Annotated in this window: 69 protein-coding genes, 1 tRNA gene and 11 pseudogenes (1 of these 81 running past the window's edge); 35 read left to right on the top strand and 46 right to left on the bottom strand. The window is 64.6% G+C overall.

Going from position 1 to position 94,991, the window contains the following annotated elements; translation table 11 throughout:
* Window positions 1–1,190: pseudogene (locus ALC15_RS07990) on the bottom strand (caspase family protein); the annotation flags it as partial.
* A 196-nt stretch (window positions 1,191–1,386) separates the two neighbouring features.
* Between ALC15_RS07990 and ALC15_RS07985 the strand changes: the two are divergent.
* The 4 genes and pseudogenes from ALC15_RS07985 to ALC15_RS07970 all read left to right on the top strand — a co-directional run bounded on the left by ALC15_RS07985 (window position 1,387) and on the right by ALC15_RS07970 (window position 6,967).
* Window positions 1,387–2,058: a DUF4286 family protein gene (locus ALC15_RS07985; protein ID WP_050626750.1), complete on the top strand. Its 672-nt coding sequence runs from the start codon at window positions 1,387–1,389 to the stop codon at window positions 2,056–2,058.
* A 241-nt stretch (window positions 2,059–2,299) separates the two neighbouring features.
* Window positions 2,300–4,099 (top strand): FAD-dependent oxidoreductase, encoded by a 1,800-nt coding sequence (locus ALC15_RS07980; protein WP_050626749.1) that lies wholly within the window; start codon window positions 2,300–2,302, stop codon window positions 4,097–4,099.
* Window positions 4,069–5,915, top strand: a pseudogene (locus ALC15_RS07975) (2-oxoacid:acceptor oxidoreductase subunit alpha). Before ALC15_RS07980 ends, ALC15_RS07975 begins: the two are co-directional and overlap by 31 nt.
* The gene (locus tag ALC15_RS07970) at window positions 5,912–6,967 is read left to right on the top strand and encodes a 2-oxoacid:ferredoxin oxidoreductase subunit beta (RefSeq protein WP_050422489.1); all 1,056 of its coding nucleotides are present in this window, start codon (window positions 5,912–5,914) and stop codon (window positions 6,965–6,967) included. Before ALC15_RS07975 ends, ALC15_RS07970 begins: the two are co-directional and overlap by 4 nt.
* Here the strand turns inward: ALC15_RS07970 and ALC15_RS07965 are convergent.
* The 5 genes and pseudogenes from ALC15_RS07965 to ALC15_RS07945 all read right to left on the bottom strand — a co-directional run bounded on the left by ALC15_RS07965 (window position 6,959) and on the right by ALC15_RS07945 (window position 14,139).
* The gene (locus tag ALC15_RS07965) at window positions 6,959–7,513 is read right to left on the bottom strand and encodes an STM3941 family protein (RefSeq protein WP_050626748.1); all 555 of its coding nucleotides are present in this window, start codon (window positions 7,511–7,513) and stop codon (window positions 6,959–6,961) included. The genes ALC15_RS07970 and ALC15_RS07965 overlap by 9 nt on opposite strands.
* Window positions 7,514–7,820: 307 nt before the next feature.
* A complete protein-coding gene (locus ALC15_RS07960) occupies window positions 7,821–9,011 on the bottom strand; it encodes an ABC transporter substrate-binding protein (RefSeq protein WP_050626771.1) in 1,191 nt (396 codons plus the stop codon).
* A gap of 254 nt (window positions 9,012–9,265) precedes the next feature.
* Window positions 9,266–10,809 (bottom strand): annotated as a pseudogene (locus ALC15_RS07955) (SpoVR family protein).
* 3 nt (window positions 10,810–10,812) lie between these two features.
* The gene (locus ALC15_RS07950) at window positions 10,813–12,084 is read right to left on the bottom strand and encodes a YeaH/YhbH family protein (protein WP_050626747.1); all 1,272 of its coding nucleotides are present in this window, start codon (window positions 12,082–12,084) and stop codon (window positions 10,813–10,815) included.
* Between the two features lie 111 nt (window positions 12,085–12,195).
* Window positions 12,196–14,139 carry a PrkA family serine protein kinase gene (locus ALC15_RS07945; protein ID WP_021080883.1) on the bottom strand — a complete coding sequence of 648 codons (1,944 nt, stop codon included), beginning with the start codon at window positions 14,137–14,139 and terminating at the stop codon, window positions 12,196–12,198.
* 508 nt (window positions 14,140–14,647) lie between these two features.
* On the opposite strand from ALC15_RS07945, the gene ALC15_RS07940 reads away from it, so the two are divergent.
* The 10 genes and pseudogenes from ALC15_RS07940 (at window position 14,648) to ALC15_RS45995 (ending at window position 27,454) form a co-directional block, all read left to right on the top strand.
* Window positions 14,648–15,265 carry a hypothetical protein gene (locus ALC15_RS07940; protein ID WP_050626746.1) on the top strand — a complete coding sequence of 206 codons (618 nt, stop codon included), beginning with the start codon at window positions 14,648–14,650 and terminating at the stop codon, window positions 15,263–15,265.
* Between the two features lie 38 nt (window positions 15,266–15,303).
* Window positions 15,304–15,750, top strand: coding sequence for a DsrE family protein (locus ALC15_RS07935; protein ID WP_050626745.1), 447 nt, complete (start codon window positions 15,304–15,306; stop codon window positions 15,748–15,750).
* A 215-nt stretch (window positions 15,751–15,965) separates the two neighbouring features.
* Window positions 15,966–18,812: a bifunctional transaldolase/phosoglucose isomerase gene (locus ALC15_RS07930; RefSeq protein WP_050626744.1), complete on the top strand. Its 2,847-nt coding sequence runs from the start codon at window positions 15,966–15,968 to the stop codon at window positions 18,810–18,812.
* A gap of 12 nt (window positions 18,813–18,824) precedes the next feature.
* Window positions 18,825–19,808, top strand: coding sequence for a phosphogluconate dehydrogenase (NAD(+)-dependent, decarboxylating) (gene gnd, locus ALC15_RS07925; protein WP_050626743.1), 984 nt, complete (start codon window positions 18,825–18,827; stop codon window positions 19,806–19,808).
* 173 nt (window positions 19,809–19,981) lie between these two features.
* Window positions 19,982–21,474: pseudogene (gene zwf, locus ALC15_RS07920) on the top strand (glucose-6-phosphate dehydrogenase).
* 2 nt (window positions 21,475–21,476) lie between these two features.
* Complete coding sequence (pgl, locus tag ALC15_RS46005; RefSeq protein ID WP_050626742.1) at window positions 21,477–22,229, top strand: 6-phosphogluconolactonase; 753 nt, start codon at window positions 21,477–21,479, stop codon at window positions 22,227–22,229.
* Between the two features lie 54 nt (window positions 22,230–22,283).
* Entirely contained in the window at window positions 22,284–22,772 is a 489-nt protein-coding gene (locus ALC15_RS46000; protein WP_050626770.1) for a gluconokinase, read from the top strand.
* Complete coding sequence (locus tag ALC15_RS07905) at window positions 22,769–23,572, top strand: Cof-type HAD-IIB family hydrolase (protein WP_050626741.1); 804 nt, start codon at window positions 22,769–22,771, stop codon at window positions 23,570–23,572. Before ALC15_RS46000 ends, ALC15_RS07905 begins: the two co-directional genes overlap by 4 nt.
* Window positions 23,573–23,912: 340 nt before the next feature.
* Complete coding sequence (locus tag ALC15_RS07900; RefSeq protein WP_050626740.1) at window positions 23,913–26,309, top strand: beta strand repeat-containing protein; 2,397 nt, start codon at window positions 23,913–23,915, stop codon at window positions 26,307–26,309.
* 2 nt (window positions 26,310–26,311) lie between these two features.
* Window positions 26,312–27,454 (top strand): hypothetical protein, encoded by a 1,143-nt coding sequence (locus tag ALC15_RS45995; RefSeq protein ID WP_050626739.1) that lies wholly within the window; start codon window positions 26,312–26,314, stop codon window positions 27,452–27,454.
* Between the two features lie 231 nt (window positions 27,455–27,685).
* Here ALC15_RS45995 and ALC15_RS07890 read toward each other — a convergent pair whose 3' ends face one another.
* Together ALC15_RS07890 and malQ are read right to left on the bottom strand one after the other, a co-directional pair.
* The gene (locus ALC15_RS07890; protein WP_050626738.1) at window positions 27,686–29,494 is read right to left on the bottom strand and encodes a glycoside hydrolase family 15 protein; all 1,809 of its coding nucleotides are present in this window, start codon (window positions 29,492–29,494) and stop codon (window positions 27,686–27,688) included.
* 18 nt (window positions 29,495–29,512) lie between these two features.
* Window positions 29,513–31,458: pseudogene (gene malQ / locus ALC15_RS07885) on the bottom strand (4-alpha-glucanotransferase).
* Between the two features lie 203 nt (window positions 31,459–31,661).
* Here malQ and ALC15_RS07880 point away from each other — a divergent pair.
* The 6 genes and pseudogenes from ALC15_RS07880 (at window position 31,662) to treY (ending at window position 45,685) form a co-directional block, all read left to right on the top strand.
* Complete coding sequence (locus ALC15_RS07880; RefSeq protein WP_050626737.1) at window positions 31,662–33,611, top strand: alpha-1,4-glucan--maltose-1-phosphate maltosyltransferase; 1,950 nt, start codon at window positions 31,662–31,664, stop codon at window positions 33,609–33,611.
* 10 nt (window positions 33,612–33,621) lie between these two features.
* Window positions 33,622–36,929 (top strand): annotated as a pseudogene (treS, locus tag ALC15_RS07875) (maltose alpha-D-glucosyltransferase).
* Window positions 36,926–39,073 (top strand): 1,4-alpha-glucan branching protein GlgB, encoded by a 2,148-nt coding sequence (gene glgB, locus ALC15_RS07870; protein ID WP_050626736.1) that lies wholly within the window; start codon window positions 36,926–36,928, stop codon window positions 39,071–39,073. The pseudogene treS and the gene glgB overlap by 4 nt, the downstream one beginning before the upstream one ends.
* 3 nt (window positions 39,074–39,076) lie before the next feature.
* On the top strand, window positions 39,077–41,149 hold the full coding sequence (glgX, locus tag ALC15_RS07865; RefSeq protein ID WP_050626735.1) for a glycogen debranching protein GlgX: 2,073 nt from the start codon (window positions 39,077–39,079) through the stop codon (window positions 41,147–41,149).
* Window positions 41,146–42,897, top strand: coding sequence for a malto-oligosyltrehalose trehalohydrolase (gene treZ, locus ALC15_RS07860; protein WP_050626734.1), 1,752 nt, complete (start codon window positions 41,146–41,148; stop codon window positions 42,895–42,897). Before glgX ends, treZ begins: the two co-directional genes overlap by 4 nt.
* Before the next feature lie 4 nt (window positions 42,898–42,901).
* The gene (gene treY, locus ALC15_RS07855; protein WP_050626733.1) at window positions 42,902–45,685 is read left to right on the top strand and encodes a malto-oligosyltrehalose synthase; all 2,784 of its coding nucleotides are present in this window, start codon (window positions 42,902–42,904) and stop codon (window positions 45,683–45,685) included.
* A gap of 9 nt (window positions 45,686–45,694) precedes the next feature.
* Here treY and ALC15_RS07850 read toward each other — a convergent pair whose 3' ends face one another.
* Window positions 45,695–46,003: a polyhydroxyalkanoic acid system family protein gene (locus tag ALC15_RS07850; protein WP_050626732.1), complete on the bottom strand. Its 309-nt coding sequence runs from the start codon at window positions 46,001–46,003 to the stop codon at window positions 45,695–45,697.
* Window positions 46,004–46,169: 166 nt separating this feature from the next.
* Here ALC15_RS07850 and ALC15_RS41700 point away from each other — a divergent pair, with 166 nt between their 5' ends.
* Entirely contained in the window at window positions 46,170–46,334 is a 165-nt protein-coding gene (locus ALC15_RS41700; RefSeq protein ID WP_021080901.1) for a DUF3309 family protein, read from the top strand.
* Between the two features lie 181 nt (window positions 46,335–46,515).
* Here the strand turns inward: ALC15_RS41700 and ligD are convergent, their stop codons facing one another.
* A complete protein-coding gene (ligD, locus tag ALC15_RS07845) occupies window positions 46,516–49,200 on the bottom strand; it encodes a DNA ligase D (RefSeq protein ID WP_050626731.1) in 2,685 nt (894 codons plus the stop codon).
* Window positions 49,201–49,260: 60 nt separating this feature from the next.
* Here ligD and ku point away from each other — a divergent pair, with 60 nt between their 5' ends.
* On the top strand, window positions 49,261–50,142 hold the full coding sequence (gene ku / locus ALC15_RS07840) for a non-homologous end joining protein Ku (RefSeq protein WP_050626769.1): 882 nt from the start codon (window positions 49,261–49,263) through the stop codon (window positions 50,140–50,142).
* 150 nt (window positions 50,143–50,292) lie between these two features.
* Here the strand turns inward: ku and ALC15_RS07835 are convergent, their stop codons facing one another.
* The 7 genes from ALC15_RS07835 to ALC15_RS07805 form a co-directional block, all read right to left on the bottom strand.
* Window positions 50,293–50,535, bottom strand: a complete 243-nt coding sequence (locus ALC15_RS07835; RefSeq protein ID WP_050626730.1) for a DUF6496 domain-containing protein — start codon at window positions 50,533–50,535, stop codon at window positions 50,293–50,295.
* 54 nt (window positions 50,536–50,589) lie between these two features.
* Window positions 50,590–51,279 carry a response regulator gene (locus ALC15_RS07830; RefSeq protein ID WP_050626729.1) on the bottom strand — a complete coding sequence of 230 codons (690 nt, stop codon included), beginning with the start codon at window positions 51,277–51,279 and terminating at the stop codon, window positions 50,590–50,592.
* Complete coding sequence (locus ALC15_RS07825) at window positions 51,276–53,987, bottom strand: sensor histidine kinase (protein WP_050626728.1); 2,712 nt, start codon at window positions 53,985–53,987, stop codon at window positions 51,276–51,278. Before ALC15_RS07825 ends, ALC15_RS07830 begins: the two co-directional genes overlap by 4 nt.
* 39 nt (window positions 53,988–54,026) lie before the next feature.
* Window positions 54,027–54,632, bottom strand: a complete 606-nt coding sequence (locus ALC15_RS07820) for a K(+)-transporting ATPase subunit C (protein WP_050626727.1) — start codon at window positions 54,630–54,632, stop codon at window positions 54,027–54,029.
* 12 nt (window positions 54,633–54,644) lie between these two features.
* Window positions 54,645–56,756, bottom strand: coding sequence for a potassium-transporting ATPase subunit KdpB (gene kdpB / locus ALC15_RS07815; RefSeq protein WP_050626726.1), 2,112 nt, complete (start codon window positions 56,754–56,756; stop codon window positions 54,645–54,647).
* Window positions 56,757–56,780: 24 nt separating this feature from the next.
* The gene (gene kdpA, locus ALC15_RS07810) at window positions 56,781–58,484 is read right to left on the bottom strand and encodes a potassium-transporting ATPase subunit KdpA (RefSeq protein ID WP_050626725.1); all 1,704 of its coding nucleotides are present in this window, start codon (window positions 58,482–58,484) and stop codon (window positions 56,781–56,783) included.
* Between the two features lie 119 nt (window positions 58,485–58,603).
* A complete protein-coding gene (locus ALC15_RS07805; RefSeq protein ID WP_016846764.1) occupies window positions 58,604–58,693 on the bottom strand; it encodes a K(+)-transporting ATPase subunit F in 90 nt (29 codons plus the stop codon).
* Between the two features lie 504 nt (window positions 58,694–59,197).
* Between ALC15_RS07805 and ALC15_RS07800 the strand changes: the two genes are divergently transcribed.
* The 6 genes and pseudogenes from ALC15_RS07800 (at window position 59,198) to ALC15_RS07775 (ending at window position 63,531) form a co-directional block, all read left to right on the top strand.
* Window positions 59,198–59,659, top strand: a complete 462-nt coding sequence (locus tag ALC15_RS07800) for a hypothetical protein (protein ID WP_050626724.1) — start codon at window positions 59,198–59,200, stop codon at window positions 59,657–59,659.
* Window positions 59,660–59,672: 13 nt separating this feature from the next.
* The gene (locus ALC15_RS07795; protein WP_094193751.1) at window positions 59,673–59,948 is read left to right on the top strand and encodes a hypothetical protein; all 276 of its coding nucleotides are present in this window, start codon (window positions 59,673–59,675) and stop codon (window positions 59,946–59,948) included.
* A gap of 114 nt (window positions 59,949–60,062) precedes the next feature.
* On the top strand, window positions 60,063–60,317 hold the full coding sequence (locus ALC15_RS07790) for a hypothetical protein (RefSeq protein ID WP_050626723.1): 255 nt from the start codon (window positions 60,063–60,065) through the stop codon (window positions 60,315–60,317).
* Between the two features lie 8 nt (window positions 60,318–60,325).
* Window positions 60,326–61,266: pseudogene (dapA, locus tag ALC15_RS07785) on the top strand (4-hydroxy-tetrahydrodipicolinate synthase).
* Window positions 61,267–61,377: 111 nt separating this feature from the next.
* Window positions 61,378–62,773 (top strand): annotated as a pseudogene (locus ALC15_RS07780) (NfeD family protein).
* Entirely contained in the window at window positions 62,770–63,531 is a 762-nt protein-coding gene (locus ALC15_RS07775; RefSeq protein ID WP_050626722.1) for a slipin family protein, read from the top strand. Before ALC15_RS07780 ends, ALC15_RS07775 begins: the two are co-directional and overlap by 4 nt.
* Here ALC15_RS07775 and ALC15_RS07770 read toward each other — a convergent pair.
* A complete protein-coding gene (locus ALC15_RS07770; protein WP_050626721.1) occupies window positions 63,501–63,692 on the bottom strand; it encodes a hypothetical protein in 192 nt (63 codons plus the stop codon). The two genes, ALC15_RS07775 and ALC15_RS07770, sit on opposite strands and share 31 nt — an antisense overlap.
* A gap of 1 nt (window position 63,693) precedes the next feature.
* Window positions 63,694–63,963: a hypothetical protein gene (locus ALC15_RS07765; protein ID WP_050626720.1), complete on the bottom strand. Its 270-nt coding sequence runs from the start codon at window positions 63,961–63,963 to the stop codon at window positions 63,694–63,696.
* A gap of 254 nt (window positions 63,964–64,217) precedes the next feature.
* On the opposite strand from ALC15_RS07765, the pseudogene corA reads away from it, so the two are divergent.
* The 3 genes and pseudogenes from corA to lon all read left to right on the top strand — a co-directional run bounded on the left by corA (window position 64,218) and on the right by lon (window position 68,206).
* Window positions 64,218–65,233: pseudogene (gene corA / locus ALC15_RS07760) on the top strand (magnesium/cobalt transporter CorA).
* A 176-nt stretch (window positions 65,234–65,409) separates the two neighbouring features.
* The gene (locus ALC15_RS07755; RefSeq protein WP_050626719.1) at window positions 65,410–65,817 is read left to right on the top strand and encodes an Hsp20/alpha crystallin family protein; all 408 of its coding nucleotides are present in this window, start codon (window positions 65,410–65,412) and stop codon (window positions 65,815–65,817) included.
* A 10-nt stretch (window positions 65,818–65,827) separates the two neighbouring features.
* The gene (gene lon / locus ALC15_RS07750; protein WP_050626718.1) at window positions 65,828–68,206 is read left to right on the top strand and encodes an endopeptidase La; all 2,379 of its coding nucleotides are present in this window, start codon (window positions 65,828–65,830) and stop codon (window positions 68,204–68,206) included.
* Between the two features lie 259 nt (window positions 68,207–68,465).
* On the opposite strand, the gene ALC15_RS07745 is transcribed toward lon, so the two are convergent.
* From ALC15_RS07745 to mobB, 4 genes and pseudogenes are all read right to left on the bottom strand, one after another.
* Complete coding sequence (locus tag ALC15_RS07745) at window positions 68,466–68,744, bottom strand: hypothetical protein (protein WP_050626717.1); 279 nt, start codon at window positions 68,742–68,744, stop codon at window positions 68,466–68,468.
* A gap of 85 nt (window positions 68,745–68,829) precedes the next feature.
* Window positions 68,830–70,482, bottom strand: a complete 1,653-nt coding sequence (locus ALC15_RS07740) for an OFA family MFS transporter (RefSeq protein WP_050626716.1) — start codon at window positions 70,480–70,482, stop codon at window positions 68,830–68,832.
* A 322-nt stretch (window positions 70,483–70,804) separates the two neighbouring features.
* On the bottom strand, window positions 70,805–71,074 hold the full coding sequence (locus tag ALC15_RS44750) for a sulfurtransferase TusA family protein (protein ID WP_095735987.1): 270 nt from the start codon (window positions 71,072–71,074) through the stop codon (window positions 70,805–70,807).
* Between the two features lie 78 nt (window positions 71,075–71,152).
* Window positions 71,153–71,659 (bottom strand): annotated as a pseudogene (gene mobB / locus ALC15_RS44745) (molybdopterin-guanine dinucleotide biosynthesis protein B); the annotation flags it as partial.
* 184 nt (window positions 71,660–71,843) lie between these two features.
* Between mobB and ALC15_RS07730 the strand changes: the two are divergent.
* Window positions 71,844–72,155 (top strand): hypothetical protein, encoded by a 312-nt coding sequence (locus tag ALC15_RS07730; RefSeq protein ID WP_050626715.1) that lies wholly within the window; start codon window positions 71,844–71,846, stop codon window positions 72,153–72,155.
* A gap of 353 nt (window positions 72,156–72,508) precedes the next feature.
* On the opposite strand, the gene ALC15_RS07725 is transcribed toward ALC15_RS07730, so the two are convergent.
* Together ALC15_RS07725 and ALC15_RS07720 are read right to left on the bottom strand one after the other, a co-directional pair.
* Entirely contained in the window at window positions 72,509–74,470 is a 1,962-nt protein-coding gene (locus ALC15_RS07725) for a molybdopterin biosynthesis protein (protein ID WP_050626714.1), read from the bottom strand.
* Window positions 74,471–74,479: 9 nt separating this feature from the next.
* Window positions 74,480–75,589, bottom strand: coding sequence for a molybdopterin-binding protein (locus ALC15_RS07720; protein ID WP_050626713.1), 1,110 nt, complete (start codon window positions 75,587–75,589; stop codon window positions 74,480–74,482).
* 182 nt (window positions 75,590–75,771) lie between these two features.
* On the opposite strand from ALC15_RS07720, the gene ALC15_RS07715 reads away from it, so the two are divergent.
* Window positions 75,772–76,983: an ABC transporter substrate-binding protein gene (locus tag ALC15_RS07715; protein WP_050626712.1), complete on the top strand. Its 1,212-nt coding sequence runs from the start codon at window positions 75,772–75,774 to the stop codon at window positions 76,981–76,983.
* A gap of 90 nt (window positions 76,984–77,073) precedes the next feature.
* Here the strand turns inward: ALC15_RS07715 and ALC15_RS07710 are convergent, their stop codons facing one another.
* On the bottom strand, window positions 77,074–78,042 hold the full coding sequence (locus ALC15_RS07710) for a TAXI family TRAP transporter solute-binding subunit (protein WP_050626711.1): 969 nt from the start codon (window positions 78,040–78,042) through the stop codon (window positions 77,074–77,076).
* A gap of 119 nt (window positions 78,043–78,161) precedes the next feature.
* Between ALC15_RS07710 and ALC15_RS07705 the strand changes: the two are divergent.
* Together ALC15_RS07705 and ALC15_RS07700 are read left to right on the top strand one after the other, a co-directional pair.
* A pseudogene (locus ALC15_RS07705) lies at window positions 78,162–79,128 on the top strand (Bug family tripartite tricarboxylate transporter substrate binding protein).
* A gap of 111 nt (window positions 79,129–79,239) precedes the next feature.
* A tRNA-Ile gene (locus ALC15_RS07700) sits at window positions 79,240–79,315 on the top strand.
* 5 nt (window positions 79,316–79,320) lie between these two features.
* Here ALC15_RS07700 and ALC15_RS07695 read toward each other — a convergent pair.
* The 20 genes from ALC15_RS07695 to ALC15_RS07600 form a co-directional block, all read right to left on the bottom strand.
* The gene (locus tag ALC15_RS07695; RefSeq protein ID WP_050626710.1) at window positions 79,321–80,466 is read right to left on the bottom strand and encodes a tyrosine-type recombinase/integrase; all 1,146 of its coding nucleotides are present in this window, start codon (window positions 80,464–80,466) and stop codon (window positions 79,321–79,323) included.
* Window positions 80,463–80,759, bottom strand: a complete 297-nt coding sequence (locus ALC15_RS45130; RefSeq protein ID WP_200914650.1) for a helix-turn-helix transcriptional regulator — start codon at window positions 80,757–80,759, stop codon at window positions 80,463–80,465. The genes ALC15_RS07695 and ALC15_RS45130 overlap by 4 nt, the downstream gene beginning before the upstream one ends.
* Before the next feature lie 563 nt (window positions 80,760–81,322).
* Complete coding sequence (locus tag ALC15_RS07685) at window positions 81,323–81,901, bottom strand: hypothetical protein (protein WP_050626708.1); 579 nt, start codon at window positions 81,899–81,901, stop codon at window positions 81,323–81,325.
* The gene (locus ALC15_RS07680; RefSeq protein WP_050626707.1) at window positions 81,894–82,406 is read right to left on the bottom strand and encodes a hypothetical protein; all 513 of its coding nucleotides are present in this window, start codon (window positions 82,404–82,406) and stop codon (window positions 81,894–81,896) included. The genes ALC15_RS07685 and ALC15_RS07680 overlap by 8 nt, the downstream gene beginning before the upstream one ends.
* On the bottom strand, window positions 82,399–83,214 hold the full coding sequence (locus ALC15_RS43205; RefSeq protein WP_128089473.1) for a hypothetical protein: 816 nt from the start codon (window positions 83,212–83,214) through the stop codon (window positions 82,399–82,401). Before ALC15_RS43205 ends, ALC15_RS07680 begins: the two co-directional genes overlap by 8 nt.
* A gap of 1,417 nt (window positions 83,215–84,631) precedes the next feature.
* Window positions 84,632–86,185 carry a hypothetical protein gene (locus ALC15_RS07665; RefSeq protein WP_050626704.1) on the bottom strand — a complete coding sequence of 518 codons (1,554 nt, stop codon included), beginning with the start codon at window positions 86,183–86,185 and terminating at the stop codon, window positions 84,632–84,634.
* An 11-nt stretch (window positions 86,186–86,196) separates the two neighbouring features.
* Window positions 86,197–86,391: a hypothetical protein gene (locus ALC15_RS07660; protein ID WP_050626703.1), complete on the bottom strand. Its 195-nt coding sequence runs from the start codon at window positions 86,389–86,391 to the stop codon at window positions 86,197–86,199.
* Entirely contained in the window at window positions 86,375–86,689 is a 315-nt protein-coding gene (locus ALC15_RS07655) for a hypothetical protein (protein WP_050626702.1), read from the bottom strand. Before ALC15_RS07655 ends, ALC15_RS07660 begins: the two co-directional genes overlap by 17 nt.
* Window positions 86,690–86,716: 27 nt before the next feature.
* The gene (locus ALC15_RS07650) at window positions 86,717–89,161 is read right to left on the bottom strand and encodes a hypothetical protein (RefSeq protein WP_050626701.1); all 2,445 of its coding nucleotides are present in this window, start codon (window positions 89,159–89,161) and stop codon (window positions 86,717–86,719) included.
* A gap of 3 nt (window positions 89,162–89,164) precedes the next feature.
* Window positions 89,165–89,356, bottom strand: a complete 192-nt coding sequence (locus tag ALC15_RS43200) for a hypothetical protein (protein ID WP_128089472.1) — start codon at window positions 89,354–89,356, stop codon at window positions 89,165–89,167.
* On the bottom strand, window positions 89,353–89,817 hold the full coding sequence (locus ALC15_RS07645; protein ID WP_050626700.1) for a phage pre-tape measure protein: 465 nt from the start codon (window positions 89,815–89,817) through the stop codon (window positions 89,353–89,355). Before ALC15_RS07645 ends, ALC15_RS43200 begins: the two co-directional genes overlap by 4 nt.
* Entirely contained in the window at window positions 89,810–90,412 is a 603-nt protein-coding gene (locus ALC15_RS07640; protein WP_128089471.1) for a DUF6441 family protein, read from the bottom strand. The genes ALC15_RS07645 and ALC15_RS07640 overlap by 8 nt, the downstream gene beginning before the upstream one ends.
* A gap of 58 nt (window positions 90,413–90,470) precedes the next feature.
* Window positions 90,471–90,746, bottom strand: coding sequence for a hypothetical protein (locus ALC15_RS07635; RefSeq protein ID WP_050626698.1), 276 nt, complete (start codon window positions 90,744–90,746; stop codon window positions 90,471–90,473).
* A gap of 120 nt (window positions 90,747–90,866) precedes the next feature.
* Window positions 90,867–91,541, bottom strand: a complete 675-nt coding sequence (locus tag ALC15_RS07630; RefSeq protein WP_050626697.1) for a hypothetical protein — start codon at window positions 91,539–91,541, stop codon at window positions 90,867–90,869.
* Window positions 91,542–91,870: 329 nt separating this feature from the next.
* Window positions 91,871–92,122 carry a hypothetical protein gene (locus ALC15_RS07625; RefSeq protein ID WP_050626696.1) on the bottom strand — a complete coding sequence of 84 codons (252 nt, stop codon included), beginning with the start codon at window positions 92,120–92,122 and terminating at the stop codon, window positions 91,871–91,873.
* 95 nt (window positions 92,123–92,217) lie between these two features.
* Entirely contained in the window at window positions 92,218–92,409 is a 192-nt protein-coding gene (locus ALC15_RS07620; RefSeq protein WP_128089470.1) for a hypothetical protein, read from the bottom strand.
* 193 nt (window positions 92,410–92,602) lie between these two features.
* A complete protein-coding gene (locus tag ALC15_RS07615; RefSeq protein ID WP_128089469.1) occupies window positions 92,603–93,082 on the bottom strand; it encodes a hypothetical protein in 480 nt (159 codons plus the stop codon).
* Between the two features lie 21 nt (window positions 93,083–93,103).
* Window positions 93,104–93,529 (bottom strand): hypothetical protein, encoded by a 426-nt coding sequence (locus ALC15_RS07610; protein ID WP_050626693.1) that lies wholly within the window; start codon window positions 93,527–93,529, stop codon window positions 93,104–93,106.
* Window positions 93,519–94,121: a hypothetical protein gene (locus ALC15_RS07605; RefSeq protein ID WP_050626692.1), complete on the bottom strand. Its 603-nt coding sequence runs from the start codon at window positions 94,119–94,121 to the stop codon at window positions 93,519–93,521. Before ALC15_RS07605 ends, ALC15_RS07610 begins: the two co-directional genes overlap by 11 nt.
* Before the next feature lie 655 nt (window positions 94,122–94,776).
* Window positions 94,777–94,991, bottom strand: the 3' portion of a protein-coding gene (locus tag ALC15_RS07600) for a hypothetical protein (RefSeq protein ID WP_050626691.1). The gene runs 1,087 nt beyond the window's last position; 215 of the gene's 1,302 nt are visible here — the last part of the coding sequence; the start codon falls outside the window, past its right edge — the gene reads right to left on this strand; its stop codon occupies window positions 94,777–94,779.

The raw sequence follows: 94,991 nt of genomic DNA, 5'->3' as shown, positions 1-94,991 counted from the left end.
GAAGGCGAACACCGGATCGCTGTAATAGAGCACCGGACGGTCGACATAGACGATCTCGTCGGGCGGCGGCGGCGGCACGTCGTAGTCGAGCGCCGTAAACTGCGGCGGCGGCTCGAGCGCGGCCGACAGGTAGGCGAGCCGGCGGCGAGCATCGTAGGCATGCGGCCCGCGCGGGTAGCGTCGCAGATACGACCAATACGCGTCGGGCGTGTCGGCGTTGTAGGTGCGCCGCCAGGTGATCGCCTCGCGCCGCGCCGCCACGATCGCGCGCACCCGCTTGGCCAGCGGATCGGTCGGATAGGCCTGCAGGTAATCCTCGTAGCCTTGCAGCGTGTCGCGCTCCAGCGCCGCCGCATAGGCATCCTGCGCCGGGAAATCGCGGATCGGCTTGGTGCGCAGTCCGGCATCGACCTGCTGCGGCGGCGCATCCGGCTTGCGCTCGAAGAACATGAAGGGCGAGTCGACCTTCTGCGCATTCCACGGGATCTCGGCGCCCTTGGTCATTTCGTTGACGCGCAGGCGAACGCGGTCGAACACTTCGGGCAAGGTCAGGCCGCCGGCGCGGATCATTTCCGCCAGCGCCTGCGCATAGGGCCCGTAGGGCGGCGCGCGTCGGGGGCGACGGTGCCGGGTGCGGAGTTGAAGGCGATCAGCATCTTCGGGTCGGGATCGACCAGCGCGAGGCCGCCGGCCAGCGGCTGGCCGTCCTTGGCAAAGGAATTGCTGCGCGCTGCATCGAGCACGATCACGCCGGCCTTGATCGGCAGTGCCGAGAGTTGATGGCTGTAGTCGGAGATGCGGATCGCCTCGACCGGCACGTCGGTGTCGCGGGCAATCTTGGCGTCGACCGGCACGAAATAGTTCTCGCCGGTGAGCTGCACGCCATAACCGGCGAGATACACGAACGCGACGGCGTTGGGGCCCGCGTCCTGCACCTTCTGGATGAAATCGCGGAACGACTTGCGCAGCGTCTCGCTATCGAGATCGCGCGCCCCGATCACATCGAAGCCGGCGGCCTGCAACGTCTGCGCTACCAACCCGGCATCGTTCGCGGCGGTCTGCAGCGCGCCGGCCTGATAGGCGCCGTTGCCGACCACGAGCGCGAGACGCTTTTCCTGATCCTCCGCATGGACGGGAAGTGACGCGAGCGACACCAGACCCACGATCAATGCCCACAGAATGCGCGCCATAGTGGTCGTCCCTTTTCTTCTCTGGAGTTGGCGTAACGGATGGAAATGCTACTTCCGTGAATGCGCGCTGAACAGGATTGCGGCAATTGTGGCAATCCTTGGTCTGCACGGTCTCGGGCACCTCGGAACCGGCTTCCCCGGCCCGCACCGGTCGGCGATATTGTACAGATAAAACAAGGCAAAGAAGGAGCACCCGATGCCAATCGCCGGACAAGGCATGCTGCTGACCTCGATGGATATCGACAGCTTACACGAAGCTGAATTCAACCGCTGGTACGACCGCGAGCATCTCGAAGAACGTGTCGCCATCGAGGGATTCGCGGAGGCCCGCCGCTACGTCGCCCATGACGGCAAGCCGAAATATCTCAGCCTCTACTCCACCACGACCTTCGACGTGCTCGAGAGCCCGGCCTACCGCAAGGCGCTCGCCAACCAGACCGACTGGTCGAAGACCAACATCGCGCGCTTCCAGAACATGATCCGCGGGGTGGCGCGCATCACGATCAGCCGCGGCGTCGGCCGAGGCGCCGCGCTCGGCATCATCCGCCTCCGTCCGCCGGCCGAAGGAGCGGACAGGCTCCGCGCTGCGTTGCGGGAGCAACTCGATCCTGCCGCGCGCGACGGCATCATCTCGATGCACCTCCTGGAGAACGATCCCGTACTGTCGAAGCCGCTCACACCGGACGCCGACAAAGCCGATCCCGGCGCGGGCGACTGGTTCGTCTTGATCGATGCCACCGATGTCGGCGCGGTCCCTGCGGCCGCGGCAGTCATCACCGGCAACGCAGCCTTGAAGCCGCTGGTGGTCACCAGCGGCGTCTATCGATTGCTGTGGGATATCGTGAAGAGCGATCTTCCGCGCGGATAGCAACGCGGATTGGCAGTGCGTACATGCTGCACCGCCGCATAACGCAATCGAGATTAACGCTACACGCGTATCAGCCGCGCGAAAGCGGATGATCGGACAATTTAGCCTTTGCCTTCTCTGGAACGCCTCTAATAAGATAAACCTATGATCCAATTCAAAAACCAGAACAACGCCACGTGAGCGTTCGTCGTCAACGATAAGGCCGCGCGGGTAGGCATTTTCGCGCGGGTCAAAGGTAGGAATGAAACCGACTGATATCTCGGCGCCGGATTACTTTCATAAAGTAGTCGATTGCCAATGGGCCTGTCCCGCACACACCCCTGTTCCCGAGTACATCCGGTTGATTGCTGAGGGGCGTTACAGCGACGCCTACATGATCAATTGGAAGTCCAACGTGTTCCCCGGGATTCTCGGGCGCACCTGTGACCGTCCGTGCGAGCCGGCGTGCCGCCGCGGCCGGGTCGAGGACAATCCGGTCGCGATCTGCCGCCTGAAGCGCGTCGCTGCCGACTTCAAGGACGACATCAAGCATCGGCTGCCGAAGCCGGGGCCGAAGAACGGCAAGCGCATCGCGTTGGTCGGCGGCGGCCCCGCCTCGCTTGCGGTGGCGCGCGATCTCGCGCCGCTCGGCTATCACTGCACCGTGTTCGACGGCGATCCCAAGGCTGGCGGCATGATGCGCAGCCAGATTCCGAAATTCCGCCTGCCCGACAGCGTGATCGACGAGGAGACCGATTACATCCTCAACCTCGGTGTCGAGTTCAAGGGCGGCCAGCGCGTCGACAGCCTGAAGCAACTGCTCTCCGAGAACTACGACGCGATCTTCGTCGGAAGCGGCGCGCCGCGCGGCCGCGAGCTCGACATTCCCGGCCGCAATGAGGCCGGCGCCAACATCCATATCGGCATCGAGTGGCTCGCCAACGTGTCGTTCGGCCATGTCGACAAGATCGGCCGCCGCGTCATCGTGCTCGGCGGCGGCAACACCGCGATGGATTGCTGCCGCACCGCGCGCCGCCTCGGCGGCGAAAGCGTCAAGGTAGTGGTCCGCTCCGGCTTCGAGGAAATGAAGGCCTCGCCGTGGGAGAAGGAAGACGCCATCCACGAGGACATCCCGATCCTCAACTACATGGTGCCGGTGGCGTTCAAGCATGTCGCCGGCAAGCTGATCGGCGTCATCTTCCAGAAGGTGCGGGCCGAATACGACGACAAGGGCCGCCGCAACCTGGTGCCATCGGGCGAGCCGGACGAAACGATTCCCTGCGACGATGTGCTCGTTGCGGTCGGCCAGGAGAACGCGTTCCCCTGGATCGAAGCCGATTGCGGCATCGAATTCGACAAGTGGCACATGCCGAAGGTCGACCCCAAGACGTTCGTCTCGACCAATCCGAAGGTGTTCTTCGGCGGCGACGCGGCGTTCGGGCCCAAGAACATCATCTGGGCGGTGGCGCACGGCCATGACGCCGCGCTCTCCATTCACAAGATGCTGTCCGGCGAAGACATCAACGAGCGCCCGCTGCCGGAGGTGCACGTCTCCTCGCAGAAGATGGGCATCCACGAGTGGAGCTACGACAACGACATCTCCGCCGACAAGCGCTTCAAGGTGCCGCATCGCGACAAGGTGGTCGCACTGAAGGACATCCGCGCCGAGGTCGAGCTCGGTTACGACCTCAAGCTCGCGCTCGGCGAAGCGCAACGCTGCCTGAATTGTGACGTGCAGACGGTGTTCGCCGCGCCGCTCTGCATCGAATGCGATGCCTGCGTCGATATCTGTCCGATGGACTGCATCAGCTTCACCGAGAACGGCGAAGAGGATGATTTGCGGCAGCGGCTGAAAGCGCCCTCGCCGCATCACGACCAGGCGCTTTACGTCTCCGGCGACCTCAAGACCGGCCGCGTCATGGTGAAGGACGAAGACGTCTGCCTGCATTGCGGACTGTGTGCCGAGCGCTGCCCGACCGGCGCCTGGGACATGCAGAAGTACCTCATCGATATGGTTCAAGCGGGATCAACATGTCAGTCCAAAGCCCGATCAGCAGCGTAAACGACTTCGTCGTCCGCTTCGCCAACGTCAACGGTTCGGGCTCGGCTTCCGCGAACGAACTGTTCGCGCGCTCGATCCTGCGCCACGGCGTGCCGGTCAGCCCGCGCAACATCTTCCCGTCCAACATCCAGGGCCTGCCGACCTGGTACGAGGTGCGCGTCACCGAGGACGGCCATCTCGCGCCCGCGGCGGCGTCGACATGATGGTGGCGATGAATCCGCAGACCTGGGACAAGGACGTCGCCTCGATCGAGCCCGGCGGCTATCTGTTCTACGATTCGACCAAGCCGATGCCGTCGTCGAAATTCCGCGAGGACATCACCGTCATCGGCGTGCCGCTGACGGCGATCACCAACTCGACCTACACCGATCCCAGGCAGCGCCAGCTGTTCAAGAACATCATCTATCTCGGCGCGCTCTGCGCCCTGCTCGACCTTGATCCCAAGGTGGTCGAGCAGCTGATCGGCGAGCAATACAAGGGCAAGGAGAAGCTGCTCTCCTCCAACGTCCATGCGCTGCATCTCGGCCGCGACTGGGCGCTGCAGAACCTGAAATGCCCGCTCGGGCTGCGGGTGAAGAAGTCCGACAAGGTCGGTGACCGCATCTTCATCGAAGGCAACAGCGCTGCCGCGCTCGGCGCCGTCTATGGCGGCGCCACCGTGTGCGCCTGGTATCCGATCACGCCGTCATCGTCGGTGGCGGAAGCCTTCACCAGCCACTGCAAGAAGTATCGCCACGATCCCGAGACCGGCAAGGCGAAGTACGCCATTGTGCAGGGCGAGGACGAGCTCGCCTCGATCGGCATCGTGATCGGCGCCTCCTGGAACGGCGCGCGGGCCTTCACCGCGACCTCGGGTCCGGGCATCTCGCTGATGACCGAGTTCATCGGCCTGTCCTATTTCGCCGAAATCCCGGCCGTGATCATGAACATCCAGCGCGCCGGCCCCTCGACGGGCATGCCGACCCGCACCCAGCAATGCGACGTGATCGCCTGCGCCTATGCCTCGCACGGTGACACCAAGCACGTGCTGCTATTCCCGGAGGATCCGGCGGAGGCATTCGAGTTCGCCGCCGCAGCCTTCGACCTCGCCGAGCGGCTGCAGACCACGATTTTCCTGATGCTCGATCTCGACATCGGCATGAACCACCGGCTGTGCCGCCCGCTGAAGTGGGACGACGCCAAGCAATACGACCGCGGCAAGGTGATGACGGCGGAGATGCTCGAGGAAGGCCGCGACTTCGGCCGCTATCTCGACGTCGACGGCGACGGCATCCCCTATCGCACCTATCCCGGCACCCATCCGACCAAGGGCTCCTATTTCACCCGCGGCACCTCGCGCGACCGCTACGCGCGCTACTCCGAGGAGGGCGCCGTCTACGCCGACAACATGCAGCGCCTGGTGCGCAAGTTCGAGACCGCGCAGGACATGGTGCCGCGGCCGCTACAGGCCAATGCGGCGAAGCCGACCAAATACGGCGTGCTGTATTTCGGCTCGACCTCGCCGGCGATGGACGAGGCAATCGGGATCCTGGAGGCGCGCGGCCATCAGCTCGACCGCATGCGCATCCGTGCCTTCCCGTTCCACTCCAGCGTCGCGAGCTTCATCGCCGACCACGACTTCGTCTACGTCGTGGAGCAGAATCGCGACGCGCAGCTGCGCCAGCTGATCGTCAACGAGAACGGCATCGACCCCGTCCGCCTGGTGCCGATCCTGCACTATGACGGCACGCCGATCACCGCGCGTTTCATCGCCAACGCGATCGGCGACCACCAGGACCACCTCAAGGTGACCCCTCTCCGCAAGGCCGTGACATGACCTACATTGCAAAGCCGAAGTTTCATCATCCCGGCCTGAAGAAGAACGAGCTGGGCTATACCCATCGCGACTACGAGGGCAAGATCTCGACGCTGTGCGCCGGCTGCGGCCACGATTCGATCACCGCATCGATCATCGAGGCCTGCTACGAGCTCTCGATCGAGCCGCACCGGGTGGCGAAGATTTCCGGCATCGGCTGCTCGTCGAAGACCCCGGACTATTTCCTCGGCAATTCGCACGGCTTCAACTCGGTGCACGGCCGCATGCCGTCGGTGCTGACCGGCGCCAACCTCGCCAACCGCGACCTGATCTATCTCGGCGTCTCCGGCGACGGCGATTCCGCATCGATCGGCTTCGGCCAGTTCGCGCATTCGATCCGGCGCGCCGTCAACATGACCTACATCGTCGAGAACAACGGCGTGTACGGCCTGACCAAGGGCCAGTTCTCGGCGACCGCCGACCGCGGCTCGAAGTCCAAGAAGGGCGTCACCAACACCGACAACGCGATCGACCTGGTCGCGATCGCGCTGCAGTTAGGGGCCACCTTCGTCGCGCGCTCTTTCTCCGGCGACAAGACGCAATTGGTTCCCTTGATTGCAGCTGCGATCCGCCACAAGGGCGCATCCTTCATCGACGTGATCAGCCCCTGCATAGCCTTCAACAACCACGCCGGCTCGACCAAGAGTTTTGACTATGTCCGCGAACACAATGACGCGGTGAACCGGCTAGACGTGCTGGTCGGCCGCGAGCCGATCAGCGTCGACTATGCGCCCGGCACCGTGCAGGTGGTCGAGCAGCATGACGGTTCGCGCCTTGCGCTGCGCAAGCTCGACGCCGACTACGATCCGCACGATCGGCTGGGCGCGATGACCTTCCTGCAGAAGCACGCGGCCAAGGGCCAGATCGTCACCGGTCTGCTCTATGTCGATCCGGACGCCGAGGATCTGCACACCCATCTCGACACCGTCGAGACGCCGCTCAACACCATGGACGAGCAGGCGCTATGCCCCGGCTCGGCCGTGCTGGACAAGATCAACGCCAGCCTACGCTGAGGGAACGACCTGTCCTGGCTCGCTGCCGCGCGCGGCAGCGAGGTAAGTGTTGCAGATCTTGAGCAATGCGCCGGGGCTGACCGTGAGCGTGGTCGCACTGATTGGGATTCCGTCCAGCCCGCATACTTTACTTATCGCCAGCAATCCACGCGCTGCGGCCATCGTGGCAAATCGCTCGCTCGCGGCGGGAGTCAATTTCAGGACCACACAAGTCTCGTGGGTGGATCGGCAGATATCGATCGACTCCACCGATTGCCAGGGGATGAGATTGAGCGATGTTCTGAGGTCGCGGACGCCGTACCGGTTGATGACAATGACGGTCCTGTTGGGCGACAACAACTGCGATGTACACAAGCAGGCGCCGACGCCGGTGATCATAAAGAGGACATAGCCGATGAAGCTGGTGTTAGGCGCTTTGCCTGGAATCCAGCCGAACAAGATGGCGGCGCTCCCCAGCCAAAACACGGCGCAGACGACCAACAGACCCAGCGCTTTCCAAAAGGAAATGCCGATCTCGACGTCGGGAAGGTCTTGGCCAGGCCGCATTGCTCGGATCGCATTATCGACAACCAGGAGTTATCGACCTCAGCACTTACCCGGCATACGTTAAGATCGCATTTCGACGCTTGGTCGAAATGTCCCCGTCCGGCATCACCGCGCCATCCGGATCTGGCGGATCGGCATCGCAAACTCCGTGTCTCCCTGCGAACGCAGGGACCCATAACCACCGATGCAGATTGTCGAGCTACGCTGGAACGACGAGTCCCGTTCCCAACAGAAGCCACGGCGTATGGGTCCCGGCTCCCGTGTGCAATTGCGCACCAGGCCGGGACGACAGCGGAGTTGGTGACCGCTACTTGTCGCTCAGCACGTCGCCGAACAGCGCCCAGGACTTGCCGTCGAACCGCGCCATCTGGATCTGGCGGATCGGTGTCACATTGTCGGGCTCGGTCTGCACCTTGATGCCCGGCAGCAGCATCGGCAATTCCAGCGCCTTCAGATTGCTCGCCTGCTTGATGATGTTGTCGCGGCTGTAGTCGCCGTTGCAGTTCTTCAGCACCGCCGTCATGACCTGTGCGACCGTGTAGCCCTGCACGTTGAACAGATCGCCCGGGCTCGCATTGGGCTGGTACTTCTTCATCCAGGCCGAGAACTCCTGCTGCCCCGCATCGTCGGCCCAGCGCGGATCGGTCGGGTCCTTCAGATAGAGACCGGTCACGACACCGATGACGTTTTCGAGTCCGGCCGGCTCCAGCACCGCGGAGACCGAGTTGGAGACGGTCGGCAGGATGGTCAACGGCTTCCAGCCCATGCTCGCCGCCTTGCGCAGCGCTTGCGCGGCGAATTTCGGCGTCGCCTCGGCGAAGAACACGTCCGCGCCGGACTCGCGCATCGTCACCATCTGGGAATCGATGGTCGGGTCCGTCGTGAGGTAGGTGGTCTCGGCGACGATCTGGCCGACATGCTCGCCCAGCCCGTCCTTGAAGCCCCTGAGATAGTCCTTGCCGGCGTCCTCGTTCGGCGTGATGACCGCGATCTTCGCGTCCGGCTTGGTCTTCAGGATGTACTTCGCATAGAGCCTGCCTTCGAGCTCATAGGTCGGATTGAAGCCGACCGTCCACGGGAACTGCTTCGGGTCGTTCCAGCGCGTCGCGCCTGACGACACGAACAGCTGGGGCACTTTCTTGATGTTCAGGTACTTCTGCACCGAGATGTTCGGCGCGGTACCGACCGCGCTGAAGATCGCGAGCACCTCGTCCTGCTCGACCAGCTTGCGGGTCTGCTCCACCGTCTTCGACGGCGAATAGGCATCGTCGAGACTCTCGAACTCGATCTTGCGGCCGTTGATGCCGCCCTGATCGTTGAGCATCTGGAAGTATGCGGCTTCGGCGCGTGCGATGGTGCCGTAGGCGGACGCCGGGCCGCTATAGGGCGCAGTATTTCCAATCTTGATCGCGGAATTGGCTGCAATGGATGACGAGATCGACGCAGCCGTGAGCGCGGTGACGGCGAGAAGGGCCGCCAGGCGGGAGCGAGTTGACAAGAGCATATCCTTTTCTTGGTTTTCTTGACGCGGCGCACCTTATCAATCGCGCCCGCGCAGGCAATCACCAAGGCTGCAGCGAAATTTCCGCAAGCCGGCAATCACGTTCGCGCGCGGAACGTGATGCGGCTTCAAATCCGAAAATGTTGCCGGGATGTTCATGATGTGGGCCTTCGATAGAAATGAAGGTCCACCGAGCGAGACGTGCATTCCACGCAGCGGTCAACTCGCTTGTCGCTGCATGAGCGCCATGCTCAGGCCGCGACCGCCGCTGCGCGCGGGCTGACGACGTATTCCTTCAGCACCTTGTCGGTGCCGTCGACTTCGGTCAGTGCAACGTCGTAGGACCACAGGTCGCGAGATGCTGCAGCACGCGCCGCGTGTCGGTCTCGTTGAGCTGCGCGCCCTTCACGGTGGTGTGACGCAGCATCAGGCGGCGATCGCCGTCGAGATCGACATCCATGACCTCGATATTGGCGTCGACGAAGCCGACGTCGTATTGCCGCGCCAGCTCGCGGCGCACGCGGCGGTAGCCGCGCTCGTCATGGATCGCATCGACCTTGATCCCCTGGCTTTCGGCGGGATCGTCGTGCAGATGGAACATGCGGAAGCGCCGGATCAGCGCCGGGCTGAGGAACTGGTTGATGAAGCTCTCGTCGCGGTAGTTGCTCCAGATCTCACGCAGCACGCCCTCGACGTCGCCCTTGCCGGCAATATCGGGGAACCAGTCGCGGTCCTCGTCCTCCGGATTCTTCACGATCCGCTCGATGTCCTGCATCATGGCGAAGCCGAGCGCATAAGGGTTGAAGCCGGAATAGCGGCGGTCGTCGAACTCGGGCTGGAACACCACGTTGGTGTGCGACTGCAGGAATTCGAGGAAATTGCCGTCGGTGATCCGGCCCTGTTGATGCAGCCGGCTCATGATGCGGTAATGGACGTAGGTCGCGGTGCCCTCGTTCATCACCTTGGTCTGTCCCTGCGGGTAGAAATACTGCGCGATGTGGCGAACGATGCGAATGAGCTCGCGCTGCCAGGGCGCAAGGCGCGGCGCGGTCTTCTCCAGGAAGTAGAGGATGTTCTCCTGCGGCAGGCCGAGCAGCGCGCGGCGGCGCTCGGCGGACAGCGCGGCCTTGGTCTTGGCCTTGGTGTTCGGCACCGTCCGCCACAGATCGTTGAACACGGCCTCCTCGTGCTGGCGGCGCTCGCCAGCACGCTTCTCCTCGGCGCGCAGGTCGAGCGTCTTCTTGCCGGGATAGCGGTCGACGCCATGCGACATCAGCGCATGCGCCGCATCGAGCGTCCGCTCCACCGTCTCGCGGCCGTGGCGGTCCTCGCAGGCGGCGATGTAGCCCTTGGCGAATTCGAGATAGTCGAGGATGCCGTCGGCGTCGGTCCACTGCTTGAACAGATAGTTGTTCTTGAAGAAGTGATTGTGCCCGAACGCCGCGTGCGCGATCACCAGCGTCTGCATCGTCGCGGTGTTCTCCTCCATCAGATAGGAGATGCACGGCGAGGAGTTGATCACGATCTCATAGGCGAGGCCCATCAGGCCCTTGCGATAGGACGCTTCCTGGAAGGCGAACTGCTTGCCGAACGACCAGTGCTTGTAGAACAGCGGCATGCCGACCGAGGAATAGGCGTCGAGCATCTGCTCGGCGGTGATCACCTCGATCTGGTTGGGATAGACGTCGAGCCCGAGCTCCTTGCGCGCGACCTCCTCGCAGGCGTCGTGAATCCGCTGCAGCGTCTGGAAATCCCAGTCGGCGCCCTCGAACAGCCGTTCGCCGGAAGATCCCATCAACTAAACCCTTTCCTGACTGGTGGTGCGGCGCTTGAACAGGTCCTGGAACACCGGGAAGATCTCGCCGCGCTCACTCACCTTGCGCATCGACAGCGGCGCGCCGTCGTTGCGCAGACGCTCATAGAGCGTCCAGAGCGAGGAGTCCGGCATGTCGAAGGTGTAGTTGGCGGCCTCGCCGACCTCGAGATAGGCGAAGAACTGGCAGACCGGCAGGATCTTGTCGGTCAACAGATGCCCGGTCAGCCCGCTGTCGGACGTCATGTTATCGCCGTCCGAGGCCTGCGCCGCATAGATGTTCCAGTCGGACGGACGGAAGCGGGTGCGGACGATATCGTTCATCGCAACCAGCGCGCTCGACACCAGCGTGCCGCCGGATGCCGGCCCATGGAAGAACGTATCCTCGTCCACCTCCTCGGCGCGGTCGGTGTGCCGGATGAACACGATCTCGACGTGCTTGTAGCGCCGCTTCAGGAAGACGTAGAGCAGCATGTAGAACCGCTTCGCCAGGTCCTTCATGTGCTCGGACATCGAGCCCGAGACGTCCATCAGGCAGAACATCACGGCCTGCGCCACCGGCTTCGGCACCGTCTCGAAGCGACGGTAGCGGATGTCGATCGGGTCGATGAAGGGAATCCGCTTGGCCTTGGCCTTCAGCGCTTCGAGCTGGGCCAGCAGCTCGCGGCGGCGCGTATCGTCTTCGCATTCCGCAAGCTCGGCCTCGAGCACCTCGATCTCGTCCTTGCGCGGCCGGCGCAGCGCCACGCGGCGCGCCAGCGCCCGGCTCACCGTGCGGCTGATCGAAATGTTGGCGGGCGAGCCCGAGGTCGCATAGCCGGCGCGCTGGATGCCTTCGCTCTCGGTTTCCGCGAGCTTGCGCTTGGCGAGGTCAGGCAGTTCGAGATCGTCGAGGAAGAGGTCGACGAACTCCTCGCGGCTCAGCACGAAGCGGAAGGCGTCCTCGCTGTCGCCCTCGCCTGCGCCGGAGCCCTTGCCGCCGCTCTGGTTCGGGCGCTGCAGCCAGTCGCCCTCGACGAACTTCTTGTTGCCGGGCAGCACCATGTCGCGCGTGCCGCCCTCACGCCGGAACCGCGGCTCATCCATGCCGTCCAGCGGGATGGTAACTTCCCCACCCTCCAGGACATCCTTGATGTCCCGGTCCTGTGACGACTTCTTGACGGCCCCCTGCACCAGCGCCTTGGCGCGCCGCAGGAACCGCTGGCGGTTCTCCAGGCTCTTGCTACCCGGATTCAACCGCCGATCGACGATGTGCATGACCACTTTGCATCTGCCTCGCGCCGGATGCGATCATCATAGTCGCATCGCATTCTTATTGGACGGAACCGGACGAGACGGAAAGCCGCTGCCGGCTTTCCGGATCGTGCACTAGCCTGCTTGCTTCACGCGCATGTACCACTCGACGAGCCGGCGGACCTGGCGCTCGGTATACCCGCGCTCCACCATCCGCTCGACGAACTCGCCGTGCTTCTTCTCGGTCTCGCCGTCCTTCTTGGAGCCGAACGAGATGACCGGAAGCAGATCCTCGACCTGCGAGAATATCCGCTTCTCGATCACGTCGCGAACCTTTTCGTAGGAGGTCCAGCTCGGGTTCTTGCCGCCATTGTGCGCCCGCGAACGCAGCGAGAACTTGACGACCTCGTTGCGGAAGTCCTTCGGGTTGGCGATGCCGGCCGGCTTCTCGATCTTGGTCAACTCTTGATTCAAAAGCTCCCGGTTCATCAGCTGGCCGGTGTCGGGATCCTTGAAGTCCTGATCCTCGATCCAGGCATCGGCGTAATCGACATAGCGGTCGAACAGGTTCTGGCCGTAGTCGGCATAGGATTCCAGATAGGCCTTCTGGATCTCGTTGCCGATGAACTCGGCGTAACGCGGCGCAAGGTCGGCCTTGATGAATTCGAGATAGCGTTTCTCGGTCTCGTCAGGCAGCTGCTCGCGGCGGATCGCCATCTCCAGCACGTACATCAGGTGCACCGCGTCGGCGCCGACCTCCGTGGTGTCGTGGTTGAAGGTCGAGGCCAGCACCTTGAAGGCAAAGCGCGTGGAGACGCCGTCCATGCCCTCGTCGACGCCCGCGGCGTCCTTGTACTCCTGCACGCTGCGCGCCTTCGGATCGGATTCCTTCAGGCTCTCGCCGTCATAGACCCGCATCTTGCCGAACAGCGTCGAGTTCTCGTGCTTGCGCAGGCGCGACATCACCGAGAAGCGGGCCAGCGTTTCCAGCGTTGCCGGTGCGCAGGGCGCGGCGGCGAGCTCGGAGCCCTGGATCAGCTTCTCGTAGATCTTCTGCTCCTCGGTGACCCGCAGGCAGTACGGGACCTTGATGACGCAGATGCGGTCGATGAAGGCCTCGTTGTTCTTGTTGGTCTTGAAGCTCTGCCACTCGGCTTCGTTGGAGTGCGCGAGGATGATGCCGGTGAACGGGATCGCACCGATGTTCTCGGTGCCGATGTAGTTGCCCTCCTGCGTCGCGGTCAGCAGCGGGTGCAGCATCTTGATCGGCGCCTTGAACATTTCGACGAACTCGAGCACGCCCTGGTTGGCGCGGTTGAGCCCGCCGGAGTAGCTGTAGGCGTCGGGGTCGTTCTGGGCGTAGGTCTCGAGCTTGCGGATGTCGACCTTGCCGACCAGCGAGGAGATGTCCTGGTTGTTCTCGTCACCGGGCTCGGTCTTGGCGACCGCGATCTGGCGCAGCCGCGAGGGCTGGATGCGCGCGACGCGGAATTGCGAGATGTCGCCGCCGAAGGCCTCGAGCCGCTTGTAGGCCCAGGGCGACATCAGCCCGCTCAGCCGGCGGCGCGGAATGCCGTACTTCTCCTCGATCATCGGCCCGAGCTGCTCGGGGTCGAACAGCCCGAGCGGGCTCTCGAACACCGGCGACAGCTCGTCACCCGCCTTCAGCACGTAGATCGGATGGATTTCCATCAGCGCCTTGATGCGCTCGGCGAGCGATGACTTGCCGCCGCCGACCGGTCCGAGCAGATAGAGGATCTGCTTACGCTCTTCGAGGCCCTGCGCGGCGTGGCGGAAGAAGCCGACCAGGCGCTCGATCGTGTCTTCCATGCCGTAGAAGCCGGCGAAGGCCGGATACGACCTGATCGTACGGTTCAAAAAGATACGGCCAAGGCGTGGGTCCTTGGCCGTGTCGATCATCTGGGGCTCACCGATTGCCGCTAATAACCGCTCGGCCGCATTGGCGTATCGCATCGGATCACTTCGACACGACTCCAGATACTCGGCCATCGACATGTCGGTCTGGCTTCGCGCTTCAAACGACCTTGCGAAGGCGTTGAACAAAGAATCGTTGTACATGATCCCTATCTCCACGATATGTATCGCCGCACGACTGACACGAGTCGTAACCAGAGCGTCCTAGGATCGAATCAGCGTCGGCACGCTGGGTCCATTGGACACTCGACCGACTCACTTCGGCAATGCACGGCGCGTGCAGCCTCTGCCTTATCAACAGGCAGGAAGCTTAATGGTTCATCAATATCCCCCGTTGGTAGCCTGTTTTTAACGGTTGTAACTCCTCAGCCACATCCGTGGTTTACCGGGGCCCAGGCTTCCGAGGTGGACGTCCGAACGGGGCAACTCCCCCGTCCGGAGATGAACGTTGGGCTCCCCGAAAACGTGTGGCTGTCCAGCCTTGGCGTCAAGATGTGCACGTCACAGATTCGCATGAACAAACATTCAGAAGCCCTTGAACGTGCCTCCTTGTCGCCGCGACTAAGGCAACGAGCCCGCGCAGTTCCGCGCGGCACCATTGCCGCGCTGTACAGATGACACCTTGGAGGCGCAGGCTATTCCCGAGGCTGACATGAAGCAGACGCTCCTTGTTGTCGCACTTGCCGTCGCTGCCTGCGCCGGCGCGTCGTCAGCCGTCCAGGCGCAAGAAGAGGTCGACAAGGCCACGGCGGCCGCCTTCGACAACAGGATGTTCGCGGGCCCGCCAGGGGCGAAAGCCTATGCCTGCTTCGTGCGTCGCTACGATGCAAATCATCTGGCGCAGCATCCGAAACAGAAGGTCAGCGCCATGAAGCTGCTGGTGTCGGCCGAAGACGCGCCGGAGGACAAGACCACCAACTACTCCTTCCGCCTCGGCGTCACCTACCGCCACCGCTCCGGCAATTTCGACTCCAGCGGCTACTGCAACCACGCGGTCGCGGCCGAATCCGGACACGAGATCCGCTTCGAATGCGGGGTCGATTGTGAAGGCGGCGGCATCAGCGTGGCGCTGTCGAAGGACGACAAATCCGCGATCGCACGCCTCGCCAGCATCAGGATGTGGAATCGCAACAAGCCCGACGATGACGCGAGCGAAGAGCTGCTCGCCGGCGCCGACGACAAGATCTTTCGCCTCGATCGCGCGGACGTCGGCGAATGCGCCGAACTTGTGACCGACCGCAAGGAACTCGCCGCACTCCGCCACAAGTGATAGGCTTGCCCGTCAACAATAATTGCGCGAGGGACGCCATGCACCGACGCAGCATCCTTTTGGGCACGCTCTCGGCGCTCAGTGCCGCCTTCGCGGCGTCACCCGCGAACGCCGCGTCCGAAACGCCGCCGCAGAAGCTGAAGGTGGTCTATCACCTCGACGACCTCGACAAGGTCGGTTTCGTGATCGGCAACATCCAGAACCATCTCGACGGCGTCGGCGGCCCCGGCAATGTCACGATCGCGCTCGTGGTGCATGGCCAGGCGCTGAAGGCGTTTCATTCGGCGGCGGCCAATCCGGACCTGTCAAAGCATGTCGGACAGTTCACCAAGGACGGAATCGAGCTCGCCGCCTGCGGCAACACCATGAAATCGCAGAACATCGGCCTGAAGGACCTGCTGCCCGGCTTCGTCGCCGCCGAGCGCGGCGGCGTCGTGCGCCTCGCCGAGCTGCAATCCCAGGGTTACCTCTACCTGCGGCCCTGACCTGCGGCGTGCGCCGCAACGCGTCATAAAAATGTGCCGAGATCAGGGTCTGCTCGGGACGCGTCCGAGGGGATCGAACGGTTGTGAATGGCGTTATCCCTTGGGAATGCTGATATTCCGCCCGGGCTCCACCCCATGTTGACAATCCTCCGCCGTCCCCGAAAGCTGCCCGGGAACCCAAAAATCGACCCTCGATCGAACGAGAACAGGCACCCATGAACCCCGTCAAAGCACTCGAAAATCACCGCCAGGCCGTCTGGCTGGACTTCCTTGCCCGCGGCTTCGTCGCCAAGGGCGACCTGAAGCGGCTGATCGAGACCGACGGGGTCAAAGGCGTGACGTCCAACCCCTCGATCTTCGAGAAGGCGATCGGTTCTTCGGACGAGTATGACGGGGCGATCGGCCAGGCGCTCAAGAAGGGCGACCGCTCGGTCGCCGACCTGTTCGAGCACCTTGCCGTGGTGGACATCCAGCATGCCGCTGACGTGCTCCGCCCGGTCTACGACCAAAGCCACGGCGGCGACGGCTTCGTCAGCCTCGAAGTGTCGCCCTATCTCGCGATGGACACCAGGGGCACGATCGTGGAGGCCGAGCGGCTCTGGAAGGACGTCCATCGCAAGAACCTGATGGTCAAGGTGCCGGCGACGCCGGAGGGATTGCCGGCGATCGAGCATCTGATCGGCGAAGGCATCAGCATCAACATCACGCTGCTGTTCTCGCAGGAGGTCTACCGCCAGGTCGCCGCGGCCTATCTCAAGGGCCTGGAGAAGTACGTCGCCAAGGGCGGCGATCCCTCCCATGTCGCCAGCGTCGCGAGCTTCTTCGTCAGCCGCATCGACAGCGCGGTCGACAAGCAGCTCGACGAGAAGATCGCGCGCGCCAACGACCCTTCCGAGAAGGAGCGGCTTACCGCGCTGAAGGGCAAGGTCGCGATCGCCAACGCAAAACTCGCCTACCAGGACTACAAGCGGCTGTTCTCGGGCGCGCGCTGGGACAAGCTCGCGACCAAGGGCGCCAAGCCGCAGCGGCTGCTGTGGGCATCCACCGGCACCAAGAACAAGGACTATAGCGACGTGCTCTATGTCGAGGAGCTGATCGGCCCCGACACCGTCAACACCGTGCCGCCGGCGACGCTCGATGCCTTCCGCGACCACGGCAAGGTCCGCGACAGCCTCGAGGAGAATGTCGCGGACGCCCGCCGCGTGCTGGAGGAGCTGGAGAAGTCCGGCATCTCGCTCGATGCGATCACCGAGGAGCTGGTCAAGGACGGCGTCAAGCTGTTCGCCGACGCGGCCGACAAGCTGTACGGTGCGGTCGCCCACAAGCGCGCCACCTCGCTCGGCGGCGGCATCGACCATCAGAAGCTGGCGCTGGGTGCCACCATCGAGAAGGCAGTCGAGAAGAGCACCGAGGAATGGCGCGCCTCGGCCAAGATCCGCAGGCTCTGGCACAAGGACAAGTCGGTCTGGACCGGCGATGACGAGGACAAATGGCTGGGCTGGCTGACCAGCGCCGCAACCGCTGATGTCGCCGACTATGAGGATTTCGCCAAGCGCGTGAAGGGCCAGAACTTCACCGACGCCGTCGTGCTCGGCATGGGCGGGTCGAGCCTCGGGCCGGAGGTGCTGGCGCAGACCTTCTCGCACAAATCCGGCTTCCCGCGGCTGCACGTGCTCGATTCCACCGATCCGGCGCAGGTGCGCGCGATGGAGGAGTATGTCGACATCGCCAAGACGCTGTTCATCGTGTCCTCCAAGTCCGGCGGCACCACCGAACCGAACGTGATGAAGGACTATTTCTTCGACCGGGTCGCCAAGGCGATCGGCAAGGACAAGGCCGGCCACCGCTTCATCGCGGTGACCGATCCGGGCTCCTCGCTGCAGAAGGTCGCGATCAAGCAGGGCTTTGCCCGGATCTTCTACGGCGATCCCGCGATCGGCGGCCGCTATTCCGTGCTGTCGCCGTTCGGCCTGGTGCCGGCGGCGGCCGCGGGCATCGACGTCCGCAGCCTGCTCGGCCATACGCTCTCGATGGTGCGCTCCTGCGGCGCCGACGTGCCGCCGCAGGAAAACCCGGGTGTCCAGCTCGGGCTGGCGATGGGTATCGCCGGGCTCGAAGGCCGCGACAAGGTCACGATCTTCGCCTCGCCCGACGTCGCCGATTTCGGCGCCTGGGCTGAGCAGCTGATCGCGGAATCGACCGGCAAGGACGGCAAGGGCCTGATCCCGATCGAGGGGGAAACGATCGGCGATGCGGCAGTGTACGGCAACGACCGTTTCTTCATCGACCTTCGCACCGAACGCGAGCACGACGCCGCGCATGAAGCGAAGCTCGCGGCGCTGGAGGCCGCCGGCCATCCGGTGGTCCGGATCGTGATGAAATCGATCGACCATATCGGTCAGGAGTTCTTCCGCTTCGAGATCGCAACCGCGGTGGCGGGCTCGATCCTCGGCATCAATCCGTTCAACCAGCCCGACGTCGAGGCCGCCAAGATCAAGACCCGCGAGCTGACGGCGGCGTTCGAGAAGACCGGATCACTGCCGGCCGAGCAGCCGGTGGTGTCGGCCGATGGGGTCGAGCTCTACACCGATACCCAGAACGCCGAGGAGCTGCGCAAGGCCGGCGCCAACGGCGATCTCAACTCCTGGATCAAGGCGCACCTGTCGCGCTCCGGCCGCGGCGACTATGTCGCCCTGCTCGCCTATATCGAGCGCGACGGCGACACCACCGACGCGATGCAGGCGATGCGGCTGAAGCTGCGCGATGCGAAGCACCTTGCGACCTGCGCCGAGTTCGGCCCGCGCTTCCTGCACTCGACCGGCCAGGCCTACAAGGGCGGCCCCGACAGCGGCGTGTTCCTGCAGGTCACGACCGACGATAGCCAGGACCTGGCGGTGCCCGGCCAGAAGGCGAGCTTCGGCGTCATCAAGGCGGCGCAGGCGCGCGGCGATTTCGACGTGCTCACCGAGCGCGGCCGGCGGGCGCTGCGCGTGCATCTCAAGGGCGACCTCAACTCCGGGCTTGCGGCACTCGACGCCGCGATCTCGGCCGCACTGAACTGACGGAGGCGCGCGATGCAACTCGGCATGATCGGCCTCGGGCGGATGGGTGGCAACATCGTCCGCCGCCTGATGAGCAACGGCCACACCACCGTGGTCTACGACAAGGACCCCAAGGCGGTCGCCGCGCTCGTTGCGGACAATGCGACGGGGTCCACGTCGCTGGAGGATTTCGTCCTCAAGCTGGAAGCGCCGCGCACCGCCTGGGTGATGCTGCCGGCCGGCAAGATCACCGAAGCCACCATCGAGGCGCTGTCGAAGCTGATGCAGCCCGGCGACGTCATCATCGACGGCGGCAACACCTTCTGGCAGGACGACGTCCGCCGCGGCAAGGCCCTGCGGGAGCGCGGACTGCATTACGTCGATGTCGGGACCAGCGGCGGTATCTGGGGCATCGAGCGCGGCTACTGCATGATGATCGGCGGCGACAAGCCCGTCGTCGACCGGCTCGACCCGATCTTCAAGACGCTGGCCCCCGGCGTCGGCGACATCCCGCGCACCGAGGGACGCGAGGGCCGCGACCCGCGCATCGAGCAGGGCTACATCCACGCCGGCCCCATCGGCGCCGGGCATTTCGTCAAGATGATCCACAACGGCATCGAATACGGCCTGATGCAGGCCTATGCCGAGGGCTTCGACATCCTGAAGAACGCCAACATCGATGCGCTGCCGCCTGATCACCGCTTCGATCTCGACATCGCCGACATCGCGGAAGTCTGGCGGCGCGGCAGCGTGATCCCGTCCTGGCTGCTCGACCTCACCGCCTCGGCGCTGGCGCAGAACCACACGCTCGACAATTACTCCGGCTTTGTCGAGGATTCCGGCGAGGGCCGGTGGACCGTCAATGCCGCGGTCGACGAGGCGGTGCCGGCCGAGGTGCTGACGGCCGCGCTCTACACCCGCTTCCGCTCGCGCAAGGATCACACCTTCGCGGAGAAGATCCTCTCGGCGATGCGCGCAGGTTTCGGCGGCCACAAGGAGCCGCCGAAGAAGGCTTAGAAGCGTTTTCGAGCGAAGTGGGTACCGGTGCGCGTGAAGAAAACGCGCCTGGAGCATGATCCGGAAAAGTGGAAACCGGTTTTCCGAAAAGATCATGCTCAAACAAGGAGATCGGATCATGATGCGTTTCCGTGGAAACGCATCACGATCTAGAGATAACCACGGAAGGTCACGTGCAGAAGAAACCCGATCCTTGCTCCTTCATCATCTTCGGCGCCACCGGTGATCTGACCCACCGGCTGGTCGTCCCGGCGCTCTACAATCTCGCCGCCGGCAACCTTCTGCCTGACAAGTTCTGCGTCGTCGGCATCGTCCGCAAGGGCATGTCGAGCGAGCAGCTCAGCGACAGCCTGATGCAGGGGCTACGCAAGTTCGCAACCCGACCGGTGGACGAGGCGGTCGCCAAGCGGCTGTTCGAATGCGTCACCTCGGTCGAAGCCGATCCGCGCGATCCGGCTTCGTTCGATGCCATGAACGAGCGGCTCGACAAGCTGGAGAAGGCGCGCGGCACCGGCGGCAACCGGCTGTTCTATCTTGCGACCCCGCCGAGCGCCTTCCTGCCGATCAGCGAGCAGCTCGGACGCACCGGCATGCTGGAGGAGAACGGCGCCTGGCGGCGGCTGATCATCGAAAAGCCGTTCGGCACCGACCTGGCGTCGGCCCGGGCGCTGAATTCCGCGCTGCTGAAACTGATGGACGAGCATCAGATCTACCGGATCGACCATTACCTCGGCAAGGAAACCGTCCAGAACATCCTGGTGCTGCGCTTCGCCAACGGCATGTTCGAGCCGATCTGGAATCGCAACCACATCGACCACATCCAGATCACCGTCGATGAGAAGCTCGGCGTCGGCCATCGCGGCAGCTTCTATGACGCAACCGGCGCGCTGCGCGACATGGTGCCGAACCATCTGTTCCAGCTGCTGTCGCTGGTGACGATGGAGCCGCCGGCGCGTTTCGACGCCCATGCGGTGCGCTCGGAGAAGGCCGAGGTGCTGAGCGCGATCCAGATCCAGAGCGAGCAGGAAGCGCTGTCCAACTCGGTGCGCGGCCAGTATCGCACCGGCCGGATCGGCGACACCGAGATCGAGGATTATCTGAAGACACCGGACGTCAGGCCCGACAGCTCGACCGAGACCTATGCCGCGCTGAAGCTGACCATCGACAATTGGCGCTGGGCCGGCGTGCCGTTCTACCTGCGCACCGGCAAGGCGCTGACCACCAAACGCACCGAGATCGCGATCAAGTTCAAGCAGGCGCCGTTCGCGATGTTCCGCGACACCGCGGTCGACCGCCTGTCGCAGAATTACCTGGTGATCTCGACCGAGCCGACCGAAGGCATCGAGCTGCAGTTCAACACCAAGGTGCGGGCCCGGCGATCAACATCGACGGCGTCGAGATGAAGTTCCGCTACAAGGACTACTTCAAGGCCGAGCCGTCGACCGGTTACGAGACGCTGATCTATGACTGCATGATCGGCGACAATCTCTTGTTCCAGCGCGCCGACAGCGTCGAGGCCGGATGGCAGGCGGTGCAGCCCTTCATCGATGCCTGGAAGAGCGCCGGCGGGCGCGGCCTGCAACCCTACAAGGCCGGCAGCGAAGGCCCGGAGGCCGCCAACGCGCTGCTGACGCGCGACGGCCGCAGCTGGCGGAAGCTGGGCTGACCATGACGACGAGCGGCGAGCGCAAGATCATCACGGTCGCCGATCCGGCGGCGCTGGCGAAGACCGCCGCCGAACGGGTGATCGCGCGCATCGCCGGAAATCCCGGCCGGATCGCGGTCTGCCTCACCGGCGGCTCCAGTCCGAAGGCGCTCTACCAGTTGCTGGCGACGCCGGACTATCGCCACCTGATCCCGTGGGACCGCATCGACTGGTTCATCGGCGATGAGCGCCTGGTGCCGCGCAAGGACAAGCTGCACAACATGAGCATGGCGCGCCAGGCCTTCCTCGACCGCTGCGCCCCGGCTGCCAATGTCCACCCGATCGCAACCGACACCGCCGACCTCAGGGATCCCGACGTCAGCGCGGCGCTGTACGAGAACGAGCTGATGGCGTTCTACGGCGCCGAGCAGCTCGACCCGCAGCGGCCGCTGTTCGACCTGGTGCTGATGGGCATCGGGCCCGATGGCCACACCGCCTCGCTGTTTCCCGGCTATCCCGCGGTCGATGAAACCCGGCGCTGGGTGGTTGGGGTGCCCAAGGCCAATGTCGAGCCGTTCGTGCCGCGCGTCTCCTTGACGCTGCCCGCCCTCGCCTCCTGCCGCGAGATGCTGTTCGAGGTGGCAGGTGAAAACAAGCGTGCGATCTTGACGCGCCTGTTCGCAGGCGAGAACCTGCCGGCAAACCGCGCGCGATCGCTGGGCGAAACCGTCTGGCTGATCGACAAGGCCGCGCTGCCGGAGGATTTTGGTGGATGACTTTCCTGGGTGACTTCCTTGGGTGACGGGCAAAACCCCTGCGCGCTGGTCGTCATGGGTGTCTCCGGCTCGGGCAAGAGCACCATCGCCGATCGCCTCGCGATCAGGATCGGCTGGCGCTTCGAGGATGGCGACAGCTTTCATCCGCCGAGCAATGTCGCGAAGATGCATTCCGGCCAGCCGCTCACCGACGAGGATCGCTGGCCCTGGCTGCGTGCGATCGCCGCCGAGATCGACCGCACCTGCGGCGTCGGCGAACGCGCCGTGATCGCCTGCTCCGCGCTGAAGCGCAGCTATCGCGACATCCTGGTGCATGGCCGCGACGATATCCGGATCGTCTTCCTCGACGGCACGCAGGAGCTGATCGCGTCGCGGCTGGCCGCGCGCAAGGACCATTTCATGCCGCCGGGACTGCTCGCCAGCCAGTTCAAGACGCTGGAGCCGCCGACCCCGGACGAACGCCCGATCACGGTTGCGATCGACCGCTCCGTCGACACCATCATCGAAGACATCGTCAATCAACTGAAGCTGGACCGCCCATGAACCGCATCGCTCTTGTCGTGTCCGACGTCGACGGCACGCTGCTCACCAAGGACAAGACCCTGACCGACGGCGCCAGGGCTGCGGTGCGCAAGCTGCATGAAGCGGGCGTCGGCTTCACCATCGTCTCCAGCCGGCCGACGATCGGCATGGGCTTCCTGCTCGCGCCGCTCGAAATCACGCTGCCGATCGGCGCGTTCAACGGCTCTTCGATCGTCGATCCGCAGTTGAAGCCGCTCGAACAGAGTTTGATCCCCGCGGCGATCGCTAAGCGCAGCATCGATCTGCTGCGCGAGCGCGGCATCGACATCTGGCTGTTCACCAACGACCGCTGGCTGACGCGCAATCCGGACGGCGAGTACAACGCGCATGAGAAGCGCGCGATCAAGCACGATCCGACCATCGTCGATGACTTCGCGCCCTATCTCGACCAGGCCTGCAAGATCGTCGGTGCCAGCTCGGATGCGCCTCTGCTGCAACGCTGCGAAGCGGAGATGCAGCAGATGGTCGGCCATGATGCGACCGCGGTGCGCTCGCAGACCTATTATCTCGACGTCACCCCGCCCGGCCACGACAAGGGCACCTTCGTCGAGGGCATCGCCAAGCGCCTTGGCGTGCCGCTGGAGAATGTCGCCACGATCGGCGACATGCAGAACGACCTGCCGATGTTCGCACGAAGCGGCGTCTCGTTCGCGATGGGCAATGCCAGCGATGACGTGAAGGCGCGCGCCACGCATGTCACCGAAACCAACGAGCGCGACGGTTTCGCACGCGCGATGGACGCGGTGCTGGAGCTTCGCTGAAGCGCCCGGACGATCACCCGCTCCGCACGATCGAACGCGGGCGGCAGCGTGATCGCCGTTACAGTCCACCCCATCTGATCGAGTCACACTGATCATGTGATCGGATCACACTGATCACGCGGCCATTTGTCGCGGCGACGTCGGTCGCCCGACCAATCCGCGGTTCCACTCGACCTATCGGAATATCCGTCCGTCGACACAGCCGGTCGGGAATTCGAAGCACTTTCCTCACATTCGTTCGCTGCCGCCCGCATCGAGGAATTTTTCCTGTGGCAGCCGATCACATGAGTTCGGCGAGTCCGCTCCCCGGGACCCGCCAATATTGACCGGAGTGCAATTCATGGCCGTGACCGCCAATCTCGCCGCAGGAGTCCTCTCCGTGATCGGCGATGCCGCCGACGACACCATCACCACCAGCCGCGACGCAGCCGGCGTCATCGCAGTCGACGGGGGCGCGGTTCCGATCGCGGGTGGGCCGTCCACCACCGCCAACACGACGGCCATCAACATTTTCGGCCAGGGCGGCGATGACACCATCACGCTCGACGCCAGCAATGGCGCTCTCCCGCCGGTCACATTGGATGGAGGAGCCGGCAACGATACCGCCGTGATCCAGGGAGAGGACGCCAGCGAGGTCTTCGTCATCGCGGCCAACGGCAGCCATGTCAGCCTGAACCGGACCAGCCCCGACCCGCTCTCCGTCGACATCAGCACGGCCGAGAATCTGGTTCTCCACGCCGGCGGCGGTGACGACGTCATCACGGCCGGCAACGGGCTCGCGGCGCTGATCTCGCTGACGCTCGATGGCGGCGACGGAAACGACACCATCACCGGCGGCGACGGTGACGACCTGCTGATCGGCGGTGACGGCAACGACATCGTCACCGGAGGCCGCGGCAATGACACCGCGCTGCTCGGCAATGGCGACGATACCTACATCTGGAATCCCGGCGACGGCAGCGACACCGTCGAGGGTGGCGCCGGCAACGACACGCTGCAATTCAACGGCGCCAATATCGCCGAAAAGATCGACATCTCGGCCAACGGCTCGCGGGTGCGTTTCACCCGGGACGTCGCCAACGTCACGATGGACCTCAACGGCATCGAGAACATCAACTTCAAGGCGCTGGGCGGCGCCGACCAGGTCACGGTCAACGACCTCACCGGCACCGACGTCAGGCATGTGACTGTGGATCTACAGGCCAGCGGAGGCGGCGGCGACGGCGCCGCCGACACGGTGACGGTCGACGGCAGCGGTAACGCGGATCAGATCACCGCTGCGTTGATCGGCGGCAACGTCGTTGTCAGCGGGCTTGCGGCCGACGTCACCATCATCGGTCCGGAAGGCGCCAATGACTCCCTCGTGATCAACGCCTCCGGCGGCGACGACATCATCAATGCATCCGCCTTGCCCGCCGGACAGCTCGCGCTCACGATCGACGCCGGCGACGGCAACGACACGATCATCGGCAGCCAGGGCGCCGATCTCATCCTGGGTGGCGACGGCAACGACACCGTGACCGGCGGCCGCGGCGACGACACCGCCCTGCTCGGCGCCGGCGACGACACCTACATCTGGAACCCCGGAGACGGCAGCGACATCGTCGAGGGGCAGTCCGGCACCGACACGCTGGTGTTCAACGGCGCGAACATCAGCGAGCAATTCGACATCTCCGCCAACGGCTCCCGCGTCAGGCTGACCCGCGACGTTGCCAACATCACGATGGACCTCAATGGCGTCGAGAAGATCGATATCCACACCCTCGGCGGCGCGGACACGATCACGGTCAACGACCTCTCCGGCACCGATGCCCAACAGGTTGCGATCGACCTGTCCGCCACGGGCGGCAACCCCGATGGCGCGCTCGACACGGTGATCGCCAACGGCAGCGCGGGTGCCGACATCATCACCGTGACACAGAGCGGCAACGACATCCTGGTCAACGGCCTAGCCGCGCAGATCCTGGTCCATGGCCAGGATGCGACCGACGTGCTGCAGATCAACGGACAGGGCGGCGACGACCAGATCAACGCGTCCGGCGTCGCGGCGGGAGCGATCGCGCTGACCATCAACGGCGGTGCTGGAAACGATCTGATCATCGGCAGCGCCGGCAATGACACGGTCATCGGCGGCCAAGGCAACGACACCGCGCTGCTCGGCGCCGGCGACGACACCTATATCTGGAATCCCGGCGATGGCAGCGATACGGTCGAAGGACAGGCTGGCGCGGACACGCTGCAATTCAACGGCGCGAATATCGCCGAGAATATCGACATCTCGGCCAACGGCTCGCGGGTGCGTTTCACCCGGGACGTCGCCAACATCACGATGGACCTCAACGGCATCGAGAAGATCGCCTACCATGCCCTCGGCGGCGCGGATCACGTCACCGTCCACGACCTGACCGGCACCGACGTCAAGCAGGTGCTCGTCGATCTCTCCGCGACTGCCGGCAGCGGCACCGGCGACGGCGCAGCCGATACCGTGGCGGTCGAGGGCACAAACGGGATCGATCAGATCACCGTGACCCAGAGCGGCGGCACCATCCTGATCGATGGCCTTCCAGCCGAGGTTTCGATTTTGGGTCAGGAAGCCGCCAATGACTCTCTGACAATCAACGGCTTCGGCGGCGCCGACAACATCGACGCGTCCGGACTCGGCGCCGCGGCGATCAAACTGACGATCGACGGCGGTGCGGCGATGATGTCATCACCGGCAGCGCCGGCAATGATCTGATCATGCTGGGTACCGGCGACGATACCTATGTCTTCAAGCCCGGCGGTGGATCCGATGTCATCACCGACTTCATCGCCGGCGCCGGTACCGACGACAGGATCGATCTCAGATCGTTCAAGACAGCCGGCATTCACGACCTCGCAGCGGTGCTCGCGCTGGCCACAAACGTCGGCGCCGACACGGTCATCGACTTCGGCGGCGGCAATGTCCTGACATTGGACAATGTGACCAAGACCAACCTCAGCGACGATGATTTCATTTTCGGTGGCCCCGGCGTGACGTCGGTGACGACCTCGGGCACGGACATCACGGCCGGGTCTGGCGATCTGAATGCCGGTCACGTCGTGACCTTCACCGTGACCTTCGACGAGAACGTGGCCGTCACCGGTCAACCGCATCTGCTGCTCAATGACGGCGGCTTCGCGTCGTTCCTGAGTGGCAGCGGGACCAACACATTGACCTACCAGTACATGGTCGCCGCCGGCGAGAACACGCCGGACCTTGCCATCATCGGCTCCGACCTGAACGGCGGCACGATGAAGGACCAGTTCAATCATGATGCCGACCTCTCCGGCGCCGTCGGCAATCCAGCCGGCACGTTGCAGATCGATACGATCGCGCCCCACCTCGCTGACATCACCGCCACGCCCGCAAGCGGCACGCAGACCGCCGGATCGTTGATCCGGTTCACCCTCGACTTCGACGAAGCCGTTCACCTCGCGGGCGGGTCACCGACACTCTCGCTGAACGATGGCGGCACGGCGAACTTCGATGCCGCGGCGACGGCGCTGCTTGGCGATGCGAGCAAGCTGGTGTTCGACCATGTCGTGGCGGCAGGCAATCCGCCGACGTCGCCGCTGGCAATCACCGGCTTCAACGCCAACGGCGCCGTCGTGAGCGACCTCGCCGGAAACCTCGCCGATCTCGCCCATGTGTCGCACACATTCGACGATCTGTTCGTCAACGAGAATACGCTGCCGGCGTTCACCCTCAATGGCTTCACCCGGCCGGAGTTGCACCTCAATGCGGGGGGACAGATCCTGCTCGATGATACGGCCTCGGCGTTCGCAGCCAAGTTCGGCATCGAATATCTCTATCTCGGCGTGCCGCCGGGAACGCCGTACCCGCCGGTCGACCTGCACTGAACAGCGAGGGTGAGATGATCTTGCCTATTGCGCCGCACCGCAATGGGAGGCACCGAAAACCGGCTTCGCCTCTCCTGATTGCGGGCGGGCGAGGCGCCTACGCAATTTCGGAATATTGGAAATGTATCCCTGATTTGCCCGACGGGTCAAGCCGCGCTTTGTGGAGCGCCGGTAGCCGCCAGCCGCCGGCTCCTTTGCATGGGGTTGTTTTCGATATTTTGGCCCTGCGCTTCAACTCGACCTCTGCACCGCAGGCTTCTCGGCGTCGGCTCGTGCCGCGCTGAGATTGTGCGCGGTGTTGATCAGCGCGATATGGGTCAGCGCCTGCGGGAAATTGCCGGTCTGCCGGCCGGCGCCGGAGTCGTATTCCTCCGCCAGGAGGCCGAGATCGTTGGCGACCGCCACCACGCGATCGAACATGGTCTGCGCCTTGTCGAGATCTCCCGCCAGCACATGGGCGTCGGCGAGCCACAGGCTGCAGGCCAGGAACGCACCCTCGATCGGCTGGATCTCATCGGACACTTCGCGCGGATCGTGGCGCAGCACGAAGCCGTCGCGCATCATGTGCCGTTCGACCGCATCGATCGTGCCGCGAATGCGCGGATCGTCCGGCGGCAGGAAGCCGACCGACGGCAGCAGCAGCAGGCTGGCGTCGAGCAGCTTTGAGCCGTAGCTCTCGACGAAGCTGTTGAGATCGGGATCGAAGCCGCGTCGGCAGACGTCGCGATGGATCGCCTCGCGCAGCACCCGCCATTTCAGCAGCGGCGCCTTGAAGCCGAACCGCTCGGCGCTCTTGATGGCGCGGTCGAAGGCGACCCAGCACATCACCTTGGAGAACACATAGTGCCGGGGCACGCCGCGACGCTCCCAGATGCCGTGATCGGGCTGGTCCCAGACATCGGCGAGGTGAGCGACGACGGTGCATTCCAGCGACCAGCTCTCCTCGTCGAGCCTGAGCTTGGCCATGCGGGACTGATGGAAGGCGTCGATCAATTCGCCATAGACGTCGAGCTGCAGCTGCGCATGCGCGGCGTTGCCGACGCGGACCGGCTGCGCCTCTTCATAGCCGGGCAGCCATCCGGCTTCCCATTCCAGCAGGCGCCGCTGGCCCAGTATGCCGTACATGATCTGCATGTTGGCCGGCGCGCCGGCCGCGGCCCGCAGCAGCCAATTGTGCCAGGCCGCCGCTTCCTCGGTATAGCCCGAATTCATCAGCGCCAGCAGCGTGAAGGTGGCGTCGCGCAGCCAGCAGAACCGGTAGTCCCAGTTGCGCGCACCGCCGAGCTTTTCCGGCAATGACGTGGTCGGCGCAGCGACGATGCCGCCGGTCGGCCTGAAGGTCAGCGCCTTCAGCGTGATCAGCGAGCGCATCACGAGGCCGCGCAGATCTCCGCCGTCATAGGTCGAGCGGCTGCACCATTCGGTCCAGTAGTCCTCGGTATCCCTGAGCGCCGCCTCGGGATCGATCGGCCCCGGTACCGGTTGAAAGGACGCCCCGTATGTCAGGACGAACGGCACGCTGTCGCCCTCGCCGACCTCGAAATCGGCGATCGTGGTGAGGTCCTGGCCGCGGGTCTCGACCGGCGTGCGCAGCACGGTCATGTCCTGCCCGCTGATCGCCAGCAACCCGTCGCCGTCCGGGTTCTTCTTCACCCATGGCACATCGCCCCCGAAGCCGAAGCGGATCACCAGCTTCATGTGCATCTTGACGCGGCCGCTGACGCCGCGAACAAGGCGGACCACGTCGGAAGCCTTGCCGCGGGGCGGCATGAAGTCGATCAGATCGACCACGCCGCCGTCGGTCTCGAACCGGGTCTCCAGGATCAGCGTATCGGCACGATAGCGGCGCGAGGTCCGCTTGATCGCTCCGGCCGGCGCCAGCTGCCAGCGGCCATTGCGCGAGGTGCCGAGCAGCGCCGCGAAGCAGGCATCGGAATCGAACGCCGGCCAGCACAGCCAGTCGATCGAGCCATCGCGGCCGACCAGCGCCGCGGTCTCGCAATCACCGATCAGTCCGTAGTCTTCGATCCGGGAAGCCACGCGCCGTGCTCCGCGTTGTCAGGCATGCGACCGCTCGCGGGTTGCCCGCTTGAGCGCGTCGATGTCGATCGCCGACGCGAGATGCTCGATCGAGACCGGCAACCGCCGCTTCCAGTTCGGATGCTCGTAGACGGTGCCGGGGATGTTCGGCTGCTCGACGATGCCGAGCAGGTCCTCCATCGACACCGCCATCATCCGCGACGCCGTCCGCGCCATGAAGCTCGCCACCGAATAGAAATCGTTGTGGTGGATGTCGTGGCGGCGCAGCACGTCGTCGAGCTGGCCGAGCGCGTGCCAGCGCCCTTCGTCGGTCTCGCCGGGGTCGATCCCGAGCGCGCGCTTGGTCTTGAGGTCGCTGAACGAGCGCCAGCCGGCATAGGTCGAGAGGTCGTGGGTGTTGAAGGTGACCAGCGCGTCCGGCAGATAGTAGTCGGCGTTGCGGAATACGCCCTGATCGTCGGTCTCGAACATCATGACCAGATAAGACCAGATGCCCCAGCCGTTCATCTGTTCGCGGAAGCCCGGCGGCACGGTGCCGAGATCCTCACCAATCACGACACAACGGCTGGCCATGCTCTCCTGCGCGGTCGCCGCCAGCAGCGCTTCGAACGGCATCAGCACATAGGCACCATTGGCCGGGCCGAAGCCGCGCGGCACGAGATAAAGCCGCTTCAAGCCGAAGGCGTGGTCGAGCCGGATCGCGCCGGCGTGGTGCATCGAGGCGCGCAGCATCTGCCGGAACGGTTCGAACGCGCGCTGCTCGAGACCCGCGGCATTGAAGCCCGCGAGGCCCCAATCCTGGCCCGCGGTGTTGAGCGGATCCGGCGGCGCGCCGACGCCGAGATGGCGCGAGATCGCGACCTGTTCATTCCAGGCATCGAAACCGTCAGACTGCACGCCGACCGCGACGTCGAGATAGAGCCCGACCCGCATGCCGAGCTTGTGCGCGAGCGCCTGGCAGGCGCCGAGCTGGCGGTCGGCGGTCCATTGCACGAACTCGACGAACTCGACCTCGGCGGCGGTGTCGCGTGCCCGGTGCAGTTTCGCGCAGGCCGCATCGTCGGGCTGCCGCCAATCATCCGGCCACTCCCACCACGGCGTGTTGAACTTGTGCCGCATCACCTCGAAGCAGGCGAAGCGCGACAGCAAGGTGCCCTGCTCCCTGCGGTAGGCCTCGAAATCCTGCCAGCGGCCGAGGCCGGGATTGGCCTTGAAGGCGGCGAAGGCCGCGCGCAGCGCCGGCCATTTCAGCGCCGCAACGCCGACATAGTCGACCATGTCGTTACTGCGGAGGTGCGCCAGCGCAGCCTGCGTCGCCGCATCGCTGCGGAATTCGGGAATCTTCTCGACGTCGATATACAGCGCGTTGAGGAACAGCCGGCTGTTCGGCGAATACGGGCTGCAATCGCCAGGCCGATCGTCGAACAGCGCATGCAGCGGATTGAGCCCGACGCCGTCGCGCCGAGCCGATGCGCGAATGCGAGCAGGCCCTCCAGATCGGTGAAGTCGCCGACGCCCCAGTTGCGCGCGGACCGCACGCCGTAGAGCTGGACCGCGATCACCCAGCAGCGGTCGAACGCGCCGCCGAACGCACCGTCCGGCGCCACCAGCAGCGGCAGCTCCTCGCTGCCGGATGCGTCCGTGAGCTGCAAGCGGTGCACGCCCTCGGGCAGGCCGCCCGGCCATGTCACGTTCCGCGCATCCGCCCCGCCTTGCGCGAGCACCGCGCTGCCGTTGGTGAGCTTCCATTGCACCGGCAGCTGGGCCGCCTCGGAGAGCTGCGTCTGCCCGCCATGGCCGCCTCTGACGACCACGGGGTCGATCACGATCCGCCGCGGCGTGTGGGGCGGCAGCGCGGCGAGGATCGCCGTCAGCGCCTCGGGGGTTGTCACACGGCGGTGACCGCTCCCATCGATATACTCGGTCTGGATTCCCAGGCTCTGGGCTTTGGCGTAAAGGTCCATTCGGCACGCTACTTGCTCGCAACGGTATTGGGATCGTTGCTAAATTGTACTGATACGGGAAAGGGATAGTTGATGTTCAACGCTCTACCCTATCAAGCGTTCCCGCCGGGAACCATTGTCCGGCGAGCGGCTTTCTATATGGGTCTGGCGCGCCTCCTTCCCGGCGTCGGGACGTCATTTGCATTTTCAATGGCGGCATCACCGTGAACAAAACCCTCCGGCCTGTCGAGAGTGCCCATGGCACTTTTCATATCACCGATGTCTATCCGTCGGTCGATGGCGGCCGCTTCCCGGTCAAGCGCGTCGCGGGCGAGCCGGTCGAGGTGTGGGCTGACATCTACCGGGACGGACATGACGTAATATCGGCGGCATTGGTGTGGCGGCGCGAAGGCGACGACGATTGGCAATCCGCACCGATGACGCCGCACAGCGACGATCGCTGGGGCGGCAGCTTCGTGCCCGACCGGCCCGGCCGCTACAGTTTCGCGATCGAGGCCTGGACCGACCAATTCGCCACCTGGCGGCACCGCTTCGCGCAGAAGCAGCGCGACGGCGGCGATCACACGCTGGACGCGCTTGAAGGCGCCGGCATGCTGACTCAGGCCCAGGCCGGCGGACCTGCAGCGGCTGCCGTCATCATCAGGCAGTGCGAAGTCTTTCTGCAGACCGGCGAGCCGGGCGCGCTGCTGGCACCCGAATTGCGCGAGGCGATGGCCGGCAGCCAGTTTCGCCGCGACCTGATGCGATCGCAGCTGTATCCCCTCACCGCCGACCGGCCGCGCGCACGCAGCGGCGCCTGGTACCAGATGTTTCCGCGCAGCCAAGGCAGGACGCCAGGCCGGCACGCGACGTTCAACGATTGCATCGCGCGGCTTCCCGACATCGCCGCGATGGGCTTTGACGTCGTGCTGCTGGCGCCGATCCACCCGATCGGGCAGACGCATCGCAAGGGCCGCAACAACGCCGCCATCGCGCAGGCGGGCGAACCCGGCAGTCCCTATGCGATCGGTTCGGCCAAAGGCGGCCACGACGCGGTGCACCCCGAGCTCGGCACGCTCGACGACTTCCGCGCGTTCGTTGCGGCATGCAAGGCGCACGGCCTCGAGGTCGCGCTCGATTTCGCCGTGCAATGCTCACCCGACCATCCCTGGCTGACCGAGCATCCGGAGTGGTTCAAGCGGCGTCCGGACGGATCGATGCGCAGCGCCGAACATCGGCCGCAACGCTGGGACGATGTCGTCAATCCCGACTTCAGCTGCGAGGATGCCGCCGCGCTGTGGCGCGCGCTGCGCGATACCGTGCTGTTCTGGGTCGACCAGGGCGTGAAAATCTTCCGGGTCGACAATCCGCACACCAAGCCGCTGGCATTCTGGGAATGGCTGATCCGCGAGGTACAGGATCGCGATGCCGACGTGCTGTTCCTTTCGGAAGCCTTCGCGCGGCCGAAGCTGATCAAAGGCCTCGCCAAGCTCGGCTTCACGCAGTCCTATACTTACTTCACCTGGCGCACGCAGCGCGCCGAGCTCGAGCAGTATCTCGGCGAGTTGACCTCGTATCCCGAGCGTGACTTCTTTCGGCCGAATTTCTTCGTCAACACACCGGACATCCTGCCCTTCCACCTGCAAAGCGGCGAATCCTGGATGTTCAAGTCGCGCCTCGCGCTCGCCGCGACGCTTTCAAGCAGCTATGGCATCTATAGCGGCTTCGAGCTGCTCGAGCACACGCCGGTGCCCGGCCGCGAGGAATATCTCAACTCCGAGAAGTACGAGATCAGGGTGCGCGACTGGGACGAGCACGGGAACATCAAGCCTTACATCGCGACGCTCAATCGGATCCGGCGCGGCAATCCGGCGCTGCAACAATTCGTCAATCTGCGCTTTATCAATATCGATGACGGCGGCGTGATCGGCTTCATCAAGGAGGCGGCCGATCAGGGCAATGTGATCGCGGCCGCGATTGCACTGTCGTCAGAACCGCGCGAGGTCTGGCTTCCGCTCGGCGACGTCATGGTCGGCCGCGGCGATGACCGCCGCCCCGCCGCGGAAGTGGAAGACCTTGTCAGCGGCGAGCGTCATGCGCTCGAATGGGGAGGCATCCGCCTGCGTCTCGATCCTGCGCGCGATCCCGCGTTGCTGTTGCGCTGTGTCGCCTGAAGGAGCCGTCATGAACGTATTCTCCTCCGTCAATACCGAGGCGAAGGCGCGACCGAGACCGCGGACCAGCTGTGGTACAAGGACGCCATCATCTACCAGCTGCATGTCAAGGCGTTCGCCGACAGCAACAATGACGGCATCGGCGACTTTACCGGGCTGACGGAGAAGCTCGGCTATCTGCAGGAGCTCGGCGTCACGGCGCTGTGGCTGCTGCCGTTCTATCCCTCGCCCGGCCGCGACGACGGCTACGACATCGGCGATTACGGCGACATCAATCCCGATTTCGGGACCATGAAGGACTTCAAGCGCTTCATCCAGGAGGCCAAGAAGCGCGGCCTGCGCGTCATTACCGAGCTCGTCGTCAACCACACCTCGGACCAGCACGCCTGGTTCAAGCGCGCCCGCCGCAGCCCGCCGAACTCGAGCGCGCGCAGCTGGTACGTCTGGAGCGACACCGACCAGAAATACCTCGATACCCGGATCATCTTCACCGATACGGAAAAGTCGAACTGGACCTGGGATCCGGAAGCCGGCCAGTTCTACTGGCACCGCTTCTTCTCGCACCAGCCGGACCTTAACTTCGACAATCCGCGGGTGGTGCGCGCCATCGTGCAGGTGATGAAGCGCTGGCTCGACACCGGCGTCGACGGCTTCCGGCTCGACGCCATTCCCTATCTGTGCGAGCGCGACGGCACCAACAACGAGAACCTGCCGGAGACGCATGCCATTATCAAGCGGCTGCGCCAGGAGCTCGACACCTATGCCAAGGGCAAGATCCTGCTGGCCGAGGCCAATCAATGGCCGGAGGACGTGCAGGAATATTTCGGCCATGGCGACGAATGCCACATGGCCTATCACTTCCCGCTGATGCCGCGCATCTACATGGCGATCGCCCAGGAAGACCGCTTTCCGATCACCGACATCCTCAGGCAGACGCCCGACATCCCGGCGGCGTGCCAGTGGGCTTTGTTCCTGCGCAATCACGACGAGCTGACCCTGGAAATGGTCACCGATGTCGAGCGCGACTATCTGTGGTCGACCTACGCCAACGACCCGCGCGCCCGCATCAATGTCGGCATCCGCCGCCGCCTCGCGCCGCTGATGGACAACGACCGCCGCAAGATCGAGCTGATGAACTCGCTGCTGCTGTCATTCCCCGGCACCCCGATTATCTATTACGGCGACGAGATCGGCATGGGCGACAACATCTATCTCGGCGACCGCAACGGCGTGCGGACACCGATGCAATGGTCGCCGGACCGCAACGGCGGCTTCTCGCGCGCCGACCCCGCGCGGCTCTACGCGCCGATGATCATGGATCCGGTCTACGGCTACGAGGCCGTCAACGTCGAGGCCCAGTCGCGCAGCCTGTCGTCGCTGCTATCGGCGACCAAGCGGCTGATCGCGGTGCGCAAGTCGACGCTGGCGTTCGGGCGCGGCACCATGACCTTCATCCGTCCTGAGAACCGCTCGGTGCTGGCCTATGTCAGGCAGTACCAGGGCGAGGTCATCCTGTGCGTCGCCAACCTGTCGCGCTCGGCGCAGGCGACCGAGCTCGACCTCTCCGCCTTCAAGGACCGCATTCCACTCGAGATGCTCGGGCGCACGCGCTTCCCCGCGATCGGCGAACTGCCCTACATGATCACGCTGGCGCCCTACGGTTTCTACTGGTTCCAGCTGCAGGAGCGCGACAAATCCGAGCCGGTGAAGCCGCGGGCGGTGCCGGAGTTCGAGACGCTTGTCGTGCCGCTCAACTCCACCTGGACATCGCTGGCGCGGGAGCGCGGCGTGTTCGAGCACGAGGTGCTGCCCGGCCATCTCGCCCGCTCGCGCTGGTACCCGGAGCACTCCGCCAAGGCAATCCAGCCGACGCTGGTGTCGGCCGTCCCGTTCTGCGACATCGGCGACAACCGGCCCTGGCTGATCTTCTTCGAAACCACGGAGCGCGGCACCACCAGCCGCTACGTGCTGCCGATGCAGATCGAATGGGTGCGGTTCGACCGCGAGCGCTACAACCCGCGCGCCTTCGCCGCCGTGCGCCAGGGCGCGCGCGAGGGCACGCTGCTCGATGTCGCCACCGACCAGATCTTCACCGGCCTGTTCCTGCGCAATTTGCGGGAAAACCTCACCGTCGACGAAGGCGAGCAGGGCCTGAAGCTGGAATTCCGGCCGACCAGCCGCTTCTCCGACCGGCCGGTGCGGCAGCCCGAGCGCATCCGCGTGTTCGAGAACGATCAGCCGCATTCGACCGCGCTGGTCGACAATGAATACGTCACCAAGATCTACCGCAAGCTCGAGGTCGGCATCAATCCGGAGATCGAGATGGGCCGCTTCCTCACCGAAGTGGTCGACTTTCCGAACACCCCGGCCCTGCTCGGCACCTCTGAACTGGTCGAGGGCGACAAGCGCAGCGCCATCGCGGTGCTGCATGCGATGGTGGTCAACCAGGGCGACCTCTGGACGGTTGCCGCCTCGCACCTCGACCGCCTGGTCGAACGGCAGCGCCTGCTCGCCGCAAGCGAAGGCCCAGCCGAGAACGGCGGCGATCACGCAACCTATCTGCGCCACATGGCCCATGCCGGAAAGCGTCTCGCCGAGCTGCACATCGCGCTCGCCAGCAACCGCGACCTGCCCGACTTCGCCCCCGAGCCGACCAGGTCCGAGGACCTGCAGCGCTGGATCGACGAGATCGTGGCGCGCGCCGAGCGCGTGTTCGACACGCTGAAGCAGCGGCGCGGCTCCCTGAAGGAGGCCGAGCGGCTGCTGGCCGATCAATTGCAGGCCCAGCACGACATGCTGCCGGAGCGGCTCAAGGCGTTGCTGCCGCGCGAGACCGACGGGTTCAATATCCGCCACCATGGCGACCTGCATCTCGGCCAGCTGCTGGTGGTCAAGGACGACGTCTTCATCATCGATTTCGACGGCGGACCGGGCCGCACCATCGCCGAGCGGCGGCGCAAGGCGCCGGCAGCGCGCGACGTCGCCGGCCTTATCCGCTCGATCGACTATGCCGCGACCGCGGCGCTGGAACGCGCGCTCAAGGTCGCCCCCGACGACAGCGGCAGGCTGAGCCTCGCTTTGGCAGAATGGCGCGACCAGGCCGCGGAGACCCTGCTGGCGGCCTATCGCGAGACCATGGCCGGCCAGCGGCTGTGGCCCGCTGACGCCAAGGCGGCCGATCGCCTGCTCAACTTTTTCCTGCTTGAGAAAGCCTTCTACGAGATTGAGTATGAGCAGGCCAACCGACCGGATTGGCTGCGGGTGCCGCTGACCGGCCTGCTGAGGATTTTGGCGCAACAGCCGCATGAGGTTGCATGAACAAACTGCCCGCCGAGGCCTATGCCATCATCGAGGGCCGCCACTCCGATCCGTTCCACTATCTCGGGCTCCACACCGAGGGGGATCGCAACGTCGTGCGCGCCTTCCTGCCTGATGCGACCAATGTCGAGGCGATCGGCGAGCATGGCGAGACGGCACCGCTGGTGCGGATCCACGACGCCGGCCTGTTCGCAGGTCCGCTGCCGAACGGCTCGACGCGCTACCAGCTCCGCGCCCGGTTCGGCGACAACGTCGTCGAGCTGGAGGACGCCTACCGGTTTCCGCCGATCCTGAGCGATTTCGATCTCTATCTGCTCGGCGAAGGCACGCATCAGCGGGTCTACGACACGCTCGGCGCGCATCCGATGACGCTCGACGGCGTCGAGGGCATCGGCTTCGTGGTGCTGGCGCCGAATGCGCGGCGGGTCAGCGTGGTCGGCGACTTCAATTTCTGGGATGGACGGCGGCATCCGATGCGGGTGCGCGGCCCCGGCTATTGGGAGCTGTTCGTCCCGCGCGCACGGGTCGGCGACCACTACAAGTTCGAGATCATCGGGCGCAACGGCCAGCATCTGCCGCTGAAGTCCGATCCGCTGGCGTTCGCCGCCGAGGTGCGCCCGAAGACCGCCTCGATCGTGATCGACGAGCGCAAGATCCCGCACCCGCGCCCGGCGCCCGAGCGCGTCAACGCGCTGAGCTCGCCGATGTCGATCTACGAGGTGCATCTCGGCTCCTGGCGCCGCAAGGGCCGCAACGAGTGGCTGACCTATCGCGAGATGGCCGAGCAGCTGCCGGCCTATGCCAGCGACATGGGTTTCACCCATCTCGAATTCCTGCCCATATCAGAGCATCCGTTCGACGGCTCCTGGGGCTACCAGCCGACCGGCATGTTCGCTCCGACCAGCCGCTTCGGCTCGCCGGACGATTTCGCGGCGCTGATCGACGCCTGCCACGGCGCCGGGCTCGCCGTGCTGCTCGACTGGGTGCCCGGACATTTCCCGGACGATCCGCACGGGCTCGGCAATTTCGACGGCACCGCGCTCTACGAGCACGCCAACCCGCTGCAAGGCCGGCACCTCGATTGGGGCACCTTGATCTACAATTACGGGCGCACCGAGGTCACCAATTTCCTGGTGTCGAACGCGCTGTTCTGGCTCGACCGCTATGGTATCGACGGGCTGCGCGTCGATGCCGTCGCCTCGATGCTTTATCTCGATTACAGCCGGCCCGCGGGTGGCTGGATCCCGAACAAATATGGCGGCCGGGAAAACATCGAGGCGATCGACTTCCTGCGCCGCTTCAACACCGAGCTGTTCGCGCACTTCCCGCAGGCGACGACAGCGGCGGAAGAATCCACCGCGTGGCCACAGGTGTCGCGCCCGGTCGAATATGGCGGGCTCGGCTTCGGCTACAAGTGGAACATGGGCTGGATGCACGACACGTTGAAGTACATCGGCAAGGATCCGATCCACCGCAAATTCCATCACGGCGACATCCTGTTCGGCCTGCACTACGCCTTCTCGGAGAACTTCATCCTGCCGCTGTCCCACGACGAGGTCGTGCACGGCAAGCGCTCGATCCTCGGCCGCATGCCCGGCGATGACTGGCAGCGCTTTGCCAATCTGCGCGCGTATTACAGCTTCATGTTCGGCCACCCCGGCAAGAAGCTGATGTTCATGGGCTGCGAGTTCGGCCAGGAGCGCGAGTGGAACCACGACTACTCGATCGATTGGCATCTGCTGCAACAGCCGCGGCACGGCGGCATCCAGAACCTGGTCCGCGATCTCAACCGGCTCTACCGCGCGCTGCCGGCGCTGCATGAGCTGGATTGCGACCAGGCCGGCTTCGAATGGGTCATCACTGACGATGCCAACAACAATGTGTTCGGCTGGATCCGCAAGGGCAGTGATGCGCGCGCCCGCTGCCTCGTGGTCGTGAATTTCTCGCCCAACGTCTATCGCAACTATCGCGTCCGCGTGCCGTTCGCGGGCAAGTGGCACGAGGTGTTCAACTCGGATTCCGCGCATTACGGCGGCACCAATGTCGGCAATATCGGCGAAGTGCGCGCTTCGGAGGGCGCCACGCCGGAACTGAGCCTGACCATCCCGCCGCTGGCTGCGATCTTCCTCGTACCGGAAAGCTGATTCATGCGACTGACCGGGGGTACGTCCGCACGGCTCGGTGCAAGCTGGGACGGCAGAGGCACCAATTTTGCGCTGTTCTCGGCGAATGCGGAGAAGGTCGAGCTGTGCCTGTTCGACGGCCAGGGCCGCCGCGAGCTCGAGCGGATCGAGATGCCGGAGCGCACCGAGGACGTCTGGCATTGCTATCTCAACGACGTCTCGCCGGGCCAGCTCTACGGCTATCGCGTCTACGGGCCCTACGCGCCGGAGCGCGGCCACCGCTTCAACGCCAACAAGCTGCTGCTCGACCCCTACGCCAAGCGGCTCGCCGGCCGGCTGGTGTGGAGCGATGCGCATTTCGCCTATCGCACCGGCAGCGCGCGCGAGGATCTCTCCTTCGACCGGCGCGACAATGCCCGCGGCATGCCGAAGGCCGTCGTGGTCGACGAGACCTTCAATTGGGGCCGCCGTGAAATCCGGCCGCAGATTCCCTGGGCAGACACCATCATCTATGAGGCCCACGTCAAGGGCCTGACCCAGAAGCGCGAGGACGTGCCGCCGAATTTGCGCGGCACCTATGGCGGGCTGTCATCGCCGGCGATGATCGACCACCTCAAGCGGCTCGGCGTCACCACCATCGAGCTGTTGCCGATCCATGGCCTGATCGACGACCGCGTCCTGGTCGAGAAGAAGCTTTCGAATTACTGGGGCTACAACACCATCGCGTTCTTCGCGCCCGAAGCACGCTACGCCCAGGACAATGCGCTGGACTCGTTCCGCACCACGGTGGCGCGGCTGCACGACGCCGGCATCGAAGTGCTGCTCGACGTCGTCTACAACCACACCGCCGAGGGCAACCATATGGGCCCGACGCTGTGCTTCCGCGGCATCGACAATGCCTCCTACTACTGGCTGAACCGCGAGAACCCGCGCTTCTACGACGACTTCACCGGCTGCGGCAGCTCGGTCAACCTCACCCACCCGCGCGTGCTGCAGATGGTGATGGATTCGCTGCGCTACTGGGTCGAGGTCTGCCATGTCGACGGCTTCCGCTTCGATCTCGCGACCACTTTGGCGCGCGGGCCGAACGGCTTCGACCGCAACCACGCCTTCCTCACCGCGATCCGCCAGGACCCGGTGCTGGCGACCGCCAAGATGGTCGCCGAACCCTGGGACCTCGGCCTCGGCGGCTACCAGGTCGGCGCGTTTCCGTCGCAATGGTCGGAGTGGAATGACCGCTATCGCAGCGCGATGCGGCGCTACTGGAGCGGCGAAGGCAGCCTGATCGGCGATATCTCCGGCCGCATGACCGCCTCCTCGGACCTGTTTCACCATGACAACCGCGCGACCCGCGCCAGCATCAACCACATCACGGTGCATGACGGCTTCACGCTCGCCGACCTGTTCAGCTACAACGAGAAGCACAACGAGGCCAATGGCGAGGACAATCGCGACGGCTCTAACGACAATCACAGCAACAATTGCGGCCATGAAGGCCCGACCGACGATCCTGCGATCATCGCGCTGCGCCGCCAGCTCAGGAAGAACGCGCTGGCCTGCCTCTTGCTCGCGCAGGGCACGCCGCTGATCCTTGCCGGCGACGAGGTCGCCAACACCCAGGACGGCAACAACAACGCCTATTGCCAGGACAATGAGACCGGCTGGATCGGCTGGGAGAATCTGGGCAGCGACGACGACGATATCGATTTCATCGGCCATCTCACCGCGCTACGCCGGCGCTTCGGCCAGATCCGCTGCCAGAGCTGGCTCGACGGCCGCCGCACCGACGGCAGCTATGGCGTGCTCTGGCTGACGCCGGCGGCGGAGGAGATGAAGGAATCCGACTGGAAATTCCCGGAAAGCCGGTTCCTCGCCTACGTGCTGGGCCCGATGGAACAAGGTCAGGCGCCGATCTTTATCGTGCTCAATGCCGCGCCGCAGGAGATCGTGTTCAGGATGCCGAGGATGGCGGAATACAAGAGCTGGCAACAGGTTCTGAACACGACGAAGTCGGAGCAGACCGGTGAGCAGATTGCGTCCGGCGCCGACACCACCGCACCGCCGCGTTCGGTGCTGGCATTTGCAGGCTCCGCATGAGCGCGCGGCATTTCGGACCGGAACTCACCGCTGACGGCACGCGCTTCCGGCTCTGGGCGCCGGCGGCGAAGCGCGTCGACCTGCTGCTCGACAAGCCGCACGCGCTCACGCGCGATGCGGCCGGCTGGTACGTCGCCGAAATCCCGGGCGCGCGCGCCGGCACCCGTTACAAATTCCGCATCGACGACGAGGTCGATGCGCCCGATCCCGCCTCCGCATTCCAGCCGGACGACGTGTTCGGCCCGAGCGAGGTGATCGATCACGCAGCCTTCCAATGGCGCGCGACGCAATGGCGCGGACGGCCCTGGCACGAGGCCGTCGTCCTCGAAGCCCATGTCGGCACCTTCACGCCGGAGGGCACCTACCGCGCCATGATCGACAAGCTCGATCATCTGGTGGCGACCGGCGTCACCGCGCTCGAACTGATGCCGCTGGCGGACTTCGCCGGCAAGCGCAACTGGGGCTATGACGGCGTACTGTGGTACGCGCCAGACAGCGCCTATGGCCGGCCTGAGGACCTCAAGACCCTGATCGACGAGGCGCATCTGCGCGGGCTGATGGTGATGCTCGACGTGGTCTACAACCATTTCGGCCCCGAGGGGAATTATCTCGGCCGCTATGCGCCGAGCTTCTTCAGCGACGCACATACGCCATGGGGCAGTGCGATCGATTACCGCGTGCCTGAAGTGCGCGCGTTCGCGATCGGCAGCGTGGTGAGCTGGCTGCGCGACTATCGCTTCGACGGACTGCGCTTCGACGCGGTCAACACCATCGTCGAAGCCGGCGAAATCTCCATCCTTCACGACTTCAGCAAGGCCGCCGGCCAGCTCGCGGCCGAGACCGGCCGGCAGATCAACCTCGTGCTGGAGAACGGCGACAACATTGCGAGCCTGCTCGATGCCGCCGAGGACCCGCCGGACGGCAAATTCCGCGGCCAGTGGAACGACGATTATCATCACGCCTGGCATGTGCTGCTGACCGGCGAAAGGCAGGGCTATTATGGCGACTACCGGGCGCCGAAGCAGGACCTCGCACGCGCACTGTCGTCCGGCTACATCTATCAGGGTGAAATCTCGGAGTTCTGGGGCGGCAAGGCCCGCGGCGAGCCGAGCGGCGCGCTGTCTCCGACCTGCTTCATCAACTTTCTGCAGAACCACGACCAGATCGGCAACCGGCCACTCGGCGATCGGCTCGAGAGCATCGCGAAGCCCGAGGCGATCGAGGCCGCGCTCGCGGTCACGCTGATCGCGCCGAACACGCCGATGCTGTTCATGGGCGAGGAATGGGGCGCGACGACGCCGTTCCCGTTCTTCTGCGATTTCAAGGGCGATCTCGCCAACGCCGTCCGCGCCGGACGGCGCCGCGAGTTCGCCTGGGCCTATGCCAAATATGGCGACGAGATCCCCGATCCGCTCGCCGAGGCGACGGTGCGGTCGGCCGTGCTCGACTGGGCGGCGCTCGGCCACGATCCGGCGCGCACGCGGCTTGCGCTGGTGCGCGACCTGCTCGCCATGCGGCGGCGCGAGATCACGCCGCGGCTCCCAGGGGCAAGCTTCGGCGGCGACCGCGTGACGGGCGATCTCCTGACCGCGCATTGGCGGCTGGGCGATCGCCGTACGCTATGGCTGACCGCCAATCTGTCCGATCGGGACATACCCGGCGCGCCGGAGCCGAAGGGAACTGCGATCTGGGGCCGCGCGTTGTCCGGCGACCTCCCCGGCTGGGCGGTGCGCTGGCACATCGGATAGCACAATGCCTCCGGCGATCCCGATCGCAACCTACCGACTGCAACTCACCGCTGATTTCGACTTCGATGCCGCAGCCCACGTGGCGCCGTATCTGAAGGCGCTCGGCATCAGCCATGTCTATGCCTCGCCGTTCATGAAAGCGCGCAAGGGCTCGACCCATGGCTATGACGTCGTCGACCACACCAAGTTCAATCCGGAACTCGGTGGCGAAGCCGGTTTTGCGCGGTTCAGCGACGCGTTGAAGCGCAACGACCTCGGCCTGATCCTGGATTTCGTGCCGAACCATGTCGGCGTGCATTTTGCCGACAATCCGTGGTGGCTCGACGTGCTGGAATGGGGACCGGTGTCGCCGCACGCGGTCTCCTTCGACATCGACTGGGACCAGTTGCCCTACCGCGCGCGTGGCGGCGTGCTGCTGCCGATCCTCGGCTCGTCCTACGGCCAGGCGCTGGAACGCGGCGAAATCGAGCTGCGCTACGACGCGAACGAAGGCAGTTTCTCCGCCTGGTATTTCGAGCATCGCCTGCCGATCGCGCCGGAGCGCTATGGCGAGGTGCTGCGGAGCATTGTCCGCGAGGCCGGCGCCGAAGCCAGCCCGGCCGGGCGCGCGCTGCTCGAACTGGCGGCGCGCTACCGCGGCCTGCGCCATCCGAACCGCAAGGAGGCGCCGACGCTGAAGGCGGCGATCAAGGCGATCGAGGGCGGCGCCGACATCATCGCGCGTGGGCTCGATGCCTATCGTGCCGGCGAGGATCGCTCCACCCAGACGCTGGCGCTGCACCACTTGCTGGAGCGCCAGCACTACAAGCTCGGCCACTGGCGGCTCGCCTCCAGCGACATCAACTACCGCCGCTTCTTCGACGTCAACACGCTGGCCGGCCTCAGGGTCGAGGACGCCGCCACGTTCGAGGCAAGCCACAGCCTCGTGCAGCGGTTGATCGCGGAGGATCGGCTGCAGGGTCTGCGGCTCGACCATATCGACGGCCTGCGCGATCCCGCGCAGTACTTCCAGCGGCTGCGTCGCCTGATCCGATCAGCGCAGGGCGCCAAGGCCAGGCCGTTCTACATGGTGATCGAGAAGATCCTCGGCGAGCACGAGAGACTGACGAAATTCGCCGGCGTGCACGGCACCACCGGCTATGAATGGATGAACACGATCAGCCAGGTGCTGGTCGATGGCAGCGGCCTCGATCCGCTGAGCGAGATCTGGCGCCAGATCAGCAACCAGTCGCCGAACCTGACGCCGGTGCTGCGCGAGGCCAAGCGCCGCGTGCTGGAGACGTTGCTGACCAGCGAATTCACCGTGCTGGCGCGGCTCGTCGCACGCATCGCCAGTGGGCACTATTCGACCCGCGATTTCTCGGGAGACAGCCTGCGGCAGGCGCTCGAGCTCTACGTGATGCATTTCCCGGTCTATCGCACCTATCTCACCGGCTCCGGCCCGACCGCCCATGACCGCGCGCTGATCGATGAGACCATCGCCCGCGCCCGCGCCGACTGGTTCGCCGCCGACGAAGGCATCTTCGACTTCCTGCGCGACGCCCTGACCATGGACCTGCTGAAGCCCGGCCGGCCGCCGCACAGCGCGCCGCGGGTGCGACGCTTCGCGCTGAAGGTGCAGCAATTCACCGGGCCGATGATGGCGAAATCGCTGGAGGACACCACCTTCTACCGCTATCACCGCCTGCTGGCGCTCAACGAGGTCGGCGGCGATCCGGCGGCGAGCGCGATTGCGCCCGAAACATTCCACGCCATGATGGCGACACGCGCCCGCGAATGGCCGCACGGCATGACGGCGACCGCGACCCACGACACCAAGCGCGGCGAGGATGCGCGCGCCCGCATCATGGCGCTTGCGGAAATCCCCGGCGAATGGACCAGCGCAGTGGCGCGCTGGAAGGTGCTGAACGCGCCACATTTGGTGCTGGATGGCGAGATGCGCGCGCCATCGGCAACGTTTGAATACATGCTCTATCAGGCCCTGCTCGGCGCCTGGGACCCGGACGATCCATCGCTCCTCGGGCGCATCCAGGCCTATGCGCTGAAGGCGGCCCGCGAAGGCAAGCAGGAAACCAGCTGGCTCAATCCGCATGAGCCTTATGAAGCCGGTGTGAAGACCTTCATCGACCGGATCCTCGATCGCAAGGTCTCGCCCGAATTCCTCGACGCGCTCGACACGCTGGCGCGGCGCACCGCGCTGATCGGCGCGCTGAACTCGCTGAGCCAGATCACGCTGAAAGCGACCATGCCGGGCGTGCCGGACTTCTACCAGGGCACCGAAAGCTGGGATCTTTCGCTCGTTGACCCCGACAACCGCCGTCCGGTCGCCTTTGCCGAACGTGCGGAAACGCTCGCCGCGCTCGAAGCCCCCGACTGGGGCGCGCTGACCGAGAGCTGGCGCGATGGCCGCCTGAAATTCGCGTGGACGCGGCATCTGCTGCGATTGCGCAACGAGCTGCCCGAAGTCTTCGCCAGCGGCGATTATCAGCCGCTCGCGGTCAGCGGCCCGCATCGCGAGCATGTCATCGCCTTCGCACGGCGTCATGGCCGTGAGGCGGTCATCGTCGCGGCGGCCAGAGCATTTGCGCCGTTCACACAAGGCGGACGCAGTTGGCCGCGCCCCGAAGCCTTTGAAGGCGAGATCGACGTGACCGGATACGCGCTCCCGGGCGGCGACAGCAGAATTCAGCTCGCGACATTATTCGCCAAGCTTCCGGTCGCGGCGCTGAAGGCCAAGGTCGCGGCCGGCACGAAGCAGGCCCCAAAACGCGCCCGCGCGCACGGCTGACGCCGCGCGTCAGCGCTTGGTCAGCAGCAATTGCCCGCTCTTCTGGATAGCGGCCTGCGCGACCTCGGCGAAGCGCTGCAGCAGCCACGGCAGCGTCACCTCCAGGCGCACATGGCTATCCTCGACATCGACATACCCGGCGGCGACCTGCCCCAGCGCGCGGACTCGAAAGCTCATGCGGTTGCCGTCCCAGCGCTCCTCCTCGACGCTCATGACCCGCACGTTCGCCGCTGCGCGCGACAGGCCGGTTTTCAGGCGGCGCATGGCCTCCTCGCGGCCGAGGCTATGGGGAATCGAGACGATCAACGGAGCCGACATCGCAGTGCACTCCTCGATGGATTCCGCTGATGTAGTTCTGTTCCAAGCCAAACGGAAGATCGCACAGCTTTATCGTACCGCCGAAACCGGAACCTTCGTAGTTGCGGATTGTTTCCCTACCCGAAGGGCAGAGATCGGTGAGCCCGCGGGGCTGAGGAGAGACTCAATGTCAATTGGAACGATCATTCTTATCATTCTGGTCATCGCGCTGTTGGGCGGCTTCAGCGGCATCGGCGGCGGACCGTTCTACGGCACCGGCTACTATGGCGGCGGCGGGCTCGGCCTTGTGATCGTCATTCTGCTGATCCTGCTGCTGCTGGGACGGCTGTAGCCTGCGCGGATGTTGCGTACTATCCGCATCGACAACTGTCATCACCCGCTTTCGCGAAAGCGGGTGATCCAGTATTCCAGAGACGCCAACGATTGAATCGATGAGCCGCGGCGTACTGGATACCGCGCTTTCGTGGGGTATGGCGAGGTGAGTTAACGACACGAACCCGCCCAATAACGGGCTACTGCGCCGCGAGCTTCTTCATCGCAGCCTTGATCGACGAGGCCGCATCCTCATAACCGTCCCAGGCCTTGGTCTTGGCGAGCAGTGCCGGCACGGAGCGCACCGTGTATTTCTTCGGATCGAGATCGCCGCGCACCTGCGGCCAGGTCAACGGCATCGACACCGTCGCGCCCGGCCGCGCCCGCGGCGATAGCACCGCAACCGCAGTCGAGAGCCGGTCGTTGCGCAGATAGTCGAGGAAGATCTTTCCGGTGCGCTTCGCCTTCGACATGTTGATCAGATAGCGCTCGGGATCATCCTGCGCCATCCACTGGCAGATGCCCTGCGCGAAGCCCTTGGCCTCTTTCCACGTCACCCTGTCCCGCGCCCCCGACAGCAGCGGCGCGACGACGTGAAGGCCCTTGCCGCCGGTGGTCTTGCAGAAACTCTCGAGGCCGACCGCGGTCAGCCGCTGGCGCATGTCCTTGGCCGCGTCGACCACATCGGAGAACGCAACGTCGGGCGCCGGGTCGAGATCGAACACCAGCCGGCCCGGCGTGTCATAGGCATCGGGCGCGCAGTTCCAGGGATGCAGCTCGAGGCCGCCGAGCTGCGCGACCGCAGCGAGGCCCTCGACCTGGTCGATCTGCAGATAGGGCTTGCGATCGCCGGACACCTTGGCGAGCTTCAGCAGCTTCGACGTGCCGGCCATCGCGTGGCGCTGGAAGAAGGTCTCGCCCTTGATGCCGTCGGGCGCGCGCACGATCGAGCACGGCCGGCCCTTGAGATAGCGGATCATCCATTCGCCGACCGCCTCGAAATAATTGGCGAGGTCGAGCTTCGTCACCGGCGCGCCGTCGCCGGCGTCGGGCCAGAGCGCCTTGTCCGGGTGGGAGATCGCGACGCCCATCACCGTACCGGATGATTTCCCTTTCGCCATCGGCTTCACCACTCTGGTTACGACCGGCCGTTCGGCCTCGACCTCATGCGCCGGCTTGTCCTGGCGCAGGCCCTTGAACGCGGCCTGGCGGATATTGCCGGCGTCGGTCCAGCCGGCGAACTCGATCTCGGCAACCAGCTCGGGCTTCAGCCAGTGCACGTCGCGGGTCTTCTTCGGCGCATCCTTGCCGCCGAACGGGCTGGTATCGGATGCGGCGGCCTTCAGCGCCGGCATGATGCGGTGGACGGTGTCCTGGCTGAAGCCGGTGCCGACGATGCCGACAAAGACGAGATGCTCGCCGCGATAAACACCGGCCATCAGCGAGCGGAATTTGCCGTTGGTGGTCTTCCAGCCGCCGAGCACCACCTCGTGGCCGGCGCGAACCTTCGCCTTGGTCCAGTCGTCGGATCGGCCGGACCGGTATGGCCTGTCGAGCCGCTTGGAGACGATGCCTTCCAGTCCGAGCTTGCGCGCGGACTCCAGCACGGCATCGCCGTTCTCCTCGAAATGCTCGACATAGCGGATCAAGGGATTCCTGCCCTTGCGCGCCGCGAGCAATTTCTGCAGTCGCGCCTTGCGCTCGGCAAGCGGCAACGGGCGCAGATCCTCGTGGCCTGCAAACAGCAGGTCGAACGCGTAGAAGATCAGTTGATCGGTCTTGCCGTCGGAGAGCGCCGCCTGCAGCGTCGAGAAATGCGGTATGCCCTTCGCGTCGATCGCGACGATCTCGCCATCGATCAGGACGTCCGGCAGCTTGCCGGCCTCCTTCACGATCGCGCCGAACTTATCGGACCAGTCGAGCCCCTTGCGGGTCTTCAGTTCAGCCTCGCCATTCTCGACGCGAAGCTGCACGCGGTAGCCGTCGAACTTGATCTCGTGGCACCAGCCCGCTGCCTTCGGCGGGCTCTCGACCGCGGCGCAGAGCTGCGGCGCGACGAAGTCCGGCATGTCGGACACCTGCTTCGGCTGCGCCTTTGGCCGCGCCTTCAATTGCGCCTTCAGTTTTGCCTTCGGCGCCTTGGTCTTGGCGCGCGCGTCCGCAGCCATGCCGTGATTGGAGTGCCAGACCGCGTCTGCCTTGGCCGTGCCGTTGCCCTTGCCGTTCCCCCTGGCCAGCATGAACGGCTTCGGCGCCCGGCCCTTGCCGGCCGTGATCTCGGCCATCGAGCGGCCGGAAGCGACCGAACGATCCTCGTCGAGGATCGCTTCGCCGTTGCCGTCCACCGCATACTCGTCACGGTGCTTGATCAATAGCCAGTTGGTGCGCTTGCCGCCGAAACGGTCGTTCTTCATCCGCACCAGCACCCAGCTGCCGTGCAGCTTGTCGCCGTGCAAGGTGAACTTAAGGTCGCCCTTCTTGAAGCCACGCTCGGGATCGTCAGATTCCCAGGTGCCGCGATCCCACAGCTGCACGGTGCCGCCGCCATACTGGTCCTCGGGAATGGTACCTTCGAAATCGCCGTAGTCGAGCGGATGATCCTCGACCTCGACTGCCAGTCGCTTGTCATGCGGATCGAGCGAGGGCCCGCGCGTCACCGCCCAGGATTTGAAGACGCCGTCGAACTCCAGCCTGAAATCATAATGCAGCCGCGTCGCGTCATGCTTCTGGATCACGAAACGCCGCTGCTTGCTCGGCGCGACCTTGACGTCACCCGACGGCTCGCTGGTCTTCTCGAAGTCGCGCTTCTTGCGGTAGGTGGTGAGATTTCTCAGCGACACGTGCAGGCCTCGGCGCAAACGGCGGCCGCGCCCCGGTGCGGCCATCAGGAACCAAAACCTACGGTATCCGTTCAAGTTCCAAACTCAAGCTGTTTGGAGACGATCATGGCCGCTCCCCGCGCCTACTGGAAAGGCACGCTCAAGCTCTCGCTGGTGTCATGCCCGGTGGCGCTCTATCCGGCCTCGACCACGGTCGAGAAAACCCGCTTTCACATGATCAACCGGGAGACCGGCAACCGGCTGAAGCAGCAGATGGTCGATGCCGAGACCGGCGACATCGTCGAGGGCGACCAGAAGGGTCGCGGCTACGAGGTGAGCAAGGGCAAGTATGTCGAGATCGAGAAGGACGAGCTCGAGGCAGTCCAGATCGAGAGCAATCACACCATCGATATCGACGCTTTCGTGCCCGAGGGCGAGATCGACAAGCGCTACCTCGACCACCCCTATTACATCAGGCCCGACGGCAAGGCCGGCATCGACGCATTCGCAGTGATCCGCGACGCCATGAAGGACCAGGACCGCGTCGCACTGGCGCGGATCGTGCTGACCAACCGCGAGCACGTGATCGCGATCGAGCCGCTCGACAAGGGCATGCTCGGCACCACCCTGCGTTACCCCTATGAGGTGCGCGATGCCGACGACTATTTCGACGATATCAAGAGCCCGAAGGTGACCAAGGACATGATCGAGCTCGCCGGCCACATCCTCGAGAGCAAGGCCGCGCATTTCGACCCGTCGAAGTTCAAGGATGAATACGAGACCGCATTGAAGGCTCTGGTCCGCCGCAAGGCCGCCGGCAAGCCGATCAAGGCCGCCGAGCGCGAGGAGAAGCCGAGCAATGTGGTGAGCCTGATGGACGCCTTGAAGCAGAGCTTGAAGGACCGCAAGGGTGGCGCAAGGCGATCCACGGCGCGCCGCCCGGCCTCGCATCGCCGCGCGGCGAAGAAGGCGCATCGGTCGAGTGCGCGCCGGCGGAAGGCGGGGTGAGACCTATCCCCCGTCATTGCGAGGAGCGAAGCGACGAAGCAATCCATCGTTCCGAGCGTGGAGAGATGGATTGCTTCGCGGAGCCTGTCATCCGGCGGCGCTTCGCGCCGACCGGGTGGCTCGCAATGACGACAGGATACGTTTGGCGTCCTACTTCTTCTTCGAGCTCTTGCGCTTCTTGGCTGTCTTCCGCGTCTTCGCGGTCTTCTTCCTGGACGCCTTCTTCGGCACCCTCTTGCCCTCGGCGCGCGCTTCCGAGAGGCCGATCGCGATCGCCTGCTTGCGGCTCGTCACCTTCTTCTTGGAACGGCCGCTGCGTAGCGTCCCGGCCTTGCGCTTCTTCATCACACGCTCGACATCATCAGATGCCTTCCGCGAGTACTTTCTTGCCATAGCTTCTCTCCCGGTAACGGAAAACAAACCTCGATGAGAGCAAAGGTTCCGAAGCTAATCCCCCGCGCGCAGCCGATAGCCGATGCCGGTCTCGGTCAGCACGAATTGCGGGCGCTCAGGATCGGCCTCGATCTTCTGGCGGAGCTGGCGCACATAGACCCGCAGATATTGCGCGTCGGTCAGCTCGTCCCACAATTCCTTCAGCAGGAAGCGATGCGTCAGCACCTTGCCGGCGTGCTGCACCAGCACCCGCAACAGGTCATACTCCTTCGGCGACAGCTTGATCTCCTTGTCGCCGACCTTGACGATCCGGCGCACCAGGTCGACCGAGAGATCGCCGGAGCGGAACACCGGGCGCTCGCCCTGCACCTGCAGCTGATGCCGCAGCGCCGCGCGCAGCCGCGCCAGCAATTCGTCCATGCCGAACGGCTTGGTCAGGTAGTCGTCGGCGCCGAGATCGAGCGCCTGTACCTTGCCGGCCTCGTCGCCGCGGCTCGACAACACCACGATCGGCACGCTCTCATTGCGACCGCGGATCATGCGCAGGAGATCATGGCCCTGGATGTCGGGCAGGCCGAGATCGAGGATGATCAGCGCCGGTCCTTCGGCCAGCATTTCCAATGCAATCTTGCCGTTGGAGGCCTCGAGGATGTCATAGCCCTGCGTGCTCAGCCCCATCCGCAGCAGCTTGCGGATCGGCGGCTCGTCGTCGATGACCAGGACCTTGATCGGCGTTGCGTTCATGCGGCAGTGTCCAGCGCGTTGGTGTCCGCCGGGATCGGCAGGCGGATGGTGATGACGGCGCCGCTGCGGTCGGAGCGGTTGGCTGCCGCGATCGTGCCGTGCATCGCCTCGACGAAACCGCGCGAGATCGCCAGCCCAAGGCCGGTGCCGGGGCGGACGTGGTCGCCCTTCTCGGCGCGATAGAACTTGTCGAACACGCTTTCCAGCTCGGCGGCCGGAATGCCATTGCCCTCGTCCAGGATCTGCAGCGCCACGGCGCCGCGCTCACGGCTGCCGCGGATAGAGATCGTGGTGTCGGAGGGGGCGTATTTGGCCGCGTTGTCGAGCAGGTTGAACAGCACCTGCTCGAACAGCACCGCGTCGAGCTCCAGCATCGGCAAATCGGCCGCGAGCTCCAGCGACACCCGGTGACGGACCAGGATCTTGGCCGCCCTGCGCAGCGCGCTGCCGACGATTTCGCCGATATCGTGCCGCGCGGTGTTGGGCACGATCGCACCGGACTCCAGCTTGGTCATGTCGAGCAGGTTGGCGATGAAGCGATTGAGCCGCTCGGATTCGTCGATCACGGTGGCGAGCAGATCATGTTTCTGGGCATCGCTCAAATTGGCCTCGAGATCGCGCAGCGCCGAGGCCGAGCCGAGCACCGACGCGAGCGGCGTCTTGAGGTCGTGCGAGATCGAGGTCAACAGCGCGCCGCGCAGTCGGTCGGACTCGACCGTGCGCTTGACCCGGTCCATGTCCTCGACCAGCAGCACGCGCTCGATCGCGAGCGCCCCCTGGTCGACCAGCGCATCGAGCAGCCGGCGCTGGTCCGGCGTCAGCAAGGGCCCGGTGCGGTCGTCGTCGATGCCGATCACCCCGATCGGGCCGCGGCCGGTGCGCATCGGCAGGAACAGCCGCTTGCCACCCGGCAGCGTGTCCGATCCGCGACCGGCCGGGCGGTCGTTGCCCCAGGCCCAGTTGGCGGCGGCGAGGTCGGCCTGATCGAGCTGATCTTCCGGCGGATAGCCGCTCTTGACCGTCAGCATGCCGCCCTCCGGCAGCAGCAGCACCACGCGGACCTTGAGCATCAGCGCGATCTGGTAGGCGGTCGCCCACAGCACGTCGTCGAGCGTCGCGGTGCCCGCGAGCTTGCGGCTGAAGGCGTAGAGCGATTCGGTGGTGCGGACCCGGCCGATCGCGGTGTCGGCCTGGGTGCGCACCCGCGCCGCGACATTGGAGACGATCAGCGCGATCAGCATGAAGAAGAAGAACGCCGCGACGTTGGTCGGGTCGGTGATGGTGAAGGTGTAGACCGGCGGCAGGAAGAAGAAATTGTAGCACAGCGACGCAGCGACGCTCGCCAGCAGCGACGGCCACAGGCCATAGCGCGCCGCGGCGCCGACCACCGCGGTGATGAAGACGAGGTCGACATTCTCGATGCCGAAGAACGGCTGGATCAGCTTGGCTGCGCCGAGCCCGATCGCCGTCAGCAGCAGCGCCATCAGGTAGGGCTGCGGCTTGAACGGCTCCTGCCGCTGCGCGGTCTGCACTGCCGCCTTGCCGACCGGCAGCTCGTCGCCGGCGATCACGTTGACGCTGATATTGCCGGCCCGGCGCACCAGATCGTGCACCACCGAGCCGCGCGTCAGCTCGAACCAGCGCGAGCGCGTCGACTTGCCGATGATGATCTGGGTGACGTTGTTGGCCTGGGCGAAATTGATGACGTCGTCGGCGATGCGGCGGCCGACGCCGGGCAGCGTCAGCGCCTCGCCGCCGAGCGATTCAGCAAGCCGCATGGTGTCGGCGAGCCGGTCGCGCTGCTCGTCGGTCAATTGCAGGCTGCGCCGCGTCTCGATGCTGACCGCGGTCCACTGCGCGTGCAGCCGGTCGGCCAGGCGCTTGGTGTAGCGCACCAGGCCCGCGGCACGCGGGTCCTCGCTGAGGCAGACCAGGATGCGCTCGCCGGCGGCCCAGGGGCCCTGGATCGCATTGGCCTGCATGTGGTTGAGCAGCTGCTCGTCGACCCGCTCGGCGGTGCGGCGCAGCGCCAGCTCGCGCAGCGCAGTCAAATTGCCGGGAGAGAAATAGTGCTCCAGCGCCCGCTCGGCCTGCTTGGGCACATAGACCTTGCCCTCCTTCAGCCGCTGGATCAGATCGTCGGGCGTGAGGTCGATCAGCTCGATGGCGTCTGCGCGGTCAACCACCGAATCGGGGACAGTCTCGCGCACCCGCACATGGGTGATCTGCGCGACGACGTCGTTCAGGCTCTCGATGTGCTGGATGTTGATCGCGGTGTAGACGTCGATGCCATGCGACAGCAACTCCTCGACGTCGAGATAGCGCTTGGGATGCCGGCTGCCCGGCGCGTTGGTGTGGGCGAGCTCGTCGACCAGTGCCAGCTGCGGCCGCCGCGCGATCAGGGCATCGAGGTCCATCTCCTCAAGCGTCTGGTCGCGGTAGCTCAGCCGCTTCCGCGGTATCACTTCAAGGCCCTTCAGCAGCGCCTCGGTCTCCACCCGCCCGTGGGTTTCGACCACACCGACCACGACGTCGACGCCCGCCTTGAGGCGGGCGTGGGCGCTCGAGAGCATCTCGTAGGTCTTGCCGACGCCGGGTGCGGCGCCGATGAAGATCTTCAGCCGCCCCGATCGATCGGTCTCGCGACGCGCTGCCTCGAGCAGCGCATCCGGCGAGGGTCGTTTATGGGGGTCACGCTGATTGGCCATACCGCAATATAGTCATCCTGCGAGAGCGGGCCTACTCCCCTATTTCGGCTTTGCCGCGTCGAGTGCGAGGTTGAGCGCAAGAACGTTAACGCGGGGCTCACCGAGCACGCCGGCGAACCGGCCCTGGGTGTTCTGCGTCACCAGCTGACGCACCGCGTCCTCGGACATGCTGCGCGCCTTGGCGACCCGCGGCACCTGGAACAGCGCGGCGTCAGGCGAGATGTCGGGATCGAGCCCGCTGGCCGAAGTGGTGACGAGATCGACCGGTACGCTGGCGGACGGATTCTCCGCCTTCAGCTTCTCGACATCCTCCTTGACCCGGTCGTTCAGCGCCTTGCTGGTCGGACCGAGATTGGAGCCGCCGGAATTAGCCGCGTTGTAGGGCGCCGGCACGGTCTTGGAGGAATCGTTCGGATCGGGCGCGACCGTCGCTGACGGCCGGCCGTGGAAATATTTCTCCTCCTTGAACTCCTGCCCGATCAGGGCGGAGCCGATGACCTTGCCGTCCTTCTCGATCAGGCTGCCTTGTGCCTGCTTCGGGAAGATCGCGCCGGCGATCGCCGTCATGGCGAGCGGATAGGCAAGCCCAGTGATCGCGGTCAGCAGCACCAGCACGAGGATGGCGGGACGAATTTCTCTCAACATGATTGCGGCTCCTTAAGCCAGGCCCAGCGCGGCGACGATGAGGTCGATCGCCTTGATGCCGATGAACGGGATGATGATGCCGCCGAGGCCATAGATCATCAGGTTGCGGCGGAGCAGCGCGCCGGCGCCGACCGCGCGATACTTGACGCCCTTCAGCGCCAGCGGAATCAGCGCGATGATGATCAGCGCGTTGAAGATGATCGCCGACAGGATCGCGCTCTGCGGGCTGGCCAGATGCATGACGTTCAGCACCTGGAGCTGCGGATAGAACGCGAGGAACATCGCCGGGATGATCGCAAAGTATTTTGCGACGTCGTTGGCGATCGAGAACGTGGTCAGCGCGCCGCGGGTCATCAGCAGCTGCTTGCCGATCTCGACCACCTCGATCAGCTTGGTCGGGTTGGAGTCAAGGTCGACCATGTTGCCGGCCTCGCGGGCAGCCTGCGTGCCGGTGTTCATGGCGACGCCGACGTCAGCCTGCGCGAGCGCCGGCGCATCGTTGGTGCCGTCACCGCACATCGCGACCAGCTTGCCCTTGGACTGCTCGTCGCGGATCAGCTTGAGCTTGTCCTCGGGCGTTGCCTGCGCCAGGAAGTCGTCGACACCGGCCTCGGCCGCGATCGCGGCCGCGGTCATCGGGTTGTCGCCGGTGATCATCACGGTGCGGATGCCCATGCGGCGCAGCTCGGCGAAGCGCTCGCGGATGCCGCCTTTGACGATGTCCTTGAGATGCACGACGCCGAGCAGCTTGCCGTCCTTGGCCACCGCCAGCGGCGTGCCGCCGGCCTTGGCAATCTCGTCGGCAATGGTCTGGATCTCGCGCGCCTCCGCGCTCATCGTCGCCGCCACCGAGCGGATGGTGTTGCCCGAAGCGACGGTGCGGGGCTCGCCGCCGTCGATATAGGCGAGGATGGCGTCCACCGCGCCCTTGCGGACCGAGGACGCGCCGGCATCGATGCCGCTCATCCGGGTCTGCGCGGTGAACGGCACGAAGGTCGCGGCCAGCTCATGCATGTCGCGGCCGCGGATACCGTACTTCTCCTTGGCGAGCACCACGATCGAGCGGCCCTCCGGCGTCTCGTCGGCCAGCGAGGCGAGCTGCGCCGCGTCGGCGAGGTCCTGCTCGGAGACGCCGCGGATCGGGCGGAACGCGGTCGCCTGGCGGTTGCCGAGCGTGATGGTGCCGGTCTTGTCGAGCAGCAGCGTGTCGACGTCGCCAGCGGCTTCCACCGCGCGGCCGGACATCGCCAGCACGTTGAAGCGCACCAGGCGGTCCATGCCGGCGATACCGATCGCCGACAGCAGCGCACCGATCGTGGTCGGGATCAGGGTGACGAACAGCGCCACCAGCACCACGACGGAGATCGAGCCGCCGGCATAGGCCGCATAGCTCGGGATCGTCACGGTCGCGAACACGAAGATGATGGTGAGGCCCGCCAGCAGGATGTTGAGCGCGATCTCGTTCGGCGTCTTCTGCCGCTCGGCGCCCTCGACCAGCTTGATCATGCGGTCGATGAAGGTCGAGCCCTGCGCCGCGGTGATGCGGACGCGGATCCAGTCCGACAGCACCTGAGTGCCGCCGGTGACCGCCGAACGGTCGCCGCCGGATTCGCGGATCACGGGCGCAGACTCACCTGTAATCGCGGCTTCGTTGACCGAGGCGACGCCTTCGATCACCTCGCCGTCGGACGGGATGTTGTCGCCGGCCTCGACCAGCACGATGTCGCCGACCTTCAGCGAGGTGCCCGGCACCATGCGGAAGGTCCGGTCGGTGCCGGTCAAGAGCTTGGCCTGGCTCTCGGTGCGGGTCTTCTTCAGCGACTCCGCCTGCGCCTTGCCGCGGCCTTCGGCGACCGCCTCGGCGAAGTTGGCGAACAGCACCGTGAACCAGAGCCAGAGGATGATCTGGAAAGTGAAGCCGAGATTGGCGTTGCCGGTGACGAGGTCGCGCACGAAGATCAGGGTGGTCAGCGCCGCCACGACCTCGACCACGAACATCACCGGGTTCTTCGCCATCAACCGCGGATCGAGCTTGACGAACGCCGACTTGATCGCCGGCACCAGGATCTTCGGGTCGAGCATGGTCGACGCCGTCACCTGCTTCTGCAGTCTTGTGGTTTCCATGGATGTCACTCCGGACATATCAGATCAAAACAGGGTGTTGGCGTTCATCGCGAGGTGCTCGACGATCGGCCCGAGCGCCAGCGCCGGGAAGAAGGTCAGACCGCCGATGATCAGGATCACGCCGATGACGAGGCCGACGAACAGCCCGCCGGTGGTCGGGAAGGTGCCCGCCGAGGCCGGGATCGACTTCTTCTCGACCAGCGAACCTGCAATGGCCATCGCCGGCACGATCATGAAGAAGCGGCCGACGAACATCGCCGACGCCAGCGTCAGGTTGTAGAACAGCGTGTTGCCGGTCAGTCCCGCGAACGCCGAGCCGTTGTTGCCGGTCGCTGAGGTATAGGCATAGAGCACCTCGGTGAAGCCGTGCGGGCCGGCATTGGCCATCGAGGCCACCGCCGACGGCAGCACGACGCCGACCGCGGTCCAGCCGAGATACATCAGCGGCAGCACCAGGATCGCGAGCATCGCCATCTTGACCTCGCGCGCCTCGATCTTCTTGCCGACATATTCCGGAGTGCGGCCGACCATCAGGCCGGCGACGAAGATCGCCAGCACGACGAACAGCAGCATGCCGTAGAACCCGGCGCCGACGCCGCCGACGATGACTTCGCCGAGCTGCATGTTGATCAGCGGGATCATGCCGCCGAGCGCGGTGAAGCTGTCATGCATGGCGTTGACCGCGCCGCATGACGCGGCTGTGGTGATCACGGCAAACAGCGAGGACGCGACGATGCCGAAGCGCACCTCCTTGCCCTCCATGTTGCCGCCGGTGAGGCCGAGCGCCTGCAATGCCGAGGTGCCGTTGGCTTCCGCCCAATAGGTGACGGTGACGCCGGCGATGAACAGCAGGCCCATCACGGCGAAGATCGCCCAGCCCTGGCGTTCGTTGCCGACCATGCGGCCGAACACGTTGGTCAGCGCCGCGCCGAGCGCGAAGATCGAGACCATCTGCACGAGATTCGACAGCGCGGTCGGGTTCTCGAACGGATGCGCGGCGTTGGCGTTGAAGAAGCCGCCGCCATTGGTGCCGAGCATCTTGATCGCCACCTGCGAGGCGACCGGTCCGAGCGCGATGGTCTGCTTGCCGCCTTCCAGCGTGGTGGCGTCGACATAGGCGCCGAGCGTCTGCGGCATGCCCTGCCAGACCAGGAACAGCGCGTAGACGATGCAGATCGGCAGCAGCACATAGAGCGTGCAGCGCGTCACGTCGACCCAGAAATTGCCGACCGTGCGCATCGACGAGCGGGTGAAGCCGCGGATCAGCGCCATCGCGAGTGCGATGCCGGTCGCCGCCGACAGGAAGTTCTGATGGGTGAGGCCCAGCATCTGGACCAGATAGGACAGCGTGCTCTCGCCGCCGTAGTTCTGCCAGTTGGTGTTGGTGATGAAGGAGATCGCGGTGTTGAAGGAGAGATCCTCGGCAACCGCCGTCTGTCCGGCCGGGTTGAACGGCAGCACCGCCTGCAGCCGCATCAGGCCGTAGATGAGCGCAAAGCCGCCGACATGGAACAGCAGCATGGCGACCGTGTAGGTCAGCCAGTGCTGCTCGCGGCGCTCGTCGACGCCGCCGACCCAGTAGATGCCGCGCTCGAGCGGGCGCAGCACGGGGGACAGGAAGGTGCGCTCGCCATTGAACACGCGGGTCATGTACCAGCCGAGCGGTTTGACCAGCGCGATCACGATCACGCAAAACAGAAGTATTTGAATCCAGCCGATGACGGTCATCGCGTCAAACCTTTCGAATGGGAACGAAGCGCAGCAGCGACGCGAACAGGCCGAGCAACAGCCCGGTCAGCACCGCGTCGGCCAACAGAATTGTGCAAAGCGCTGACATCGCGGATCGCCTAGAAGCGTTCGGGCCGCAGCAACGCGTAAGTGAGGTAGAACAACAGGCCGAGCGAGACGAGGCCGGCGAGCGAGTAATCGAAGATCATCGCCGCCTCCGTTACAGCCGTTCGCAGGCGTAGGCGTAGCCGATGCCGGCCGCGAAGAAGCCGATCGCCAGCGCCGCCATGAGAATGTCCATCATGAGAGACTCCTATGCGTCCGAGGGGCGCGGGCGGCCGTATAGCCGACCCGCACCGGATGACCGTGAGGTGCCACCCGGGGCATAGGTTTTCGAGAGGTCGCGCATAAGGACGTTATAGGAATCGTATAAGTGCCACGCCGCTCTCCGCTGTCGTCCTGGCGCAAGCCAGGACCGAAACGCCGCGGCCTCAGGAAGGGGCACGCGGCCAGACATTGAGCCGGCAACCAACGGCGATGGTTATGGGTCCTGGCTTTCGCCAGGACGACAGGAGAGGTTCCATCTTTATGGAATCCCTATATCTCCGCCCCTCCTTCATCTCGTTTTCCAACGGGCATCGGGACCATTTTGGGCCTGCGGCCAATGCCTTGAACTACTCCTTCCGGGGCCGCGCGTATGACGAGATGACGCCATGTCCGTGCTATCGCAAAACACCACCGACCTCGGCGAGCGGCTGCGCGACGCCTATGCGGTGTCGGCCGAGTTCATGGCCGACATCATCAGCCAGACCTGCCGGCGCTTTCCCTCGGTCGGACAGGGCGGCAAGACCTCCCGCGTCGAACGCCTGATCCAGTCCGGCGCCTGGACCGACGCCGCGATCGCGCTGCTCGACCTCGAGCTGCCGCAATGGCAGATCCGCCGCCTGGTCTATGACGAGGGCGAGTGGCACTGCGCCTTGTCGCGCGAACGCGAGCTTCCCGACTGGCTCGACCAGTCGATCGAAACCCACCACACGGATCTCGCGCTCGCGATCCTCTCCGGCTTCGTCGAGGCGCAGCGGATCTCGACGCCTGAGAACCGCACCAGCGTGCCCACCGTCCGTCGTGACACGCGCTCGCTCTACGAGCCGCTGCTGGTCGACAATATCGGCTGACGGCGGCGCAATCGTGAACACGAAGCAATTGCCGCGACAGCTGCAATCGGTCCAGGTCATGGTCCGGTTCGGCTTCCGGCTCGCCATCATGATCGGCTTTGCCGTGTTCGCCGGCGCGGGCTTCGGCAGGGGCCTCGTCACGCTGCTCTGGATGTCGGCCGTGATCTGCGCGCTCGCAGGGCTGTTCAAGCGCGAAATGCCGTTTGCCGCAAACCTCAATCACTGGGACGAGATGACCGCCTATGTCGCGCTGTGCGCGCTCGGCACCGGCCTCGTCCAGCACATCTGACAGCCTCCCTCAAATCCTATGCCGCTCCTATGAAGTCGGCCGTCCTCCGCGCTCGATTTCATATCCGGCACAACAGACATTGATCGCGTGACTTCCACTTGAAGGACTTCATCCGTGAAACTCGTCGAACCTCCCTCGTGTAGCGCAACGTCCACCATCGTCTTCATCGGCCGCAACCACCGCGGCCAGTGGGTCGCCCAGCAACAGAACGGCCTCTATGGCGGCCTGTTCGTCAACCGCGCCCAAGCCGTCAAATACGCGCTGTTCGAGAACGGCCAGCACCCCGAAATGATCGTCGAGCTGTCGCGTGAGATCGAGCTCGATATCAGCGGCGAGACCGCACCCCTCCCAGCAAGCCGCGTGGCCTGAGCCACCCGATGATCTCGAAGACAACATCGAGATGGCTATCGACGGCTGATTCGGTCGAATGGCTGTCGGGCTTCATCCCCGATCTTCCAACCCCCTTCAACCACCGGGACGAAATCGATACCGATGCGTTCGGCCGGCTGTGCGAACGCCAGATCGCAGCCGGCGCCACGGCGCTGGTGGTCGGCGAGACCGCCGGCGAAAACGCGACGCTGGCGCCCGCGGAACGCGTGCAGCTGGTCGGCCTTGCCGCCCGTGTCGCGCGCAAGCGGGTGCGGATCGTCGCCGGCGCGGATCGAACGCGACGGATCGCGCCGTCGCGTTCACAAGGGCCGCGGAGGCCGCCGGCGCCGACGCCATCATGTCGGTCGTGCCGTATTACAACAAGCCGATGCCGCAGGGCATCGCGGCGCATTTCCGCACTGTTGCAGCGGCCACGACGCTGCCGGTGATCCTGCACGACATCCCGTCGCGGACGGTGAAGGGCCTCGCGGACGAGACGCTGCTCGAGCTCGCCGCATCGCCGCGGTTTGCGGGATTGCGCGACGGCAGCGCCGACGTTGCCCGCCTCGCGCGGCTGCGCTCACGCCTGCCCGCGCGATTCCGGATGTTGACCGGCGACGACAGTTCATCGCTAGCCTGGCTCGCGGCCGGCGGCGACGGCTGCATCTCGACCGTGGCCAATGTCGCGCCCGATCTGTATGTCGCCGTCTACCGGCATTTCCGCGCCGGCCGGCTGTATCAGGCGCGCGAGCTGCACCAGCGGCTGACGCCGCTCGCAGCCCTGCTCGAGCGGGAGCATCCTGCTGCGCTGAAATTCGCGCTGGCGCTATTGGGGTTCATGCAGCCGGCGACGCGGCTGCCGATCGTGCAACTGGGTGCAGCTGACAAGGCCGAGGTCGCCCAGGCGATGGCGATGCTTGCCGACGAATATCTCGCGGCGGCGCAGTGAGCCCGTCGAGCCATCGCAACGCACAATGGGAAGGGCCGGCTTCAACGTGACACCGCGTCATATTGAGGTTCCGGAACCGCGCCCCATATCAACGGCAAGGGAGTGCTTGCCGTGCAGACCTTCAAGGCGGCTCTCGTTGTGGCGACCGCACTGGTCGCTCTGGTTGTTTCGATCGGTCCCGGTGCGGCCGCGGACAGCAACCGCCTTGCCCTGACCATTTCCATCGATGGCGCGATCGGGCCAGCATCGGCCAGCTACGTCAAGGACGGCTTGGCGAAGGCGGCCGAGCGTCATGCCGAGGTCGTCATCCTGCGCCTGAACACGCCGGGCGTCTCAGCACCAGCATGCGCGAGATCATCACCGACGTGCTGGCCTCGCCAATTCCGGTCATCGGCTATGTCGCGCCCTCCGGCGCCCATGCCGCGAGCGCCGGGACCTACATCCTCTATGCAACCCATCTCGCGGCCATGCGCCCGGCACCAATATCGGCGCCGCGACGCCGGTGCAGATCGGCGGCCCGTTGCCGGGACTGCCGGGCAGCACCCCGGACAAGGACGGCAAGGACCAGAAGGACGGCGGCAATCCGTCCGCGACCAAGGACGCCGTGACGGCGAAGGTGACCAATGACGCCGTCGCCTTGATCCGCAGCCTCGCCGAACTGCGCGGCCGCAACGCCGACTGGGCCGAGAAGGCGGTCCGCGATGCCGCCACCCTCTCCACCAACGCTGCGTTGCAGGCCAATGTCATCGAATTCACCGCGCACGATCCGGCCGACCTGCTCAGGCAGGTCGATGGCCGGACCGTGGAGCTCGCCGGCGGCAAGACGCATACCTTGGCGACCAGGGATGCCGTGATCGAGGCCGTCGATCCCGGCTGGATCGCGCGCGCTCTTGCAGTCATAACCGACCCCAACATCGCCTTCGTTCTGCTGATGGTCGGCATCTACGGCCTGATCTTCGAGTTCATGTCGCCGGGTGCCGTCGCGCCCGGCGTGGTCGGAACGATCTGCCTGCTGCTCGGCCTCTACGCGCTCAACATGCTGCCGATCAACTACGCCGGCTTCGGCCTGATGCTGGTCGGCATCGCGCTGCTCGCGATCGAGGCCTTCAACCCGACCGTCGTGATCGGCCTCGGCGGCATCGTCGCCTTCGTGCTGGGAGCCGCGATGCTGTTCAGGATCGAGGCGCCCGGATACGCCCTGTCATGGCCGCTGATCGGCATCGTCGCCGCGATGTTCACCGGGCTGATCCTCGTCGTGCTCGGCGCGCTGCGCCGGGCGCGCCGCGGCCCGGTCCGGACCGGCGCGCAGGCCATGCGCGGGCTATCGGCCGAAGTTATCGACTGGTCCGAGACATCAGGTCACGTCTTCACCAATGGCGAACGCTGGCAAGCGCGCGGCACCGAGACGTTCCGGGCGGGAGAGATGGTCGAGGTCGCCAGCATCATCGATTTGACGCTGGTGGTGCGGCGTGCGCCGGCATCCGCCGGCGAAGGAGGTACAGCATGATGCTTGATTATTTTACCTATGGGGCGGTCGCGCTGCTCGTGATCATCTTCCTGACCCAGGCGGTGCGCGTGCTGCGCGAATACGAGCGCGGCGTCATCTTCACGCTCGGCCGCTTCACCGGGGTGAAGGGCCCGGGGCTGATCATCCTGATCCCGGTGGTGCAGCAGCTCGTGAAGGTCGATCTCAGGGTGATGGTGCAGGTGGTGCCGCCGCAGGACGTGATTTCCCGCGACAACGTCTCGGTCAAGGTCAATGCCGTGCTCTACTTTCGCATCGTCGATCCCGAGCGCGCCATCATCAAGGTCAGCGACTACATGTCCGCGACCAGCCAGCTGGCGCAGACCACGCTGCGCTCGGTGCTCGGCAAGCACGAGCTCGACGAGATGCTCGCCGAACGCGACAAGTTGAACGCCGATATCCAGGAGACCCTCGACAAGCAGACCGACGTCTGGGGCATCAAGGTCACCGCGGTCGAGATCAAGGACATCGACATCAACGAGACCATGGTGCGGGCGATCGCCAAGCAGGCCGAGGCGGAACGGCTGCGGCGCGCCAAGGTGATCAATGCGATGGGCGAGCAGCAGGCCGCCGAGAAGCTGGTCGAAGCCGGCCGGATCCTCGCCCAGGAGCCGCAGGCGATGCAGCTCCGCTATTTCGCGGCGCTCCATGACATCGCCGGCGAGCGGTCCTCGACCGTGGTGTTTCCGCTGCCGATGAACCTGCTCGATCACCTGACGCGCCGCAGCGAGGCCACCTGACCTGGCTGATGCTTGGCCCGCCACGCCGGACCCGGGCCACGCATGTAGTGCGCCTCGGGCCGGTAGCCGCTGATCGGCTCCTCGCCGATCCAGGCCAGGAATTTGAGCAGCCCTTCCGCAGCGCTGCGCAGCAGGGCAGCGATGAATGACGCCGCGCGCATCTCAATAGTCCCACTTCTCGCCGAGCACGGCCGGCGTCCGCGGATATCTCTCGGCGTCCCCGCCGGGCATGCCGAGGTGGGTCCGCGCCCACTCCTCATGGCCACGATGCAGCAACACCTCGTTGCGCAGCCGGTGGATCTTGGCGGCGGCGATCGCGCGGTGAACAGTCCTGAAGGCCGCGCCGATCCGCCGGATCGTCCGCTTCAGGACCGGGCTGACAGCACCGGCCGAACCGCGCGGCCGGACGTCGTGCAAATGGAGCAAGGTCATGTCCCACCTTCCTGTTGGCGGCGCGCGCGAGCGCGCCGCGTCATGGCGAAAGATGCTGGGACGGCCGTAGGAATTCGAGAGGGCGCACCGCGATGCGGCATAGGAGCCGCATAAAGACCGGCCGGCCGCCGTGAGGCGCCGACCCGCGGAACACGACGCCCCGGCGCGTGTTGACCAGCTTCCATTCGGTGCTAGCCTTTTTGATTGCGAATTGTCGTCACGCGGGCCCGATGACCGCGTCGAGGGTGGAGACCATGAACCTCGGATCGCCGAATGTCGCATCCGCCGCGCCCGTCCAGTCCGATGGCGTGATCGCAGCAGGCGTCTATGTCGAGGGCCGACGCGTCGCCAATATCGCGATCGACGAGGCCGCGAGCTGGCGCAACAAGCCGGATCACGTGGTGTGGATCGGCCTGCACGAGCCCGACATGGCGCTGCTGAGCCGCCTGCAGCGGCAATTCCAGCTGCACGACCTCGCGATCGAAGACGCCGATCACGCGCATCAGCGGCCGAAGATCGAGCAATATGGCGACGCGCTGTTCATCGTGGCGCGCACCGCGCAGCTCGAGGGCGAGAGCATCGCCTTCGGCGAGACGCACCTGTTCGTCGGCGAGGGATACATCGTCTCGGTGCGCCATGGCGCCTCGACGTCCTACGCGCCGGTCCGCGAACGCTGCGAGAGCTGTCCGCGCGCGTCGCCCGCGGCGAGGACTACATCCTCTATGCCATCCTCGATTTCATCGTCGACAACTACTCGCCGGTGCTCGAGACGATCCAGGACGAGGTCGAGAGGATGGAGGCCGAGGTGCTGGCGAGCGCGATGACGCGGGCGCAGATCGAACGGCTCTATCTGCTGCGACGCGACCTGCTGCGGCTGCGCAACGCGGTCGGCCCGCTTGTGGAGGTCTGCCGCAGGCTGGAGCGCGACCACCTGCCGATGGTGCGCGAGACCATGCGCCCGCTGTTCCGCGACGTCACCGACCATGTCCGCACCATCCAGGAGCGGATCGACTCGCTGCGCGAGGTGCTCGCATTCGCGTTTGAGGCAAGCCTGCTGGTCGGCCAGGCGCAGGAAACGGCGATCTCCAAGAAGCTCGCCTCCTGGCTTGCGATCGTTGCCGTGCCGACCGCGGTGGCCGGCATCTACGGCATGAATTTCAAGTACATACCGGAGCTGCAATGGGAATACGGCTATTTCGTCGTGATGGGCCTGATGGTGGCCGCATGCGGCGCGCTGTTCTGGCGGTTCAGGCGCTCCGGCTGGCTGTAGGCCGCGATCAGATCAAGCACCGTGGCCCGGGGGCGGAATGCAGCAGCGCATCGCGGCCATGCTGCAAATCGCGGGATTTCGGCCAATTTTACCCTCGGTGAGCCGCGCGAGGGGCCGGTTTACGGTCGGCTGCAAGACCGGTAACGTTGCCTCCCAATGCGACGTGGAGAGTGCCGATGCGGCCCAAGGATCAGATCAACTGGATGCTGACGGATGCGATCGAGGCGCTCGCGCGCGCCGAACGGTTGCACCAGAGCTTCCTCAATTTGCACCCGCGCGCGGGCACCAGCGAGCCGAGCTGGGAACCGCCGATGGACGTGATCGAGACCGAGGAGGAGATCCTGATCCTGGTCGCGCTGCCCGGGGTCGATCCCGACGAGGTCGAGGCCGCGCTTGACGGCGGCACGCTGGTCATCTCCGGCCGCCGCACCCTGCCCTCCGAGCTCCGCAACGCCCGCATCCTGCGCCTCGAATTGCCGCAGGGCCGCTTCGAGCGCCGCATCGCGCTGCCGACCGGCCGCTACACCATCAGCCGCTTTGCCGCGCATGGTTGCGTCGGCCTGCGACTCGGAAAATCGAGCTGAGGATTTCGACATGGCTGCATCAGACGTTTCAAGCCCGGCATTGACTTCGGCGCCGATCCCGAGCGACGCGATGATCATCGTGCCCGTCCGCAACACCGTGCTGTTTCCGGACGTCATCGTCCCGATCACGATCGCCCGCGCGACCTCGATTGCCGCCGCCCAACAGGCGGTGCGCGAGCAGCGGCCGATCGGCATCCTGCTGCAGCGCGATCCCGAGACCAACGATCCCGGCCCGGACGGGCTCTACCGCGTCGGCACCGTCGCCAACATCGTTCGCTACATCACCGGCGCCGACGAGAGCCATCATCTGGTCTGCCAGGGCGTGCAGCGCATGCGCGTGCTCGACTATCTGCCCGGCACGCCGTTCCTCGCGGCGCGCGTGCTGCAGATCCCCGAGCCCACGACGACCTCGCCCGAGATCGAGGCGCGCTTCCTCAATTTGCAGCGCCAGGCGCTGGAGGCCGCGCAATTGCTGCCACAAACGCCGCCCGAATTGATCGCCGCGCTGCAGGGCACGACCTCGCCGGCAGCCCTCGCCGATCTCGCGACCTCCTACATGGACATCAAGCCGGCGGAGAAGCAGGACATCCTCGAGACCATCGACCTCGTGGCGCGGATGGACAAGGTCTCGCGCCACCTCGCCGAGCGGATCGAGGTGCTGAGGCTGAGCCAGGAGATCGGACAGAAGACCAAGGCGGTGTTCGACGAGCGGCAGCGCGAGGCCATCCTGCGCGAGCAGATGGCGACGATCCAGCGCCAACTCGGCGAAGGCGACGGCAAGGCCGCCGAGGTCGCCGAGCTGACCAAGGCGATCGCCGAGGCCAAGATGCCGCCGGAGGCCGAGAGTCAGGCGCAGAAGGAATTGCGCCGCTACGAGCGGATGCCGGAGGCCGCAGCCGAGTCCGGCATGGTGCGCAGCTATCTCGACTGGCTGATCGACCTGCCCTGGAGCCTTCCGGAGGAGAAACCGATCGACATCGCGGAAGCGCGCAAGATCCTCGACCAGGATCATTACGGCCTCGAGAAGATCAAGAGCCGCATCATCGAATATCTCGCAGTGCGCAAGCTCGCGCCCGGCGGCAAGGCGCCGATCCTCTGCTTCCTCGGGCCTCCCGGCGTCGGCAAGACCTCGCTCGGGCAATCGATCGCGCGCGCGATGTCGCGACCGTTCGTTCGTGTCAGCCTTGGTGGCGTGCATGACGAGGCCGAAATCCGCGGCCATCGCCGCACCTATATCGGCGCGCTGCCCGGCAACATCATCCAGGCGATCAAGAAGGCCGGCGCGCGCAATTGCGTGATGATGCTGGACGAGATCGACAAGATGGGCCGCGGCATCCAGGGTGATCCGTCGGCCGCGATGCTGGAGGTTCTCGACCCCGAGCAGAACGGCACCTTCCGCGACAATTATCTCGGCGTGCCGTTCGACCTGTCGCGCGTCGTCTTCATCGCCACCGCCAACATGCTGGACGGCGTCCCCGGGCCGCTGCTCGACCGCATGGAGCTGATCAGCCTCGCCGGCTATACCGAGGACGAGAAACTCGAGATCGCCAAGCGCTATCTGGTGCGTCGCCAGCTCGAGGCCAATGGCATCAAGGCCGAGCAGGTCGAGATCGACCCGGACGCGCTGCGGCTGATCATCCGCAGCTACACCCGCGAGGCCGGGGTCCGCAACCTCGAGCGCGAGATCGGCAAGGTGCTGCGCAACGTCGCGGTGCAGATCGCCGAAGGCAGCACCAGCCACGTCACGATCGCGCCGAAGGACATCGTGTCGCTGCTTGGCCAGCCCAGGTTCGAGAACGAGATCGCGCAGCGCACTAGCATCCCGGGCGTCGCCACCGGTCTTGCCTGGACTCCGGTCGGCGGCGACATCCTGTTCATCGAGGCCTCGCGCATGCCGGGCCGCGGCGCGCTGATGATCACCGGGCAGCTCGGCGACGTGATGCGCGAGAGCGTGCAGGCCGCGTTGACGCTGGTGAAGAGCCGCGCCGCCCAGCTCGGTATCGACCCTGCGGTGTTCGAGAAGAACGACATCCACGTCCACGTTCCCGCCGGGGCGACGCCGAAGGACGGCCCGAGCGCAGGTGTCGCGATGTTCACCGCCCTCACCTCGCTGCTGACCGACCGCACCGTGCGCAGCGACACCGCGATGACCGGCGAGATCTCGCTCCGCGGCCTCGTGCTTCCGGTCGGCGGCATCAAGGAGAAGGTGGTCGCCGCCGCGGCCGCGGGCCTGACCCGGGTGATGCTGCCGGCGCGCAACAAGCGCGACTACGACGACATCCCCGCCGGCGCCCGCGCCAAGCTGGAGTTCATCTGGCTCGAACGTGTCGACGACGCAATCGCCGCAGCGCTCGAGCCCGCCAAGGCGACGCCCGCCGCGGCGGAGTGACGGCCGACCGAGGGAAACACTCCGCGTCGATCATATCGCCCGGGGCTTACCCCTCTCCCCAAAACCCTCCCCCGCAAGGGGGAGGGAGCCGGGAAGCGTGCTCACCTCACTGCCGTCCGTACTAAGCGTTGCGTTGTGCGTGTGTAAGGGAGTCCGAGGCGGAGGGGTTCCCTCCCCCTTGCGGGGGAGGGTCAGGGAGAGGGGTGCCGCACGGCGTGCTCTCTCAGCTCAATCCTCGACGCATTCAGAGCGGTGTCGCTCAGCTCTTCCCCATGCATTCTTCGATGTAGAACCAGCGGTCGTCGCCGGTCAGCCCCTTCTGCTTCACTTCCTTGCGGCAGGCCTTGAGCTTCGGCTTGTTGGCGCGCCACTGCGCCTTCATCGCCTTCAATTTCTCCATCGTCAGCTTGATCTTCGACGGCTTGGCCGTGGTGGTGGCGGCCGGTGCCGGCGCAGCCGGCGCCGCGGTCTGGGCCGACGCGGCATGGAGACCGACTGCGAGCAGCGCGGCGGCAAGGCAAATCCGGGTGCGAAACATTGAAATCCCCCAATTCCATTTCTGTTGAATAAAGCGAACGCCGCAGGCGCCGGGAAGCGGCGGCCCGCGGCGATGATCGTCGCGATCAGAGGATTTTGACCGCGCTGAGCAGCGTCATGTAGATGCCCCATGCCAGCGGAATGCCGACGAACAGCCAGAACAGCGCTGCCCGGCCGTCAAGGCCGCCCTTGCCGATGCCGAACGAGCCGCTCGGTCCGGCGCCGGCGCTCGCAGTCGCCGCCTGCAGCTTGGCGACCTCGGCGTCGCTCATGTGCCACTTCGGATCGACCGGCTTGATCATGTAGTTGCAGATGAAGCCCGCGATCAGCATGGCGCACAGGATGTACATCGTCGTGTTGTAGAGCTGGTCGCGCGGCACGCCGGCGGCGAGCTGGAATTCGCGGATGTAGTTCACCACCACGGGGCCGATGATGCCCGCGGTCGACCACGCCGTCAGCAGACGGCCGTGGATGGCGCCGACGAACTGGGTGCCGAACATGTCGGCGAGATAGGCCGGCACGGTGGCGAAGCCGCCGCCATACATCGACAGGATGATGCCGAAGCCGAGCACGAACAGCAGCTTCGATCCCATCACGGCGAAGGTCGGCGCCAGCGCGTAGAGCACGATGCCGAGCACGAAGAACGTATAATACGTGTTCTTGCGGCCGATCTTGTCCGACAGCGAGGCCCAGAAGAAGCGGCCGCCGATGTTGAACAGCGACAGCAGGCCGGCGAAGCCGGCGGCGATCGCGGCGATCTGCGCCTTCTGCGCGGTGTCAAGCCCGTTGAAGGGTACGTTGGGCAGCCCGATCAGCTTGCCGGCGAAAATCTCCTGCAGCATCGGCGAAGCCATGCCGATCACGCCGATGCCCGCCGACACGTTCAAGCACAGCACCCACCAGATCAGCCAGAACTGCGGCGTCTTGTGCGCGTTGTCGAGATGGACGTTCTTGGTGGAGATCATCGCATTGGTCTTGGACGGCGGCGTCCAGCCATCCGGCTGCCAGCCGGATGGCGGCAGGCGATAGCGGAAGGCGCCGATCATCATGAACACGAAATAGATCACGGCCATCGTCAGGAAGGTCTCCCAGACACCGACCGAGGTGGGCGTCTTGAAGTAAGTCATCAGCTTGTCGGCCAGTGGCGCGCCGATCATCGCGCCGCCGCCGAAGCCCATGATCGCCATGCCGGTCGCCATGCCGCGACGGTCCGGGAACCATTTCACCAGCGTCGACACCGGCGAGATGTAGCCGAGGCCGAGCCCGATGCCGCCGATTACGCCGGAGCCGAGCCACATCAGCCACAATTGGTGGGTGATGATGCCGATCGCGCCGAGCACCAGGCCGCCGCACCAGCACAACGCAGCGACGAAGCCGGCCTTGCGCGGTCCGACCTTCTCGAGCCAGCCGCCCCACACCGCCGCGGAAACGCCGAGCACGACGAAGAACAGCGTGAACATCCAGCCGAGGCTCGCGACCTTCCAGTCGCAGGTCGTCGTGAACAATTCCTGCAGCAGCGAGATATCGGGGCACGCCTTCGGCGCGGTCAGCCCGATCGCGCGCGACAGCGGCAGCCAGAACACCGAGAAGCCATAGGCCATGCCGATACACAGATGGATGCAAAGCGCGGCCGGCGGCACCAGCCAGCGGTTGAAGCCGGCGGTCGCGATCGTGTGTTCCTTGTCGAGGAAACCTGCGCCTGCCGCGGATACGCGTCCGGCGCTGCTCACTGCGGTCATTGATACCTCCCCTGCAGCCGCCATGACGTCCGGCGCATCTGCGTCTTCGATCCCGTCTCAGCCCTTGCGGCCGCCGTCAGGCAGCTGCGCCGCACATTCCCTCGATGCGCCGGGACCAACCACGCGCATTCCGGAAATGTTAACCCCCAATACGATCGGATATGCCAAGTCGTGCAGCCTGAACTGGACGCAGGCCGGCCGCTGTCCGCCGATGTACCCCACATCCAGGCACGACTTCACCTCCGCAACCCGCCGGAGATTATCAATTCGCGCAGAATGGAAAATAGGTGTCGATAGGCAAATGGTAGATATCAAGCAGCATCTAGCGCGTACGCGGCGCTGCAGCATTTGAAATATCTATCGTCCCATTCGCCTTCTCGATCAGGAAAACGATCCGGACATCGCTTCGTTCGGTGATCTCGACCTTGTCGCCGGTCTCCTGGATCAGGGCCGGGATATCGATCACCGAAAGCGGATCGGTGCAGTGCACTTCGAGGAAATCTCCCGCCGTCACGCTCCTGAGGGCCTTGCGCGTCTTCAGCGCGGGCAGTGGGCACTTCAGCCCGGTGAGATCGAGTTTGGTCGTCGTCATGGCGCGACCATGGCGAAGCGGCTGCGCATCGTCAACGGCGGCGCCCTCCCCACCCTGTTCAGCTTTCGGCCGCGGCGACGCAAGTACTTCGTCGACCGAAATTGCCGAACGCAGCATCAATTCGGCCACGTCCTCGATGTCGTCGAGGTGCGCGACCGGCAGCGTGGTTTCGACCGCGACGTCACTGGCGATCCCGACCACGCGCGGATCGTCCGGGAACAGCAGCGGCTTGCCGTTGGCGGCGCGATACACCTCGATCTTGCTGACCGGCTCGCGCTTGAATCCCTCGACCACCACCAGGTCGACGGGGGCCATCTTGGCGAGCAATTCCGGCAGCCGCGGCTCGTTGGCGCCGCGCAGCTCATGCATCAGCGCCCAGCGCCGGGTCGAGGACACCAGCACCTCGGTCGCGCCGGCCTGCCGGTGCACCCAGGAGTCCTTGCCGGGCACGTCGACATCGAATTCGTGATGGGCGTGCTTGATCACGGAGACGCGCAGGGCCCGGCCCAGCAGAAAGGGGATTACCCGCGACAGCAGGGTGGTCTTTCCGGCACCGCTCCACCCCGCGAGGCCAATCACTTTCATCCGCGTCTCCGAAGCCATCTAGCGTCCAATGCTGCTTATATCAGCGCTGAAGCAATGTCATGCCAGCCTTGCCGGCGGGATTTGGCCGGGTCACGCAGGGCCGATCGGTCCAACGGATATACCTCGAAGTTTCCACTGCGCGGGGCGGCCGGAACGCGATAAATTGCATCATCGGAGACCACCTATGCCCCGCTCGCCTTCGATCGTGCCGCATCAAGTCGACCACGACACCTATCTGGTGCTGAACGATTTCGGCCGGCTTGGCCGTGCCTGGTGCGAAACCGACCAAGAAGGCGCCGACCGGAAGACGCTGATCCGGCGTCTGCTGGATGACCAGTACAGCCATCCGGTCCGCATCGTGGCCTTCAACACCAACGAGGGATGGTCCCGCGACGTGACGACCGATATTGCCGACGAGCTTCGGCGGCGTATCGTCGAATACGATGAGGTCCCACGCTCCGTGATGGAGTTCGTGGAGACCGCCTTGCGGCACTGAGCTGGATCGCGAAGCTGCGTCCCCACCCACATCTGTCATCGCCCGGCTCGACCGGGCGGTCCAGCACGCTGCAACCTCTCGGCTCAAGTACTGCTGCCTCCGGAATACTGGATCACCCGCTTTCGCGGGTGATGACAGCGCGTTGTTTGACATCTTGAATCGAGAACCATCCTCATCGTCGTCCCTGCGAAAGCAGGGACCCATAACCACAAATGGTCGTTGCTGAACGAGGTTGGAACGACGAGTCCCGACAACAGCATCCGCCGCGGCGTATGGGTCCCTGCTTTCGCAGGGACGACAGGGTGATTGTGGCAATCGCGAGCCATACACATGCTCGCACCAACGACGACCGTCTACGCCGGCCTGAACCCCGCCGCCGTCAGCGCAGTGCGGCCCTCCTGCGACGCCAGCGCTTCGAGAAAGGCCTGCACTGCGGGCCGTTGCTTGCGCGCCGTCACCAGTGCGAAGTCATAATGCTCCTCGGCAAGCGGAATGAAGCCGAGGCCGGAGGCGTTCGCGACCGGCGCGATCGTCATGCCCCAGTCGGCGCGATGCTGCGCCACCGCGGCCGCGACCGCATTATGCGAGCGCGGCTGATTCCAGTAGCCGTCGGGCCGATGGCCTGCGAGCAAGCGGTCGATCAGGATGCGGGTGCCGGCGCCCTGATTGCGGTTGACCATAATGCAGGCGGGATCGGCGAGCGCTGCGCGCACCGCCTGCTCGGCGCTCAAGCCGACAAAACGCGTATCGTCCTTGCGGAACACGATGCCCTGCATGCGCCGCCAGCCCGGCACGAGCTCGAGGCCCTCAGTGAGATACGGCGTGTTGTAGGTCTCGGTCTTGTCGTCGAACAGATGGATCGGGGCGAGATCGCATTCGCCGCGCTTGGCGGCCGCGAGCCCGCCCAGGCTGCCGACCGCGATCGAACGCACCACGAGCCCGGCATGCGCCAGCGGCGCGGTGACGAGATCGAGCCCGGTGCAGTGGCTGCCGACAATGACGAGATCCGGCACCCGCACATGCGGCGTGAACAGCGTCACCTCTGCCTCGCCGCCGGCCGGCAGCTGATCGGCCAGCGCCTCGATCTTCAGGAAACCGTCGGCCTGCGCGAACGAGGTGATCGCGCCCGAGCCCTTGCCGCTCGGATAGGCGATCAGGCCGTCGGCGCCTTCGACCAGCGACACCATCACGAACTCGGTACGCCCGAGCTCGGAGGCGATGCGCACCGGCACCTTCGCCGCGACCTTGGCATCGGAGCGCGGCGGCAAGCCGGCCATTCGCCGCAGCACCGGCACGATCATGTCGTGGAAGGTGAACATCGCCGAGGTCGGAAACCCCGGCAGGATCACCACCGGCTTGCCGTCGCAGACCGCAAGGCACAGCGGCTTGCCCGGCTTCAGCGCCACGCCATGCGCGATGATCCCGGGCTTGCCGAGCCTTCCGATGATCCGGTGCGAGACGTCGCCTGCGCCCTTGGAGGTGCCGCCCGACAGCACTAGCATGTCGCTGTCCGCCAGCGCCTTGCGCATCGCGGCGTCCAGCATCGCCTCATTGTCGGCGATTGCGCCGAGGAACGCCGCGTCACCACCGTTCTCGGCAATCGCCGCCGTGACGATCGCGCCATTGGTGTCGTAGATCGCGGCTGACCGCAGCGCCTCGCCCGGCTGCACCAGTTCGTCGCCGGTCGACAGGATCGCAACGCGCGGGCGGCGCGTCACCAGGACCTCGGCGATGCCGCAGGCCGCGAGCATGCCGATCTCGCGCGAGCCGATGATCGTTCCCGCACGCAGCAGCGCCTCGCCGCGCGCGATGTCGGAGCCGGCATAGGACACGAACTGCCCGGGCGACGCCGCGCGCCGGACCTCGATCGCGCCGTTGCCGTCCCCTTGGCCGGCGGGTTGGGTGTGCTCGACCATCACGATCGCATCCGCACCGCGCGGCACCGGGCCGCCGGTCGCGATCGCGGTCGCGGTGCCCGGGAGCACCGGCCGGGTCGGCGCGATGCCGCAGGCGATGGTCTCGTCGGTCAGCGCGAGTTGCACCGGCGCACCCTCGCTTGCTCGTGCAAGATCGGCCGAGCGCACGGCAAAGCCGTCGACATTGGAGCGATCGAACGGCGGCACGTCGATCGGCGCCACCACGTCCTCGGCCAGCGCACGGCCGAGCGCATCGGCGAGCAGCCGCGTCTCGGACGGCAATTGACGCGGAAACAGCGCCGCCTCGAAGCGCGCGATCGCCTCCTCGCGCGACAGGATGGTCAGGAACTGGTCCTGCTCGACGGACGGGTTGGCTTTCGGCGTGAAAATGCGGGTCATCTCGGGAACTCACTCCCGCAACATATAGACATCGACCACCGTGCCCGCAGCGAAGCCCTCCGTACCGCCGGGCACGATCAGCAGGCCTTCGGCCCGCGCGATGGCGTCGAGCGACAGATCGGCGATCGCAAGCACGGACCAGGAACTCTGCTGACGCGTCAGCAGCACGACCTCGGCAATGCCGACGCCGGAAGCGATCTTGCGTTCCAGTGGCAGCGCCAGCGTTTTGCGCGGCCGCCGGCCCGACAGACGATCGAGCACCGGACGCGCAATCGCCCACCAGGCCGCGAAAGCCTGATCCGGCGCGCCCGGCAGGGCTATGACCGGCGTTGCATCGATCCGACCAACCGCCGCAGTGCGACCTGGTTGCAGGGCGATGCCGTATGCGATCAGCGTGCCGCGCGATGCCAGCGCATTCACCGTCGCATCGGTATGACCGACACCGGTGCCCCCGATCGTGACGATCAGATCGCAGCCATCCGCATCGAGTGCGCCAGCAATCGCCGCCATATCCGGCGCTGCCTCGATGCAGACAATCTCAGCGCCCGCAAGCTGCGCCGTGTCTGCGATTAGCTGCGCGGACAGCCCACCGTTGCAGATGTTGACAATGCGAAGCCGCGGCCGCCGGACGTGCAGCAGTTCCAGCCCGGCGGCCCGCGCGAGCAGGAGGTCGCGCGGCAGCAGCGGCTCTCCCGCCGGCATCACCACACGGCCGATAGCAATGTCGCTGCCGGCGCGACGGACGCCCTGCCCCGGGACCGCTTCGGCGAGCACCTGCGCAAGCGGACCGGACATGTCGACCGCGTCGGCATCGACCACGCAATCGGTGCCATCAGGCATCGCCGCGCCGGCTGCCACCCAGACCGGGCGTTCGGCCAGAGGCAGCGGCGCATAGGAGGACGCACCGACCAGGTCATGGGCACGCATCGCCCAGCCGTCGCAGATAGCGACATCGTGCGGCGGATAGGTGCGCAAGGCCGGCATCTCGGCCGCAATGCAGCGCAGGGCCTCGCCCGGCGGCAGCTCGATCGGCTCGACGGGGGCGAGCTCGCGCAGCATGGCGGCCAGCGCCGCATCGAGCGGGGTGAGCGAAGCCGGGAGGCGCTGGGCGGTGACCATGGCCCGCTATGGACTGAATCGGCCCCGAAAGAAACCGGCTCGGGCCGTGCCGGGCACCGCCATTAGACCGATGGCGCGTTGACGTGGCCCCCGAAATAGTTGCAAAAGAAACCAATATCACCGGGTTCCAGAGATCCGGCACAACCATAATGGCCAATGCGCCAGATCAGGAGGGAGACAGAATGAACGCGAAAGGACTAGCCATGTTCGGGACGCTCGCAGCCGCGCTGCTGGCCTCCTCGACCGTCTCGGCGCAGGTATCCGACGACATCGTAAAGATCGGCGTGCTGACCGATATGAACGGCCCGGCTTCGACGCCGACCGGACAGGGCTCGGTCACCGCCGCGCAGATGGCGGTCGACGATTTCGGCGGCAAGGTGCTCGGCAAGCCTGTTACGGTGATCGTCGGCGATCACCAGCTCAAGCCCGACATTGGCGCGACCATCGCGCGGCGCTGGTATGACGTCGATCAGGTCGACCTCATCGTCGACGTGCCGGTCTCGGCGGTCGGTCTCGCGGTGCAGAACATCGCCAACGAGAAGAAGAAGCTGTTCATCACGCACTCGACCGGCGCGACCGATTTCCATGGCAAGTTCTGCTCGCCCTACGCGATGCAGTGGGTGTTCGACACCCGCGCGCTCGCAGTCGGCACCGCGCAGGAGGTGGTGAAGCGCGGCGGCGACAGCTGGTTCTTCATCACCGACGACTATGCGTTCGGCCATTCGCTGGAGAAGGACGCCTCGGCGATCGTGACCAAGAACGGCGGCAAGGTGCTCGGCGCGGTGCGGCCGCCGTTTGCGACGCCCGATTTGTCGTCCTTCATCCTGCAGGCGCAGGCCTCGAAGGCGAAGATCATCGGCATTGCCGGCGGACCGCCGAACAACACCAACGAGATCAAGACCGCCGCCGAGTTCGGTGTCTTCGCCGGCGGGCAGCAGATGGCCGCGCTGCTGGCCTTGATCACCGACGTGCACTCGATCGGGCTGTCGGCCGCGCAGGGCCTGTTGCTGACCACCTCGTTCTACTGGGACATGGACGACAAGACCCGGGAGTGGTCGAAGCGCTACTTCGCCAAGATGAACCGGATGCCGACGATGTGGCAGGCCGGCGTCTACTCCTCGGTGACCGCCTATCTGAACGCGATCAAGGACAGCGGCACCGACGATCCGCTCAAGGTCGCGGCCAAGATGCGCGAGAAGCCGGTCGAGGACTTCTTCTCCCGCAACGGCAAGCTGCGCGAGGACAACCTGATGGTGCACGATCTCTGGCTGGTCCAGGTCAAGACGCCGGCCGAGTCGAAGTATCCGTGGGACTACTACAAGATCCTGGCCAAGATCTCGGGCGAGGATGCGTTCGGACCACCGGACCCGGCATGTTCGATGGTGAAGAAGTAACTGCGCAGGAGTTGTTTCGGGGCGCGGGTGCTAATGCATCGCCCCGGAATGACCTTTGGACGTAGGCGCGATGGCGCGTCTACGCAAAGGTCACTTCGCCACCCCGATCTCGCGGAAATATCTGAGCACGCCGGGGTGGATCAAACTGATATCGGGCGCGGCGGCGACGGTGTTCGCAGCCGTGGTCTCGCAAGCCTGGGCGAGCTTCTTGCAGAAATCGGCCTCGACGCCATGCAGCGTCTTCGCCAGCCGGTAGGCGACATCCTCGGGCAGGCTCTCGCGCACCAGGATGTAACTCCAGGAGCCGACCGAGGAAATCGCCGTCGTCTGCTTCGGATAGCTGCCGGCGGGAATCGTCAGCGGCTTCAGGAAAGTGTGCTTGGCCCGGATGCGCGCAATCTCGTCCGCGGTCGGGGCGATGAAGCGCGCGCCGGTCGCGCTCTCGGCCATCTTGGTGAAGCCGGGCCAGCCGATGCCGGCGCCCCACAGCGCCGCGGCGCGGCCATCCTCGACCATCGCGGGTCCGTCGCCGGCGCGATCGAGATAGATCGACTTGAAATCCTCGTCCTGCTTCAGCCCGATGCCGTCGAGGATATAGCGCGACAGGATCGGCAGGCCGGAGCCCTTGGCGCCGAATGCGACGGACTGGCCGACCAGGTCCTGGATCGTCTTGTAGGGACTGTCGGCGCGCACCACGAACATGCCCGGGCTCGAATACATCGCGGTGAGAATCTTCAGCTTCGTGGCCTTCGGCCGGCCGATGCCCATGAAGGCCTCATAGGACGGCTCGCCCGCAACGGTCGCGATGTCGACGCTGCCGGCCTCGAGCAGCGGAATGTTCTCGTTGGAGCCCTTGGTGTTGCGTGGCTCGATCGACAGCGTCGGGTCGGCTGCGTTCATGACCTCGGCAAGCGCATTACCATAGAGCGGAAAGCCGCCGCCGGGCGTCGCCGTGGCGAAACTGATCGTGGTTTTGGAAATGGTCTTGCCCCCCTCTTGCGCCGCCGCGCCACCCGCGAGCAGCAGCGCGCCGGCGCAAATCATAACAGCGAATTTCATCCCGAGCCTCAAGCATTGCACGTGAGCCCGACTATCGTCGCACGGGCGAGGTCGTAGGCAAAGCGAGCGTTTTGTGAAACCATGACGGCAACAGTCACAAGAAAATGACGGGAGAGACGATGTTCCGGTTCGCGCGTGCTGCGTTGCTTGGTTTGATTTGTTGCATTGCCTCGGTCGCCCCTTCGTCCGCGTCCGACTATCCGAACCGGCCGGTGCGCTGGCTGATCGGCTTTGCCGCCGGCGGCCCGGTCGACATCGTCGCCCGCATCATGAGCCAGTGGCTGTCGGATCATTTCGGCCAGCAATTCGTGGTCGAGAACCGCGCCGGCTCCGGCGGCAACATCGCAGCCGCCGCGGCGATCAACTCGCAGGCGGACGGCTACACGCTATCGTTCGTCGCGCCCAATAACGCGATCTCGACCTCGCTCTACAAGAAGCTGCCCTACGACTTCCTGCGCGACACCACCCCGGTCGCCAGCATCATGCAGCTCACCAACATGCTGGTGGTCTCGAACGCGATGCCGGTGAAGACCGTTCAGGAGTTCATCGACTACTGCAAGGCCAACCCGGGCAAGATCGCCTACGCCTCGTCCGGCAACGGCACCTCGGTGCACATGTCGGCCGAGCTGTTCAAGGCGATGACCAAGTGCGACATGCAGCACGTGCTACCGGGGATCGGCGATCGCCTTCCCTGACATCATCTCCAACAAGGTGCAGCTGATCTTCGACAATCTGCCGTCGGCGCTCGAGCAGTCGCGCGGCGGCAGCGTCCGCGCCCTCGGCGTGACCTCGCCGCAGCGCTGGCCCGGCGTGCCCGATGTGCCCGCGATCGCCGAAACCGTGCCGGGGTTCGAGGCGGTCGGCTTCTACGGCATCTCGGCGCCGAAGGGCACGCCGCCGGAGATTGTCGACACGCTCAACAAGGCGGTCGGCGAGGCCCTGAAGGACCCCAAGCTCGTGGCGCGGCTCGCCGAGGTCGGCGGCATCCCGAAACCGATGACCCCGGCGGAATTCGGCAAACTGGTAGCCGACGAGACCGAGAAATGGCGCAAGGTCGTGGAGTTCGCCGGCGTCTCGGTGGACTGAGGCGTCGACGGCCACCATGGGCGGATCGGGGACGGCATTGCCGAAACCCTATGCACCCTGTAAACGGAGCCCGCACCGTTGCCGGCCGCCCCCGCGGCCCGCAAGGCGGCGGGGCCTGTAGCTCAATGGTTAGAGCCGGCCGCTCATAACGGTCTGGTTGCAGGTTCGAGTCCTGCCGGGCCCACCATGCAGCTATTCGCGCGTTGATTTGACATTGTTATTTCCCCGTTTTGTCTCATCTCCGGTATTTGGCCCTTTGGGTGAGACACTTTTCCGCTTCCTATGCTCATCAAGACGCGTGAAGGCATTGTCCACCATCACGCGCTTGTTCGCTTCTCGAATGTAGATTTCGGCGGTTTCCAGCTTTGACCAGCCGAACAGCGCGCAGAGCTCCGGCGCGCCGGCTCCGCTCTCTGCCATCGCGACGGCGCTGGCCTTACGCAAGCCGTGAGCACTGCACAGAGGAAGGCCCGCAGCATCACACCACTCGCGCATCTTGTTGCCGAAGCCGGCAATCGTGAACGGACGGCCAAGCTCGTTGACCAGATAGGTTAGATCTCCCGTTGGAGTCGAAGCCAACGCAAGCTTCAACTCCGCTGTAAATCTCGCGACGATCGTCTTGCGTGTCTTGACCCGCTTGCGGCCCTTCCATGCGACAAACTCCAGGTATCCATCGACTTCGTGCTGACGACCGATGCGGCATGCGTCTGAGCGACGCGCTCCGATATTGAGCATGATCTCGAGCGCGAGCCGAGCTTTCGTGCCTATCTTGTGGTGGTCCCGGAACGCCGCCACTTCCGCATTGGTCCACGTGTGCCAACCCACGGTTTCGTTGATCTTCTCGACGCCGACTGCCGGATTGATCTTGGCGAGCTTTTTGCGGACTGCCCACTTGAACAATGAGCGCAGATATTTCACCAGCTTGTCGGCGGCGCCTGGCTTTTCGCGGCGCTTGTCTCTGCTGCGCTCGACATCCTCGGTGCGGTAGGCATCATAAGGTAGGTCGCCGGCAGTCTTGCAAAAACGATTCAGCACGCCACGCTTGTCGTTCTGGGTCAGGATATCGAAATGTTTGAACTCGTCAGATCGATAGTACTGGTCAACGAGCCAGTAGAACGTCCTCTCGCGGGGCAAGCCCGGCATCGCACGCGCGCCGCTTTCGATATCGGCGAGCGCCCTGCGATATGCAGCCATGAACGCATCCGTGATAGTGCCTGTCTCATCCTCGAAGATCTCGCGTATCCTGATTTTCGGCTGCCCTGGCTTTCGGACATAGTACCGAACATTTCCGTTTGGGTCCGGATCGAAGACGCAATATCTCAGGCGTGTCTTGATCATGCGACCACACCGTCAAACGGATTTTGTTTCGGTGACCCATCTGCATCGCGCAAGTCGCACCAAGCTTGCCGAAGTTCATCTGTGTCCCATAGAACAACACCGCCGATCTTACGCCCTTTCGGCATAAAGCCCCGCTCGATCCACTGATCGAACAGCGTTGGAGAGATTGAGAACGCGGTAGCGGCCTCGTCGCGACGCAGTGCAAGCCTTGGAAGGGTTATTGCTCTCGCCGAGGCGCTCAGATTTATGATCCTTGTCTCTTCGCTATCGCGCCGCGCGGCGCCGCTGGTCATGCGCAGCCCTCCTCAATAGATGAGCGAGCCCGTCGATCCATGAGGCACTTTTCCCTCATGCGTTCGATACCAGCCAATGTCACGTAGGTTTTGTTCGCTGTTTTCTCGCACTCAAGCCGGCCACGCCGGATCTCAACGCGAAGGCCGCTGACGGTCATTGACCCGTCAGGGTAAGCGAGCTGTGCGGCCACCTTGAGCCGCAAAGGAGTGTCCGGCCCGATGGCGGTCGGATCGATTTGGATGTTAGGCGAGTTGCGGCGGAAGCTCGGCGCGGTGCGAGAGCAATCCCTCATCGGTAGCGGTTTCATTCCTTCGCTCCAACATATCGTCCTCTCGATTTGTTGGCGCGACCGGTCGTGACCGATCGTCAGGAAGCGGTTAGCGACTCCGCTCGGAAGCCCGCAATATTGATGATTTGGCGACTTTGTGCAAGTTCGCGCGCCACACGCTTGCCCGCCCCCCCCTTCCCCCTGTGGAAAAAGCCTCCGGCGAAGCTCCCAAACCCTCGCAACAAAAAGGGGGCTACGCAACGTGAGGCGCAGCCCCCCCAGGGGGGTATAGGTTCACTTCGGCCGACGACGGCAGTGCCGCGCCGGAAATGACCGAAGGAACGTCTCGTCCTCAGCAAGCGCTTTCTCAACCTGCTTTGGCGTCGCGCTGACCCAATCGTAGGGATTAAGCGCCGCGGCCCGGCGACGTTTCCAATCCAGATCTGCCGCTGTCGGCGCGGGCGTCAGGAGCTGCTCGAGCACGGCCCGGCGCCAGTCTTCAACGAGAGCGAGACGATCGACCACGTCCAAGACGGGAGTATCCGCAGCAAACGCTAGTCCTTGATGGGCGGCGCCGGCCGCGTCATTCATGTCCAACTTTGCGCGGAGGAATCGAACTTTTGCGCCTGCGCGCCGCCATGCGTCTTTGCGGCGCTCGCGGAGATCCTCGTTCAGCCCGATGTTGGAGGAGACACCGCCGGCCAGCGCGTCCAGGTGGGCAGCTTCGTCGACCCGCCGCATGATGTACTCGCCCCGACGCTTCCGATCGGGCGACACGAGGCGAGCGATCGACGCACCGATCGTCTGCTTGGTCGCCGTTGCCGGCGCGCGCCCCTCAGCCTGCGCGGGGAATGCGATGACGTTGTCATGCATGCTCGCCTCCTCCTTGGCCTTGCAGGTGAATGCTGGGTGCCGGCGGCGCCGGCAGACCGGCGAGCGCGCACACCGAGCGCTCGATCGCGCGATCAAAGAGGGCGAGGTTCTCATCATTGTCGCCGATGAAATCGAGCACGCCGCCGGATTCCCGGACAAAGGCCAGAAGCGCCGCCAGACCGAGCAACGTAGCCGGCGGCGTCGAGATTAAATCGAGCAGGCTGGGCCAGAACACTTCATCATGGAAACGGTCCTGGGCGTCCCAGCGCTCGGCGTTGACGCAGACCCCGTTCTCGAGGGCCGCCTCGGCGTCGGCGGTCACCTGCTCAAAGGCCGCCTTGGCCTGGCGGAAGGCATCGATCGCCGCGAAGACGGGATCTAGCTCGCTAGGGCGGCCCGCAAGAGCGCCGAGGCGAGCGATCGACGCACCGATCGTCTGCTTGGTCGCCGTTGCCGGCGCGCGCCCCTCAGCCTGCGCAGGGAATGCGATGACGTTGTCATGCATTGGTGTCTCCCCTGGCGCGAGATGACCCAACGGACGGCGCTGCCAAAGCATTAGCCGCCTCGATTTCATGGGTGCAGCCGAGACCGCATCCACCGCCGCAATTGGGATAGGACGGGCATCGAGCGCCGTAAAACGGCTGCTCGCTCGTTTTCTTGCGGGACGCCGCGGTGGTCTCGGCCACACGTCGGCGATGAGGACTTGAGAGCCGTGTATTCGTGGTTGCTCCGCGCGGGGCGGAAACATCGGCCTGCACTTCAGTGTCGTAGTTCGCGTGGCGCCATGAGGCCGTCTGTCGGTATGCGTGATCCTGATTTGCAAGTCGGTCAAAGCTGCCGAGGGACGGCTCGTTCTCGTCGCCGCTCAGTTCGTCGTCGACGTCCGGCTCACGCCCGTCGTGTTCGTCTTCGCTGTCATGCGTGACGCTATCGGACCATGCGACCTGCGACCCATCGCCATCGCGCCTCCGATCCGGCCAATAGTCGCCTTCCGGGGCGGCCGGATGGCACTCGATGGACCCGAGCGACGGCTCACCGTCCTGGCCGGCTGCCCAGGTGGATTGGTCGAGCTGCCGGCGCCCGCCGACGCTGCCGAGCTCGGGCTCGTCGTCGCCGTTCGGTTCCAGATCGGGATCGCCGTCGAGCTGATCCAGGAAAGCGAGCAGACGATCGATCTCGTCCTGAGCCTCTTTGCGGAGCCGCCCCATCGCCTGGAACAACTCTTCGGGGGAGACGCCTGTCGGTAGATAGAGCGCGACTGGCCCAGCAGCGGCGGCCGCCTGTGGGGCTGGCGCGGTCAGGATGGACGCCATGGCCGGGATGGCGGGCGCCGCGCCTAGGGGCTCGTGCCGGCCAGGGACGGGTGCTTGGACGGCGGCAATGGCAGCCGGCGTGATGGTGCGTGTGGAAGTGCGTCGTCGCACCGCGCGAGGCGGAAACATGGGCCTTTCAAGTGACATAGGTGGATACTCGCGGTTTAAACCGGCTTCTGAAGGCCGGGCGCCAGCGGCAGGCTGGCACCGGGAGTTTCAGAACACGTCCGCGAGAACGTGCGCCATGGCCTTTCCCCGAAGGGTATTGCATAGCCGCGGCACTCCCGGCATAGTGAGCCGGTCGCCGCCCACGGCAAATGGGCGCGTCATAATTTCGGCGGACAAGGAAGCCCGGCAAGGCTCTTGGCCCGCCTATCGCGGAATGATGCGCATATTCCCCGGCAAGGGACCGCATCGGGAGTTCTGAAGCTCCGCGGACATTTTCACCTGATTTGATGGCGCCATGCAAGCCCCCCTCCGGGGCGGCTTTCGCGCGCCTGTTATTGTCGGGGATGGACGCTAATTGCCCCCTTTTCCATTTCGCTCGGATTGCTGCAGGCTCCCCACGCTCACCGGTGTCTCGTCATCAAAGGAGCCACGCAGAGGATGCCAAGCGCGATTGAATGGTCGGCGGCAGAAGACGAGATCGTCAGAACGAACTCGATCAAGGGCGCCGAAGCGCTGCTGCCTTGGAGAACCGTGCCGGCCATAAAGCATAGGCGACGCATCGTTAAGCCGACATGTCCTCCAGCGAGCGACCAAAAAAGGTGGAAGCCTCACGAGGATGAAATCGTTAGGACGAACTCCATCAAAGGCGCTGCTCGATTGTTGCTCGTTCGCAGCGACGCTGCAATCAAGCAACGACGCCATCAGCTTGGTGCAATTGTCCACCGGCAAAAATGGACAAAGAACGAGGATCGGCGCCTCCGAAAGAACGCATCTCTGCCAGTAAAAAAGCTCGCGAAGCTATTCAAAAACCGAACACCCGCAGCTCTTCAAACGCGAAGGACCAGATTGGGCTGCCAGGGCTTTCACAGAGAGGCAACACCGTGGAAGCAGAGCGAGATCAGACTGCTTCGCCAAATATTCTCTACCTCCGGGCGTGCCGATCTAGCCCGGGCATTTGATCATTCGCTTAGCAGCATTCTAGCCACCGCCTTCAGGCTCGGCCTCCGAAAAACCAAGAGGTTCAACTTGGCAGATATCCACGACCAGATCCGCTGCCGAGCTCGAGAGGACGGCATCAGCTTGACGATGCTAGCCGCAGAATCTGGTTGCGGAATGCACTTTCTAAGGCCGCTAGCGCACGCCACTTGCGATTATAACAGGGCTGCCGCCGCTATCGCTTTCTTCGGCGGCCGCATGGTAATCGATTGGCAAGACGAATAGCCGAATCGCCATCCATCCTGGCGGTTGATCATGGCGGCGGCGGGAGCCTCGGAGGTGGCTGTTCCGGTATCTGGTCAGCACCGGGACCGGGATCGAGCGTCACCTTGAATGGCTGAAACTGGTTGCCCCAGTTGTCGGTCTGCGCGTGGTCCTTATTGCTGTCCAGCTCGATCCTGACTTTGAACCGGCCTTGGGTGCTCTCCGTGATGCCGAGCGAGACACTGTCGTCCGGCGTAGGGCGCTGCTCGCCGTCCTGGTGAATGTCCCAAAGTTGATCGAGCTTTGTGATCTTGCCGCGCGCTCTTGAAAACACCGAAATTTGGATCAGACCGAAACCGTTCGTGGTCACCTGATTGTTGGATGGATGGTTCGGACCCGTGTCGGTATCCGCTATCAGTCCGCCAATGTCGACAGTGACGGCATCTTCGCCGGTCGGCACTCTCATCAGATACTGAGTGGCGACCACGATACTTTTCCCGAAGTCAATGGGTGCAGTATCGTCTTCGACTGGAATGCCCACCGTGTTGCAAACGCCGTCAACGCACGTCGTCAGACCATAACCGTGATAAGGTCCATCCTCGTAAGCCTGTACCGCACTCACGCTGCCATCAGAATAGTCATTGAACCAGACCATGCACTGCCCCGGACCATCGGTGCTGTTGTTGAAATCAGGCGGCGCATAGGTATCCAGAAGTTTGGCACCCTTTCCTTGGACTACGTCAGCAGAAATCGATGGCGATCCGATACCCGGCGACGGGCCGTAGGGACCGGACGAGAATGATTGATTGCCCGCGCTGAGCGTCACGACGATATAGAGCGTCGTGAACTTGACGTTGATGATGTTCTGCCGTGGGTCGAGCCGATATGGCGGATTGATCCCGGTCGAGCCGACCACATCGAACTTTGCCGGCGCACTTTCGTCGATCAGATATTGATTGAGCAGCTTCACCTGATTGCGGCGGGCCGAAACGTCACCCTGATTTCCGCTGCCCTTCAGATAGGTGACGATCTCGTGCTCGACATATTGCGACTCGTCTTTGCTCGAGTCATCCCGCGTATATCGATCACCAGGCACAACGTAGGCCTTGAGCGACGGATCGCCGTCGAACGCGGCCGATGCCGCATCGTCAATGTTGGTGTCGTAGTGATAGATCCGCCGCGCTTCGACGATCCGAGCCTGGTTCTCGGACACGCTGGTGTAGTGTCCAACGTGCCCGATGTTATCCGAAGTCGCGTCGGCATCGGCGCCGCCGGTCAGGCGGCTTTTCATACTCTTGATGACCGGGATCGGTATCCATTCTTCGGGGTCATTCACGTTGCCGGCGGTCGGGTCGCAGACCTTGACGATCTCCGTCTTGCGCGCCGGATTGCCGTCCGGTTCGTAATCGTCGGCTGCAGGGTCGTCCTGCCACAGCAGTTTATCCTGGTAGCCTTGGCGCCATCCCTTCGCCGTCTGCGTCTTGCCCTTCGCTATGTCGATGCGCTCGACATCAGCCCAGATGTGCGGAAGCACATCACCCTTCTTGTTCGTGCCAAGAATGCGAATGACGTGCGTCTTGCGAGTATCTGGAGCATTGGTCATTGGGCAAAAAGCTATACTTCGATTATCTCGATCCAGGCGGATGGTTTGCCCTCCGCCCGAAGTACTGCTTCTCGCGCTTCAAAGCGGGCGAGCATTTCCGGGGTCATCTCGATCGTGAGAGGCTCATCGGCGGAAATGCCGAGCCGCGCTCGCTCGACTTCAAAGATAGCATCGATGGCATCATCCGCGTCAGGCGTCGTCGTCATCGCCAACCTCCTTAAAGCCGTACACATCATCATCCGGCGAGTGGATAATGACAGCTGCACAAGGCCATGGAATAAACACGTAACGACCGTCGCGGACGAGGCCAATTCCGCCCGCAGACCTCACGGACTCCAGCGCGCCGAAGACGTCACCGTTATTGACGGTCCAGCGAATTGTGAGATGTTCGCGCACTCCCGCCGCAACGAATTCGGGGCTGCATAACGTGATGCACATGGGCCCGTCGAATTTCCCTTCGCGGTCCTTCTCTTTCTGGTAATCAGCGAGACTTACAACTGACATTTGAGAATTCCTCCCGATCGCGGTCCATTATTTATACCACGACGGGGCGTCGCCAGTTCGTTTGAACGATCGAGATATAGCGGCCTTGTGCAATAGGTCGAGCACTCCATCGGGCGTAGCTCTCAATCCCTCGATAGACTCGCCGTTGTGCAGGTTGATCGTCACGGGATGCAGCGATTCGGCTTTGCCGGAACCGGGCCCCAGGTCTTTGGCCGCGCCCGACAGGATCGATGACCCGCTTCTCATCGGTGATTCATGATCCAGCACCGAGCCGTAATCGACGTGTCCGCCGCCGGCAAAACCAGCGATCATGCCAACGAGGCCGCCTTCGGCATATCCGCTGCCATCGTCCGTGTCCGGATCGTAGCCGAAGCGGCCAATGAAATCGCTCTTGTGTCTCTTGACCGGAGATTTTTGGTTCATCGCCGCCATAGACTGCGCAATTCCCTGCCTGATGATCGGATCATTCAGAAGGGGATCGCCAGGCAACCGCAACACGCCATCGACATAAGCACCGCCTGTGGACGGATCGTAGAGGATTTCATGCTCATTGGACGCGATCGTCCGGGTCACTTCGCCGCCATCGGCAAACTTTCCGGAATTCAGCCGATCCATCCAGTCGACGCCCATCTTCTTGACGGTCGAGGCCTTCACAACATATTCGCCGTCGGACAGCTTCGCGTCGATGGAATCGCTGGTCGACGTACCAGGACCGCGCACATGGCCACCGGTATCCAGCGCAACATATCCGCCGCTTGCGCCGCGGACGCCGATCGTGTCGACGTCGCCATCGACACGCGTGTTTGGCGGATTGATCTTGTTCACCAGGGCAGCGATGGCAGTCAGAATCTGCTGTAGAACGCCAGTCTGCGCCTGGCTGGTCTGTGAGGCGTCGGCGCTGGCTTGCTGGAAGACCTGGCCGAGCGAGGCGAGCGCGTTCGATCCGGCGTCGGAATGCTCCGTTGGCTGCAACCTTTGAGAGGGTGCGATCGGCTGCTCATGATCCGGCGGTGTCGGTTGCGGCGGAGCGACGGGCCAACCGTAGGCTGGATTCGGATCGAAAAAGCCGGGGACCGTTGATGGTGGTACTACTGCCGGTGGAGGAGATTCAACGGGAACGGCCGCTCCCCTATTCGTCTCTCCCAGAAATGGCTTCTGCTGTTGGTAGATCGCATCCGGCCGGCCTGCGGCATCTCTCATGTCCTGCAGCGCCTCGATCGGCGTTTTTCGAAGCGCCTGCGGCCCGTCATGCAGGAACTTCATCACCCGCATGGCATTGCTGTCATCGAATCTCTTGTCGGACTCGCCGGTCAGCAAGGTTTTCCCGAGATCGAGGACGTCAGGCTTGTTGTGTTCGGCGCGTTCGGCCGGGCTCACCGGTCCAATGAATTTGCCGCCGCCTGGCTCGTAGTCGCGCGGATGGACGATCTGGTCAAAATGCTCCGCAGCACCATCGATGGAATGCGCGAGTTTATCGATCAGTCCGGTCAGACCGAGGCTGTCGCCACCCATCGCCTCACCGAGACGTTTCGCTGACGCCTCCAGGCCTTCGAAGGCTTCCATGACACCGCGAGCCGCGGCCGCGTCGTCGAGCGCCCGCGGGGCCTGTTTTGCGATCTGGCCGAAGACGTTCCCCGAAAAGCGGTCGACGAGTGGAAGCTGGCTGTTCGTCCTCGCGAGATATGCCGACAGATCCGGTGCATTACCGAAGCGCTGGAGCGGATTGAATGAATCGGAAACCGATTTCGCGACGAGATCAGCGGCATGAGGCAGCACGGAATGCAGACGGTCGACAGCGCCAGCGGAAATTGAGTTGTTTCCAGTCACATCAGTCAAGAATTGATCGACGTTTTTCGCGATCTCGTCGCCCGACGATAGATCACGCCTGCCCTCGGCGAACAGTGCGTTGAACGCTCCGGTCAAGTCCTTTTGTGACGGAATGTTTGCCGCAGGCCCATAGCGCAACTTCTCCTGCCCCAACTGCTTCTGCCTGTACTGCAGAAGTCTTTCCATGCTGGGACCGATCGTCTCGGTGCTGGTTCCGAGCGCCTTAGCCTGCTTGGCGAGATCCTCAAAACCGCCTTCGCCTGCGCCAAGTGCTTTTAAGCGCGATTGAGTCTTCTGCGATTGCTCGCCGATCTTCCCAAGGCTGACCAGCACACTGCCGGCGAGCGCTGCGCCGAATGGCACGAGGCCGGCCCCTGCCAGCCGGGCGAACGTGGCGAAATTGCCGAGCTCAATTCCGGCCGATTCCGCGATCGGGTGCAGGGTGTGCAGGGTCTCCTTTAACTTCTCTCCTGCCTCCCGCGCGCCCTCGATGGCCTCGGCGTGGGCATCGCTGCCGAATCCCGTACCGCCGGTGTATTCCTTTAATTTCTTGAAGGCGTCCTGGCCGGTGTCACCGATCTTCCGCAGCTTGCCGGCGACTTCGTCGGCGCCATCGAGTGAAATGCGTTGCTTGATGTCGGCCATGCTCTATTCCTTCGACAATTCGGCAATGATTTTCCCAACCTTCTTGACCTCGCCGCGGGCCGCCAGAGCCATGATGCTGAGAAGATCGGCCTTCCGTTGCTTTAGCGCCGTCATGGTCAGCTGCGCATATGCGTAGGCCTGCGCCGGCGTATATGACCAAACATCCACTGGCGGGTGGCGCCCCTCGCGGATCAAGAACTCGGCGACTCTTGCGAGATCGACGCTGAGCCCTCGGGTGCGCTCGGACTGTGTTGCTGGGAAGCCGCGCCCTTTGCGCCGCGCGCTGCGGCGGCGAGCAGCGCTTGGACGAAAGGGCCGGCGGTCCCACTGAATGTTCGACTCAGGACGCCAGTCAGGAGGTCAGTCTGCTGCGGCAGCTCCCATCCACCGATCGCGCTCGCGATTTCACTATCCCCGTCCTTCCCGACGCCGGCGGCCATGATCTCAATGGCAGCATCGGGAATGGAATTCAGGATCGCTATCGGATCGGGCACGCTGCCGCTCTTATCCAAGAAGGTGAGCAGTGTGGGATACTTCGCAATGAAATCCGCGACGCGGTGCATCGAGAGGCCACGGACTTCGACAAGCGCATCATCACCAACCGGGACCGCGATCTTGCTTGGTGCAATGGCCGTGATGTCGACAACGCTATTCATTGATTGAACTCCATTTTTGCTCGTAAATTTCGGCCAGCTGGTCGGCATTCCGCTGAATGATGCGAGTGATGTTGTATCGCTGAGGATCCGTGACGGCTGGAACGCCGACGAACATCGGAATCAAGCGAACCGTCCCGCGGCCGCGGCCGCCCGGGTTGCGACCGCGCTTGAGCAGCCTCAGCGACGGACTCTTTTGGGCTCGCGCGTCGGTTTCGCGCACGACGGCCGCCAGGAGCGGAGCCTTTCCCGGATGGTTGATCGAGTACAGAACGCCGACATTTTTAACGAACTCGCCCGGCCCCATGCGCTTGCCGCCGCGGCCAAGCGGTGCACCATCGAGAGGCAGCCACATCAGCGGCTTGCCGCCGATCGTGGCGCCCTCCTCGAAGACGCTGGCATATTTGACCTTCAATCCGACCACGGCCGCCGGGCGAAGGCTGTCGCCATGGCCAGGATAGACTTTCGCGTACATGGCGTTGCTGAAGCGCTTCGAGAAGCCCGCGAGCTCGCGCTGGCCTTCGGACTTGATCGACGCCGCAACCTCGGTCACAGCGGCAGTCGCAGCACGCGCAAGCTTGCGCGCCTCGACGTCCATCAGCTTGCGGTAGTCGGGCCCCACTTCATATCGAATGCGCATGAGAAGCTTTTCTCTGTTACGGGGCCGCCAGCACGCCTTCAAGAAAGGCGATCGCGGACCCTGACACCGAAACCGCATAGATCTCGCCGGGGGGAACAAAGCCCGCGAGATACCAGGCACCTCCATCGAATAGATCATCCACCGACTTCAGATGTCGCCAAGATTTGCTCCAGATCATCGCACCACCTTGACCACCTGCCTGGCTCGCGCCATCCAGACTGATGCCGGCTCCGGCAATGATGTCATCGCAGAAGCCGACGGTAAGCGGAGCAACTCCGACGTTCTGCACCAAGAGAAAAATCCTCGCCGGATTTTCAGGGAGAACAAGTCCCGACGTACCAGCGAGCAAAGGCCGCGCGCCGGAACTGGAAACCGCAAATCGGGTCGCTCTTCCGGACATCAAGAGAAGTCTTCAACCAAGCCCAACCGCGTGATTTCCACCGATGATGTTGATCTGCGCGACCTCCGGCCTGCGGGCGCGCGTCTCGATCATCATCGCCCTGTCGAGCGCTCGCGTTGTCAGGATCTGCCGCCAAGCTCCGTTATAGGGGTGTCCCTGGCCGCCGATCGAAAGGCCGAGTTCGATGCCATACGGAAAGTCGTCCAGGGGGCGATATGCGATGTCACCATGCGCCAATGCTGCCGCAACGAGCGCCGAAGTCGTCAGGTCCCCTGGTCGCCCGGCTTGTCGCAGGCGCTCGGCGAGGATATCGAGCCAATAGCTCGGCGCACGCTTGGTGTCCGGCCGCGGGATGCGGCGCATCATCGCCAGCGCGGTGAATGCCGCTGTAAATTCGGCAAAGTCGGCATCCTGATAATCAAGCTCGATATCGCGCGGCATCCAACGACGCTGCGGCTTGAGCTGCGGATTGTGGTGCAGCACGATGCCGTAGAGTGTCTCCAGTTGCTTGGTCGACGGAAGCGGGGCCAGCGGCTCGGCGATCTCGGTAATCCTCACCTCGGGATCATGGTGCTGCTGTTGAGCGACTTGCGCGATCGTCGCATCGCCAGCGAGCAATTTGCGCAGCTCGGCGGCCTCGGCCTCGAGCGCAGCCAGGCGCTGCGCGATGACGTTCGATGATGGCATTGTAGACAACCTCCGTGCTTTTAAGCCGCCCTGTTAAGGCTTAACTTAAGGCTTCAAAAACTCAACCTGACTGGAGAACCCAAGCGCTCTGCCGCTCCGCATCCAGCTTTGTTGAGGAAGGACCCCGCAGTCTATGCGGCATCGGAACACCCCGTCATGATGCAGCGGCGCGGAGTTTGACAACGTCGACAAAGCTGCTCAGCTGGATCTCTGCCATGTGGCGCGCCAGGCGAAATGAAATCCAGTTGCCTATGCGCTCGCTGCCTGCGAAGCTCGCGGGTCTCGGCGTCGGTCATGCCTTGATCGATCGCGTCGCCCATCGGCTTTTCTCAGGATCGCGCTTTCGCGCCGGCGGCGAGGATTTGCGCAGCCAGCCCGGTCGGCTTGGGCAGCTTCGGACCGCCAGCGCGAGCAAGCTCACCGGCGGCGAGAATTGCCGAGGCGGTTGCACGGCCGTCCCCAGCCGTGGAATGCGCCAGGTGAGCAAATGCGCTTCTGCCGCTGATGGCCTCGATCAACTTCCGCTTCTCCGCGCGCGTCTCCTTCTTCGTCTTGGCCGCAGGTTGTGCCGCGCGCTTCATGTAGCCGGAGGCGCCGCTCGTCTTCGACTGACTGGGCTGGGCTGACCGCCGACGAGTGCGGGCCAAGTATGAAAAGGCAGTTGGGAGAGGGTTTTTCATTTCTTGCCAGCCTTTCGCGTAGTAACAGCAGGCCCTCGACGCGACGCCGGCGCCGGCGCAACCGCGGCCTCGCCCAGCATTTCCTCCAACACCATCGCTTTGGCGCCGCTGCGCAATAGTTTCTCGGCGAGCGCCATGCTGGCGCGCGGAGACAGTTCGATGTGCGTCGACCTGACCTCGACGATCACGCAACCTGGCATCGGCATTGTTCGAAACAAGGTTCGTCTCCGTGTGCGGAGGGGGCGGCGCTGGCGGTGATCAGCCCGCCAGCGCCCAGTTTCCTGATCATCCCCTCGGTGAAAGGAGGCCCGTGGAAATGACTTCGGATGATCTACATCTGGACCTGTGCACTTCAAAATCTCGTTTGAAGTGCACAGCTTTTCATCGCTTCTCCAGCGTCTTAGCCATGATTTTGTAAAGCTGGCGGGGCCCCGGCATCGGTGCTCCCGAGTTCACGACGGCGAACATTGCGCATCGCACGCGATCACTGAGATTCGGCCCCTTGCTGCGAAGGTCGTGCCGATAGCCGGCCGCCTCGTACCGCCGCAGCGCCACGTGCACATCCCGAACCTTCACAGCGAGCTCATAGGAACCGCTCGCGGCGTGTCCAAGCGCGTTCACGAGCTCGAGGATCGCGGTGTCGCGCTCACGGCGTGCGGCGGCTCTGGACGGCGGCTCCCCGCCGCGACTTTTCGTCAAACCGAACGCTGCCCCGACGGTGCGCCTTGGGCTCTCCGTCACACGCCTGACCAGCGCGACGTATTCGTGCGCGATCGGCCAGCCGCTCATGAGCAGTTGCTGCTCGAGGTCCTCGCGGCATGGCATCGCCTTACCAGGTCCAGCAGCGGCGCGCATCACCATGGGAGCTTTTCCCGTTCCCCTTCAGTGCAGCGTCGCCGCTGCTGCTTCGTCGCCTTCACTCTGCACGTAGCGCTGCCGCGCATCCTCGAAGGCGCGCCAGTCGCGCCGAAGATCCGCAACGAATCCCTGCCAATCCTGCCCGTGCTTATCAGCGAACTCGGCCTGCCATTTCGGCGGCACGAATTTCCCCGCCTCCATATCGGCGATTGCCAGGTCGAGGAAACGGCTGGCCGTTTGCAGGACTTTGACCACCTGCAGGTGATCGTTCTCTTCGGAGGTTGCCTCGGCGCGGGCCTGACCAGCGTCCTGGCCTTCGCGTAAGCCCTCGGAAAATTCACGCTGGAACGCATCGGAGCCGATCACGCCAAGCTTCTTCATCCGCGCAGTAATGTTCTTGAACTTCGCCACAACCTCTGCAAACGCCAAGAGCGCGCTTTCAGTCATCATCGACGATCTCCTTAGCAAATTGGTATTCGTGGGGTTGCGGCTCTGCCCCTTCATTTTCAACCTCGAGGCGTCGAGCTCTCGCGTCTTCGCTGACGACACCCCGGAATTCGCGCCACCGCTGCCGAACAAATGCGGCAACCGCTGTGAACTCGAGCCCAAACTCGTTGGCGATGCCGCGCGCCAATGTCGATCCGTGGAACGCCTCGATATCGGCCAGGAGCGTCGCGAGCTCGCGGGTGTAAACTCGCGAGACCTCCGCGGCATCGACCCACCGCCCTTCATCGACCGACAGCTTGCGCCGCGCAGCCTCAGCGTCGAACTCGGCGCGATCGGCATCCGCCTTGGCGCGCCGCGCCAGGTCGCGTTCGCGATCAGACTGAGCCTCGTTGCCAACCGGCGCAGTAATTCGCTTTGACCTGGGCGGAAGCTCGGCGCTGACGCTCGGCACGCCGCCGCCGGTCGTCGTGGTGCGGTCTGCCGGCGTTGGCAGGATCGGCAATAGCTGGCTCACCTGCTGCGACGGATCGAGCGATCCCAGCAGATCCGCGTCCGCCCGCTCGATCCAGATCTTCTCACCGTCGCCGTCGTCCACTAGGGCAGCCCTGCTGATCTTGCCGAGACTGATCCACTTCGCAACAGACGAGCGGGCGCGCCCCTTGCGTCTTGCATACTCGGCCTTGCTGCAGATAGTCCTGCCGTTCACCAGTTCACCTGTTCACTTGTTCACCGTACGCACCATGTTCACCCTTTTTCGAATCATGCCTTGCTAGCGAACTCACACGCTCTGCGGCTCCGCATACAGTTCGAGCCCAGGAAGGACCCCGTAAAAAGTAGGCCCGATACCATTTCGCTTGCATGCCATCGGCCACTTCTGACGCGCGCGGATCGAAGGTCTGCACAGGTCTTGCCAACTCCGCCATCACCTCTGGCGAGAACGCATCCTGCAGCGGTTTCATTCATTCGCTCCAACATAATCGTCCTCTCGATTTGCTGGACATCCCCGGATTGCGAGGCCCCGAGGTCGAAGAGCGGTTAGCGATGCCGCTCCGATCGAACATTCCTAAAAAGCTGCTGTAACAGGTCGGTACATCTTCTCATTCCGGTCCTATTCCTTACATCTTTTTCGGCGCTGAACTCGATGTGCCGGAGAAAGCCACAGCAGCCCGTCATCCACGACCGTCACGATGCGCGCTCCCTAGCGAGTTGACCGCAATCATCACTACAAAAAGCTGCAGACCGTCGTCGAGCTACAAAAAAATCGCCGCAGAGACAGAGCAGTTGCTCCATCCTCTGACCTCGCCGTCGGGCAAAGCGCGTCCTTCACTCGATAGCCTGCTCAAACCTGGCCGCCCATTCGGTGCGATTTTTTGAGGAACGCTTATGCCGCGCGATTCCACCGGCACCGGCGCGGTGGTTTGGCGTAGGGAGTGAGGACATGGCAGCGCGATAGGGTCACCCAGAG

The organism is Bradyrhizobium viridifuturi, assembly GCF_001238275.1.
Taxonomy (GTDB): Bacteria; Pseudomonadota; Alphaproteobacteria; order Rhizobiales; family Xanthobacteraceae; genus Bradyrhizobium; species Bradyrhizobium viridifuturi.
The sequence above is the reverse complement of the archived record's forward strand: the minus strand, read 5'-3'. Positions and strand labels throughout refer to the sequence as shown.

Excerpts from the sequence above, each read along its gene's own strand:
- ALC15_RS07985 (WP_050626750.1), top strand. The coding sequence starts at position 1,387 with ATGCCAATCGCCGGACAAGGCATGCTGCTGACCTCGATGGATATCGAC.
- ALC15_RS07980 (WP_050626749.1), top strand. The coding sequence starts at position 2,300 with ATGAAACCGACTGATATCTCGGCGCCGGATTACTTTCATAAAGTAGTC.
- ALC15_RS07970 (WP_050422489.1), top strand. The coding sequence starts at position 5,912 with ATGACCTACATTGCAAAGCCGAAGTTTCATCATCCCGGCCTGAAGAAG.
- ALC15_RS07965 (WP_050626748.1), bottom strand. The coding sequence starts at position 7,513 with ATGCGGCCTGGCCAAGACCTTCCCGACGTCGAGATCGGCATTTCCTTT.
- ALC15_RS07950 (WP_050626747.1), bottom strand. The coding sequence starts at position 12,084 with ATGCACATCGTCGATCGGCGGTTGAATCCGGGTAGCAAGAGCCTGGAG.
- ALC15_RS07945 (WP_021080883.1), bottom strand. The coding sequence starts at position 14,139 with ATGTACAACGATTCTTTGTTCAACGCCTTCGCAAGGTCGTTTGAAGCG.
- ALC15_RS07940 (WP_050626746.1), top strand. The coding sequence starts at position 14,648 with ATGAAGCAGACGCTCCTTGTTGTCGCACTTGCCGTCGCTGCCTGCGCC.
- ALC15_RS07935 (WP_050626745.1), top strand. The coding sequence starts at position 15,304 with ATGCACCGACGCAGCATCCTTTTGGGCACGCTCTCGGCGCTCAGTGCC.
- ALC15_RS07930 (WP_050626744.1), top strand. The coding sequence starts at position 15,966 with ATGAACCCCGTCAAAGCACTCGAAAATCACCGCCAGGCCGTCTGGCTG.
- gnd (WP_050626743.1), top strand. The coding sequence starts at position 18,825 with ATGCAACTCGGCATGATCGGCCTCGGGCGGATGGGTGGCAACATCGTC.
- pgl (WP_050626742.1), top strand. The coding sequence starts at position 21,477 with ATGACGACGAGCGGCGAGCGCAAGATCATCACGGTCGCCGATCCGGCG.
- ALC15_RS46000 (WP_050626770.1), top strand. The coding sequence starts at position 22,284 with ATGGGTGTCTCCGGCTCGGGCAAGAGCACCATCGCCGATCGCCTCGCG.
- ALC15_RS07905 (WP_050626741.1), top strand. The coding sequence starts at position 22,769 with ATGAACCGCATCGCTCTTGTCGTGTCCGACGTCGACGGCACGCTGCTC.
- ALC15_RS07900 (WP_050626740.1), top strand. The coding sequence starts at position 23,913 with ATGGCCGTGACCGCCAATCTCGCCGCAGGAGTCCTCTCCGTGATCGGC.
- ALC15_RS45995 (WP_050626739.1), top strand. The coding sequence starts at position 26,312 with ATGCTGGGTACCGGCGACGATACCTATGTCTTCAAGCCCGGCGGTGGA.
- glgB (WP_050626736.1), top strand. The coding sequence starts at position 36,926 with ATGAACAAACTGCCCGCCGAGGCCTATGCCATCATCGAGGGCCGCCAC.
- glgX (WP_050626735.1), top strand. The coding sequence starts at position 39,077 with ATGCGACTGACCGGGGGTACGTCCGCACGGCTCGGTGCAAGCTGGGAC.
- treZ (WP_050626734.1), top strand. The coding sequence starts at position 41,146 with ATGAGCGCGCGGCATTTCGGACCGGAACTCACCGCTGACGGCACGCGC.
- treY (WP_050626733.1), top strand. The coding sequence starts at position 42,902 with ATGCCTCCGGCGATCCCGATCGCAACCTACCGACTGCAACTCACCGCT.
- ALC15_RS07850 (WP_050626732.1), bottom strand. The coding sequence starts at position 46,003 with ATGTCGGCTCCGTTGATCGTCTCGATTCCCCATAGCCTCGGCCGCGAG.
- ALC15_RS41700 (WP_021080901.1), top strand. The coding sequence starts at position 46,170 with ATGTCAATTGGAACGATCATTCTTATCATTCTGGTCATCGCGCTGTTG.
- ligD (WP_050626731.1), bottom strand. The coding sequence starts at position 49,200 with ATGGCCGCACCGGGGCGCGGCCGCCGTTTGCGCCGAGGCCTGCACGTG.
- ku (WP_050626769.1), top strand. The coding sequence starts at position 49,261 with ATGGCCGCTCCCCGCGCCTACTGGAAAGGCACGCTCAAGCTCTCGCTG.
- ALC15_RS07835 (WP_050626730.1), bottom strand. The coding sequence starts at position 50,535 with ATGGCAAGAAAGTACTCGCGGAAGGCATCTGATGATGTCGAGCGTGTG.
- ALC15_RS07830 (WP_050626729.1), bottom strand. The coding sequence starts at position 51,279 with ATGAACGCAACGCCGATCAAGGTCCTGGTCATCGACGACGAGCCGCCG.
- ALC15_RS07825 (WP_050626728.1), bottom strand. The coding sequence starts at position 53,987 with ATGGCCAATCAGCGTGACCCCCATAAACGACCCTCGCCGGATGCGCTG.
- ALC15_RS07820 (WP_050626727.1), bottom strand. The coding sequence starts at position 54,632 with ATGTTGAGAGAAATTCGTCCCGCCATCCTCGTGCTGGTGCTGCTGACC.
- kdpB (WP_050626726.1), bottom strand. The coding sequence starts at position 56,756 with ATGGAAACCACAAGACTGCAGAAGCAGGTGACGGCGTCGACCATGCTC.
- kdpA (WP_050626725.1), bottom strand. The coding sequence starts at position 58,484 with ATGACCGTCATCGGCTGGATTCAAATACTTCTGTTTTGCGTGATCGTG.
- ALC15_RS07805 (WP_016846764.1), bottom strand. The coding sequence starts at position 58,693 with ATGATCTTCGATTACTCGCTCGCCGGCCTCGTCTCGCTCGGCCTGTTG.
- ALC15_RS07800 (WP_050626724.1), top strand. The coding sequence starts at position 59,198 with ATGTCCGTGCTATCGCAAAACACCACCGACCTCGGCGAGCGGCTGCGC.
- ALC15_RS07775 (WP_050626722.1), top strand. The coding sequence starts at position 62,770 with ATGATGCTTGATTATTTTACCTATGGGGCGGTCGCGCTGCTCGTGATC.
- ALC15_RS07770 (WP_050626721.1), bottom strand. The coding sequence starts at position 63,692 with ATGCGCGCGGCGTCATTCATCGCTGCCCTGCTGCGCAGCGCTGCGGAA.
- ALC15_RS07765 (WP_050626720.1), bottom strand. The coding sequence starts at position 63,963 with ATGACCTTGCTCCATTTGCACGACGTCCGGCCGCGCGGTTCGGCCGGT.
- ALC15_RS07755 (WP_050626719.1), top strand. The coding sequence starts at position 65,410 with ATGCGGCCCAAGGATCAGATCAACTGGATGCTGACGGATGCGATCGAG.
- lon (WP_050626718.1), top strand. The coding sequence starts at position 65,828 with ATGGCTGCATCAGACGTTTCAAGCCCGGCATTGACTTCGGCGCCGATC.
- ALC15_RS07745 (WP_050626717.1), bottom strand. The coding sequence starts at position 68,744 with ATGTTTCGCACCCGGATTTGCCTTGCCGCCGCGCTGCTCGCAGTCGGT.
- ALC15_RS07740 (WP_050626716.1), bottom strand. The coding sequence starts at position 70,482 with ATGACCGCAGTGAGCAGCGCCGGACGCGTATCCGCGGCAGGCGCAGGT.
- ALC15_RS44750 (WP_095735987.1), bottom strand. The coding sequence starts at position 71,074 with ATGACGACGACCAAACTCGATCTCACCGGGCTGAAGTGCCCACTGCCC.
- ALC15_RS07730 (WP_050626715.1), top strand. The coding sequence starts at position 71,844 with ATGCCCCGCTCGCCTTCGATCGTGCCGCATCAAGTCGACCACGACACC.
- ALC15_RS07725 (WP_050626714.1), bottom strand. The coding sequence starts at position 74,470 with ATGACCCGCATTTTCACGCCGAAAGCCAACCCGTCCGTCGAGCAGGAC.
- ALC15_RS07720 (WP_050626713.1), bottom strand. The coding sequence starts at position 75,589 with ATGGTCACCGCCCAGCGCCTCCCGGCTTCGCTCACCCCGCTCGATGCG.
- ALC15_RS07715 (WP_050626712.1), top strand. The coding sequence starts at position 75,772 with ATGAACGCGAAAGGACTAGCCATGTTCGGGACGCTCGCAGCCGCGCTG.
- ALC15_RS07710 (WP_050626711.1), bottom strand. The coding sequence starts at position 78,042 with ATGAAATTCGCTGTTATGATTTGCGCCGGCGCGCTGCTGCTCGCGGGT.
- ALC15_RS07695 (WP_050626710.1), bottom strand. The coding sequence starts at position 80,466 with ATGATCAAGACACGCCTGAGATATTGCGTCTTCGATCCGGACCCAAAC.
- ALC15_RS45130 (WP_200914650.1), bottom strand. The coding sequence starts at position 80,759 with ATGACCAGCGGCGCCGCGCGGCGCGATAGCGAAGAGACAAGGATCATA.
- ALC15_RS07685 (WP_050626708.1), bottom strand. The coding sequence starts at position 81,901 with ATGCATGACAACGTCATCGCATTCCCCGCGCAGGCTGAGGGGCGCGCG.
- ALC15_RS07680 (WP_050626707.1), bottom strand. The coding sequence starts at position 82,406 with ATGCATGACAACGTCATCGCATTCCCTGCGCAGGCTGAGGGGCGCGCG.
- ALC15_RS43205 (WP_128089473.1), bottom strand. The coding sequence starts at position 83,214 with ATGGCGTCCATCCTGACCGCGCCAGCCCCACAGGCGGCCGCCGCTGCT.
- ALC15_RS07665 (WP_050626704.1), bottom strand. The coding sequence starts at position 86,185 with ATGACCAATGCTCCAGATACTCGCAAGACGCACGTCATTCGCATTCTT.
- ALC15_RS07660 (WP_050626703.1), bottom strand. The coding sequence starts at position 86,391 with ATGACGACGACGCCTGACGCGGATGATGCCATCGATGCTATCTTTGAA.
- ALC15_RS07655 (WP_050626702.1), bottom strand. The coding sequence starts at position 86,689 with ATGTCAGTTGTAAGTCTCGCTGATTACCAGAAAGAGAAGGACCGCGAA.
- ALC15_RS07650 (WP_050626701.1), bottom strand. The coding sequence starts at position 89,161 with ATGGCCGACATCAAGCAACGCATTTCACTCGATGGCGCCGACGAAGTC.
- ALC15_RS07645 (WP_050626700.1), bottom strand. The coding sequence starts at position 89,817 with ATGAATAGCGTTGTCGACATCACGGCCATTGCACCAAGCAAGATCGCG.
- ALC15_RS07640 (WP_128089471.1), bottom strand. The coding sequence starts at position 90,412 with ATGGACGTCGAGGCGCGCAAGCTTGCGCGTGCTGCGACTGCCGCTGTG.
- ALC15_RS07630 (WP_050626697.1), bottom strand. The coding sequence starts at position 91,541 with ATGCCATCATCGAACGTCATCGCGCAGCGCCTGGCTGCGCTCGAGGCC.
- ALC15_RS07625 (WP_050626696.1), bottom strand. The coding sequence starts at position 92,122 with ATGAAGCGCGCGGCACAACCTGCGGCCAAGACGAAGAAGGAGACGCGC.
- ALC15_RS07615 (WP_128089469.1), bottom strand. The coding sequence starts at position 93,082 with ATGGTGATGCGCGCCGCTGCTGGACCTGGTAAGGCGATGCCATGCCGC.
- ALC15_RS07610 (WP_050626693.1), bottom strand. The coding sequence starts at position 93,529 with ATGATGACTGAAAGCGCGCTCTTGGCGTTTGCAGAGGTTGTGGCGAAG.